Raw genomic sequence first — 115,343 nt, forward strand, 5'->3', positions numbered from 1 at the left:
TCGGGGAGCGATATCAGGACGGTTCAGGAAATTCTTGGGCATAGCGACATTCGAACGACAGAAATCTACACGCATGTCATTGGCGATCGACGTGCTGGAACCGTCAGCCCTTTTGATCGTTTGCCAAGTTCTTGATGGGGCATTGCTTACCCGTTTAAGGGGCGTAAAGCCTGGAATTGGGGGTGCGGTGAATGTTCGCTTTTGTTTACTAGCGAACCTTTGGCAAGTCATCCCAGCTGGTCGTATACGCCGGCGACAAATGCCCCCGCCGCATCGCGTAGGCCGCAGGCCCTGCCTCTCTGGCCATGTAGACCGTCGCCCTGGACTTTCGGTTGATCGTATCCATCACCACCATCAGGCGCTCCGATCTGCCATTGTCTGGCACCTGCTCCGGGGCCGCTTGGAATAGATCCTCTTGAAGCCCCACTTCTTCCACTAGCTCCCCCAACATAACGCCGGCCTTTGCGTAATTAAATCCTTCCCGGTACATCGGTCGAAGCAGGTTCAGGGCCTGCTGCACAATAACCCGGGAGTCCTGGCTGGGCTGGATGAGCTTCACGCTGGCACTGCGTGAATACTGCGGTGCCGTCGTCTTGAACGGATTCGTTCGAATGAACACCATCAGCTCTCCCGCATACTGCTGACCTCCCCGAAGTTTTTCGGTAGCGCGAGTCGCAAAGTGCACCACGGCTTCTTCCAGGTCGCTCAGTTTTTGAAGGGGCTGACCAAATGAACGGGAGCACATGATTTGTTTCTTGGGCGGTGGCACTTCATACCACGGCACACAGGGAATGCCGTTGAGTTCGCGGGCCGTGCGTTCCAACACGACAGAGAACTGTTTTCTGAGCGTTGCCAGATGGGTATCCGCTAACTGTAACGCCGTGACTATGCCCATGGCCTGAAGCCTGGCACGGAGTTTTCGCCCGACACCCCATACGTCCTCAACCGGTACGCGAGCCATCAGCCGCCGTTGCCGGGCGGGGTCCGTCAGATCGACTACGCCGCCGGTTGCCGGGTACTTCTTGGCGGCATGGTTGGCCAGCTTGGCCAGGGTTCGCGTAGGTGCAATGCCCACACAGACTGGCAAGCCGACGTTCTGATAAACCGTGTTCTTGATCTTCCGCCCAAAGTGCTCGAAAGACACCACCCGGTCAATGCCGGTCAGGTCCAGAAACGCTTCATCGATGGAATAGACATCTACTCGCGGAGCCAGGGCTTCAAGAGTGGTCATAACCCGTCTGCTCATATCGCCATAGAGGGTGTAGTTGGAGGAGAACACCTGGATGCCGTACCGGCGAATTTCCGGTTTGATGTGATGAACCGGCACGCCCATCTTATTAGTCCTGTGGTTACATGTAACAACCTTATAAGTGACTGAAAAGATTGAAAAGAGTCGGAGTTACACTTTTTCAGGTTTTCACTCTGATAATGTGACAATATTTTGGCCGGTTCTGGCCGTAGATTACCAGCATAATTCGGCCGTTAAGGTCGCAAAGCGGACATTCAAACTCGCGGGTAACACTTGCACTGTGTGCACGCAAGAAATGAAGTCGAAGGTGCAATGTAGTGGGCGTCGCCGTTCGTTTAGGGTGACGCTATCAGGCGTCTATTGCATCGGGGGCTTGCCAAGGTTTACCGCAGCAACTCACTCAGGTTACGCTCCCAACGGCTGATAAACCCGTCTTCCGTATACTTCGAAAAGTCGTCCACATGCCAGATCGACACATGCTGAGGAACGTCAGCCAGCTTGCTGTGATCCGGCTCAAGCGTGGTAATCAGCAGCGTCGGTAACTCGCCGGTCAGCACCTGCTCGAATGCCACTTCAGGCAGGTAGCTAGCCTGGCCGAGCGGGGTCAGCTCCTGTCGCCGGACAGCGAACTGCAGGGCCTCCAGCGCGCCGATTTTGCGGTCCAGCTCCAGCTGGATGCCCCGCAACTGCTGGCTCGAGCTGTCGAAACTGCGCTTCAGGGCGTCGGCTTGCCTGGACATGGCGTCCGGGGACAGGCAGCTCTGCTCGACATACGCCAGCAGGTCCCGGTGGATAATCCCCAACATCACCAGTGCGTTGGCCGGGTTCAGCCAGAAGTATCCGGGCTCGCCGCCGGCCATATCGTTCACCGCCACGCGCTCCCCGCCCGGCATCATCGCGGTCGCGGCATCAATCGGGACCACCGAGATATTCTGCATCCGCAGGTAGGGGTAGATATTGATCTGCGGCCAGACCGAGTGAATGCTTAAAACCAGACCCGCCCGGGGGAACTGATCCGCTGGCTGGCGGTCCAGCCAACCGGGTACACGCTTTACGCTGTAACGCGACGGGGCAATGTGCAGGGTCAGAAATGCAGTGTTCCGGGTCAGTGCCGAGGCCATGCAGCGACCAAATGGGCGGGAGTTTGTCAGAGACCATGATTCAGCAAAGCATTTACCAGGCTGGTATAGGGCGCCTCCACCTCCAGAGCATCACACCGTCTGAGAACAGCTCCAGCGATACTTTCCAACTCCAATGGACGGCCTTTTTCCCGGTCAATCAGCATGGATGTTTTAATCGCGTTAAAACTACTGATCAACTCAAACATTTCTTCCAAATCTTTACGGGTCAGGTTTACACCATCCGCTTTCGATGCCTCTACCGTTTCACTCATCATCCCAAATACAACGTGCCGGAACTGGGGGTGGTGAGTCAGGCTTCGAGTATCCAGGCGTGTCAGGGCCGAGAGTGGATTTACGCCGTTGTTGATGACCAACTTGCGCCAGAGTTCATACCGGATGTTTTCAGTCATAGTGGTGGGAATACCGGCTTCATTAAAAGCAACTTCCAGAACCTTGAGAAAATCCGCACGCGGATCGTCTTTCGGTTGCTGTGCGGGCCAGGCGCCCATCACGATCTGGGCCACGCCTTCGGCAAACACCTTACCGGGTTCAGTAATATGGCCACCAATGCGCACGGCCAGGCCACCGAGCACACGCGCCTCACCCACCACTTCGGCAATCAGGGGTTCGTTATCAACGCCATTCTGCAATGACAGCACCGGTACGGAACCGGAACGCAGCCAGTCGCAAAGTTCGGTCATGAGGGCACGGGTCGCCGTGGATTTGAGGGCAATGGCAACTAGATCAAAATCGTTCGGATGGTAATCCCGAAGGAGCGTCTGATGATCACAGGCAGGAAGACCATGCCAGAGCACCCGACCTTCATAATCAACGGTCAGGCCATCCGCTTTCAGTGCCTGAAGGTGACTGCCACGCGCCGTCAGCACAACCTGGTGGCCAGCTCCAGCCAGCCTTGCGGCGTAGTAGCCTCCGATGCCGCCAGCACCGATCATCAGTATTTTTAATGCAGCCACTGCAACCTCGATACGTCAGGATGTTGGTCAGACAGGATTCATGGACAACTTCCGAGTATATCAGGACCGAAACCCAGGCAACGTTCAACTGCCTGGCCAATCGCCAGAAGCCGGCCTTCCTGCCATGGCCCTTTTAACAACTGCAAACCAACTGGCATCCCCGCTTTATCTTTCCCCACTGGCAGGGTCAGTCCACACAGGCCCAGATAGTTGGCCATGGCGGTGTTACGCAAGGCCTGTATGTTTGCCGTCGCGTAGGCCCCCGGCTCGTCCAGACTATCCACCGCAGGCGGTGTCAGCGTAACCGTCGGCGTCAGCAGAGCATCGATACCCTGCAATTCGGTGGCGGCGCTGACTGACAGGCGCTTGATGAGGTCCAGCCTGTGGATATATTTCCATGCCGGCAGCTCCTCAGCGGTGCGCAACCTTGCCGCTACGTTAGGATCCAGCGCGGGCATAATCTCCGGCAGTTCTTGCCGGATAAAAGCCGCCAGTTCCGGCGCCGCCACACCACCCTGAAGAAACAGGCTATAGATTTCATTGAGTCCCGAAAAATCAAATCGAACCAGCCGGGCACCCGCCCTTTCCAGGGACATCAAAGCCTGCTCCACGATTTCGGCAATGCCGGGGCTGCAGTCTTCCCAAAAGAACGCCGAGGGGACGCCGAAGGTGAGACTGGCAAGAACCGGGACCGCTGGCAGCTGCCTGCCTTGTTTCCCGACAACCGGGTCTAGGGCACTGAAGGCATAGGCCAGGTCATCGACACGGTGCGCCAACAACCCGGGCGTGTCCAAGGTACTCGACAGGGGTACAATCTGCGATGTTGGCCATCGCCCGGCAGTCAATTTCAGCCCCGCCACGCCGGTCATCGTTGCGGGCACACGAACGGAACCGGCGGTATCGGTGCCCAGGGCCAACGCGGCAGTTCCATTGATCAGGGAAACACCCGCACCGGAACTGGAGCCACCAGGAACACGGTGAACACGCTTGTCCCAAGGGTTTCTGGGTGTTCCCCAGTGGCTATTAGTACCGAGCCCTCCGAATGCCAATTCCACGCAATGGGTTTTACCCACCACGGGCGCCAGTTGGGACTGGAGGGCGTGAATGAGGGGGCCTGCCTGCTGCCAGTGTTCTGGCAAGGCACGGGAGCAACCGGCATAGGTTGGAAAACCGGGCACACCGAACAGATCTTTCACCGACACAGGTATGCCCATCAAAGGCCCGGTGTTACCGCCTGCAGCCCTTACCTTGTCTCCGGCACGGGCAAGTTCGAGCGCAGACTCCGGGCGCCAACTGACATAGGCACCGTGATCACCCGTCTTAGCGGCATCAATGGCCGCTTCGACCAGAGCCTCACCAGTCCGGGTTCCGGACTCAAGCTGTTGTGCCAGCTGCCTTAACGGCGTTGCCAACAGTGGCGCTTGAGCCATTACGATTCCTTGGCAAGGTCAATAGCTTGTGCGGCAAAACGGGCGCATTCGATGTCTTCATCTTCGCTACCCCCAGACACCCCGATGCCACCGACCAGAACGCCATCACGGTAGAGCGGAACGCCGCCGCCAATCATGGTGAAGTCGCCGGCCTGGTTGAGGCCATCCAGCACCCTGGCAGGGGCTGAAGCCAACACGTTTTCAAGATCTACCGTGTTGAGGCCCATACCGGCCGCCGTGATGGCTTTTTTCTGCGACAGCTCGGAAGACACGAGAAAGGAGCCCGCCATTTTAAGGAAAGCCAACTGACGCCCTGAGGCATCGACAACCGACACCGTCGCCTTGATGCCCAGCTCTCCAGCCTTGTTAATGGCCGCCTGAAGCAAACTTAGCGACGTTTGTTCAGTCAAAGAAAACGAGGGTTGTACGAGTGTGAGTTCCTGGTTGTTATCCATAGTTGCTATCTCATCCAGCCAAATCCGGACAGCATCTGTGCCGCATTGTTCATTCCACTGCTGAACATCCGTTGCGGAAACTGCGAGCCCCCCAGGGTAAACGCGGCATTGAGCAGGCACACCGTCGGGTCATCCAGGCGATTGGTTTGGGTGGAGCCCGCAGCATCGCCCTTGAATGACATCACGGCGACCCACTGCTGATCCTGTGCCCAGGCACTGAGTAGCTCCCGTAAATGCCGGTCGTGCAGGGAAACACCGTCTGCTTCTCTATGGCAAGGCTTGTCATCGAGGCAGATCACAAGGACCTCCTGTTCCCGAAGCACCTCCAGACACCGCCCGACTCGCCGGTATTCAAGCTCACTCATACCGGTATTAAGGATGAGTTCCGTTAACTCCCCCGGCTCCTCTGCCAGAAGCACCCGGAACAACTGGTGCCTGCTCGATACGTCCCGTGAATGCACTTCCGGCTCAAAACCCTGGTCTGAGAGCAGCGCCTTTATCCTGCCCGAGGTGGAGCCGCTGCCTTTGAGCTGCAGGATTTCCGGGGCATTTTGGCCGGCACTGGAGCTGATCACCACCACGCTTTTGTACTGCTTGCCCCAGATCATCCGTGCAGGCCCTGAGCCGGCTTGTTCCCGGGACTGGATGTTGTCCGCATCGCAGGAGACAAATAACACTGGAAGTTTGCTCATTTGCCTTCTCCTAAAAATCCGCAATCATCGCCGGGGCTTATCGCCCCAGCTTCTTCGCCGACTGCCCGCCAATGCCGAAATGTTGCTTGGGCATCTCGTTGAGAATGACGCGCACACTTTCAACCGGCGCTCCGAGGGAACGGACAATGGCGTCGGTTACCTCGTGGATCAGCATCTCCTTTTGCTCGTCGGTACGACCTTCCAGGATGTTGATTTGGGCAACGGGCATATAACCTCCTTATTCGAACCGGGCCGTGACAGTACCCAGCCCCTGGTAGCGAACGCTGATGTTATCTCCGGCTTCCACCGCAATTGCCGCTGTGATTCCGCCGGTCATAATAAAAGTACCGGCCGGAATGTGTTCACCGCGCTCAGCCAGTAGGTTAGCAAGCATGGCAACGCTAGACGCCGGATGGCCCAGCACAGCAGCACCAGCGCCCACGTCTACCACTTCACCGTTCTTTTCCACCACCACTCCTAGGGTTTTAAGGTCTAGATCGGCCAAGTTCGCCATAGTGCCACCGGTGATAAAACGGCTGGAGGAGGCGTTGTCAGCCACCACGCTCACCAGGTCGAACTTGAAGTTCTCGTAGCGGGAGTCGATCACTTCCACCGCCGGGATCACGAAGTCGGTGGCGGCCAGGACGTCACCGATATGGCAACCGGGGCCATGCAGGGGCGCCTTGGTCACGAAGGCGATTTCGGCTTCGATTTTCGGATGAATCAGTTCCTTGGTGTTGACCACACCGCCGTCCGGAACGCTGAAGTAATCTGCCAGGAAACCATAGATCGGGGTTTCCACGCCCATCTGGGCCATCTTGGCCCAGGAGGTCAGGCCCATTTTCATGCCCACAACCTTGTTTCCACGCTCTTCCTTGCGACGACGGATTTCCCACTGCACGTCGTAAGCGTCTTCGAAGGTCATGTCCGGATAATCATTGGTGACCTTGGTGATATCGCGGGCGTTCAGTTCGGCGTTTTCTACGTGCTCGGCCAGGGCCAGCATCTGGTCATTGCTCAGGGTCTTACTCATGCTTTTTGCTCCTCTTGCGCCTTCAGCAGATCCAGCGCCACGTCCACGATCATGTCTTCCTGGCCACCCACCATCCGGCGTTTGCCCAATTCAACGAGAATATCCACAGTCTTCAGGCCATACTTCTGCGCCGCCACTTCGGAATGGCGCAGGAAGCTGGAGTACACGCCAGCGTAGCCCAGGGCCAGGGTTTCACGGTCAACGCGAACCGGGCGGTCCTGCAGCGGTCGTACGATGTCGTCGGCCGCGTCCATCAGGGCGTACACATCAGTACCGTGGTTCCAGCCCAGCTTGTCGAAAGCGGCAATGCACACTTCCAGCGGTGCGTTACCGGCGCCGGCGCCCATGCCAGAGAGGCTGGCGTCGATGCGGTCACAGCCTTCTTCCACTGCGACGATGGAGTTGGCCACCCCCAGCGCCAGATTGTGGTGGGCGTGGATGCCCGTTTTGGTTTCCGGTTTCAGAACATCCTTCAGGGCCCGGAAGCGGTCCCGGATGTCGTTCATGTTCATGGCACCGCCGGAGTCCACCACGTACAGGCAGGTGGCGCCGTAGTCTTCCATCATCTTCGCCTGTTCAGCCAGGCCCTGCGGGGTCTGCATGTGGCTCATCATCAGGAAGCCGACGGTGTCCATGCCCAGCTTTCTTGCGTGCTCGATGTGCTGTTTGGAGACATCGGCTTCGGTGCAGTGAGTGGCGACACGAACAATCCGGGCACCGGCTTTGTAGGCGTTGTCCAGGTCGTGGACGGTACCGATACCGGGCAGCAGCAAGGTGGCAATCTGGGCGTGTTCCACCACTTCGGCCACGGCTTCGATCCACTCCAGGTCGGTGTGGGCGCCAAAGCCATAGTTAAAGCTGGAGCCTTGCAGGCCGTCGCCGTGGGCGACTTCAATGCTGTCGACTTTCGCCTTGTCCAGGGCCCGTGCGATGTCCTGCACGTTCTTGATGGAGTACTGGTGACGAATGGCGTGGCTGCCGTCTCGCAGGGTCACGTCGGAGATGTAGAGTTTTTTACCGGGGTTAAAGGTCATGGTTCGGTCCTCCTCAGTTGACCAGCGATTCGGCGATGCGCTCGGCGGTACCGAGGGCGGCGGAGGTCATGATGTCCAGGTTGCCGGCGTACGCGGGCAGGTAATGGGCCGCACCTTCCACTTCCAGGAAGATGGAGGTTTTCAAGCCACTGAAGCGGCCGAGACCCGGGACGTTCATGGGCTGGTCTTCAGGAATGACGTCGAACTGGACTTTCTGCTTAAGGCGGTAGCCCGGTACGTAGGACGACACGGCTTGCACCATTTCTTCTACGGAGGCTTCGACTTCCGCCTGATCAGCAGCGTCAGACAGCACGTAGACGGTGTCACGCATCAGCAAGGGCGGCTCGGCCGGGTTCAGGATGATAATGGCCTTGCCCTTCTGGGCACCACCGACCACTTCAATGGCCTTGGAGGTGGTTTCGGTGAATTCGTCGATGTTCGCGCGGGTGCCGGGGCCGGCAGACTTACTGGAAATCGACGCAACGATTTCGGCGTAGTGCACCTTGGCCACGCGAGACACAGCGGCCACCATCGGAATCGTGGCCTGACCACCGCAGGTAACCATGTTCACGTTACCTTCATTCAGGTTCTGTTCCAGGTTCACTACCGGCACGCAGTACGGCCCGATGGCCGCCGGCGTCAGGTCCACAATCTTGATGTTTTCTTTGTGGCCACGCAGGAACACTTCGTTGTGCATGTGGGCACCGGCGGAGGTGGCATCAAACACGATGTCGATGTCGGCAAACTCCGGCATCTTCACCAGGCCGTCCACGCCTTCGTGGGTGGTGGCGACGCCCATGCGGTTGGCACGGGCCAGGCCGTCGGATTCCGGGTCGATACCGACCATGGCGCCCATTTCGATGTTCTTGCCATTACGCAGGATCTTGATCATCAAGTCGGTGCCGATGTTGCCCGAGCCGATAATCGCGGCTTTGATTTTCTTGCTCATAATCTTGTCCTCGTTTGGTCCGGATCAGACAAAGCGCACAGAAGCGCTGCCAATCCCGCCAATGTCCACACGCATGGTGTCACCGGCTTTCACCGGCTCCAGCGGTACCAGGGAGCCCGACAGGATGACTTCACCTGCCTTCAGGGAAATACCAAACTCGCCCAGGGTGTTGGCCAGCCAGGCCACGCAGTTCACTGGAGAGCTCAACGCGGCTGCGCCGGCGCCGGTGCTGATGATGGAACCGTTCTTCTCCACCACCATGCCGCAGGTCACCAGGTCGATATCCCGGGGCGAAACCGCGTTGTCGCCCAGCACAAACAGGCCACAGGACGCGTTGTCGGAAATGGTGTCCTGAATGGCGATCTTCCAGTCCTGGATGCGGGAATCGACAATCTCGAAACAGGGCATCACGCATTCGGTCGCTGCCAGCACGTCTGCGTTGGTGATACCCGGGCCGGTCAGATCCTTTTTCAGGATGAAGGCAATTTCGCCTTCGGCACGAGGGGCAATCAGGCGGTCGCTGATGGGCACCGCTTCACCGCTGTTGAACACCATGTCGTCGGTCAGGTAACCGAAATCCGGCTGATGAACGTTCAGCATGTTCATCACCGCTTTGCTGGTAACGCCGATCTTCTTGCCGATTACCCGGGCACCGGCCTGCTGCCGGCGCTCAAGCATGCGCAGGGAGATGTGGTAGGCATCCTCGATGCTGATGTCTTCGCCACGGCTGGTCAGCGGGGAGACTGCTTCCCGCTTGACCATGGCTTCGTAGAGTTCGTCGCCGAACTGCTGGATTTTCTGCTGGTCCATTACTTGCCTCCGGCGGCGGCCTGATCCGCCTCGTTCAGAAAATCGTCGACCAACCGGGCGAACCGGGAGGCGTGTTCAATCTGTGTCCAGTGACCGCAGCGGCCGAACACGTGCAGCTGGGCACGATCAATCAGTTCAGCCAACTTATATGAGGCTTCCAGGGGAATCACTTCGTCTTCGCGACCGTGGATAATCAGGGTTTCGTGGGGCAGCGCGCGGATCGCCTCTTCAGGGCTGGCCAGGTTGTCCACCCAACGCTGACGCGGGGCCGGGAACATGGCCGCAAAGGACTCCTGAAAGCCCGGGCGAATGCTGGCCTGGTAACGCATCTCTGCCAGTTCATCGGTCAGCAGGCCTTTGTTGAAGGCAAATACATCCATCAACCGGCGCATGGTTTCCAGCGAGGGCTGGTAACCCCAGACTTCATCCAGGCCTTTGGTGATCGGAAAGCTGACCCCGGCAGAGCCCATCAGTACCAGACGGCGAACGCGCTCTGGATGCTCGATGGCCAACGACAATGACAGACCACCCCCGAAGGAGTTGCCCACCAGATCGACCTGATCAAGCCCCAGCTCGTCCATAACACCGATGGCGTGTTTTACCCAACGCTCACGGTTATAGATCTTGTCTTCCGGGCGCTCGCTGTAACCAAAGCCGAGCATGTCCGGCGCAACCACACGGCGGTGTTTGGCCAGCTCGGGAATCACCAGGCGCCAGTTGGCCCAGGCGGTTACCCCGGGGCCGGAACCGTGAATCATCATCAATGGGAAGCCACCTTCGCCGTGATCGTGCACATTGGTCCGGTAGCCGGCCGCGGTGATCTCACGCCCGATTTCCGGGCTGTCTACAGGTACGTTCATGGCTACCTCACAGTTTGATACAGATGTTTTTGGTTTCAGTGTAGAACTCCAGACCATGCACGCCGCCCTCACGACCAATCCCTGATTGTTTGGCGCCGCCGAAGGATGTGCGCAGATCACGCAGGAACCAGGAGTTCACCCACGCCAGACCAACTTCCATCTGTTCCGCCACGCGGAGAGCCCGGGCAGAATTTTCTGTCCAGATGGCGCAGGCAAGACCGTAGCTGGTGTCATTGGCCAACTCGATGGCTTCTTCTTCGGTATCGAACGGACGGATGTGACAGCACGGACCAAAAATTTCCTCGCGGATAACACGGGCGTCTTCCGGCAGGCCGGTCCAGATGGTCGGTTCAATCCAGGCGCCATCGTTCAGCTCTGCGCCCATATCGGGAATGCCTCCACCAATCTCGACGGTTGCACCCTCTTCGCGAGCCAAGTCGTAATAGCTTTTAACTTTGTCACGATGCTCCAAGCTGACCAGCGGCCCGAAATTCGCATCGGGATCTTCTGGTCGGCCCAGTTTCAGCTTGGCCACCTCTTCTTTCATACGGGCGAGAAACTGGTCAAATATCGAACGCTCCACATAGACCCGCTCGGTGCCCAAACAAACCTGACCACAGTTGACAAACGCGGAGCGCATCGTGCCCTCCACGGCTTTTTCGAGATCGCAGTCGGCGAACACAAGGCCAGGGTTTTTTCCGCCGCACTCCATGGAAACATTACGAAGGCCCACTGCGGCGGCTTTCATAATGATCTCACCGGTACGGGTTTCACCGGTGAAGGTGATCGCATCCACTAGTGGATGAGACGTCAGGAAAGCACCCGCAGAGTCAGGGCCAAAACCGTGCACCACATTAAACACACCTGGTGGCACACCACACTCGTTCATGACCTCACCCAGCAAAGTGGCCGTAGCAGGTGTTTCTTCCGACGGTTTAACAACAACCGTGTTACCACAGGCCAGCGCAGGGCCAACCTTGAAGGTCATCAGCAACAGAGGAAGGTTCCATGGAGACACCACGGCAATAACGCCCTTTGGTGTCCGATGGCCTACGTTCACGGCGCCCTTGCCATCCGGGGTATCCATTCGGAAGCCTTCAGTCGGATGATTCATACTGTCAGCAAATTCTTTAAAGTTGGCTGCGCCACGGGGGATGTCGATATGGCTGGCCATTGAGCGCGGTTTGCCCGTGTCCAGACACTCTGCGGCCAGGAATTCGTCGAAACGCTCATTAATGCGGTCTGCGATCTTGTTCAACATGGCGGCACGCTGGTTTTGGGTCAGCTTGCTCCAGGGGCCCTTAAGCGCGGCTTTAGCGGCACGAACGGCAGCATCGACTTCCGCCTCACCGGCCTCGTGAACCTGGCCGATCAGGCTATTGTCCACGGGCGAGCGATTTTCGAATGTTTTGCCGCTGGCCGAAGCCACGTATTCGCCGTTAATAAAATGTTTGAACTCTTTCATGGCTGCCTAGTCCTGTTAAATTGAATCACGTTCGGCCTGTTCCTAATCAGGTCAACACGGTCAGGAAGCGTTCGTTCAGCACGCGATCGTGGTAGAAAATCGCCTTACCGAGGTCTTCCGCCTTCCAGGTAATGGGTTTGTGATCCGGGTAGTGATAGTCGCCGCCGCTGAACACTTCGTTACGGTTGCCCGACGGGTCAAAGAAGTAGATGGTCTGCCCGTGGGTCAGGCCGTGACGGGTCGGGCCGATATCGATGGAGGTATCGGTCATGGAGATCAGATCCGCCGCCCGCAGTACGGCTTCCCAGGTATCCAGGAAGAAAGAGGCGTGATGGAACTTGCCTTTCTCTTCGTGGTGGATGAAGGCCACGTCGTGCTCCTTCATGGACACGGTCAGGAACTGCGCCACACGGGTGCCTTCGGGGTCCAGTACCTGCTCGGCCAGATAGAAGCCCAGCACGTTGACGAAGATGTCATACACGGCGGCCAGTTCAGGGCCGTAGAATAAGGCGTGGTCAAAACGCACGGCTTTCATGCCCTGCAGGCCACGGGGCCAGGCCTCCGGGTTGACGCTGGAGACGCCCCATTTTCCGGTGTATTTCTTGTCGGCGAAGAGTTCAAACGCGTGGCCAGAAGGCACGGTAAAGCGAACGCGGCGGCCGCAGTCCTTCAGCTCGTCCGCCGGGATCCGCTCAACCTCAACGCCGTAATCAATCAGGTCTTTTTCCAGCTGCACCAGGGTGGCTTCATCCACCACCTTGAAGCTCATGAAATCGCAACCAGGCTCGTCGGCCTCGCGCAGCACAACCGAGAATTTGTCCACTTCGGTCCAGGCCTTCAGATACACACGGCCCTGGTCGTCGCGGTCGGTTTCGATCAGACCCATCAGGTCTGTGTAGTGTTTGACGGCTTCGTCCAGATCAAGAACGCGAATCTGAATGTGGCCGGGGCGCATCACACCTTTTTTCATGACAATTACCTCTATGCTTTTGTTGTTGTCTATTTTTCAACTGCTGCCTCCGGCAGAGGCACGCACTCTATGGTCAAATCAGTCAACGGGTAGATTCTGCAAGCCAGCACCTCACCCTTGTCGATGGCTTCCGGCGGCACATGGGCTTTACTCATCTTTCCGCACTCGAAATCACCTTCTACAATCCGAATCTTGCAGAAACCGCAGCCACCGCCACGGCACCCGACCGGCACACACTTCTTGCCTGCCTGCTCCATCGCTTTGAGGACGCTCTGGCCCTCCTGGCAAAGGAAGTGATCGCCGGTGGTCCGGTTGCTTACCTGGAATCCGGCCATGGCCCACCTCCCGGTCAGATCTTCTTGAACAGAGCGGAACGCTGGGTTTCTTCCGCACCGTCGGCCGCTGTCAGGAATTTCTCCATGAAGATGTCCCGCTCGAACAACCGGCCTTGCATCAGGACAGTGATCGCGGCATCAATCATCGGAGGTGGGCCACACAGGTAAGCCTTGTTACCGGAGAACCGGCTATCAAAGTGCTCCTTGGCGGCATCGTGCACATAGCCCCGGAAGCCCGGCCAGTCGGCGTCATCTTCGGCCTGGCTCAGGGCCGGCACGTAGGTGAAGTTGTCGTGGTCACGATCCAGTGCTTCAAACAGTTCGCGGTTGTAAAGTTCTGCGAGGTTGCGGGCGCCCTGGAACAACACGATCTTGCGTTCGTCGTTCTGCTCCAGCAGGTCGAGAATCATCGATTGCGGGCTGGAAAGCCCTGAACCACCCGCGATGAAGATCAGATCACCAGGCTGGGAACTGCGCACAAAGAACTGCCCATAGGGGCCGGACAGGTTCAGTTCATCGCCTGTTTTCAGCTGCTCGTGGATGTAGGTGGTTGCAGCGCCCCCTTCAACCAGGCGAATGTGCAGTTCCACTTCATCGGGCTTGCCTGGCGGGTTAGCGAGTGAGAACGCGCGGGCACCCTCAACTCCGGGCACTTCGATGTTGATGTACTGGCCGGCCTGGAAGGTCATCGGGCGGTCCAGTTTCAGGTGCAGACCCTTGATGGTGGGCGACAGGTCAACAATATCCGTTACTGTCGCTACGTAATCCTCCACCGGGTAGCCTTCGAAGTCCGGGTCGACATCGATATCGGCTTCGATGGTCACGTCGCTTTCCACTGTGGCGCAGCAGGCCAGCACCTTGCCTTCGCCTCGCTCCACGTCCATTAGGGCAAACGGTGAGGCGTCGCCAATCTCGACGTCGCCCTCAAGCACCTGCACCTTGCAGGTAGCACAGGTGCCGTGACCGCATGCAAACGGCAACCAGACGCCCTGGCGGAGCGCCGCCGCGAGGATGGTCTGGCCTTCCTCCACTTCGATCTGCTCGCCAATGGGTTCGATAGTTACGGTATGGCTCATAGCACTACCCTCAGTATCCGACGCCAGCCATGCCTTTGAGGTCAGGTGTTGTGACCGTCAGCATGCTTTTGTGATCAATGCCGTTATCTATCAGGCTGGCATCCGCATCTGGGGTAAACGGCTCATCGTTCAACAGCCATTCGGCATTCAGGAAATCCGCCTTGCTAGAATCCGGGTGCGCTGCAGTTGCCGGCTTGAGAATTTCTTCAATCAGGGCACGGAAGGTCATGTCCGGCTGAACCGACAACGCTAACGGCGCGCAGAACATCAGGTGATCAGGCCAGTAGACATACAACAGCTGCATGCCGTTAAAGTTCTCGACCTTGTCTTTGGGCTCGAATTTGTAGTCGTATAAAGCGTTTACACTCATGATGGTCACCTTGTTGTTTTTGTGGGTGGTTCGCCCGGCGCCAGTGGCTACCGGGCGACTCCCGGGTCAGTATCAGGCGGCGTCCTGGTTCTCATCAGCAGGCTTTTCGCCCTTGATGGCCATCCAGCGCTTGTGGTCCGGCGAACCGAGGTACTCGAAATTGTCCTCGCCGATGTTGATGTGGTAGTACTTCTGCACCACGGTCTCGATATCTTCGCCTTCGCAGTTACCCTGATAGATCTGATGCACCGGCAGCCAGGCCTGCACGTATTTTTCCGGCTCGTGCTTGAAGATGTCGCAGCATCCTTCGGAGCAGAAATGGTAACGCTCGCCTTCATGAACCAACTGACGATGGCTCAACTTGGTGGGCGCGCCCATTTCGGTGAACAGGTTCGGTACCTGGCACACCTGGCACAGTTGCGGCAGGGTGTTATTGTAGAAGCGACGGCCAGCGGCGGCCTCTTTCGCCAGGAACTCGTAGCGCGGACGGTAGTACTTGTCGAAAGTGTCCGGGTACTTTTCAGACATCCAGTCCATTTCTTCCTTCTTTGGAACCCAGGTATGGAAGTTGGTGGCATAGCTATACTGGTAGAAAGTGGTCCACAGCTGGTGGCTCAGGTGATGCTTGGCATCGTTGGCCACGTCCTGGTACTTGGGCGGACGGATGCCGTAACGCTCCAGATCCTGGAACAGGGCTCCACCGTTCTGCTCGTAATACACTTCCCAGGCCTCGGCCCAGCTCATCACCTTGTTCGGCAGCATGTAGTCCATCATCATGCTGACCAGGCTGAGCAGGCGGAATCCGCGCCAGAACCACTTATCGATCCAGCGCTGAACAATGGGCACGTTGTCTTCGTGCTGCTCCAGGATGAACTTGATGACCTCAAGGCCCAAGGTCATGTGGCGTGCTTCGTCTGACTGGGCAGAGAAGCCGAAGGTAACGGTGGCCATGTCGCCGTTGTATGCGGCGCCCGACATAAACGGAACGAACACGAGGTTAGTCAGCACATACTCGAACGAGAACGAAATGGCGGTCAGGAATTCGAACGGACCAGCGGTGCGGGCATCGTCAAAGAACGACTTGGGCACCGACAGGAACCACACCCGGTCGTGCATGTGCGCAGCATCATGCAGGCCGTTAAAGTGCTTGTTGTAATGACTCATGGCGTGTTGCTGGGTCTGCGAATGACGCAACTCGTCAATCGACTGCATCTGACAAGCCACCCGCGCACCAGTACCACTGAACTGACGACCTGCCTTGGCATATCCCTGGTAGGCCCCATGTTCCAACGGAGATATGCCACCGATGAACAGCTTCAGGGCGTTGACGTAGCGAGCGTCTGAAATGTTCTGGTGGCCATTATTCTGGGCAAACGCATCAAAAATGGCGTACAGCTTCTTCTCTTTTTCCGCCTGATACTTCCAGTAAGAATCCATGGTCAGACGGAATGGGTCTTCCCACTGAGACCAATCGGTAATCTTGATACCTTCAAAGTCCTCGTGCGGAAAAATGTCTTCTTTTTTCTGGTAGGTAGGCTCCCAACCCATGTCGCGGGTCAGATACTGGTATTTGTCTTTGAGATTCAATTTCTTGTTTTGAACAGCCATGATGATTCTCCCAATTAATTCCACTCAAGAATAAAATGGTCATCGTCCTCATCGACATTGCCGCCGATGCTGATGACATTTACGAGCATTTCCTGAACATCCCAATCGCGAGCCAGCTTTTCTTCCATCGTTTCCCGATTTATCACCAGGCGCTTCTCAGCCTGGATCCGGATCAACGCGGGCTGGTGCTGTATTTCCGCATGAGGGTTATCCTCCATAACCGCTTCGGCGAGATAGCGAGAGTCGTCGTTGTCCTGAAATACAATGAATACCAACTGGCTCATGCTGAGACTCCCCTACTCTGCAGTCCGAATTTCTTCAGGCGGGTAGAAAGCTCCGCCCGGGCTTCATCCAGAGCGTCAATACCCACCGAGGCTTCTGCCAGTGGTTGGAGAGCGCTATAGATCTGCGGCTCCCACTGATCGATCCACGTCTGGAGCAGTTCGCAATTGGCTTCGCTCTCACCGGCGACGGCTTTGATCATGGCGTTGGTCCAGCGAAGGGATTCTTTGTACCAGTCGCGCATGAACTCGGTGAGCATGGAAACGTCTTCCGCACCCTGAGTCGCAAGCCAGGCATCCATTTTGTGGTACACCAGGGTGTACATCAGTCCATCCAACAGAATGTTCTGAACCAGGGTCAGTTCGAACCAGTCATCAACAACCAGGGTGTCCTCCACGAGTTTGCGCATGGGCTGCCACAGCTCGTCATCCATCCAGTAGCCTTTGGACTCGTCCAGTGCCTTACCGGTACTACCGTCAATCAACAGAGCAATGCGAGACAGGTACTGACCAATGCCCAGACGATCCATCGCGGCGTAGATGTGCATCTGGGAAACGGTGGTGGCTACAGCGTCACCCGAGATCTTGCTGTTGTTCATGTTGGCGCCCAGTTCAACATGACGAAGAGGCACCAGCAGGCGCAGCAGCTGCTTCTGAGTCTCTTCCGGCAGGCGCGTCAACAAGTTGCGCTTGTCGCAAAAACCAAAGCTGGTCTCGGCGGACTCCTGCATTTTGGCCCGGTTGCCTACGTAGACGCCGTAGTAGTACTGGCGGGGATCAGACACCGCGTACCAGTCGTCCATGCGGATGGCGGTACGGCGATCATCATTGAGCTCGTATCGGGAATCCCATTGGGGGCGATAGTGGAAGTTGGTTTTCGCCTCCAGGTCGTAGCTCGCTTCCTGATAGCGAGTCGCCGGCTTGTCACCAAATCGGCGCGCAATGTGGCTGTAGGTGTGACGAATGGGCTCCACCGAGGTGGTTTTGATTTCGATACTCATATCAACCTTTCCGTTTTGTTTTTGTGGATCAGATTGTGGGTGTTGCTAATATTCAGTAACGTTGGCCGCGCTCTCCGAAGCGCCACTTCATCATGTCTTCGTCGATCTCGCGGATCATGTCGGAGTCCATGTGGACCACATGGTTGTGCTTGCAGAAAATTTCGAAGGCTTCGCGGGGGAGCACCAGTTCGACGAACAGCTCCGGATACCCGATGGCAAAGTCAAATTCCACGAACTTGTCGCCTGGCTCGCTGCGGACCCGGATATAGCGGGTCATTTCGTCAAAGGTTTTCTCATTGGTTGCGTTAGTCATGGTTAGACCCGTTTGTGTTTTTTGTCGGCTACCAAGTGCTGAGCAACGCCTGTGCCACTTTTGATCTTTATGTAGAAACGAAAACACAGGATCCTGATTCGAAAACACTTTTTTCATTAGCCGAAAATTTCTGCGCTGCTATCGAGGGCCTCACAGCCATCCAGGCTACTCTTATTTTTTATCAAATGATTAAAACCTGAAGGCACCTTCGCAAATGGTCGACTAACTGCCACTTACCTTTTCAGCTCTCATTTTTTACTATTTGGTTGATTTTTTACTTTGGTCATGTGCTAGATATTGAGCTACTGAGCTCCACCAGAGCCACTCCCCACCCACAACAATTAACGGGGGTCTCCGACCATGGCTGTCAGTTATAAGCCACAACTGAACTACACGGATTTCAAGGATCTGACGGAGCAGATTCATTTCCACAGCTCGGAAGGCAAAATCTGGTTTGGCGAGCAACGCATGTTGCTGATGAACCTGACATCACTAGCGGCCTTCCGTCGCGAAATTGTCAATAGCATGGGCACAGAAAGAGCCAAGGGCTTTTTCTTGCGACTGGGGTACCTGTCCGGCCTCAAAGACGCAGAGCTTGCCCGCAAGTTACGTCCTCACTGCAGCGAGCTGGACATTTTTCTTGCAGGGCCCCAGCTCCACTCCCTCAAAGGAATGGTGAAAGTTGTTCCCCTGGAGATTGACCTGGACCAGGAAACGGGCGATTTCTATGGCCGGCTTGAGTGGATCGACTCCTGGGAAGTTGAAATCTGCAAAACCGAACTCGGCCAAATGAAGGAGCCCGCCTGCTGGGTTTTGCTGGGCTATGCCTGCGCTTACACTTCCTCATTTATGGGGAGGGAGATCATCTTCCGGGAAGTCAGCTGCCGCGGCTGCGGTGACGAAACCTGCATGATAGAAGGAAAGCCCGCGGAAGAATGGCCCGACGCGGAAGAGTTCTCCCGTTACTTCAAAACAGACCCAATGATCGAAGAACTCTACGACCTTCAGGAACAGTTGAACTCCCTACGCAGCACGCTGCAGAGACAACAAGGCCAGTACTACGGTATCGGGCAGTCTGCTTCGTACAACAAAGTCTGCAAAATGATCGATAAGGCAGCGCAGGGAAGGGTTTCAGTGTTACTGCTTGGCGAGACAGGGGTTGGCAAGGAGGTCATCGCACAAAGCGTTCACCTGCGCAGCGAGCGCTCTGATGGCCCCTTCATCGCGGTGAACTGTGCAGCCCTTCCGCCAGACCTGATCGAAGCTGAACTGTTCGGTGTAGAGAAAGGTGCATACACCGGCGCCAATCAGTCCCGGGAGGGCCGCTTTGAAAGAGCGGATGGCGGCACAATCTTTCTGGACGAGGTCATTGAGCTAACCCCCCGGGCACAAGCCACGCTTCTTCGGGTACTTCAGGAAAGCGAACTCGAAAGAGTCGGCGACAATCGCACCCGGAAGGTAAACGTCCGAGTCATCGCAGCCACCAACGAGAGTCTCGAACAGGCAGTTGAAGACGGCAAATTTCGGGCAGACCTGTTTTATCGACTGAACGTGTTTCCCGTACACATTCCACCATTGCGAGATCGCCAGGAAGATTTGCCGCTCCTGGCCAGTCACTTCCTGGAAAAGTTCCACGCCCAATACAACAAACGAACACTGGGACTCTCAGACAAGGCTCTGGAGCTATGCATGCAATACCGGTGGCCAGGCAACATTCGTGAACTGGAAAACGTGATCGAGCGAGGCGTGATACTTACGGACAACAACGAGACGATCAGTCAGGACGCTCTATTCGTGAGCCCCCCTCAAATCAGCCCGGATTCTGTTGAACACATTGATGATGACGGAAACATGCGTCCTGGCAAGCCCGGTGGGTACGGCGGAAGCTGGTCGGACCAAGTGATCGAACAGGGTATCAGCCTTGACCAGGTCGAAGAAACGTTAATGAAGCAAGCGATGGAACAAGCCAACCAGAACGTATCAAAAGCTGCGAGACTGCTCGGGCTTACTCGCCCGGCACTAGCCTATCGCCTAAAGAAGTCGGGCATTCTCGCTGAGAACTAAGCCTGTTTGAGCGCGACACGGATGTTGCTGCTTTCGTAAACTGATCAAATCAGCAACTGGAATCTGAAATTCATCATTTGATAAAAGTCAACGCTGAAAATGATCATCCACACAATTCTTAAGATACTACCTGCCCCAGAAAACCCTCTGTTATTCAGTATGTTAAAAATCAATAATAATCTGGCACAGGCATTGCTGAATCACCGTCAGTCGCTTTACTTCACAAAAACAAAGACGGTGACAGAACAATGCAAGAAGCCCCTATGCGCTCTGTGCGCGCCTCCGGCGTTGCACTGGTGTTTACTAGCGCCACTACACTATTGCTGACAGGATGCGAAGCCCCGCTCAACCTTGAAGCGGTCAGAAGCATTGAGAATCAGCCCACCAAAAGAACCGATTTCTATCAGGCCATGGCCAGCAACCGGAACACTATTGTTGTTGCTGGCAACGATGGCGTTCTTCTCTCCAGCAGTGATCAAGGAAAGAGCTGGAAACGGCATCCTGAAATCACCGGTAACAGCTTCCTGTCGATTACATCGTGTCCTGATCAAAGCTTCATTGCGCTTAGCTTTGACAATAACCTGTGGCATGGCGATGCGTCCGCCCAAAACTGGGTAAAAAATGCCCTCCCCAGCCAGGAGCAGATGATGACTGTTGCCTGCTCGCCTGATGGCAAGTGGGTAACTGCAGGGAGCTTCACAACGGTTCAGCACAGTGCAGACCAGGGCGAATCATGGAGCGAGGCTTCCCTTTACGAAGATGCCATCATCAATAACCTCCAATTCATCAACCAAGATCAGGCCATTGCAACTGGCGAATACGGGCTTGTTCTGAAGAGCGAAGATGGTGGTGAGAATTGGGATATTGCCGGGAATGCCCCTGACGAATTCTACATTCACACCAGTTACTTCAAGGACGCCGATAACGGTTGGATAGGCGGCCTTAACGGCTTCATCTACCAGACCAACGACGGCGGTCAGAACTGGGAACAGATGTCGACAGCAACCAATGCTCCGATCTTCGGTTTCATAGCTGGAGACACCAGCCTTTATGCGTTGGCAGACAACGCCACTGTACTGCAACTGCAGCAAGATACCTGGAACAAGATCTCCGAATCCGAACAGCCGCTCTACCTCAGGGCCGGGCTGGCTCTGCCTGACCAGCGTCTTCTCGTAGCCGGAGGCCGAGGCCTGCTATTCGACATTAAACCCCAAACGGCCCTTGCCGCCAGCACAGACTGAGGTAACTGACCATGTCCAAACTGCATCGCTTCACGCACCTGATGCACCTGCTGGAAGTGTGGATATTCAACAACCCACGCAAGGTGCTTTCACTGATTGCTATTCTGACCCTGGTTTTCGCCCTGCGAATTCCCGGTTTGAAAATATTTACCGACTTTGCTGACCTGCTGCCCCAACAACACCCCTACATTGAACTGCACAACTCCATCAAAGACAGTTTCGGTGGTGCTAATGTTTTGGTGGTAGGGGTTGAGTTTGACGAAGGCGACATTTTCACGAATGAAAATCTCGCTCGCATCGATCGAATTACTCAGGCCGTCGATAGCCTGCCGGGTGTAAACCACAACCTGGTATCCAGTGTCACCCATCGAAACTCCCGAAAAGTATGGCTCACCGAAGTAGGTAGTATTAACTCCGAGCCCTACTACGACTCCACTCGCGGTCTGTATTCCTCCGATGAACTGGAATCCATGCGCGCTGATGTTGCAGCAAACCCGCGGGTCTATGGGCCTCTCGTGTCACCCGACTTGAAGATGGCGCTGGTCAAAGCGCAGCTGATCGAAGGCAAACTAGATTATGAAACAACGTTTGCCCAACTCCAGGAACTGCGAGCTGAAGAGGCATCGGAAGGCGTTACCATCTATGCCACAGGCCAGCCGGTATTAGTGGGTTGGGCCTACACCTATATGGATCAGATCCTGCAAATTTTTGTGTTCACTGTGCTCGCCATGCTAGCGCTGCTCATCTTCCACTTCCGTAAAGCGTACGGTGTGCTCATCCCCCTAGGCGGCGTTCTTGTCTCCACAATATGGGGGCTTGGGATTATCAGTTTCCTGGGTTACAACCTTGACCCTCTCGGCCTGGTAATCCCCTTTTTGATTGCTGCGCGAGCCATGAGCCACGGGGTTCAGTTGGTTGAGCGCTATTATGCCGAAACCCAGGAACTGGGTAACGGCCCGAAAGCTGCTAAGGCAACGTTTGACAGCCTATTCCGTCCAGGATCACTAGGAGTGGTGTCTGACGCCATCGGTCTATCCCTTATCGCCATTGGCTCCATCCCTCTCAACACCCACCTTGGCATCTATGCCTCCCTGTGGGCTATCACCGTGGTATTTACCGTTCTGATTGGTGTACCGCTGCTGCTCTCCATCCTGCCAACACCCAAGAACCCGAAAATCCGGGAAACTGTATTGCGCCATATCGGCAGCACCAGTTCACGCATGGTCACCAAACCGGGTTCTGCCCGAGTCATCCTGGCCGTAGGCGCCATTGCGATGCTCGGCGGACTCCTGGCTGCATCCAATGTCCAGATTGGCGACTCCGAGCCCGGTTCTCCAATTCTCTATCCCGATCATGACTACAACGTCTCGTCCCGGATCGTGAACGAGCGTTTCCCTGGATCAGAAGAACTTTATATCGTTGCTGAAACCGATGAAAAAGGAGGGCTGAAACGTCCGGAGGTACTGACAGCGTTGGCCGACTTTCAGACCCATATGCTGACTGACCCGGAGGTAGGTGGCGCCAAGGGACTGCCAGACCTGATCAAGCAGGTTAACCGCCTGATGCACAACGACGACCCCCGCTGGTACCAGATTCCCCACGATGCCGGCTACGTGGGCGGCCTGATGTTCACCTACATGGCTTCCAGCCCGGTTCCCGGTGCCCTGGACGAGTTCAACGATACCGACGACCGTGTTGCCAACCTGGTGTTCTATTACAAGGACCGCCAGGGCGAAACCATTCGCCGCGCCATTCACATGGCAAAGGAATGGATTGCAGAGAATGGCGATAGCGTAGAAGGACTGACCATTCGGCTAGCCGGGGGCACCCTGGGTGTAGCGGCCGCAATGAACGAATCAGCATTCGAGACCAATGTAATCGTTCTGCCGCTTGTATTCCTGCTGATCTTCGCTTTCGTCATGCTGTTCTACACCTCATGGCACGCCGGCCTCATGATGTTGATGGCTATGCTGTTTGCCACCACCATGACCTACGCTTATATGGGCCTGAACAGCCTGAGTATCGACATCAACACGGTGCCGGTAATCGCCGTGGGCATAGGTGTCGGTATTGATTACTCCATCTACATGATGGATCGCATCCGGGAAGAAATGGCCAAGTTTCAGAACCTCCGGGAAGCTGTGCAGCGTTCTATTTCTACAACCGGCATGGCAATCAGCTTCACCGCACTGACACTGATGGCAGGAATCATCATGTGGGTGATCTTCTCTGACCTGCGTTTCCAGTCCGATGCCGCGTTATTGCTGTGCGTAATGATCATCATCAACGGTCTTGCCGCAATGCTTCTGGTGCCCTCATGGGTGCTGGTCTTCAAGCCACGCTTTATCACCGACGTCTACGCAGATGAAGACGGCATTCTGCATTCCGAACACAGAAAACCGAAATCAACTCCGGCTGCTGCTCCCGCCAGGAAGCAGGAGGACGGATTTGTGCCAGGAGAACCGTACCGGGCGTAAACCGGTACGAAACTCCAAAAAAACCTGTAACGAGGACAAGCCATGCAAATAAAAACAAAAGGCCTGAGGTTCTGGTGCTACACCCTTGCGGGTGGTGCCTGCCTGGCGCTGACTCCATTGACCACAACCGTAGCGGCAGAAGATACCCGCGTTAACGGTTACGTTGAAAACGCCACCTACGGCCGAGAAGGCGTGGGGCTTTCGAAATTCCGCAATACCTTGCAACTAGAGCTGGAGAAAAAAGCCGGTGATGTGGGAATTTTTAGCAATGTGGGCTTCAACGCCACACTCCGGGGAAGTTATGACGGAGTTTATGATCTGAATGATGATGAGTATGGACGAAACGCAGGGGGTCCGGTTCAGTTACAAGATCTACCTCAAGGCACTGTTCCGCATGGAAGTGGTGCTGGCAGTCCTGCAAGTGCTATTCCTTTGCCCCCTGGTAACGCTTTTGGCTTTGATGTTAGCCAGAACCCCAATGATGGCATGGTGGTTCTGGGGGAGCATTTGCATTCACAGAACAACGGTGTCGCCTTCGGCGTTCCGGTGCGCCCTTGTGACAAAGACGACCGCGGCTGTATCAACGGGTATCTGGACAAAGACTCCAACGACCTGAGATTCCAGGAGTTCAACGATCGCGCCGACTTCATCCGGGAACTCTATGCCGACTTCGATATTAACTTCGATAACGGCAACATCCTGAGTACACGACTGGGTAAACAGCAGGTTATCTGGGGCAGAACGGACCTGTTCCGGGTACTCGATGTCATCAACCCGGTGGATTACTCCCGGAACAACATCTACGACGAACTGGAAGATATCCGGATTCCCATGTGGATACTGCGGACTGACTACCGCATGGGCCCCACCGAAGTGTTCGACGGTCTGGCATTTGATGACCTGAACTTTCAGGTGGTGTGGAACTTCGACAAGTTCCGCCCCCATGACATTGGCCAGTGCGGCCAACCAAACGTGATGCTGGATGCCGGCTGTTTCTTCCGGGGCATGAACAACCTCTGGGAAAATGGTGGAACCGTGGCAAACTTCGCGGGGGCTACTCCTGACGGGGGCCTCGCAACAGACTTCGGACCCGGCCAGATCGGTATCCGCAAGGCACACATGCCGAGCTGGAGCCTGTCAAATACTCAGCTGGGCCTGAAGCTTGAAGGGGTTTATGGCGATCTTGGATTCTCTCTCAATGCCCTGACCTATCGCTCCCAATTGCCCTCTCTCAGAGGGGGCATTCCTGCAACCAATGGGTTCACCGGAGAGACTGCTGTCTGGCCGAGCCTGATCGCTTTCGACATCCACTTCCCGCGCGTGAATCTCGTTGGTGGCTCTCTGGACTATTACTCTCAGGGAATTGACACGGTATTCCGCGTAGAAACGGCTTACACCTCGGGTGAGGAATTTGCCAATACCCTTCGCAAAGAGCTCTATTCCGAATCAGATGTACTCCGTTACGTAATCGGCGCGGACAAAAACATCTTCATCCCGGCCCTGAACGAAAGCCAGGCCTTCCTGTTCTCCGGACAGATTTTCGGGCAGCACATTCTGGACCACGAACGTGAGCAGAGAACCTACGGCGAAGCTGGCATTCCAGATTATGAACACAACTGGACCGCCACCTTGTTAATGCAAGGGTTCTACATGAATGGTCGCCTGACCCCGAAAATCATCACAGCACATGACTTCCGAGCGCAAGCTACCGCTATTGCGCCGTCTGTGGACTGGCTGGTCAATGACAATTTCAAGCTCACTTTGGGCGGGAATTTCAAAGTGGGGACCGGAGCCCGGAAATTCGACGACTGTCGTTCATGCAACCCCTGGGATCCGTTCACCCAAACACCTGGCGTTGTGGGCCAACAACCGGGTGAATCTGCCGGCGTCGGCAGCTATGAACCTCTCGCTCGCTTCAAGTCCGGCCCCATCGGTATGGCCCAGAAAGAAGACGAAATCCAGCTGACTGCCCGTTACAGCTTCTGATAACAAGAGGATAAAAACATGAAACCAACAACAAAACCGACAATACTGTCACGGTGCCTCGCAGCTGGTCTTGCTGCTGGCATGTTTGCCACTCAGGTGCAGGCAAACGAGGATGTTATTCAGAACTCCTTCTTTCCCTATGAGAACGAGGTTCCGAACCATGCGGGCCTCAATGTTGGCATGACCATCGACCAGTCCAACGTGGCCCAGTTCAAGGATGTCATCGACCCTGCCTTCTACACCTTTATCGAAAATGGCTGGACATCGATCACCGTAGGCGATACCACTTCTTTTGGCCTGAATGAAGGCTACGTAAATGCCACTCGTGATTCTCTGGGTAAGGTATCCCTGGGCGACCAGCTCGGTGAGATCAACGGATGGCAGGCTGGCAGACCATTCCCTGAGGAACCGGATGAAAGTGACCCCCGGGCCGGTGAAAAACTCGCATGGAACTATAAATATGGCTACAACTGGGGTGATAGTGCTGCCGTTTATCCGTTCTACTGGAAGTATCGGGATATGGATTCCGGCAAGGTGGAACGTACCATCAAGTTCAATTTCCATTTCCTGAACTTCAAGGGCCGAGTGAACCAGGAACCAGTACCAGAGATTACGCCAAACCCGTCTGACCTGTTCCGCGCTACCTACGTGCAAGCTTTGGATCCGGCTGATGTTCGCAACACCCAGCTGTTGATCCACCGCGCTTCCGACGACCTCAAGCGGGACAATTCATGGCTGTATCTGGGCTTCCAGCGTCGTGTACGCCGTCTGGCTACCGGTCAGGTTACCGATGCGTTCCTGGGTTCCGATCTGATGATCGAGGACTTTGAAGGTTATAACGGTCGCATTTCAGACATGAACTGGACCTATAAAGGGACCCGTCAAATGCTGATGCCCTTCTATAACCACAATGACATGAAGCTCGATACAGAGACTCACCAGGACGACGATGGCTACCAGGTTGTTGCCTTTGGTGGCCAGGGTGGCTGTTTCCCGGAAATCACCTGGCAGCTGCGTAAGGTTTACGAAGTAGAGGCTGTTCCTGTTGATGAAAGTCACCCATTGCAAAAAAGGGTGCACTACATGGACGCCCAGACCTTCACTATCCCGCGCACGGTGTCTTATGACCGCAAGGGCAGCATGTGGAAAACCTTCACCATTGGTCAGGCGCATCCGGACCATCACCTGCCCAAGAACAAGGGCAGCGGCGTGTCTATCGATGACAGCTTTACCATGATCGATGTACAGGCCAGCCATTGCACAACCGGACAGTTTAAAGGTCAGGTTGATCCGGAGCTCTCCAAGCCGCAGATGTTCAACGTCCAGCATATGCGCGCAACGGGAAGCTGATCTCTTCGTTGTTGTCGCTCTCTCTGGGCCCGCTCTTGCGGGCCCCTTTTTAATTTCAGAGCAGGCAAAAGAGATCACGGCATGAGCCTCTCCCGGGCTTGTGCACCTTACGGAGAATGTATCATGACAAAGACGGTCAACCAGACCTCCAACCATCCGATCACTGTCGTGATTTCACGTCGGGTTAGGAAAGGCGAGGAGTTCGCATTCGAGCAACTCAGCAGCCAAATGACCGAAAGAGCAGCCCACTTTCCGGGTTACCTCGGAGCTGCCATGTTCCGGCCGTCCTCACCGGATGATCCCGAATACCGGATTATATTCAAGTTTAGGGATCGAGAAACTCTGACCGCCTGGGAAGAGTCTCCGGAAAGAGCTGAGCTCCTTGAACAACTTGAAGCTTTGCTGGCAAAACCCAGTGAGCGTGAAGTGACTTCAGGAATCATCACCTGGTTTACCCTGCCCGGACAGAACCCGGTTAAACCGCCTCCCAAGTGGAAAATGACCATAGTCAGCTGGCTGGCGTTGTATCCTGCGGTTACGCTCGTTTTCGTGCTATTCGGTGACCTTCTGGCCCAGATCCCGCTGCTGCTGCGCACCATGGCAGTTACCATCGTAGTCATGTTGCTGATGAGCTATGTGCTGATGCCACGGATGACCCGCTGGTTTGCCTTCTGGCTGTTCCCGAAGAAGAACCGGGATGTCCGTTAACGGCGAGAAGGATCTTACCCGGCAATGACCAATCTGCCTGTTAACCGGTCTCAGTGGCTTGCGTTGGCCCTGATTCCGTTATTGTCTGCAGCGTTGCTGTTCAGCCCGGCAGCCGGTTGGTTCGATGGCCCCCAACGGCTCTCGGCGCTGCTGGTGATGGCCGGGCTTGTGCTGTTTGCCACAAGCGCGGTGCCGGAGTTTGTCACCGCCCTGCTGGTGCTGACCCTGGCCATGCTGTTGTCGCTGGCTCCGGCCGACGTGGTGTTTTCCGGGCTCACCTCGACCGCCTGCTGGCTGATTGTTTCCGGGCTGGTGATCGGCATTGCCATCTCGGAAACCGGCCTGGCCCAACGGGTGTCAGACCTGTTTACCCGGCACCTGGATGCCAGCTATACCCGGTTGATCGCCGGCATCGTGGTGATCGGTATTCTGCTGGGCTTTGTGATGCCCTCCTCGGTGGGGCGCATTGTGCTGTTTATTCCCATCGCCCTGACCATCGCCCACAGCTGTGGCTTTGAGCCTGGCAGCAATGGCCAGAAAGCCGCTGGCCTGGCGGCGGCCTTTGGCAGCCATCTGCCCACCTTTGCCATTCTGCCCGCCAATGTCCCGAACATGATCATGATTGGCTCTGCCGAGAAGATTCATGGCTGGAGCCCGATGTTCGGGGAATACCTGTTGCTGCACTTTCCGGTGCTGGGCATCCTCAAGGCTATCCTGCTGGTGGTTGTGTTGGTGCGGTTGTACCCGGACAACCCAAAGCCGGTTCCGCAAGCAGGATCAAGCCGGCCTTTCAATTTCAAGGAATCGCGGCTGATGGTAATACTTCTGGTGACCCTCGGGTTCTGGCTGACCGACACCTGGCACCAGATCTCCGCGGCGTGGATTGGCCTGGCGGCAGCGACCCTGCTGCTGATGCCCGGTGTTGGCATGATCTCTACACAGAGCTTCAACCAGAAAGTGAACATCAGCTCAATTCTGGTGGTGGCCGGCCTGCTGGGCATTGCCGGGCTGATCAACCATCAGAACATCAGCGGTATTCTGGGCGGCCACGTGCTGGGCTGGCTGCCATTGGAGCCGGGGCGGGATTTTGCCAACTTCCTTACCTTGTCACTCACGGCGACCGCGACCGGGATGGTCACCACCCTGGCGGGCATTCCGGCAACGCTCACCCCCCTGGCTGGCCCCATGAGCGAAATGACCGGCTTCAGCCTGGAAGCGGTGCTGATGACTCAGGTTCTGGGCTTCTCCACCATCATTTTTACCTACCAGTCCGTGCCCCTGATGATGGCCATGCCCCTGGCCGGCATCCCCATGGGCCATGCCGCCAGGTTGTGCCTGATACTGGCCGCCCTCACCATCGTGATTCTGTTTCCGCTGGATTACCTGTGGTGGAGGTGGCTGGGGTGGATCTGAGGCGACAGCGCGCCCCAGCCCCGGTTTTGGTTGTCCCTACAGGTGGTTCATCAGTGCCCGCAATTGTGCGTTATCGGGGTATTGTTGCAACAAGGCTTGGGTCACTTGCCGGGCTTTGTCCTTCTGGTCCAGCTGGAACAGCGCAACCGCGTACCGGTAGCCAAACAGCCACTGGCCGGGCACCAGTTGATGGGCCCGTTCCAGATCCGCCAGCGCCGCCGGGTAGTTTTGCAGGCGAATACGGATCAGCCCCCGCAGGTGAATCAGTTGGGGTTCATCAGGGCTGTGTTCCAGGGTTTGATCAATGGCCCGGACCGCTTCCAGGTTGCGGTCGCCGGCACGGAGAATATCGGTCAGCAGGATGGTGGCGGGCACGTAGCCTGGGTCTTTGCCCAGAGCACGGTTGAGCTGTTGCTCTGCCTTGTAGACATAATCCCCTGCCATCAGGTATCGGGCTTTGAGCACGCTGCCCGCGGGCAGGTCTGACTGCATATCAACGTAGTGCTCGTATTCCCTCTGAACTTCGCCCCAGCGCTCAGGGTCCGGCAGGGTGCCGGACCACACCATGGATTCAAAGGCCGCCAGCCTGACCGCCAGGGAGTCATCAGCCAGACCATTTTCAGCAAGCTCCCAGGACTGGCTCATGTCGCCGTGCCTGAGCACACGATAGGCGCTTTCGCGGATGACCGCATGATCGCTCTTTGCCAGGCTTGCCAGGACCGCCATGTGCCGGGCCACCAGCCCTTGCCCGTGCTGTTCCAGCAACGTTGCCCGGCGAATGGCAGGCTCATGATCATCGGCCAGATAGGCCAGAACCTCTGACAAGTTACGTTGCTGAACGTGATGCCAGGTATCCGGTTGGTAAAGATCCGGGTACCAGCTGCCGACGGTTTCCATTGACCAGGCGCGATCCTGGTTCGTGTGGCACGCCAGGCAAACATCCGGGCTGCCGGATGCCTTGGACACATCAGGCCGGGGCACCATGAAGCTGTGCTCCCGCCGGTTGTCGATCCTCATAAACGAGGCTTCGGGCATGTGGCAACTGACGCACTGCGCACCCGCGCTGTTACGCGGATGGTGATGATGATCCGGGGTATCGTAGTCACCGGCGTTGTGGCACTGGGCGCAGACACCGTTGCCCTCCATCTTCAGGTTGCCGCTATGGGGGTTGTGGCAATCCGAGCAGACAACTCCAGCCAGGAACATCTTGGGAGACTCTGAATAAGTCTCCTTAGAGTTCTCCGGCCTACAATGAGGCAAACGGAGAACGACATGAAGAAATCACGGTACTGAATATGTATGTCTTCCGGAATCTCACCGAAGTCCGGCAACTAACCGAATCGTGGATGGCCGAATACAACGACGAACGCCCCCACGATTCACTGGAAGATCTGACGCCATGGGAATATCTGGCGAAACACCAACGGGCGGACAACTCTAAGCAGCGGTGCAACTAAAACAGGGATGTTTACACACCACTGCCGATCACTAAATTGTCCGTTTCATAATCCATCAGTTTTCCCTTCATTTTTCTATTGATGATGGTTCTAGGGTTGTTGGCAGAGAGGCCGTGTTCGTTTTAGGAAAGGTTGCTGCGTGCATTCTGCAGCTGAAAGTCCGACTAAAAATGCTTTTTAGGAGCTGCTCCATGCTCTCGGGGTAGGGCTTCCGGGAGGCTACAATTATTATTCAGATATGAATTATTGCCACTCCTAACTACTATGTGCGATTTTTAATCAACCGCATAATCACAAGATGGCATAAGCACTAGTTTGAAAGAACTCGAATTGAACTCTTCAGGCAAAGGAAGCCGTCTGGAGAGGATAAATTTCGCCATTCTGCGGAGGGGAAATTATCTCTGGTAGGGCGCAGCACGAATGTTCGCTTTTGTTTAATACCGGGCGGCCAAAATATGTATAGCACTACTCACTCGGTTTCCCCCTAAAAACTGTCACGTTTTTACTCTCTAAAATAGCCAACAGACGACGGTTTTCGAGTGCCAAGGTAGCGTTTTTCGAGGCAAGTGCATTGCGCTGCTCCGTTAGATCCACGATCTTTGAACGTAGCTGACGATTCTTGAAGCGCTCCTGTTTGAGCTGGAGATGCTTCTCGTCACGCTGGCTCTGGATCGCTTTGTTGGCATTGCCCCGGATGCGTTCCATCAAGTCAGGATAGTCTTTGTGAATCAGGGCACGACTGACTCCAGCTTCCTCAGCCACGGCAGCCACCGAGACCTTCCGCCCTTTCTCAACTAACTTGGGCTGGCCTTTTTCCAGTCGCACGATGGCCATGCGGATTCGTTTGTGAGTCTCTGACTCAGATGGTTTCGACATCGGCCAATTGCTCCTTGAGGCGGTTGATGTCTACGCCGAGATCGGCCAGGACCTTCTCGCATCGATCCATGGTCCTTTCGACGGTCTTCGATCCCGAGGCGTCCAGATCCTCGATCTGGCGCAGCTCAATTTGTTGCTGGTAAAGGCCTTCCCAGAACGGCTTGTGGTTATCGTCAATGCAACCGTGCTCACAGTTCTCGCACTGGCCACCTGCACAGTCTACGCCGGTGTCATTGGTGCACCAGGCAATGCCTGTGGACCGCAAGTACACCAGTTCACTGATGGCCTGAACCATTTCCCGACGATCTTTATAGGTGCGAGTCTTCTCGGTACGGCTTCGCATCTGACGGACATGCTCCCCCATGCCACCGGAGAGCGGTGTGTCCGGCTCCAGCCAGTGACCGACGATGGCTTGACGCTTTTCCTCAAATGCGGCATAGATTTCATCATAAAGCTCCAGATCCTGCGCCTCGTTCATTACATACAAGATGGTCATATCCAGGCTCCAGTGCTTGAAGTGGTCTCGCAGGTACCGAAGGTCGCCTAGCTTGTGATGGACAACGTAATTCGCAAATGTACGGCGAAACTGGTGCGATGCTAGTTTCCAGTCAAGCTTTAGGCCTGTTGCAAATCTCTTCAGACGATCATCCAATGATTGCCAACTGATCACGCTTATGGGATTACCCTTTTTCATGCTTCTAGTCAGCCCAACACACTCGGAACACTCCTGTAAGCGAGTCACCTCCTGATAATCACCGACTTCTATGGCATGTTCCAGCGCCTGTTCAAGCTCAATTTGCAAGGGCTCTGAAAGCCGTTCGAGCGTCTTCACGGCGTGAATGGCGATCTCGGGGCACAGCCATGACGTTTCGCCCTCATGGGTTTTATCCGAGCGCGAGCCGAGGAAGTAAAAACGCTCACCATCCCGAACCTCGCTGTACCAGTGATCCCGCCTGATGTTGCCCAACTCATGAGCCCGGATGCCGGTGGTGGCCAGAATGATCACGAAGCAACCATCGCGCAGCTCGCGAAGGGCGTTGTTTAAGGCTCCAAAACCCAGATCCCAGCCGCGGGTTTTCAGGAAGCGAGATTTTTCCTTTATCTGACCAGATAGGTTTTTGTAGCGTAATTGATAGTCGCCCACCGCGTCTCGATGTCCCAGCAACTCGGTAGCCCTGCTCAACAGGGATTCGGACTGTTGGAAGAGGGGGTGCAGCACCTCTTCCGGAATGATGTCGGTTTTCGGCTTAGTTGCTTGTTTCAATTTGGCCAGCGCACTTGCGGAGTTCTCGGGCCAGGGGTGGTCGAAACCGTTTGGTGTATCCAGCAGGTGGCGCCAGCACGTCTCCACAACCAGGAGTCGTTGTGCTTTCGTGCCAGGAGCCAGAGGCCCACCGATCCTGTTAGGTGAGGTGAGCTGGTTTACGTGTTGAACATAGCGGTCTGCAACCATAGGCGTGACTTGGGCAAGGCTTCGGATACCCTGGTCGTGCAGCCAGTTCAACCAAACCACAAGTTTCATGAACTGGCCAGAAACTGTAGAGACCGCTAACTTCGTGTTTGCCCAGATCAGTCTCGCCATGACTGCTTTGGATTCGGACCGGAGTTGTTTACATCTGATGCGGGCAAAATCCAACTTGCGCTTGCAGTCCACGAGACTTGTCGGGCAACCGGTCTTCGGTAACCACCAAACCATGTCTTCGTAGCGAGACAGCACATACAGTACCCCCTCTGCCCGATCGGTGGTGACAATGCCGAGTAAGCCTTCGCCGCTCGGCAGGGCTTCCCGAAGCCGTTGACGGTCGGCCAGCACCACTGCCTTGGATACCATGCTCATATCACCATCCTCGCCATGCTCAGGTCTCGCCAGAAGGGGTGTGGATTCGTCTTCGCTTTTTCGCGCTGCTCGTTCACCTGAGTCTCATCAAAGTGGGGCGCAATCTCTTCATCGATCAGCCGAACGACTTGCTTCAGGTATTTGGTCCAGCGCTTGCCACCAAAGCTGTCGTAGTTTCGCAGGGCGGCCCAGTAGAAGCTGAACAGGCGATAGAGGTCATCGCCGGTGACGACAAAGCTCTTGCACCGGAAGCATCCTAAATAGTCCTGACAGGGCTCACCGTTTTTTGGAGCGCGATGCCCCCGCCGCGCATCTTGGCAGGACGCCACGGGGGTCCGATCACTGGTGATGATGGTGGATGCGCTGAGAAGTTCTTGAACGCGGGCCTCGCCCAAGAACCGCATATTCGTTTCGGCCTCCGGAGGAGCTTCCCAATAATGAGCGTTCCCTGTTGAGATGGTGTGTCGGCCCGTTCTGGCCGCCGCCAAAGGGTCTTGTCCAGACATTTCCCAGACGCGGTTCAGGAGCGTTTGTCTCAATCGACTAATATTCAGTTTGAGCGGCCTTCCATCGTCGGTCTGGAGCTGGTGTTCATCAACGAGCCTGTTGACTCTTTCTGTAAGCATATTCTTGGTCAGCCGGACTGGTTTCTGCTGGTAACGCTTGCTCGTGGATTCATAAACCAGCAAGCGATTCGGGTCACTGAACTGGCGTCGGATGCTCGCGTTTCGCTCAACGATCAGATCAATGGCATCAGCCGCGTACAAATGGATACTGGCCATCTCGGTCACTTCCTCGGATTTTCTCAAGGCGACAACCTGAGTGGCATTTCCACGGCGCTTAAAGCTCACCAGAAGCCGAAGGTTGGACTTTAACGGGTGGGGCTGCACGCAGTCCGTCACCAGCTCCAGAATGGGCGTACAATTCATACCCGTAGACAATGCGATGGAAAGCACACCCACCGCGAGATCGTAGCTGTCTAGCGGCTCAGAGTGTGCCACGATCCGTTCCATTTCTTTTCGCAGGGCTTTGACCACCCGGCGTTTCTCGTTCTTGCTGAGCGCTTTCTGACCTTTGGAACGCTTGTTGGAGTTCGGAAAGGGGTTGGCTGGCCACACCGTTTTAATATCCACTTCCGGCCAAAAGCCGAAACGATAACAGGCTCTGAGCAGGGCTATGGCCTTCGTGTAATAGCTCTTTTGCGTGACGTATCCGATGGGCTCGTTTCTCAGGTACTGCACGAACTGATTGATTGTATGGGTGTTCAGGTCCCCCATGGAGAGGTTTTTGCCACTGGCTGTATGAAGCAAAGAAAGAAACGGCGTAGCTTTGCGAAAACCGTACAGCCAGTAACCTACAACGGTTGTAACCGCCAGGGAGTTACCCTTCGTCTCCAAGCTCTCAGCAACCAGCTTTTCAATCGCACTTTGACAGGCCGCAGTGATGTCGTCATAGCCCTGACCGTAAAACGGCCCGAAGTCAGCGGTTCTTATAGAGAAGGCACTTTCGGGAAAAGAAACCACGGTGTTTGCCGGATTTGAGGGTATCATCTGATCGACGATACTGACCTTCGCCGCACTCGTGGATTTGCCGGCGTCCTGCACCCCAGTTTCCTGGCTCACCAACGTAAAGTCTTTTTTCATGCGCAGGCTACCTCCCTGGCCGTGTCCTCAATTTCCTCCTGATAGCTGGTGCGCAGATCGTCTTCGATATCATCCAGAAAGTGCAGGTATTTTTCGGTGGTCACGATGCTACTGTGCCCCAGTCGATCTCTCACATAGAGCAACGGATTGAACGTATTGCTTTTGCGGGTCATCAGCGATTTCAGGGTGTGTGTCGCATAGGTATGACGCAGTACATGGGGATGACAGGCAAACGATAAGTCCAGTCTGTTCAGTTGATTGTTGAGTGAGGTCCGAATACTCCAGGGTTTTCCCTTTGCCGTGACAAAGAGCGTCTTCGGGTGCGTCCCGCGCTGTCTAATCGTCTCATGACGTTCGTGGATCAGGTAATCCCAGAGATCCGCCATCAATGAAATAGGCACATGGATCGTCCGTGGAACGTCTCCCTTGGTTTTCATCTGTTGGGGATCTAGCTCAACCTTCACATGACTCCGGGCCGAGACCGACTGAGGTGCCGACACAGAGGTAACTGGAAACGTCAGCAGCTCTTCTTTTCGCAAACCCGTCAGCAATGCCAACCGAACGATCAATCGGAGAGTTTTGTTCTTGATAGTTTTGAGCAGCTCATCGACCTGCTCTTTGTTGAGGACTTTGATCCTGGTTGGCGTGGTTTTCAGCAGCACATCCGGCTTTACTGCATATCCCCCGGAGGTATCTGTGTGTGTCAGGAAACCCTTTGTCTGCCTCACTCTCACTGTCTCAAGGTCGTAAGGCAGTGTGCTTACCCAACCTTGCTTGAGAGCAAATTGATAGAACTTGATTACTAGATGAAGTCGTCGATTGACGGTTGAGGCATTGAGGTTAAATCGATCAAAGGAAATGTCCCGATACAGGGCTAACAGAGTTTCGTGATTTCGGTGATCAAGCTCTCTCCAATCAAACCCATTGGCTTCGATGAACTCGAAATAATCACACAGATCTCTTCCAAACGTTTCCCAGCTACCTCGGCTTTGCACACTTCCACGTTTTAAGCAGTGATGAACGAGAAATTCCATTCCTTCGACAAACACATCATGATTGGCTTTGAGAAGAATCGGGAACCCTTCATAGCAGTGGCCCCTGATTTCAAACTCTGACGTAGCAAGAAGGAACTCCACCCTCGAATCTCCAATACTGTATTTTTATTCAGTATAAAAGGGTGGTTTAAGACTGCAACAGGCAAGTTACATTATCTGTGGTACAAAACATCTTGATCCCCAGCGCCTTGGCTTCTTTGGAACGGGCGACGACGCAGCCGTCGTTGTTGGACAGCACCACAACCGGTGTATGACGCAGATCCGGACGGAACAGCTTCTCGCAGGAGGCATAGAAGTTATTACAGTCCACCAAGGCGAATACGGCTGTCTTCATCCGGCTTTGGCCTGTTCCCGGTACAACGCAGCCCCGAGAGCGGCAAAGTAACACTGAAAGGCGTCATTTATCCGCTGGCGATGCTCGCCCTGCGGATACAGACCCGCCTTGGCTTCATGAGAGTGAACGGTTCCGTTTACCAGAAATCGGTTACGCGGCTGGCTGTCTTCAATGAAGGCTTCAAAGGCGCGAGCGCACAGCTCCTCCGGCTTGGTGTAATAAACCGTTCTCAAGTGCTGATCGGCCATCAGGGAGGCCCTGAACAAAGTGCTGGGTGCAGTGCCGTCCTCCGTCAGCATGATGGCCTGGAAGCAGGCGCCTAGCCGTTCATTCAGTGGGTGGGGTTTACTGCTTACGCTGTTCAGCCAGGCACTGGAGGCGAAGGCAAAGCCGAACGGTCCGGCATTCCGGTAAGCTTTGCCACCCATGTAGTGATCAAAGGCGTGAAACCACTCATGAGCGAGGCTACCTGCACCGGCGTTCTTGGCCAGCGCCAGCTGCCGGGTGGCAGGGATATAGTGCGCCGCCACGCCCAGCCGGCCGCCGATGCCATACTGCAGGCCCAGCGTGCTCCTTAGGGAGATCAATGGTTCCGGTCCTCGCAGGATCGTCATCAAATCACACAGCGCCTGATAAAACCGGCCGGCTGCCCGGCCCCGCTCCTGGGGCGTCACCCAGCGTCCGACCTCGATGCTGCGAAAATCGAACCGTCGTCTTACGGTGACAAAGGATACTGCCGATTCAGGTGTCATCCCTGGCCTCCCCGCTTGAGTGACCGAATGACGTTGGTGACCACCCCAAACACCTCCATCACCATATCGCCCTCGACGGTAATAGGCCGGTACGCTGAATTCCTTGGAAGGAGGCGAACAGGCGGTGGCGTCAAATGCAACTGCTTGACCGTCATCTCGCTTTCCAGGCTGGCGATGATGATGTCTCCGTGCTTGGCTCTCAGCGACCGGTCCACCACCAGGACATCGCCGGGATAGATGCCAGCCTCGATCATGGACTCTCCCTGAACACGCACGAAGAATGTGGCCGCAGGATGCTGGATGCAGAGCTCGTTCAGATCGATGGTTTTCTCAATGTAGTCCTCCGCCGGAGATGGGAAGCCAGCCGAGACCCGTTCCAGAAACATCGGAATGTTCAGGCGGGAGAAGGATTCAAAGTCACCAAGCAGAATGCAGGACATGCTTTACACCGAATACTGTTTGAATATACAGTATTTTGGAAAGATAATACGTATGGGTCAACCCATCATTGGGCACAGTGTTTTATACTCGGACTAATACAGCTGCCAGGAAGGCGGGAGGAGTCTGTATGAAAAGCGTAGTACTGATGTTTGTTGGGGGCTTAGTGGGAGGCCTGATTGGGCCAGTGACAGCACTGGTGAGTGTGGCAGCCGGTTACGTGTTAGGTCGCGCTCTGACACATTCGGTCGCACCGAAGCCGAGTGAGGAACAGTCGCACTGTCGTTAACGCAGCCCCTCGTAGCATTAATCCTTCACATGCTCCCGAACAAGCTCTAGCGCTTCTTCCATGTGCTCAAACCGGTGACTCCCGCCCTCAAAGCTGTGTACCGAAAAATAACCCCCAAGCTCCCTGACGGTGTCGTTCCACGGAAGCAGTTCATCCCCCTGATCCAGCAGTACTAACCCGCTGCCATAGTGGGTGAAAGGATAGTAGCTAGAAACCACTTCGTCCGTCAGTTGATAGGCCTGCCCCTGATGATCGACACCCGGCCCTATCCAGGACTTGAGAGCGTGGGCAGGCTCCGTCACCGGGTTGATGGCAACAAACGGAATACCCGCTTCGGCTCCCAGAATACCCGCCAGCCATCCTCCCATCGAAGTCCCAACCAGAAGATCCGGGTTCACTTGCATCAGCTTGTCCAAGCTCTCTTCGATAACGTCTTCCGAGCCTTGGGTGTAATCGATGTCGTGACCATAGACAGGACCAACCCTGGCGAGCGTTTTGAGTTTGTCGCTGTTGATATCGAAGCGGCTGGCGAAGCCATGGAGGTAGTAGATTTTTGGCATATCCTTCACTAGGGACGCTATATTTTTCCTGACCTTAGCACCGTTGGCGGGTAAATGCCTGCTTCCTAGCCCAAGCGCTATCCCCTCGCACCGCCGGATAAAGAAAGGGGTGTGGCCGCAACGTGCTCACACCCCTCACTGTCGTTTTCATCTGCCTCATCCATGAGCTTCGATTGATGGCCGCCAATACACGTTGCTTCCAAGCCGCCCAAAACCGATTGGCTGGCGCTTTCGGTAGGCCTTCCGCTGATTGTCAGCCATGGCACTCTGGGCATCTGCGTCACGAACATAGCGGGCAAGCGTCATGGCAGGGGTGGCACCGTAGCGCGCGCCGGGGGAGGCGCAGGTCCAAATGTGCCGGAGTGCAAGCGCCGCATCAGGGTCTACCCTGTCGAGATAAGCCAGACCGTAGGCGCAGGCCTCCAGAGTTAGGTCGGCGTGGTCGCACAACCTTGCGGTTGCTGTCGGCTTACCCCACGTATCATAAGTGTAGGTTTTGCCAATGTCGTGCAACAAACCAGCGACGAAACCGAGCTCCTGAAGCTCCCAAGGCATCTCGGGTTCATTGGCCTCCGTCATGACCAGTACGTTCTTCGCCACCTCTAGGGAATGAGCCAGCAGACCGCCGGGCTCACTGTGGTGGTAATTCCTGCTCGCCGGAGCTTTCAGGAAAACCTCCAATCTGTCACGGCGCTCCAATACTCGCTTTATGAACATCTGTAATGGGGCTGACCGCAAAGACCGTACCGCAGCAACCAGCTGATCCAATGCCTCCGGCTTAGGGCAGAACGTCCGTGGCAAAGTCTGCAGTGCAGGCAAGCCGGCAACGTCTGCCTGCAACGGGCGGCGGATATCGGTCAGCAGGATCTCACTTTCCTCCGCACCAACACACACTTGCCCTTTGACCACGACCAGATCCATGTGGCCCAAATGCTCTGGAATCAATATAGAACCAATTACCGCCAGAACCACGATGTCGCTGGCACAGCTGCTCAACCGAAGTTTCAGATACGGAATGCCTTCATCATCAAAACAGGCAACACGCCCCGTCAGTCGGTAGGTGCCTTTAAAAGTTTCCTGCATCAACGGGCGTAGATCATTCAGTTTCATCACCTACCTCCTTATCGTTTTCGATGACCCGACTCTGAATCAGGCGCTCAAAGGCGCTGCCATCCATGCGAGTCAGGTTCGGGATATAGCGGGAATACACTTTAAACAGCATTTCCGTTGAGGAATGGCCCAGAGTGCGGGCGACCCATTCCGGGTTTTCACCCGACGCGAGGAGTAGCGTCGCCGCTGTATGCCGGGTCTGGTAGGGACGGCGTTTCTTCAGCTTGAGGTGTTCCAACAAAGGGTACCAAACACGCTTGGTCACGTTATTGTGGTCCAGTGGCTCTCCCAGCCGGTTACAGAATACGAACTTGCTGAACTTGCCGGTGGCCTCGTACTGGGATTTGAGTGCCTGGTACACGGGGCCAAACATGGGAATTTCCCGTTGAGAGCCGTCCGTTTTTGTGTACTCGGTTTGGCCGTGGATGAGTGTTTCACGTACCAGGATTTCCCGCTTTTCGAAATCCACGTACTCCCACTTGAGGCCATCAACCTCCCCCGTTCGCATGCCGGTGTAAAAACGCACCAGGTAGTAGTTGTGGTAATCCTCTCTGACCGTTTCGAGGATCTTTTCTACCTCATTCAGGGAGAAGGGCTCGATGTGTACCTTCTGCTGTTTCAGCGGCTTGATATTCAGATAGGGATTCGTGAAGTCAAACCGCTCCGCCGCCTCCGTCAGAATCATTCGCAGAATGGTCATGTGGCTGTTGATGGTCTTGGGCGACATCAAACCACTCGCCCCCCTTCCCTTCCGCCGAGCCATCTTGTTACGTGCAGCCAAAATGTCTGGCTTGGAAATCTCGCCTACCCGTTTATTTTTGAAAGCTGGCTTCAGAGAGCTAGCCAGAATGGATTCCACATTACGCGTGTGGGAGTTCCGCCACTGGATTTTCGATTCGAGAAACCACTGGTCAGCGAAGTCTGTGAACAGAGGAGTATCTGATTCTGACTGACCAAGAACACCCTCACCATTTGTGGGAAGGACCCCAGCGTCCTCAAGCTTTTTGAGGTTTTTGCTTCCCGGAAAGAACTCGGCGTAGTCAAAATCCCCGACCAACATTTTGGCTTCCATTCGCTGGATCAATGTCTCCAGCTGTTTACGGTTGCGGGCGGTGTCACTCAATAGAGTCTGCTCCCTGCAGCGTATTCCTTGGTACCGGAAATCGATAAAGAGCTTTTTTGTATCGACTCGTGCTCGCACCTTAGCCATGACAAACACCTCCGCTCGCCATCGGGATGGCCAGATTGTTCTGAGCCATGCTGAGCATGTCCTCCTCGATGATCTCCCAGATGTAGAGGATTTTTCGGCCGCCAAATGGACGAATATAATGTTTACCCTCCAACAGGACGCTGTCTTTCAGACACTGACGGATGGTCCGGGGGTCATACTTGATACGCTCTGATAGCTCTTCAGTTGTCAGGTACGTGTTGTTCATGAGAACATCTCCTTTCGCCAATCAATGATCAGATGATAACTTTTGTTATCACTTGATCACCAATATACGCCACATAGCGATAATTGCAAGTGGCGTTTGATTATTTGTTTTATCAAACGAGCAGAGAGATGATCCGTTTCCATTTGAAGGAATTGATAGCAGATAAGGAATTTGCCGAGAAACGACGAATCACTATTGGTGAAATTGCTAAGGACACCGGCATCAACAGGATGACACTGTCGAAAATCATCAACCACCCCGGCCACAGCACAGTGACGGACAACATTGATAAGCTATGCACTTATTTCGACTGTTCGGTTGAGCAATTAATCACGCACATCAAGGAAGTCTCGGACGAGTCGGAAGGATCTGAAGGCGAAAAGTGACTCTCTTTCTTGGCATGCGGGCAGAAGCTAATGCCCCGTGCCCCAGAAGACTTACGGTCAACAACGAAGAGGGGCCAAAATATCCAAGTCGGAAATTGGCACGCATAGGGCACGATGAGGGCACGGAGAAAATTTCAGACTCAGAAAACAAAAAAGGCAGACCAGTAACCAACTGATCTGCCTTTCTTTTATGTGGTAGCGGGAGCTGGATTCGAACCAACGACCTTCGGGTTATGAGCCCGACGAGCTACCAGACTGCTCCACCCCGCATCAAAACTGGTTGTTTACCGGGCTACCCCGATCAACGTGCGCGTATATTAAGGATTGGATTCAAAACTGTCAATCGATATCTTCGAAAAGGTCTGCCCGGTACTGAAGCTCTTCGGGCTCTGGGGCAACGTGATCTTGATAGAATCCCACTGTTTCAATCACTTCCTGAACAGGTCGAAAGGAGCGGCGGTGTTCAATGGTTGCTCCGAGGCGGCGCAGGGCCTCCAGATGGACCGGGGTCGGATAACCTTTGTGCTGCGCCAGGCCGAACCCGGGGAAACGCGCTTCCAGCGCTTCCATTTCCCGGTCACGGGTTACTTTGGCAATAATAGAAGCGGCGCTGATGGCAGCCACCCGACTGTCGCCTTTGACAACCGGTTCCGACGGCCAGCGCCACTTGGGACAGCGATTACCATCCACCAGAACGTACTCAGGCACCACAGCCAGCCCCAACACTGCGCGCTCCATAGCCAGCATTGTGGCCTGGTAGATATTCAGCCGGTCGATTTCGTGGGACTCGCACCGGCCAATGCTCCAGGCTTTGGCATGCTCGAGAATCTGATCGTAGAGGGCGTTGCGACGCTTCTCGGTCAGCTTCTTTGAGTCAGCCAGGCCTGCGATTGGCCGGTCCGGATCCAGAATGACCGCCGCAGTCACGACGGCCCCGATGAGCGGCCCCCGACCGACCTCGTCCACACCGGCAAGCAAGGAACCGTTGTAACGACACTCGAAGGGTGGCAAAGGGCTCTTGGGCATCAGTGGGCACCCTGCTCTATCAGGTCTGAGATCGCCTGAGCGGCTTTTTCATCAGCCCCCTGCTTCAGTGAATGGTGCAACTCGGTAAAGGCTTCGTTAAGCCTCGCCCTCTCCTCTTTGTTCTCCAGTCGCTCAAGCACTGCTGCACCCAGACTCTCGGCCGTGGCGTCGTCCTGGAGCAGCTCTGGGACAAGCTGGCGCTTCGCGAGGAGATTGGGCAATGCGACATGAGGCACCTTCACCAACTTCGACAGAAGCGCATAGCTGAACCCGCTCAGGCGGTACCCTACAACCATCGGCTTTTTGAGAAGCATCGCTTCGAGTGTTGCCGTTCCAGAGGCCAAGAGCACAACGTCGGAGGCGGCCATAACATCCCTGGAACGCCCACGTACGATGGTAACCGGAAGCTTCACCTCCAACGCATCGACCAGATCGCGCACCTGCTTCTCCCGGTCCCGGTTCACGCAGGGGATCACCAACTGCAGATCAGGTCTTCTTTCCTGTATCCAGCGAGAGGCTTCAAGAAACAAGGTACCAAGTCTCTCCACTTCTCCTGCACGACTACCGGGAAGAACCGCCAGTACGGGTGCGTCCGCATCTATTCCCAACGACTCCCGCATCTTGAGGGTATCCGGCGCCATGGGAATTCGATCTGCCAGTGGATGGCCCACGAAGGCCACAGGCACCTGATGCTCCTCGTAAAACCTTGCCTCGAAAGGAAACAGGGTCAACATCAGGTTGACCGATTTGGCAATTTTGAAGATCCGCTTCTGCCGCCAGGCCCAAACCGATGGGCTGACATAATGCACGGAAAGAATGCCGGCCTCGCGGCAGCGCCGTTCGATCGCAAGCGTAAAATCCGGAGAATCGATACCGATCACAACATCCGGTGGCGTGGCGAAGAAATAGTCCAGGAGCCGGGCCCGGATGCTGAACAGTTCACGAATTCGTCCAAGAACCTCCACGAGCCCCATGACCGAAAGACGTTCCATCGGCACCAGGGAATGGAATCCCTCCGCAACCATTTCCTCCCCGCCAATGCCGACGAACCGGGCCTGGGGATAGCGTTGGCGCAGCGAACGGATCAGGCCGGCACCGAGGATATCCCCCGATGCCTCACCGGCAATGATTCCGAATGTGATTTTACGCTCGCTGATGGTCGCGTGAGAAAGATCTGTCACCGACAGGCTCCTGCCGGGTTAGCGGATGATGCCGCGGTGAGCTCCACGCAGGGAGTCAATGAGGGGACGTATTTCTGCAACATCGGAGTAGGACTTCTCAAGCTCTTCGACGGCCTGTTCGGTTGTCAGCCCCTGGCGATAGATCACCTTGTAGGCGCGGCGTAAAGCCAGCAAGACATCCTTGCTGAAACCACGGCGCTTAAGGCCTTCCACGTTCATGCCGTGTGGCTGGGCGGACTGACCGCTCGCCATCACATAAGCCGGAATGTCCTTGAGTACGATGCTGCCACCAGCCGCCATGCTGTGGGGACCAATATGACAGAACTGGTGCACCATGGTACCACCGCCCAGAATCGCGAAATCGCCGACCGAAACATGGCCCGCCAGGGTGGCACAATTGGCCAGAATGGTGTTGTCACCGACGATACAGTCATGAGCGACATGCACGTACGCCATCAAAAGATTGCCACTGCCGATACGGGTTTCACCCCGGTCCTGGACCGTGCCCCGATGAACCGTGCAATTCTCGCGAATCACGTTGTTGTCGCCAATCACCAGTGTGGTTGGCTCGCCCGCGTATTTCTTGTCCTGGCATTCCTCGCCGATACTGGAGAACTGGAAAATACGGTTATTCCGGCCGATAACCGTCGGCCCCTTGACCACCACGTGGGACAGGATCTCGGTACCCTCGCCGATTTCCACATCAGGGCCAATGTAGCTCCAGGGCCCGACAGTAACGTTGTCCCCGAGCCTGGCTGACGGGTCTACAATCGCCTGAGGATGGACACCCGACCAGTCATTTGTCGCCATCAAACTTCTCTCTCAGCGGTCAGAATCTCTGCCACGCAGACGACTTCACCGTCGACCAGGGCGCGACACTCGAATTTGTAAATACCCCGTTTACCGGAGATGAGTTCCGACTCCATACACAGTTGGTCCCCTGGTAAAACCGGGCGTTTGAACCGGGCCTTGCTGGATCCGGCGAGGTATTGTACCACGCCGTCAGAAGGTTTCCGGCCCACAGTCACAAAACCGAGAATGCCGGACAGCTGAGCCATGGCTTCGATGATCAACACCCCCGGCATGATCGGGTTGTTCGGGAAGTGGCCCTGGAAGAACGACTCGTTAAACGAAATATTCTTGTAGCCCTTGATCGATTTTCCCTTTTCGACCTCCGTGACCCGATCCACCAGCAGAAACGGGTATCGGTGCGGCAGGTATTCCAGAATTTCGTCGATGTTCATCATGTTGATCGGCCTCAGCCCTCTAATTTCTTTTCCAGTTCTTTTACCCGTCTTGCCAGCGCATCCAGCTGCCGGAAGCGGACAGCATTCTTGCGCCACTGACGGTTGCTATCGGCGCTGGTGCCGGATGAATAGACCCCGGGCTCACGAATGTCGCCCGTTACCAGGGTCATACCTGTCAGATGAACCTGATCAGCAATCTCCAGATGACCAGCCACACCCGAGGCGCCGCCGAATACACAGTGCCGTCCAATGCGGGTACTGCCGGCAATGCCGACCATCGCCGCCATGGCGCTGTGATCGCCGATGCGAACGTTATGGGCAATCTGGATGAGGTTGTCGAGTTTCACCCCATCACCGATGACGGTGTCGTCGAGAGCGCCACGATCAATGGTGGTGTTGGCACCCACTTCCACATCACTCCCCAGAACAACCCGACCGAGCTGTGCGATCCGGTGCCATACACCCTTCTCATTAGCGAAACCAAAACCGTCGGAGCCAATAACGGCGCCACTGAGGATGTGACAACGCTCGCCAATGACCACATCGTGAGCCAGAGTCACCCGTGGCCGGATTAAAGTCCGGGCCCCGACCCTGGCGCGGGCGCCAATAACCGAGCCGGCTCCCACGACGACTTTCTCGCCAATGTCAGCCCCTGCTTCCACCACCACATTAGGACCGATACAGGCATCGTCAGCGATGCTGGCCGACGGATCGACCACAGCAGTCGCGTGAACGCCGGGCAAAGCAACAGGCGCGAGATCAAACCAGTGGCTCAGCTGAGCATAGCCGAGGTAGGGATTGTCCAGTAACAGGACGTTGGTCGGAGCATCCTTCGCCGAGGCCGGCGAAGCAATAACCGCCGAAGCACGTGTATCCGCCAGATACTTGCCATAGGAAGGGTTAGCGAGAAAACTGATCTGGCCGGGCACGGCGGCCTGCAACGTCGCCAGCCCCGATACCCTGATATCAGGATCACCGCGCAGCTCCGCACCCAGGGCATTGGCAATATCCCCCAGGCGATAGGACCTTTCTGTCATTGCGTGCTCCCAAGCAACGATCAGGGCACCGGGGTGCCCGTCACAGATTAACGGTTCAGTTTTTCAAGAAGCTGAGAGGTCAGGTTCATTTCAGGCTTCACATAGACAACAGCTTCGCTGGGCAGGATCAGATCGAGATTGTTCTCTTCAAGAAGCTCCTTGACCGCCGCGTCCACCTCGGGACGGGCCTGCTCCAGAAATGCCTGCTTACGCTGATTCACCGTTGAATCGAGCCGTTGCTTCAGGAAGTTGAACTCTTTTACCTTTTCCTGGAACTCACCGGCCAGTTTGTTGCGCTCGCTCTCGTTCATCATGGCACCGTCTTTCTCCAGGCGCTCCTGGAGCTTGCGGGCCTCTTCCTGAGCTTCGCGCACCCGGGCCTCATCGCCCGCAAAATCCTTCTGGAGGGATTCGCTGAAGGTCTTGGCATCGTCTGAAGAGAACAGTGCCTGACGCAGGTCCACCACACCAATTCGGGTTTCAGCCATGGCCGGGACTGAAAACGCCATAACCATGGCGGCGAATATCAACATGAATCGGGACATTAGTTTTCTCCTGATTTTCATCCGTAGGTTGTTATTATCCATGCGCTAGAAGGTCTGGCCCAGCGAGAACTGGAATACCTGGGTGTCATCACCCGGCTTGTCGTTCAGCGGCTTCGCCAGACTGAAGGCCAGCGGGCCAACAGCGGTAATCCACTGGAAGCCAATACCGGCGGACATTCTGATTTCGCTCAGTTCCGGATCGAAACCGCGCGCAGTGTCGAACACCTGACCTGCGTCCAGGAAAAACGCCGTTCTCATGGAGCGGGTATCACCGGCAAAGGGCGTGGGGAATATCAGCTCAACACCACCTTCAGTGAGCAGGTTACCGCCGAACGGATCCGGGTCTGAGAGGTCGTTGACATTGTTCGTAGCAAGGCGACCCAAGGAGTTGGCCCGGTACCCCCGAACCGATCCGTAGCCCCCTGTATAGAAGTGCTCGTAAAACGGCATCTGGGTCCGATCTCCGTAACCATCACCATAACCGATCTCTGAACGCGCCCGTAAGATCCAGCGATTATCGTCAGTCACCGGATAGTAGAAATCGGTCTTGTGTGTCACCTTGTAAAAGGTCAGATCGCTGCCCGGCACTGCTACGTCAAGCGACAACGACTGGCTATGGCCATCACTGGGCAGAACACCCCGGTTGAGAGTACTGCGGCGCCAGCTGCCGAAGAGGAAGAAGTTATTGAACGAATCCCCTTCCTCATCAATGAACTGAATGACCTCCTGTGAGGTGAACAGGCCTTCCTTAAGATTGGACTGGGTAAACCCGGCCCCGAAGTTCAAACGGGTGATATTGTCCGTGGGATAACCGAAGGTGATACGGCCGCCATATTCGTCCAGCAGGAAGGCGGAGATATCCTCTTCCTCATAATCGGTTTGCCGGGCAAAAAGACTGTAGCCACGGCTTACGCCGTCAACCGTGTAGTAAGGGTCCAGGTAGGAAACGTTTGCGCTTTTGACATAATCACTCACATTGACACCGAAAGAGACGCGCTTCCCGGTACCGAAAAAATTGTTCTCGGACACGTTGGCGCCAAGAATCACACCGGATTGCTGCGAGAAGCCGACGGAAGCGGAAAGGCTGCCTGTCGGTTGTTCTTCAACGGAGTAGTTCACATCGACCAGATCATCCGTGCCTGGCACCGGAACCGTCTCAACGTTCACCGTCTGGAAGAAGCCGAGACGCTCCAGCTTGGTCTTGGAAAACTCGATACGATCCGAAGAAGCCACGCCCCCTTCCATCTGGGTCATTTCCTGGCGGAGAACGTCGTCACGAGTCGATACGTTACCCTCGAAATTGATGCGTCGCACATAGGCCCGCTTGCCCGGTTCAACAAAGAAGGTGACGGCAGCTGTGTTGTTTTCTCCCGGCTCGGGGACGGCATTGACGCTGGCGAAGGCGTAGCCCTCGCGTCCGAGCCGGAATGCCAGGGCTTCGGATATGGCTGTCATGTGGGAGCGGGAGAACACGTCGCCCTCCGTAACCGGAATCAGCGAGCGCAACTCTTCCTCGCCCACAATCAGCTCTCCACGCAGGTTTATCTCCGAGATGGTGTACTGGGGCCCCTCATTCAGAGCAATGGCGATGAAGACCTTTTGCTTGTCCGGAGAGATGGAAACCTGACTGGACTCGACATTGAAATCCAGGTAACCGCGGTCAAGATAGAACGACCGCAGCGATTCAAGGTCGCCACTCAGGCGCTCTCTCGCGTACTTGTCCGAGTTTGTAATTGAGTTCCACCAGCTCGTGGTCTGCAGCTCGAACAGCTCTTGCAGTTCTTCGTCACTGAAGTCCTTGTTGCCGATCAGGTTGATATAGTGGATCGCAGCGACCGACCCCTCATTGATATCCAGGCGAATCGCAACGCGGTTTCTGGGCAGCTCCTCGGCCGTTGCCTTTACCCGGGCGTTGTAGCGCCCCTGGGCAATGTAAGAGCGCAGAATTTCCAGTTCCAGACGTTCAAGAGTCGCACGCCGGAATACCTGGCCTTCCTGAAGCCCGGCGCCAGCGAGGGCATCCATCAACATCTCGGTTTCAATGTTCTTGTTGCCCTCAATCTCGATATCGCTGATGGAGGGTCGTTCACGAACCGTCAGGATAAGCACACCGGCATCCCGGCTGGCCTCAATGTCGGTGAAAAGACCGGTCCGGAACAGCGACTTGATCGCATCAGCCAGCTCGGTCTCGTCCACCTGCTCGCCAATATTGACAGGGAACGCGGAAAAAACAGTACCCGCAGATACCCTCTGCAGGCCTTCCACCTCAATATCCGCAACAGTGAACTGATCAGCAAATGCTGGCTTCAGGCCGGACACGGCTACAGCGAGGCCAACGGCTACACCTAGAAGAGAACGTCTCATTCAAATATTTCGCCTGGTTAATGCGCGTAAGGAGCTCGCAATTCTCACAACCGCATCAGGTCGTTGTAAAGAGCAAACACCATTAATGTGAGGATCATTGCCATACCAATTCGTAATCCAAACGCCTGAGCCTGCTCGGAAAGCGGCTTCCCACGGAGAGCTTCGATGGTGTAGTAAACGATATGACCACCATCTAGCACCGGCACAGGCAGAAGGTTCAGAATGCCCAGGCTCACGCTCAGATAGGCAAGAAAACGCACGAAGTCTTCGAACCCGGAACTGACACTGGCTTCAGCAACCCGGGCAATGGTAATTGGTCCACTGAGGTTGGTGGGTGACAACAGGCCGGTGACCATCTTCTTGATGGCCACCAGTGTCAAGCGGGTATCCGCCCAGGTTTCGCTGAGGGCGACCGGAACGGCGGCGAATGGGCCGTAGCTGACATCACGCAGCACCTCTTCTGGCCATGAGATAGCTTCCACACCGGCACCGACAAAACCGATTGACTCACCACTTTCCTGAGTCTTCGCTTCCGGTGTCACGCTGACGGATTGTTCCGCACCATTACGCTCGATGGTTACCTGAAGTGTCTGCTCCGGGGCATTGCGAATAAACTCGACCAGCTCAAACCAGCTACTGATCGGCTCGCCGCCCACGGCCACAATGCGATCCCCGGGCTGCAGGCCGGCAGCCTGAGCGCGGCCACCATCGGAAATCTGCCCCAATACCGGTGGAACAGCCGGGCGCCATGGCGTAATGCCGAACTCGGCTAACGGATTGGGAGTATCGTCACTCAGGCCCCAACCGGAAAGCTCACCGCTGACTGTACCGCGGGCGCCATCTTCCGATACCTCCATGGAAATCAGACCGTGCTCGCCGGTCCGCTCCAGAATGCGCATATTCACATCGCGCCACGAACTGACGCGATGGCCATCCACAGCGTGAATCTCCATACCCTCCTGAAGACCTACCCGCTCGGCCACACTCTCGTCAGCGATCTGCCCGACAATGGGTGCAACATGGGTAACGCCAACCACACTCAGCAGCCAGTAAGCAAAAATGGCGAACAGGAAGTTGGCCACGGGACCGGCCGCCGCAATGGCAATACGCTGGCTCGGAGGCTTGGAGGTAAAGGCCTGATCTCTCAGCTCCTCAGGAACTGGCCCTTCCCGCTCATCCAGCATTTTTACATAGCCGCCCAGAGGAATGGCGGCGACGGCAAACTCGGTCCCATGCTTGTCGTACCAGGAAAACATCGGTTTCCCGAAACCCACGGAAAAGCGAAGTACTTTTACGCCACAACGCCGGGCAACCCAGAAATGACCGTATTCGTGAAGGGTCACCAGGATGCCCAGGGTAAGCGCAAGTGCGAGGACGGTTTCAATAATCTGCATAGCGTTCCTGATTGAATGGCTTCAGCCGGGCAGCATTCTGCTGCGACTATCAGACAGTTAACAGACCTATCTGTTCCCGTGCACAAGCCCGTGCTTCTTTGTCCTTGGCGAAGATAACGTCAAAGTTGTCGGCGGGCTCAACGGCGGTCACAGCGAGCGTTCGCTCTATGATAACGGGGATATCCGAAAAACACAGGCTACCCTCAAGAAAAGCGGCAACAGCCACTTCATTGGCGGCATTAAGAACCGCCGGGGCAGTGCCGCCCGCCTCAAACGCTTCGGCAGCCAGGCGCAGGCAGGGGAAACGCACCAGATCTGGCCGCTCAAAGTGAAAGCGGCCGATCGCGAACAGGTCCAGAGGCGGGGCACCAGCGTCAATACGCTCCGGCCAGGCCAGGCCGTTGGCAATCGGTGTTCTCATATCGGGACTGCCAAGCTGGGCCAGAACGGAGCCATCGGCATATTCAACCATCGAGTGGATAATACTCTCAGGGTGGACATGCACCTCAACTTTCTGGGGCGTGGTGTTGAACAGCCAGCAGGCTTCAATGAGCTCGAGGCCCTTGTTCATCAGGGTGGCCGAGTCCACGGAAATCTTCTGCCCCATGGACCAATTCGGATGGGCACAGGCCTGGGCGGGCGTTACCGATCGAAGATCCTCGGCAGAATGTTCCCTGAACGGGCCCCCGGAGGCTGTCAGAAGTATACGAGTGATGCCGGCACCGGCAGGGTCCCGGACCTTGTCGGCCGGCATGCACTGGAAAATCGCGTTGTGCTCAGAGTCGATCGGCAGCAATTCTGCCCCCGCTTCGGCCACGGCATCCATAAACAGTTTGCCGGACATCACAAGCGCTTCTTTGTTGGCAAGCAACACCCGCTTTCCCGCCCGCACCGCCGACAGTGTTGGCGAAAGACCCGCTGCCCCGACGATAGCCGCCATCACAGTATCAACACCGGGGGTGGAGGCCACCTCGCACAACCCTTCCAGCCCGCCAAGCACGCGAGTTTCAGGCAGGTCTGCCAGCAATTTTGAGAGGACATCGGCCGCTTCAGGGTCAGCCATGACCGCCACTTTCGGACGGAATTCACGGCAGAGGACCGCGAGCTCTTCCGCACGGGTACTGGCCGTGAGCGCATAGACCGAGAAGCGGTCAGGGTGGCGCCGAACAACGTCCAGGGTACTGAGACCGATGGAGCCGGTCGCCCCGAGAACACTGATAGAGCGGGTTACCATAGTCACCAGTGCCCGGTTGTCAGCCAACCAAGTTGGGTAATAATCAATGCAAATACCGGAATGGCCGCCGTCAGGCTGTCGATCCGGTCCATGATGCCACCGTGACCGGGTAACAGCTGACTACTGTCCTTGATGCCACGGTGCCTTTTGAGCATGCTTTCCAGCAGATCGCCCAACACTGAAACAAGACCCGTGGCGAGGCTGGCAACAATTAGCAGCGAGGTCTGAACCGTCCCCGCCGAAGCCAGCCAGCTGACAACCAGGGCAAAAACCCCGACGGCCATCAGGCCGCCCCAAACGCCCGCCCATGATTTGCCAGGACTGACACGGGGCGCCAACTTTGCTTTACCAAACGCCCGACCGGCGAAGTAAGCACCGATATCGGCAACCCACACCACACAGAATACGTAGAGGATGAGCAGCAGGTTGTTGGTACTGTCACCAAACTGGAAACCGCCGGTTCGCAGGTGATTAAGGCCCACCCACGCCGGCACCAGAACGAACAGCCCCATGACGGCTCTTGCGGGGAGACTGCCCCATTTTTCGGAGCCGCCGGGATAACTGCGAACCAGAAGAAAGCACACGCCCCACCAGAGCAACGATAACCAGAGGACTGCCACAAACGGAACGTTCAGCAGACCGTAGAGAAGGATAGCGGTGGCCAGTGCGTAGCCAACCCGACCGGCAGGACTCTCAATACCGGACATATTCGCCCACTCCCAGGCGCCCAGGGTAATGATGGCGCCGGTAAAGAGCGCAAAACCCAGGGGCGGGAGGAAAAAGATCCCGCCAATGGCGATAGGAGCGAGGATCAGTGCGGTGATAATTCGGGTTTTTAACACGGTTGACGTCGCTATCGTTCGTTATTGTTGTACAGCCTTGGCCGCTATCTGATCATCCGTCTGGCCAAAGCGACGCTGTCGGCCGGCATAGGCCTGCAGGGCCTTGAGCATCTCTTCCTGCTGGAAGTCAGGCCAATACACCGGTGAAAAGTAAAGCTCTGTGTAAGCCAGGTGCCAAAGCATGAAATTGCTGATTCTTTGCTCGCCTGCGGTACGAATCATCAGGTCCGGCATTGGCAGGTCACCGATGCTGAGGTGCTGCTGAATCAGGTCATCGGTGATGTCAGAGGGTGCCAACTGCCCGGAACGGACCTGCTCGGCCACCTTGCGTGTGGCCTGCGTGATATCCCAGTGACCACCATAGTTGGCGGCAATTACCAGGGTCATCCGGGAGTTATTGCGGGTCAGCTCTTCAGCCGCCGCCATGTGTTCACGCAGTGAAGCGCTGAACGCTGACCGATCACCGATAATGCGCAGGCGGATATCGTTCCGGTGAAGTTTGCGAACCTCGCGCTCAAGGGCGAACAGGAACAGCTTCATGAGCGCGGACACTTCGTCCTTGGGCCGGCGCCAGTTCTCGCTGGAAAAGGCAAACAGCGTGAGCACTTCCACGCCTTCACGGGCACAGGTTTCCACCACTGCCCTGACCGCATCGACACCGGCCTTGTGCCCAGCCACTCCCTTGAGCCGACGGGCCTTGGCCCATCGATTGTTCCCGTCCATGATGATGGCCACATGCCGGGGCCGACTGTCTGCCGACACCGGAATCTCTGCGGATACAGTTCCCGTCATGAAATCCCCTGTGCGGCCGGAGCGCCTCGGTGCTTCGGCCTTTCAATTCGCTTGCAAGTAGGTCCGGACGGTTAAACCGCCATCAGGTCTTCTTCTTTGGCCTTGAGCATCTTCTCGACTTCTGCAATGTAGCGGTCGGTCAGCTTCTGGATATCGTCCTCGCCCTTGCGCTCGTCGTCTTCGGTGATTTCCTTTTCCTTGAGCAGATCCTTGATCATGCTGTTCGCGTCGCGACGCGCATTACGGATGGAAACACGACCGTGCTCGGCGTCTGCTTTTGCCTGCTTAACCATTTCCTTACGGGTTTCTTCTGTCAGCATGGGCATCGGGATACGGATGATATCGCCGCTGGTCGCCGGGTTCAGGCCAAGGTCTGATGCCATGATAGCTTTCTCGATGGTCGGCATCAGGTTTTTCTCCCAGGGAGAGACCGTCAGCGTGCGGTTATCCTCGACGTTGACGCTAGCCACCTGCTTCAGCGGCGTCTCCTGGCCGTAGTAGTTCACCATGACACTATCCAGGATAGAGGGGTGGGCACGGCCGGTGCGGATCTTGTTGAACGCGGAGTTAAGGGACTCCAGGCTCTTTTTCATTTTCTTTTCGGCTTCTGCTTTGATGTCGTTGATCACTTCAGCATCCTCAATTCGTTCGTCATGTCATTCTGTAATCTGGCGCCACGATCCTGTGGGGCCGGGACAGCGATTCATTCGATCAGTGTACCTTCTTTCTCGCCAGTTACGATGCGAGTAAGGGCGCCGGCACGGTTCATATCGAACACCCGCAGCGGCATGCCGTGGTCACGGGCGAGACAGATGGCTGTCAAATCCATCACACCCAGTTTCTTGTCCAGAACCTCATCATAGGTGAGGTAGTCGTATTTCTCTGCACTGCTGTCGAGGTGCGGATCCGCTGAGTATACGCCATCCACTTTCGTCGCCTTCAGCACCGCGTCGGCCTCGATCTCAATGCCACGCAGACATGCAGCGGAATCGGTCGTGAAGAAAGGGTTACCGGTACCGGCGCAGAAGATCACGACATCGCCATCCTTCAGATCCCGTACCGCGCGACGGCGGTCGTAATGCTCCACGATGCCGCTCATGGGGATCGCGGACATCACACGGGTCCGGATGTTCGAACGTTCCAGGGCATCACGCATGGCCAGACCGTTCATCACGGTGGCCAGCATGCCCATATGATCACCGGTAACCCGATCCATGCCGGCCGCATTCAGGGCTGCGCCACGGAACAGATTGCCGCCGCCAATCACCAGGCCAACCTGCACGCCGATGCCAATCAGCGCACCGATTTCCAGTGCCATGCGGTCAAGAACTTTGGGATCAATACCGAAATCGTGCTCTCCCATCAGGGCCTCGCCACTGAGTTTGAGCAGAACACGCTTGTATCTGGGCTGGGTTTTCGATGATGTCGGCATGATGATCCCCTTGTCGTCTGTTGGCTGCTATCCGGCGTGGTACCCTTTGCAGGCTTGTATCTGACATACTCCTCATAAAAAGGGGTATCTCAGATACAAGCCCGCCACGAGAGCCGGGAATTCCCGGCTAACGTGGCAGACTCAGGTGATACAGTGGCTCAAAGCCCGCTGCATCGAACGAAGGATCAGGCCTTGCCTGTGCCGGCTGCAGCAGCAACCTCGGCAGCAAAGTCCACTTCTTCCTTCTCAATGCCTTCACCCACTTCCAGGCGAACGAAGCCAACCAGCTCGCCGCCGTTGGACTTGATCAGCTCGCCCACGGTCTGGTCCGGGTTCTTGACGAAAGGCTGCTCAACAAGGCTGTTCTCCTTGAGGAACTTCTTGATGCGGCCACCCATCATCTTTTCGACGATCTCGGCAGGCTTGCCTTCCATATCCGGCTGGGCCTTGATCACATCCTTCTCTCTTTCGAGTTCTTCAGCCGGCATATCTTCCGGCTTGCCGACACGCGGGTTAACGGCAGCTGCGTGCATGGCGATGTCACGGGCAACTTCAGGATCACCGGCAGTCAGGGCGACAACCGAAGCGATCTTGTTGTTGCTGTGAACGTATCCACCAACAACCGGGCCTTCAACCTTGACGACACGACGAACAGTAATGTTCTCGCCGATTTTCTGAACCAGCGCTTCACGCTTGGATTCCAGATCGCCTTCCATCAGCTTGGCTACGTCGGTTTCGCCATTTTCAAACGCAACGTTCAGCACGTCGTTGGCAAAGTTCAGGAAGTTGTCATCGCGAGCAACAAAGTCGGTCTCGGAGTTCACTTCCAGAATAAAGGCAACGGTGTTGTCGTCAGAGATCTTGATCAGTGAAGCGCCTTCAGCGGCGGTACGGCCGGCTTTCTTGGCAGCTTTCAGACCGGATGACTTGCGCAGCTCTTCGATCGCAGCGTCAACGCTGCCTTCGGCTTCAACAAGTGCCTTCTTGCATTCCATCATGCCAAGGCCGGTACGCTCACGCAGCTCTTTGACCATTGCAGCGGTAATTGCAGCCATGTTCAATCCTCTCAACTGTTCCGAATTCGGTGGGGCGGTGTGCCTCGGAAAACACCAGGCACACCTTACATCTAAACCGTGAAGGTAAAACGTTACTCAGCGGCTGGAGCAGCGCCTTCAGCGTCTTCGCTGACTTCAACAAACTCGTCAGCACCGGCACCAGCAGACTGGGCTGCTTCCATGCAGGTATCAGCAACGGCTTTCACGTAAATCTGGATCGCACGGATAGCGTCATCGTTGCCCGGGATCACGTAATCGACACCGTCGGGATCACTGTTGGTATCAACAACACCGATGACAGGAATACCAAGCTTGTTGGCTTCCTTGATGGCGATACGCTCGTGGTCAACGTCAATCACGAACATCGCGTCCGGCAGGCCGCCCATGTCCTTGATACCACCAATGGAGCGCTCAAGGCGGTCCATTTCACGGGTACGATCCAGTGCTTCTTTCTTGGTCAGCTTGTCAAAAGTACCGTCCTGACTCTGGGTTTCCAGGTCACGGTAGCGACGGATAGACTGACGGATGGTCTTGTAGTTGGTCAGCATGCCACCGAGCCAGCGGTGGTTAACGAACGGCTGACCGGCACGCTCGGCTTCTTCCTTGATGATCTTGGCCGCGGCACGCTTGGTACCAACGAACAGGATCTTGTTCTTGTTCTCTGCCAGCTGCTGAACAAATTTCAGCGCGTCGTTCATGGCAGGAACAGTCTGCTCAAGGTTGATGATATGAATCTTGTTACGGGCGCCGAAGATGAACTTCGACATTTTCGGGTTCCAGTAGCGGGTCTGGTGACCGAAGTGAGCACCTGCCTTCAGCAGGTCACGCATATTTACCTGAGCCATGATAGTTACCTTTTTAGCTTCGGGTTAGTCCTCCACGTATCCGATTACCCCAACCTGACTCCTTTAAAAGCAGGACCAGGCACCCTGGGATAACGTGCCGACACGTGTGTGAATTTGCTGGATTCGTTTCCAGCGGGCGCGTTTATACCATATTCGGCCCGACAAACGCCATTATTTTTGACGGCGAGCTTCCTTGTACCCGGGCAGCAGGCCCCTTAAAATGCCGGTTTGGCACAAACAACGGGAAACCCAATGCAGGTATCGATCAAGACACCGGAAGAAATTGAAAAGATGCGCGTCGCTGGCCGCCTGGCGGCCGAAGTGCTCGAGATGATTGGCGATCACGTCAAGCCCGGCGTTTCCACCGAAGAGCTCGACCGGATTTGCCACGACTATATTGTAAACGAGCAAAAGTGCATTCCGGCACCACTCAACTACAAGGGGTTTCCGAAGTCCATCTGCACGTCGGTCAACCACGTTATCTGCCACGGCATTCCGTCTGAGAAGAAAATCCTCAAAGATGGAGACATCCTTAATATCGATGTCACCGTAATAAAGGATGGCTACCACGGCGACACCAGCAAGATGTGGATTGTCGGCAAGCCGAAACCTGGCACCGAGCGGCTGATCCAGATTACACAGGAGTGCCTCTATAAAGGTATTGAACTGGTCAAGCCGGGAACCCGTCTGGGCGATATCGGGCATGTGATTCAGCAGCACGCCGAGAAACACCGCTATTCCGTGGTTCGAGATTACTGTGGCCATGGCATCGGCGCAGTATTCCACGAGGAGCCTCAGGTAATGCATTACGGCAAACCCGGCACCGGTCTGGAGCTGCAGGAAGGTATGACGTTTACCATTGAGCCAATGATCAACCAGGGCAAGTACCAGACCAAGCTTCTGCCGGATGGCTGGACCGTCGTTACCAAGGATCACAAACTCTCTGCACAATGGGAGCACACCATCCTTGTGACGGCGGACGGTCATGAGGTCTTGACCAAGCGAAAGGAAGAGTCCTTCTAAGTGGACCAAAGCGAGCTGGAATCCCGCATCAGTAATGACCCATCTCCGGTTACGGCGGCCCGGGAGCTGTTAAAGGGCAGGTATGACGCCGATGCCGAGGCCTTTCGACAAGGCGCCGATGTGCGCGCCCTTGTCCGCTCCCGGGCTGACACGGTCGATACAGTTCTCAGATTGATCTGGAACCGCTACCCCTTTTCCGATTCACCGGACATTGCCCTGATCGCCGTCGGCGGCTATGGACGGGGTGAGCTGCACCCGCATTCGGACATCGACCTGCTCATTCTCACCCGTGCCGGCATCGAAGACAGTTGGCACGAAGACCTGGGCGCGTTCGTTACCCTGCTGTGGGATCTCAGGCTGGATATCGGCCACAGTGTTCGCAGCATCGAGGAAAGCAAGACAGCCGCCCGCGAAGATATCACCATACTGACCAACCTGCTGGAAACGCGCACGATTGCCGGCCCGGATGAACTCCGGTCAGATCTGAGCGAGCAAGTCTATTCCGATGATGTCAGCACCGACCGCGACTACTTTATTGCGAAGCGTGAGGAGCAGCAGCAACGGCATCAGAAATACGGCGATACCGAATACAACCTCGAACCAAACGTGAAGGGTTCCCCGGGCGCCTTGCGGGACATACAGACGATCGGCTGGATTACCAAGCGACATTTCGGACTGCAGAACATCGCTGACCTGACCCGCTTCAGCATTCTTACCGAGGAAGAGCATCAGATTCTGTTCCAGGGTGAAACCTTCCTCTGGCAACTGCGATACGGCCTGCAGCTGCTCGCTGACCGGAATGAAAACCGGCTGCTGTTCGATCATCAGCGAGCCCTGGCCCAGATGCTCGGCTATAGAGATGAAGGTAAGCGGCTCGGCGTCGAATTGATGATGCAGGCCTACTATCGCACCGTCCTGGCCCTCGCCGAACTGGCGGATGTGATTCTGCAGTATTACGACGAAGCGATTCTGGGTAGCCCATCGGAAGACGCCATCCAGCCCATCAACAAACGTTTCCAGATTCGTAACTACTATATTGAAGCGGTCAACAACCAGGTCTTCGCCTACGCGCCCTATGCCATCATGGAAATCTTCGTTCTGATGGCTCAGCACCCTGAGATAAAGGGCATCCGGGCCACGACGATCCGCTCGCTTCGGGCCCACCGGCATTTGATCGATGATGCGTTCCGATCTGATCTGGCAGTGACTACCCTGTTCATGGAGCTGCTCAGAACGCCCCATGCCCTGGATCAGACGCTGTCTGCCATGAAGAAGTACAACGTGCTCGGGCGCTATCTCCCGGAGTTTGGCCAGATCATTGGCCAGATGCAGCACGACCTTTTCCACATTTACACCGTGGATGCCCACACCATGCGGGTCATCCGCAACATGGTAAGGCTTGGCAGCGCGGAAGCCCGAACCGAGTATCCGCTGGCATCCCGCCTGATTCACCGGCTGCCGAAACTGGAAACCCTCTATATTGCCGGCATTTACCATGATGTGGCCAAAGGCCGGGGTGGCGATCACTCGGAACTGGGTGCCATCGATGCCGAAGCCTTCTGCCAGCGGCATCACCTGAGCGAACGGGACACCCAGCTGATTTCCTGGCTGGTGGAAAACCACCTGCTGATGTCCATGACAGCCCAGCGCAAAGACATCTCCGACCCGGACATTATCCACGGATTTGCCAGGGCAGTGCCGAGCCAGGCGCACCTGGATTACCTGTACGTTCTAACCGTATGCGACATCAGCGCTACCAATCCCAAGCTATGGAACACGTGGCGGGCCTCGCTGTTGCGCCAACTCTATATCGAGGCCAAACGGGCTTTGCGTCGGGGCACTGAAACGCCCATCGACCGACAGGAATGGGTTCGCGCTACCCAGTCGGAAGCCCGGGAAATCCTGCATGCCCAGAACATGACTGATGAACAGATCGACGCCATCTGGGACACCGTGGACGAAGACTATTTCCTCCAGGACTCGACCGTGGACATCGCCTGGCAGACTGCTGCCATCATCAGACACGGCGACAATACGGACCCGCTGGTGCTGATTCGAGACACGCGGGGCGGCCCGACGGACGGCTACTCCCAGATCATTATCTACATGAAGGACCGGGTTGCCCTGTTCGCTGCGACAACGGCGGTCCTCGAACAGCTGAACCTGAACATCGTGGACGCGCGCATCAGCTCAAGCGAGGGGCCCTACTCGATCAGTTCCTATGTGGTACTTGATGAGAAGGGACAGCCTCTGGGCATCGACCCTGCGAGAAAAGAACGGGTGCGTTTGCGCCTGATCGAAGAACTGGACGACCCGGATGACTATCCGGACATCATCCACCGGCGCACGCCACGCCAGCTCAAGCATTTCGCTTTCCCGACGGAAGTGACGTTCTCGAATGACACCATCAACCAGCGCACCGTAATGGAAGTGATCACGCCCGACCGCCCGGGGCTTCTGGCCCGCATCGGCCAGGTGCTGCTGGAGCACCGGGTACGCCTGAGCAACGCCAAGATTGCCACCCTGGGCGAGCGCGTGGAGGACGTTTTCTTCGTGACGGACGAACACGGCGAGCCCATCCGGGAGCCGGCGGTATGCCAGGCCCTGCAGCAAGATCTCTGTAAAATGCTGGACGACATTCAATGAATCCGAACCTCGACAGACTTCACCCCTACCCTTTTGAAAAGCTTGCCAAACTAAAGGCAGGCATCAGCGTGCCCGATCATCTCCGGCCGATTTCCCTGGGGATTGGAGAGCCGAAGCACCCGTCGCCCGATTTCGTCAAACAGGTCATTGCGAACAATCTGGACAAGCTTGCCAATTACCCCACCACCCGGGGTACGGATGAACTCCGCGAGGCCATCAGTGGCTGGGCAACCCGCCGATTCAATCTGAAGGCCGGCAGCCTCAGCGCGGCGAACAACATCGTGCCGGTAAACGGCACACGTGAAGCCATCTTTTCCCTGGTTCAGGCTGTCGTGGATGCCACCAAGCCTGCCACCGTAGTCAGCCCCAATCCGTTTTATCAGGTTTACGAGGGAGCCGCCCTCCTTGCAGGCGCGACGCCCGTATACCTCCCCTGCGATGGCTCAAATGGCTTCATTCCCGATTTTGATTCAGTGCCCGAATCCATCTGGCAAGAATGCCAGATACTGTTTCTGTGCTCCCCGGGCAATCCCAGTGGTGCTGTTATCTCCCGGGAGGCGCTGACCAGGGTGATAGCCCTGGCCGACAAACACGACTTTATCGTTGCTTCCGACGAATGCTACTCCGAACTCTATCCGGAGGAAGGCAACGCGCCGGAAGGCCTCCTGCAAACCTGCGCCGCCATTGGCCGGGATGACTACGCCCGCTGCGTGGTGTTCCACAGCCTGTCCAAACGCAGCAACCTGCCCGGCCTGCGATCGGGTTTCGTAGCCGGGGATGCCAGCATTCTTGACGGCTACCTGAAGTACCGCACCTATCACGGCTGCGCCATGCCCATCCACAATCAGCTGGCGAGCATCGCCGCCTGGAGCGACGAAGACCACGTTCGGGAGAATCGTGCAGCGTACCGCGCCAAATTTGAGGCAGTGGTCCCCATCCTCCGGGAAGTTATGGATGTTGATTTTCCGGATGCCGGGTTTTACCTGTGGCCGATAACTCCGATGGACGATGAAACGTTTGCCCGGGAGCTCTCGGCACAACAGAACGTGCACGTGTTGCCTGGGCGATATCTTTCCCGAACCGTGGATGGCCATAATCCCGGAGAAAACCGTGTCCGGATGGCCCTGGTCGCCCCGCTGGAAGAGTGCGTAGAGGCAGCGGAACGCATTGTTGAATTTGTTAAGGCGAACAAGCCATGAAACTGTACGGCATCAAAAACTGCGACACCGTAAAGAAGGCCCGGAAGTGGCTGGACGAACAAGGTATCGACTACGAATTCCACGACTTCAAGAAGGATGGCCTGCAGAGTGATTTGCTGTTCCGCTGGGAACACGCGGTCGGATGGGAAACCCTGCTGAACCGCCGTGGCACCACCTGGCGCAAACTTCCGGAGGACGTTCGTGATACCATTGACGCCCAAAGCGCTCACGAGATCATGCTGGAGAACCCATCCATTATTAAGCGTCCCGTTGTCGAAAACGGCGGTGATGTGCGCGTAGGTTTCAGTGCAGACGAATGGTCCGCATGGCTGGCCTGAATCTCGGGCAAACCAGATCCAAACTTTAATTTCAGGGGTCTTCAGGCATTGCCCTGGCCCCACATTCATAACAGGAGCAACCATCAGATGAGCTTTGCATTCGGTATCGGTATCGGCACCCAGAACAACCAGGGCGAGTGGCTGGAAGTGTTTTACCAGCAGCCGGTCATGACACCCGATAACACCCTGATGGACGTCATCTCCAACGCCCTTGATTACAAGGGTGGTAACCAGGCGATCAGCGCGACCGCCGAGCAGCTCAGCCAGCTCGCCAACGCCTTGCGTCAGATCGGCCAGACAGGCCAGGCATCACTGGCGGACAAAGCAGCCGCCAGCAAGCGCCCGGTGGTTGTCACAGTACTCGAAACAGATGACACCGCGTCCAGCACCCCGGAGGTTTACCTCAAGCTTCACCTGATTTCTCATCGCATGGCCAAACCTCACGGATTGAAGCTGGACGGCATTTTTGGCCTGCTGCCGAATCTGGCATGGACCAGCGAAGGCGCGATCGATCTGAACGAACTGTCCGACCGCCAGCTTCAGGCTCGCCTGGAAGGCCGCACACTGGAAGTCAAATCCGTGGATAAATTCCCGCAGATGACCGATTACGTGGTACCGAAAGGTGTCCGCATTGCCGATACCGCCCGGGTTCGCCTTGGCGCCTATGTGGGTGAAGGCACCACGGTCATGCACGAAGGGTTTATCAACTTCAACGCCGGCACCGAAGGCACCAGCATGATCGAGGGCCGTATTTCCGCCGGCGTCATGGTTGGCAAGGGGTCTGATCTGGGCGGTGGATGCTCCACCATGGGCACCCTTTCCGGTGGAGGCAACATCATCATTGCCGTTGGCGAGAACTGCCTGATCGGCGCCAACGCCGGTATCGGCATCCCGCTGGGCGACCGTTGCAAGGTCGAGGCCGGGCTGTACATCACAGCCGGCACCAAGGTTGCGCTGCTCGACGACAACAACGAGCTGGTTGAGGTGATCAAGGCCCGCGATCTGGCCAACCAGACAGACCTGCTTTTCCGCCGTAACAGCCAGACTGGCGCGGTGGAGTGCAAAACCAACAAGTCTGCCATCGAGCTGAATGAAGAGCTGCATGCAAACAACTGATTCCCCGACCCTCGAACTTGCCGTTGATCTGATCCGCCGGCAGTCTGTCACGCCAGACGATGCCGGCTGTCAGGAACTGATGATGTCGCGCCTTGCGCCTCTGGGCTTCACCGGCGAGAACCTGCGCTTTGGCGATACCGATAACCTCTGGGCCCGAAAGGGCTCCGAGGGGCCGGTGCTGGCCTTTGCCGGCCATACCGATGTGGTACCAACCGGGCCGGAAAAGAACTGGTCGCACCCACCCTTTGATCCCGTGATCAGGGATGGCTACCTCCTCGGCCGTGGCGCCGCGGACATGAAGGGCAGCCTGGCAGCCTTCGTAACCGCATGCGAGCGCTTCGTTGCAAGCTACCCGGACCATCGGGGTTCCATAGCCCTGCTGATTACCAGTGACGAAGAGGGGCCAGCCCAACACGGTACGGTCAAAGTGGTGGAAACTCTCGAAGCCAGGAACGAAAAGATCGACTGGTGTCTGATTGGCGAGCCGTCCAGCACCCGAGAAGTGGGTGATGTGATCAAGAATGGTCGACGGGGCTCTCTGCATGGTTACCTGACCGTGCATGGGGTTCAGGGCCACGTAGCCTATCCGCACCTGGCCGAGAACCCGGTTCACCTGGTTGCGCCTGCCCTGGATGCGCTGGCAAAGGAGTTCTGGGATAACGGCAACGACTTCTTCCCGCCAACCACCTTCCAGATCACCAAGCTGGAGGCCGGTACGGGCAGCAACATTATTCCCGGTGAATGCCTGGTGCACTTCAACTTCCGCTACTGCACGGAAAACACTGCAGAAAGTCTGGAGGAACGGGTGGTAGCCATCCTGGACCGCCACAACCTGAAATACGATCTGCAGTGGCACCTCAGTGGCCGTCCGTTCCTGACGGACAAGGGCGCACTCGTGTCTGCCAGCCAGAGCGCCATTCGCACGGTGACAGGCCGGGAAACCGAACTTTCAACCTCCGGCGGCACATCGGATGGCCGCTTCATTGCGCCTACCGGCGCGCAGGTGGTCGAACTTGGCCCCATCAATGCGACTATTCACAAAGTGGATGAGTGCGTAAAGGCCGACGATTTGAATACCCTGTCTGAAATCTACGAACAGATTCTGATCGAACTGCTGGCATAAAAGCGGGAACCGGAATCCAACGAAAAGGGATCAGATGAAACCTTCATCTGATCCCTTTTTTAATGCGCCATTATCAATAATGAGGGGGAGGTGTTTCGTCCTGCTCTGACTTGATATTGGACGGTGAAACATCTTTCAACTGTTTGTGCAGCAGCCGTTTGGCCTCCCACAATTCCCGGATGTCCATTTCCTGCCTGGCCACCTGCTCACTCAGGGTATTGATAACGTCGTCCTGAAAGGCCAGCCGTGTCTCCAGCTCATCCAGTCGGGTTTCCAGATCGTTCTGGCTCATTGGGTATTGGCACTCCCTGGGTGGATCTATCAAGAATGTGATCGATGACACTGCTTACCCCGTTGCTTGGTCAGCGCTCGGGATAATCTGGTATCATGCCGCTTTTGCCCGTCAGCGCTCCCGTTTTCCGGGGAACTGGCGGTTTTCACCGGCCGGATGTGCGATTTTACCCGATATCCGGTTTTTATCGTTAGCGTTACAAGAATGGAGAAATTTCAGTCAATGCGTAATCCATCCAAAGCGATCCTTTTTGCTCTCCTGATCGCCATCCCCGCACCGCTGGTGCTTGCCCTGTTGCTGTCTTTTACACCAGAGCCTCTTCGCCTGATCGCTGCAGGTCAGCTTATTGAGGCCCTCGGTAGCACTCGTGGCATCGCAGCCTACATTATTACGCTGATCGTTTTCGGCATTGCGGGCTTCCTGGCCATTGCGCTTTCAGTCAAGAAACCGGCCGAAAAGCAAAGCCCATCCCGGCCGAGCAACCGTGCCCCCAGCCAGAACCACAATGATGACGATGATGATGGCTATGACGAAAGCAGCCCTGAGGGTGATGAAGAAGGCACCGTAAAGTGGTTCAACGTCAAGAAAGGCTTCGGCTTTATCGTGCGTGACAGCGGTGACGAGGTATTTGTTCACTTCCGGGCGATTCGTGGCCGTGGGCGCCGGGTCCTGCGACAGGGTCAACTGGTCCGCTTCAATGTTGTGGAGGCAGACAAAGGCCTTCAGGCCGACAACGTATCCATCCTGAGCGATTGAATCGCCCACTGAAAACAAAGAGGCAGCCCAAGGGCTGCCTCTTTCAGTTCCAGACGACCTGTTGCTCGCCCCGGTGGTCCAGACGCCACCATTTCTCATCCTCTACCGGCTCGCCCTCTTTCCAGTCTCCCGGACTGCAGCGAATCTCGGTATCCATGGCACGCCAGGCACTGCGCGCGCAGTCAAGGTCACTGTTCCAGGGCACCCTTGGCCCCTCGATGACCACTGAGGTGAAACGTTTGCCAAATGCCCCCGGATAAAGCGATATCCGCAGTCTCTCGCCCTCGAAGCGGGCAAAGCCCTTGATCACGCCTGTTACCTCAACGTCATCCAGTTCCAGTTCTTCAAGGTGGTTCTCAAGCCACCCGGAAACCGCCCCCGGCTCCAGATCACGAATGTAAATTTCCAGATCCTGCACCCGCTGAATCTCCATCCTGATTATTGCAATGCCGCACATAGTGAACCGGCCCGGGCCGCGCTGCAACCCAGCGTTCCAGTTCCTGACGCAAATCTTCAGTGCATAGCTGCCGGAGCTTGCCGGCTGCCTTGCGTTCATGCCAGGCAACCTCTGCGGCCACGCGATAGAGCTGAATTTCACCCAGCGAAGCCTCGATGTCGTCGAGCGGCTCTTTCCGCGCCAGGGCAACCAGGGACTGACGCCTCAGAGTATCAGCCTGTCCAGCCAGGGCCACCGCCTCGGCCGGGCCTCTGCGGGCAACGAGGTTCAGCCGGGCGGCCGCCCGTTCCAGCCACTGCAGCATTCCGCCCGGCGTGCTCACGCACCGGCTCCGGCGAGAAGCAGCAAACCGGATCGCCGACCGAGGCACCTGCACATTCCACTGCTTCTCGATGGCGGCCTGGTGGGCTGTCAGAATGGCCTGACGCTGAACCACGCTTGAAACCGGCATATCAAAGGTGTCGAGGGTGCGGCCCAGACGATGCTGCAGCGCCAGGGCGGCACTGCTTTCGCGAGGCTCTTCAGGCCCCAGCAGAAGTATTGGACCTGCCCATTGAAGTACCAGCGCTGACGCCAGCCCATCAGGAAGATCCATCAGCGCAATCAGGTCCGCTGGCGAGATATTGTCCAGTACCAGTACCGGCCAGCGTGGCCCTTCCTCTCCCGGACCGCCCTCCGATGAAAGCGCCGGAAGAACCGGAAGATCACTGGCCATGATCTCCGCTTCACGCCTGAGATCCAACTCAACGTAATCCTGCTCCAGTACCGGAAGCAGCGATTGCAGCCAGGCGGTCTTGCCCGCTCCACGCTCGCCACGCACCCAGATCATGGCTGACGGCGACGCCGCCAGACCGATCGCGACATCCTCAGCCAGCTCAACCCATGCGGAATCCGTCACTACCACGGGCGCTCTCTGGAAGTTATCAATCGGCGCCGGCTCCCGCTCCCCGGACGAATCGGGCCAGCGTGGGACCAACTCAAAAACCGCCACATAGGCTTTTTCCTGCAGCCGCTCCGCGTGGCGAACCAGCGCCCCCAACAGTTGAGACCATCCGAGCCATGGCGAATCGTTGGTTTCCCGGGCCGCCGCGAACCAGTACATCAATTGGGAAGATAATTGCCCTTCGCCGCCCACTTCCGTCACGATCGGTTGTTCGCACTGAATGGTGCGGGTGAGTTCGTCCATATCCACGCCGCAGCCACGCAGAAAGCGGGCTATAGCGGGTGCGGAGTCCAGCAGGGCAAGCAGGTAATCTTCAACGGTAATCACCGAGCCACCACGGCGTTCAACACTTTCCCGGGCTCGTAATAAAGCGGTCTGGCACTGGGGATCCAGGCATCCTTGCCAATCGTCCATCAAACTTCTCCATGTTCTGAATGCATCGTCCTGATGCGAAAGCTATGTTTCAGGTTGTTATTGTATCACGCTCAAGCCCCTTGCGGCGCCCCGCCTGCGGGCTTACCATGTGCCAGTGTTTTCCATGCTGGCCCAGGGTTCCTTCGGTGGCAGCGCCTCGCCTTTCTGCAGAAGCTCAATCGAGATGTTATCCGGCGTGCGGATAAAGGCCATATGGCCGTCACGGGGCGGACGGTTAATCGTTACCCCATTGGCTTTGAGGTGCTCACAAAGGGCATAAATGTCACCCACCCGGTAGGCCAGATGGCCAAAATTACGCCCGCCGGTATACTCTTCCGGATCCCAGTTGTAAGTGAGCTCGATCATCGGCGCCCGGTCTTCACGGGCACGGGCTTCGTCTTCCGGTGCAGCCAGAAACACCAGGGTGAATCGGCCTTTGTCGCTGCTCTTGCGATTGATCTCAACCATTCCCAGCAGATCGCAAAAGAAATGGAGTGTCTCGTCCAGGTTGCTCACCCGGATCATGGTGTGAAGATATTGCATGAAGCCTCCTTCAGAACTGTATTGATCATCGTGCCTTGCGGACAGTTTACGGTATTCTGGCCATATGGATGCAAAAACAACCCCCTACTCAACTCGACAACTGACCACGCCGGCGATCAGGCACCTTGCCTGGCTATGCCGGGCGCCCCAGCTGCTGCAGTCACCACTGACGTTTGAGCCGGCCAGTTATCTCCCTGACGGTATTACAGAACAACTTCAGGCCTGGGATGAAAAGCCGGAAATAGCGCCTGCGCTGCTCAGAGAGACACCCCAGAAGCGGCTCGGCTTCTATTTCGAGCAGCTTTACCGCGTATTACTGGAAGACCTTCTGGGCTGGGATGTTCTGCTTCAAAATCGACAAATCCAGTCCCACGGCCGAACCATGGGCGAGCTGGATTTCGTGGTGCATAATCGGTCAGAAGATCGAATCGAGCACCACGAAATTGCCATCAAATACTATCTGGGAGTTCCGGAGCAAAGCGGGAGAACTCTGTGGTATGGCCCGAATGCCAAAGACCGGCTCGATCTGAAAACAGACCGGATGCTGCGCATGCAAAGCCAGAGAACCGCGTTGCCCGAGGCCCGGGCGTTGCTGGCAGACGCTGGAATCGCAGAGCCTGTCATTCCCCGGATTTTCATGCCGGGGTACCTGTTTTACCCGGCAGGAACACAGGTGATCGCTCCTGAGTCCGTGCCAGCCAGTCACCTGCGCGGCCAGTGGCGCTATCTCTCACAGATTGAGACATCGGACCTCCCCGGCTGGGTGGTATTGAACAAACCCCACTGGATCGGCCCGTGGCGTCAAAGCGAGCCACCGGCCCCCAATGCAGTAACTGCTGCATTGAACACCATCGAGCGCTACAACATCCCGCTCCTGTTCGCGAAACTCGAGGAGGACTCCATCAGCGGCCTCTGGCAGGAAACCAACCGCTTTTTCGTGGTGCCGGACAGCTGGCCATAGCCGTCTTTCAGTTATCAATAAGGTCGGTTGCCCACTGAGGCAAGACCTCCTGACAGGTACGCCACTGCCCCGCCTCCCAGACCGCAATGCGCACGTAGGGTTGATCGAGACTGGAGTTATCAACGAGGTGCAGTTCGTCCGCCAGCCCGATACATTCGCGAAGATTGGCAAGGGTCCTTGGAATTCTGGACTCAACCTTGGCCTCGGGCACATGATGGCCGCCGGATCTTACCCGGGAAGCCACCCGAGCCTTGTTCAACGCAGCGAATTCGAGGTGGAAATAAAACAGCCGAATGCGAAATCCGGCAGCCTTGGCAGCCCCGACAAAATCCACCTTCGAGGAATGAGAAAAGACAGTTTCGAAACAGAAACTCTGGCGCTCCTTAAGCAGTCGGAACCGTTCCTGTTCAGCAATCAGCGCCGCCTCATAACTGTGTTTCTCGGGCGCGTCAGGCCACACACTGCGGGCGATGTTATCGGCATTCACCAGAGGAATCTTCCGGCGGGCCAGGAACCGCTCATAGAATGTGGTCTTGCCGGCACCGTTGCCGCCAACCAGCAGCCAGAGTTCAGGCTGCGTTGTCACGGTCACTCAGTGCTTCAAAACGCCCGTTGCGAAACTGACCGACTTCCCGAGTGCCATCCGGATAAATCGCCTCCAGATAGCCGGGCTTTTCTCCAGACGCCTGATACACCGTACGACCTCTGGCAATCGAGCGCCCCAGATTACCGCTTTCCCGGGCCTGATCTACTTCAGCCCAGAGGTCATCACTGGAAACAGACTCAGCCACCACCGGTTCAACCCGCACCTGGCGGATACCCTGCAGAATAGCAATCAGATCTTCCGCACTCACGTCCCCGGCAACGGCACGGCCTATCTCGGCCCAGTACTCAATCTGCTTGGGTGTCGAACGCCGATGAACCGCGCCCTCTGCGGCGGCGTGGCGGACCAGAGTGTCGTCGAGACGGACAGCGGTTGTCATGGTGGCCTCCTGAGGTATTGCTTAACGCTTGTAACAGGCTACCACATGCGTTGCATTATGCAACAATTGAGGTTTTGTTCATCAACCCGGCTTTAGATTGGCCACGCACCGGGCGGTCGCAGCTTCCGATACTCCTCCATCGAGATCTTGCCCAATTGCGGCGTAAGCTTGCAGGTTCGGCTTCCCCAAGGAAACCTGCTCTGGCGCTGGTGGACCTCTGTCCAGCCTTCCCCGTCCTTCCAGGATTCAAGATCCAGGTCCCGCCAATACCTCGGGTTCCGCCCGGTCTTTCTGTCATGCTCAGCTGTTACCGGGTCCAGATGACGGAAGGGCTCTAGTCGCGGTGTATCCGGCAGTGGCTGGGTCACATCCATGTAGCGTTGCAACATATCCCACAACGCCAACACTTCTGACTTTTCCGACTCAATGGTACTGAAGCCTGTTTTGTTAAAGGTTTTCTGAGTGTAACGGTGCACCAGCATCAACCGGTAAAAGATACCGCCGTGCTGGACAACACGTTCCACATAAGCATCAAACTCCGCGAAAGGCGCCTCGAAAAAACGCCCCCGACACAGGGCAATACGAACCTGACCATCAACGCGGTTGAATTCGCTACAGCCGTCTTCAAGGGTGGAATCCAGTCTTTTGTTAATGGTGTTTTCGAAGGGTTTGAGGAGGAAGCTTATTCCGGTGCTCATTATCCAGTTGGTTGAAGGGGGAATAATCCAGAATGAAAATAACAACCAAGCTGGTACCAACAAAAAAAGCAGCAACAAGTGAATGAATGAGGGAAGTCCATACTCAGTCGCGGCATCAAAATCCTTATTAGAGAGGCTGATCCGCATTTCCCGGGGAACGATGATCGGCTCTTTCTGCCCCTCCGGCACGAAACACACCTCGCGGCGTTGGCGGTTAAACGGGCGGGCGTTACGTTCTTTAATTTGGAATAAGCCTGCCAGCACGGAAGGGAGAGTGTGAACAAGCCCAAAGAGCCACCTAACGTCATTTGCCAACCGAACACCGATGTCGCCCCTGCCCAAAAAGTCCAGGTATCCGTCATTCACTTCCCCCACCGCATGGCCATGATCCACCGGCGGCAGGCCGGTTGGCAGGGGTTTGGGGGATAAAAGAGTCAGCCGGCCACTCGGGAAAGGCTCGGAACGCCCCGCGTGTAGAGGCTGTTCGAACTGAGTACTTTTTGAGTTCATGAGAGACCGTCCATCGTCTGGCATTGACTGCAGACTAGGGTTTCCGATCTTCCAAGCTGATCAAGCTCGGCTTGTGACAGCTGAATGACGCCATAAAGCCTGTGCGGTTTGCGTTTACAATGTTTGTCATCATTTCCTCCTTGAAATGGCTTTACTACTTCATCAATTGGTTGATGCCAGCGGCAGACGGTCCTCCTCGGCATACACTTCCGCAAAGACTTCATAGGGCAACCGCCCCGGACGGGCCTTTTGCTTCTCAAGAACCTTCTGGCTTAAGCGCTTGAAGGTCTCGCTGGGCTTGGCCCACTCGCTCTCAGATAACGGTTCAGACCACTCCGCCATGTCCCTGGGCAGCGTTTTTCGGGTCATGCGTTTGATCTTCCTGACTTCCCACTCCACCAGTCGGTTGGGCAGGGTCCAAAAGGTCATCAGGTGGTACAGGTACCAGCCGGTCAGGTAGTGCACTCCCCGTTTGCCTTCCCGGTATTCCTCATGAAGACGTTTGCGGGCATTGCGGAAAACATGGACGCCCTCCCAGGGCGGATCATCCCGGCCCTGAAGTTCCAATGGATCCTGGATCTCTTTCAGGGTGTGGACTTCGTACTCCATGTAGGCCCGGATGGCCTCCCAGTTGCTGATGGCCTGGGGCAAACCGTAAGTCTGGAATTCCAAGCTGTACTTCTCGCCGGTTTGTGGGTGGAGAAAGCCTACACCGAAGCCGTACTGGCGCTGTACACCGTACTCGGTCACCCCCTGGGCCTCGGTCACCCAGGCCACCAGTTCCTCCCAGGGTACGAAAATGGGCTCCCGGTGACCATTGGGCACGAAGCACACCTCGCGGCGCTGGCGGTTGAAGCGGGTGGGGATGACCTGGGATTTTTTCTTGAGTTCTATTACGGACGCAACTAGCCACCAAAGCATTAAACCTCCCCCTCCCCAAAAGCCAATCCAGAAGCTGATCTCTATCACTCCCCAAAAAGCATGAATGGCATCGGGCAGACCATTGCCGAGCCAGTAAAGCATTAAAAAGGCAATCGCCGGAAAAACCATGGCCACCATAACGAATAAGCCAAAAGGGCCGCCAAGAGTCACCTGCCAGCCAAACACCGAAGGCAACCCCACCCCGAAGTCCAGATAGCGTTCGTTCACCTCACCCACTGCGTGCCCGTGGTCCGTGGGCGGCAAACCAGTGGGCAGGGGCAACGGTGACAGGTACGTCACCGTTCCGCTGGGGAACTTGTCACTTCGCCCGGCCCTGGGGGCGTTCGCTATATCCGCCTTGGGCGTTTCCTGTGTCATTCGAAGATATCCAGTTCCATAAAGGGATTGCGTACCTGGTACCAGAAGGTCCTGCCTTCGTTATCCTGGGGAGGTTCCTGGACAGGCGTCACCGGCCAGTCACTGTCAGGCGTTACCTTGAGCATGTACACCTCCTGGGTGTAGCGGTCCTCCGAATGGTGGGTGTCCAGCCGGACCATCAGCGCCAGGTCACGGGTTTCGGGATACGGATCGCTCTTGCTGTGGTCCGGGGGCGAGAACGCCAGTTGCAGATGCCCGCCCCCTTCCCGGATGGCCAGGCTCGTCAGGATATCATGGGAACAGCGCACCCAGGTTTCCGGGGTGTCACGGAACCAGCCCGAGCGTTCTGGCCGGATGCGCCAGGCACTGAGCCACACTCGCCGGGGCGCCGGCTGGTCCAGGGGCTCTATCAACCCCGCCGCCGTCAGAGCATGGCAGTTCAGCACCAGTTGGTCCTTACCGTCTTGCTCTTCCGCCGGGACCTTCTCCAGGGACAGGCTGTTGCCGAGCTGGGCGAAGGCCTGCTCGTACTCCTCCAGCGATCCGTTGTGGATCTGGCCGGGTTCCCGCGACCAGGGGGTGGTCTGCAGCCACTGATCCCGCTCGCTCAAATTGTAGCGGTTGTACAGCCAGGTGCCCCCCAGCTCGAGCATGGTAAACGCCAGCCCGGCAATGTTCAGGCGGACGAACAGGCTGGACAGACGGGTGCCTGCGGTGGCCCAGGCACCTGCCTTGTCGGCGGCTCGCCATACCTCCATCGCAGCTATTCGTGTCTGGTTTAGGCCATATAGATTTGTCGCCGTCAGCCCGCCGCTGCCCACCATGCCAAGGGTCGCCCCCAATTGCGCCTGCGCATTACCGGTCCGTACGGCTTCCAGCCAGTTGCTGGCATGCTTGTAGGTGCCGATGGCGGCGCTGATAGCACCCGCGCCGTATGCAAATATTCCCAACCCAACATGCAAGCGGCCCATCTGGATATGGACCGACTGCACGGCGCTGCGCTGCCAAGAGTTTGCCAGGGTCTGGGCCCTGGAGGACAGAGCGGTGTCCGCCAGGCTTTGGGCGGCCAGGAAACCGGCGCCGGATGTAGCAGACAGACTTTCGATAAGTTTGCCATAGCTCCTGGCGTCTGGTGACTGAGCTTTAACTTCGGAAACAGCGTGAAAAAAGTTCACCAACTGCGCCGCAAACACCATCACACCCAGCCCATCCCCCAGCAGGTTCACCCGTGGCGCAGAGGTCAGGCCCTGGCGGAGGTGCCCCATCAGTGTGCCCATCTGCTGCTGGCCCGCGGCAGGCAGCAGCAGGGAGATACCCGCCCTGCCCGTGGTTGCGGGCTCGAGCCGCAGGCCGGTATTGGTTTCCTCCACCGGGCTGAGGGCGCCGGCCAGACGCCGGCCCAGGGCCCGCTGTTCCTCCCGGGTGGCCTTGAACTCGTTGACGATGCTTTGCGCCCGCTCGGATTTGTGGCCGTGGGTGGCCTTGGCCACGTCGTGGTCGTGGGCCAGGGATTCCAGCCGCTCGTTCAGCGACAGCAGTTGTTCCAGGTTCTGGCGGAAGGTGGCCAGCTCCGGTTCCGAGGCAACGCGGAACTCTACCTCACCGGCTTGGATGACCTTGAGCATCTTGCCCTTGAAAAAATACGGCAGGTCCCGGAACAGGTCGTCCAGGGGCGGTATCCGGTTTGCCTCAATGCCTTGGTAAAGCTGTTCCATAGCCCGGGCGATACCTTTTGACACCGCCGGTGCCAGGGTGTCGCCAATGGCGGCTGCCTTTGCCTGGATTTCATGGGAGCGTAACTCAAGGTCCGGCAGGTGTCCGGCCTCCGCCTCGGCCAGGCGCCGCGCCCACTCGGCGGCCCTGGTCACCAGGCTGTAGCCGGCCCCTGCGATACCAAAGTAGGTGGTCGATGGCTCTGCATCCGGCGCCTGGGCGGCCTTGGGCAAGGTGTGGAACAAGGGGTGACTGTACTGGGGATTCTCCTCCAGCCAGGCCAGTACCTTTTCCGCCGCCTCGTCGGTGCGGCAAAGATCCTTCACGCAGGCATAGTTCAGGTCCAGGGCCGCCTCCAGTTGCTTCTCATCCGCCACGTCGAAATACCAGGCGGCCTGGTGGAAGCGGGAATCACACAACAGGGTGGCCCGGTCATCGGTGATGTCCGCCAGCAACCCTTGCCACCGTGCCAGCTTGGCCCGCTGCGCCGCCATGAAGGCATCCATACGGGGGCGGTCGATCAGTTCATTGATGCCGCGCTGGCCCAGTTTGGCCCCGTTAAGCTGGTAATAGTTCTGCAGGTTGAGCTGATTGATGGTGTCCCGGTGCTGATCGTAGTTCGCCTGCCCCAGGGCATCAATCATGGCCAATTGTGCCCGGACCAGGGGATTATCCCCGTGGTGCTCGCGCAGGTAGGTTTCGGGGCCCATCGGTTGCGGGCCACGGTAATCCCTTCGCACCTCCAGGTAGTCGTAGATGGACTGGCGTTGTGCATCGTCGGTACTCTCGTACAGCGACTGGAAAGGTTCGCCTCCCGGTCTTTCGCCAGCCGTCTCCAGAGCGTGATCGTTGATCAGTGTCATGGACTCTATCCAAGCACCCAGCATATAGTCCCGCTCGGTGTGCCCCGGCTCGTCACCACCTTCCGCCCAGTCGCCGATCCAGCCCACCACATCATCCTGCTGCTGAGCCAGGTCCAGCATCACGCCCACGTCGTCCCTCAGCACCAGGCACAGGCAATTGTCCGGGTCTTCCACGGCCTGCTGCTTGATCAACTTGCCAAATCGGCTCTTGTGGTAATAGGGCTGATTCTCCCAGTGATAGGGCTCGCTTTCCTGGGCGTGGCCGTTTTCGGGGGCATCCGGCGTATAGTCTTCGCCAAATTCAGCCACCCATTGTTTGGCCTGTTCAGGCGTCAGCAGGTGCTCACCGCCGCTGACCGGCGAGGCACTGGCCAGGTCGATTTCCTGCATGAAGTGCGCACGCTCCTCCTGGCTGTCAAGTATCTGAGCTTTCTTGCGTTCGGTGAGGGGCACATCGGCGAAGCAAACGTAGAGGGTGTGCTGCTTCGGGTATTCCAGCTTGCCACCGTTGTGGCCCGTCAGTTCACCATTTTCATGCAGGTACTCGTGGAGCTCCCCGGTATCTGCGTCCAATACATAAAGATAGCCATACCTAAGAAGGCGGTAGCCAAGCGGGCGGGAGGTCAGTGAGTAGGGGTACCCCGGGTCTGTATCGGCGGGCGCAACTTCTACCCTGCCGTACCGAATAGGCAGCAGGTTCACGGTTCTCAGCAGCGGGCATGAAGCGGGTTCATCAATGGGGGTGCCTGGTTGTTCCCAGCACAAAAGATCGTTGCTTGCCCGGTCGTCAGTGGGGCGTTGTATCCGTGTCATTGTTCATCCTTGATTCAATGGAGGCGCCGTTTCCGTCACGGCATTGCTATCGGCTTGTGGTGGCAAGGTTACGAACAGGAATTGCATAACCTCCCGCAAGTTGTTGCATTCGTTGCCAAGGGCCTCTTCCAGTATTCTGCCGAGTGCCGGGTAGGCATCCCTCAAATCAGGACCACCCAACTGGTTGCGCACCGACTCATGCAGGTTGTTCCATATGTGCAGTGCGCCTTTGCGCCGATTGAAGGCATCGAAAGCGCCCTTCAAGTCCCGCGAGGCCATCATTTTTTCGGGTTGGTCACCTATGTCGCCAGACTGAACAGCCGGGGGCTCGACAAGGTGCCACTGCTCGCTGATACAATCCGGAACAATCAACCGGTCCACGGCCCTGGTGGGGAAACGCGGCAAATTGCCCCCGATCACCGTGGCGGCCAGTGCCGGATGGGCAATCCGCACCAGTTCTTCACAGCCCGGCGCCACTTCTACCTGCAGGTGGGAGCGCATCCAACAGGCACAGCTAGCATGGTCTGTGGCCGAAATCAGCAGGTAACCCTGCTCTTGCCTGGGCCCCTGCTCCAGGAACCCTTCCAGCACCGGGTCTTCTGGCCCACTGAGCCATACAAGCCAGGGGGACAAGTCCGAAACCGCCTCCCAGCGGGTTGCAACGTACAGGCACTCTGCATTAATGGTTTGTCCGCCGGCCCACTGGTAGATTTGCTCACCGAGTTCGGGGATAGCAACACCATCCAGGACAAGCCCAACAGGTTGATGGCCAGGCCAGGGAACATGGGTAAAGGGCGACTCCCGCAACGACCAGGAATCCTGATTCATGAGTTTTGCTCCTCACAAACCGGGCAGGTTGCATTCCCCTTCCTGAGTGCCGCAACTTGGGATTCTACATTGATGGCCGGAGCGTTCTTCCGTTGTTCAACTTCCGCCAGTGCCTCCTGCTCGGGCTCGTGGGGCTGATCACCCTCAATAACCCTTGGCATTTGCGCCATCACCACGCTCTGTCCAGAACCGCTGCCTGGCGAACCACCAGAATTGATCTTGATGCCAGGCCCGGATAGCGTCACGCCGCTTGGGTCCAGTTTCAAAAAACTGCCACCCGCCGAAATGGTGATTTCAGCGCCGGCATCCAGCACCACTTTGGTTCCCGCCTTGTGGTGTACTTCAGTGCCCGCTTCGCTAAATGTTCCCTGGGAGGATTTCTGGTGGAATGTGCCGCCTATGTTCTGGCTGCAATCGCCTCCGATGGATTCCCGCTGTTCGCCATCGACTGTGCGATGCTCGTTGCCTTTCACATGACTGAAATCGTGGTTTTCCACAGTGCGATGACTGTAGTTCCGAATCACCTCCGTGCGGTTGTTCTCGGTAAGCAGGTCCAGATCTTTCTGGGCGTGTACGTAGATCTGTTCCTGATCGGCCTCGTCCTCAAACCGCAGTTCGTTACTGCCCTCGCCCTTGTGGGTTTTCGTTTTCAGGGTGGTGCGGGTTTTGTGCTCGGGCAGCCCATAGGGTGGCGTGTTGGTCACGTGATGGGTTCGGCCGGTGATGATCGGCTGGTCCGGGTCACCGTCCAGGAAGGAGACAATCACTTCGTGGCCGATCCTCGGTAGCGCCATAAAACCATACTGGCCGCCGGCCCAACCCTGGCTGACTCTCAGCCAGGCGCTGCTGTGTTCGTTATTTTTCGAGTAGCGATCCCACGGGAACCGGACTTTTACCCGCCCATGTTCATCGCAGTGAATCTCCTCGCCTTCCTGGCCGGTGACAATCGCGATTTGTGGGCCGTCCATCAGGGGGCGGTGTGGCGTCTGCGGGCACCAGGTCAGATCTGCAGGTATGGCCTTGAACTGGTTGTGGTACGTGGTGGGTTCGCTGCCGCCTTCCTCTTCCAGAGCCTGGGGCTGCGTTCCGGTGTGGATGATAGACGTTAGCAGCCACTCCCGATTGAGATTGTCACTATCGTGCTCGGTCAGTTCCACTTTCGCGCCGGGGCTGAAATCCGGGCGGTTGCTCTCGCCGGAGGCGGTGCTGGCGTCATTGCGAAGGGATTGCAGTCTGGCTTCGGTAAAAGGCTGGCCACTGGCGTCGGCCTTGAAGCGGCCGGGGTAGTCGTAGTGCTGGTAGTCTTCCCGGTGCTTCAGATCGCCAGAAGCATGCTCATGCATCAGGGCATAGGCGGGATTTCTGAAGGTGTAATCCTTCATTGCCACAGAGGCCACCCGCACCCGTTCTTCATACCGGAACCGATACACCGCCGGGCGCTGGGTGCTGCCGCCTGCTTTGGCGTTGTATGCTGCCGGCTCCAGTTTCGGAGCATCGCCATGATGGTCGGCGATTATAAGCGCCGACTGGGTGTCCCCGTCCACGCTCCCCTGTTCATAGCGGTAATGCCAACCCTCTTCAGCCGCGAGGCGTTCGAGAAAGGCCAGGTCGCTTTCCCGGTGCTGAACACAGTATTCCCGTTGCTCCGGCGTGCACTTCAGATCGAAGATCGAATCGATAATGCCGCGCTCTTCCAGGAGAGTGCGCACAATGGTGTCGGTGCCCTGGGTTTGGAAAATCCGGCTGTTGTGCATCAGTCCAAGACGCCAGAGCGGCGGCTGGATAATCAGTTCATAGCGGGTACGCCGGTGGCCGGCATCGCCTCGGACGAATTCGTTGACCACCCCGGTAAACCGCCGAAGAGGCATGCTGTCCTGCCAGATAACGAGATCTACTGGTTGCTCCAGAATCTCTGCAGCCTGAATGGAGGGGTCGGTGCTGGCCAGCTCAAGGTGACCCTGAAACACCTCGGACAGGCGCTCGGTCAGTTTAAAGCCAACCACTGAAAATAAATCTGAGGGGAGTCCGCCAACACGGGCGGTAAACTGCAATCCACTTGCCTGGGGCATATCTTCATTCCTTGAAGAGCAATCGGTTTTTAAGCTCGTCCTGAGCAGGCCTCCGATTATAGCCATCAAGCCGTAGAATGAAACCCCGGGGCCAGTCTTGTGTCGGCATGATGAGAGGTTGACCGGAAATCCATTCTGCTGCACCCTAATCTGGTTTCATTATGCAACCGGAGAGAACAAGTGAGCGAATACAAGAACCGAGCCGTCGTGCTCAAACAACGCCCACAGGGCGAAATCCAACAAGGCGATCTCGTTTTGGAAGAGCGTCCTGTCCGTTCCCCTAACGAGGGAGAAGTTGTTGCTCAAGTGCTCTGGCTTTCACTGGACCCCTACATGCGTCCACGCATGAACGATGCCAAGGGTTACATGGACCCCATTGGCATCGATGAGCCTATCGTCGGCGAGAGTGTTGCACGTGTTGTTGAGTCCCGCTCGGACGACCTGAAAGTCGGTGACCTGGTTACCTGCTACTCCGGCTGGCAGGAATACGTCACCTTCCCGGCGGACGCGCCGATGGTCTACAAAATTCAGCAACGAGACAATGTGCCCCTTCAAACCTACCTTGGCGTTGCAGGCATGCCAGGGCGCACCGGTTATTGCGGCCTTATGTACGTCGGCAAACCAAAAGCCGGCGAAACCGTGGTTGTCTCGGCAGCCTCCGGCCCTGTCGGCACTGTGGTTGGCCAAACCGCAAAAACAGAAGGTTGCCGGGTGGTTGGCGTTGCCGGTGGGCCTGAGAAGTGCGATTTCGTGGTCAATGAGCTGGGCTTCGACGCCTGCGTCGACTACAAGGCGGGGAACCTGGAAGCGGATCTCAAAGCGGCCTGCCCCGACGGCATCGACATCTACTTTGAAAACGTGGGTGGAGCCGTTACGCGCGCCGTTGCCCCATTGTTGAATGAGGGGGCCCGGGTGCCCATCTGCGGTTTTGTCTCTGCCTACAATGCAAAAGATATGGCCAGCGTGGAAACTCCCTTCCACGTGCTCGGGGCGCTTGATCCGGCGCCGGAGCATCGTTTTTTCCTCGTGACCGAATGGCAGGACCAGCATCAGGAAATCACGGACATCCTGGCCTCACGGGTTGCTTCCGGAGAACTGAAATACCGCGAAACCGTTGCCGAAGGGCTGGACAACGCCGTTGATGCCTTTAAGGGCATGCTCAAAGGCCAGAACTTCGGTAAACAGCTGGTTCACATTGCAGACTGACTGCAATACCTGAGACGCGTGTGGTCTGTGTGATTCAGTCCGAGATTTTCAGGAGCACCTTGCCGGTGTTCCTGTTCTCAGCCACATAGGCCATCGCCTCTTCCACCTCTTCTATCGGCCAGGTGCTATCGATCAGAGGTTCAATCTGGCCGGCTGCGAGCAGTGGCCAGACGTGCCGGTAGAGCGCCTGCATCACCTCGCCCTTATCCTCGACCGTGCGTGAACGGAGGGTGGAACCGATCAGGCGCTGGCGTTTGATCAGCATGATGCCCAGATCCACCTCGGCCATACGGCCACCCATGAGTCCGATGAGCACAATGCGGCCATCGACGTTCAGAACCCGCTGATCTTCGGCAATATAATTGCCACCGACCGGATCCAGAACCATATCCACGCCACCCCACGCTGTAACAGCATCAACGAAGGAGCCTTCGTTCCGGTTCCAGACGCCACTGGCTCCCAGATTGCGACAAACCTCCAGTTTGGCCTTATCACCGGCGGTCGCAAAGACCGGATTGCCAAAGGCCGTTGCGAGCTGAATTACCGCAGTGCCAAGGCCGCTGGCACCCGCATGCAGGAGCACACGCTCGCCCGGTTTCAAGGCTGCTTCGTGATACAGATTCAACCAGGCGGTAGCAAAAACCTCGGGAATGGCCGCAGCTGTCTCCAGCGACACCCCTTTGGGAACGGGCAAAACCTGCACCGCGGGTACCACCACACGAGTCGCATAACCGCCGCCGGTCAGCAGGGCGCAGACTTCATCACCGGATTTGAGGTGGGTAACGCCGGATCCGACCGAAGCGATGCGACCACTGACCTCCAGCCCGAGAATATCGGATGCTCCCGGAGGCGGGGGATAGACGCCAGCGCGCTGCATGAGATCCGCACGATTGATGGCTGTCCAGACAACCTCGATTTCGACGTGGTCTGCGGGCGGTTCACCCGGTCCTTCCCAGGGCTCCCAGCTTAGATTGCCCCCGGTTACCTTGATTGCTTTGATCATGTATGACGTCTCGGCCTTGCTCATATGGGCACAGGATACCCCAAGTTTTCCGAGCATTGCACAAATGGCGCAAAGACAGGATCAGCCGGTAACTTCCAGGTTGGACAGCCACACACTCTGATAAGGTTTCAGGGTGATCGAGCCAGACAGATCATCAATAGTCATACCGGAAATCAGATCCAGCCAATGATCGGTGCCGATGAGATTGATGTCGCTCAGCGCTACCTGCTGTACCTCGTTACTGATGTTGTGAATGCAGAAGATGGACTGGTCCCGGCGCATACTCTGGCGCCAGAAACCAAACAGCTGCAGGCCAAGATGCAGGGTGAACTGGGTGGCGTTCGGGTGAAACGCTGGCTGTTTACGCCGGATGGCAATCAGCCGTTTCAGCTCCTGGAACGCCTTGCTGTGGTGGCTCAGGGGATCTGCGAGCTTCTGCTCCAGAGTACCCAGTTGCCACTGGCTGCGGTTAATGGATCGAAGCCGACCGGTGTGCTCCACCCGCTCCAGATCGTTCTCAGTCGCCAGCAGACTGTGAATGTAGAAGGCCGGAATCCCCTCAAGCGCCAGCATCACGGTATGGGCGCAGACGAAGCGCTGCAACTGCCAGTGATCCCGGCCCGACTCCGCCGTGCCCTGCAGCGCATCGTAAAGGGCGATGTTGATTTCGTAGGGCTGGTCGCGGCCATCCGGCGTGCGCCGGTACGAGACCTTGCCGCCGAACGAGTCCATGGTGTTGATCAGCCGCTGCTTCTCTTCCTCCGTCAGCAGACCATCCGTTGGCCGCATACCCACACCATCGTGGGACGCAATAAAGTTCAGATAGGTGGTGCCCATCTGCGCGGGCGGCATGCTCATCAGCCAGGTTTTCAGGTGCTTGCAGTCACCGGTAACCAGGGTATTGATCAGCAGGGGCGGCAGGGAAAAGTTATAGATTACATGGGCTTCGTTGGCGTTGCCGAAATAGGTGAGATTTTCGCGGTTGGGTACGTTGGTCTCGGTAATCACCACCGCATCCGGGCTGTGGTGCTCGATCAACAGGCGCAGGATCTTGATCAGCTCATGGGTTTGCTGCAGATGAATGCAGGGCGTGCCCGGCTCTTTCCAGAGAAAGGCGACGGCATCGAGCCGGAAGATGATGATGCCACGCTCCAGATAGCGCCTGATGATCGCCGCGAACTCGATGAGCACCTTGGGGTTGGCAAAATTCAGATCGACCTGATCCTCACTGAAGGTGCACCAGACATACCGCTCGCCATCATCGGTCTGAACCGGATTCAGCAGTGGCGAGGTTCGGGGCCGCACAACGGCACTCAGATCATCCCTTGGATTGCCCTCGAAGAAATAATCCTTCCCCGGGTCGACACGTTTGCGGAAATTCTCGAACCAGCGGCTGCGGGCCGACATATGGTTGATCACCAGGTCCGCCATCAGCTTGTAATCCCGGGCGATGCCCTCGATATCCTCCCAGTTTCCGTGGGACTCGTTCACCGCCAGATAGTCCATGACCGAGAAACCGTCGTCGGAGCTGTAGGGGAAAAACGGCAGAATGTGCACTGACGAAATTGAATCTGACAGGCAATCCGCGAGGAACCGATGCAATGTCTGCAGTGGTTTTTCTTCCGCCCGCTGAACCGTGTCGGCATAGGTAATCAGCACCACATCCGATTCATCCCAGTTATTCTGGTGCGCAGGCGGCGGGGCCTGGTTGGGCTCCAGCCCCATAGTGGTCAGCAACTGTTCGGCCAGAAAGTCGCAGTCCAGCTCTGGATAGACGACATCCAGCATGGAAACCAGCTTCGCTTTCAGAGCCTGGGTCATGGCCGGAATTCCTCATTATCCAGCTCAACGGCCTCCAGCAACTGCTCCTTGATGTCGGGAATCGCGCTTGTGACCCGGTTCCAGCTGGGGATAAAAGGTGTGTCCATCGGGTTATCGAGGAAATAGGCGCCCGCCCGCATCACGTTCTGGGCGAACAGCTCCACCGCCTTTTCTTCCTTGTGTCGATCAAACGTCAGGCCGTTGATAATGGCGTCGTTCTGATAGGTCTCCACAAAATCCAGTGCAATACGGAAGTACGTGGCCTTGATAGTCCGGAATTTCTCATTGGAGAAAATCTCACCGTTGGTCGCCAACTTTCGGAACAGAGCCTTGGCGATATCCATGCTCATTTTGGACAGGCCCTTGCTGGCATCTTCCGGTGAGAGCTCCTGATGCTTGTGATCATAGACATCGGCAATATCCACCTGGCACAGGCGGTTGGTGGCGTAGTTGCGCTTCATCTCCGACAACACACCGATCTCCAGTCCCCAGTCGCTGGGAATACGCAGGTCATTGATCACATCCGTGCGAAACGAGAATTCCCCGGCCAGTGGGTACCGGTAACTGTCCAGGTAATCCAGGAAGTCGTTGGGGCCGCAGACCTTCTTCAGGGATCGGATCAACGGTGTTACCAACAGGCGACTGACCCTTCCGTTCATTTTTCCGTCCGCTACACGGGCGTAGTAGCCTTTGCAGAACATGTAGTTGAAGCCGGGGTTAGCCACAGGGTAGATCAGCCGGGCCACAAGATCCCGGGAATACGTAAGGATGTCGCAGTCGTGCAAGGCTACGGATTTGCTGACACCCGAAGCCAGTACATAGCCAAAGCAATACCAGACGTTTCGCCCTTTACCCATTTCCGTCGGTGCCAGGTTCTGCTCCCGAAGTTTCAGATCAATATTCCTGAGTCGAGGCCCGTCGTTCCAGAGCACCTTGAAGTTCTGTGGCAGCTCGGAGAAGTACTCCAGGGCGTGGCGGTATTGTTCCTCGTTGGCTCGGTCCAGGCCAATGACCACCTGGTCCAGATAAGGCACCTTGCCCAGCTCATGCACGATATTTTTCAGGGCCGGCCCTTCCAGCTCCGAGTACAGGGAGGGCAACACCAGGGACATGGGCCGGGTCTTGCGAAAACTCATCAGCTCCGCTTCGAGTTCCTCTACCGGACGCCGAACCAGGTTATGAAGGGTTGTGATAATGCCATTCTGGTAAAAGTCGCCCATGGCGGCTCTCCTTTTTTATACCCGCACTCGAACGGGTCAGTACCCGTACTCAAACAGGAGATTGAGCACGCACTCATTCCAGCCTTCGGGGCCGGGCTTGAGGGAGCGAATGGCGTGTTTTGCCGAAGGCAACTGAACCTCTTCGCTTTTTACGCCCCGGATTACCACCGGTATATCCGCCGATTCAAGCATCTGCTGATCGTTGGGGCTATCACCCAGGGCAATGGCCAACACTGGCCCATCGCCATACTGCTCCCGGTATTGCTCTTTGTATTTGTTTAGCAAGAACCGGGCCCCATCGGCTTTATCAAATATACCCATGGCATGGAGAAAACGTCCGCCCGCTACCAGGCGGAGATCCTCGGCACTCAGAGCCGCTTCAAACTCCGCCAGCTCCTGCTCCGAGCCCTGCCAGATCAATGGTTCGGTTCCCAGCCGCTCTTTGGCCCGCCCGGCCGCTGCCGGATCCAGGCCGGTCTGCGCTGCCAGTTCATCGGTAGACATGTCGGCAAAGCCCCTGAATCGCGCGCCCTTCTTCCGTTGCGTGCCCAGCACCTCAAGGACGCGTTCCCGGGTTGCACCAAAATTCACCACTTCTTCTTCCGCATTGCCCAGGGCGTGGGGCGGAATAACCACGGCTGCACCGTTTTCGACAATAAACGGATCGTTGTTTCCAAGTTCTTCCCTCAAAGCCCGGATCTCCGGCATGGTTTTGCTGGAGTTAAGCACCAGGGGAATATTGGCTGCCTTCAGCCTTTCCAGGGCGGGCCCCGCCGCGTGCCAGCGGTAGTCGTCGTGGTCCAGCAGGGTGCCGTCCAGATCCGAGAAGAGAATCAAATGGGGTCTGGCCATGGCCGGTCTCCGTTAGGCCTCGCGAAACTGCGGAAGGCCAAGGGAATGGTCCTCAGCCACGTTGATCAGAACATCAGCCCGCCCAGGCATTTCTGCGAGGCAGGCACGAGTAACCCGTTCATAGTGCATCACGAAGCGGCCGACTTCTTCGTCGGTCATAATGCGCAACTCCTGTGCACCATCATGGGGCCCGCCACTTTTTGGTGCATTGCGGATTTTATTTGCCAGCTTTTGTTCCTGGAGTCGACGCCACTCAAGAACACACGCCATGGAGGGAGCCTTCAACATGATCAGAAAATCGATTTCATCAAAAAATTTCCGGTATTCCCCTTTCAACTGATCATTAACATAGCTGCGCCAGACTCCGTCCGGGTCCTCGTTCTCCTCCAGAGGATTCATCGGCTGGGCAAGCGCACTGTCTTGCTCCGGTCGCGCATCAAGGCACCACCCCTCAAGAAGAATGACCTCCGCACTTCCCCCGAAGACAGGCCACTGATCCCGGGGAACCCGGTCGTCCCGCGACTTGTCGAATGCAGGAATCGGGGTGGCATCTTCAGGCACTGCACTGCGCAAGCGGTTCAAGACCTGTTGCCCGAGCGCAACGTCGTGTGTTCCCGGCACGCCACGGGTTATAAACAACGGGTGCACCCGTTCGGCGAGGTCCTGGCGTTCACCTCTGGTAAGGTAAATATCATCCAGGGAAAAATTGGCCGCAGACCGGTTGCGGTGGCGCAGCAGAATTTCCCGTAAAAAGAGTGTCAACGTAGACTTGCCCGTACCCTGGGCTCCGTGAATACCAACCACAATGGGTTGCTTTTCCGTATCATGGAGCGCACAGATTCGGTCTGCGAGCGGCAGAATGGTCTTTTCTACCGTTTCGGCGTAGGCATCGGGCAGGCCTTCCTGCTGAATCAGGGCACTGATGGTTTGTTCTAGCGAGCGATCAGACACGTTGGGTTTCCAGTTCAATGGATGACTTAAGAGAGACGGCAGCAGAATTCATACCAATGGGAGTATAGGCGTTTTATGAGTGGCAACGATTTTCGAATAGAGCATCGCTACCTGGAGCTCCCGGACAGCTTTTATACCCGGGTTCAGCCCTCACCACTGAAAAACGCAAAAATGGTGTGCTTCAACCACAAGCTTGCGGAGCAGATGGGCTTTCGCGCCGATTCCGAATCGGACTGGACCGGCGTGGGCGCAGGCTCTGAATTACTGGAGGGCATGGACCCGGTGGCCATGAAATACACCGGCCACCAGTTCGGCGCCTACAATCCGGAACTCGGCGACGGCCGTGGCCTGCTGCTATGGGAAACCGTTGGTCCCGATGGACGACGCTGGGACTGGCACCTCAAAGGCGCCGGCATGACCCCCTACTCCCGCTTTGGCGATGGCCGGGCCGTGCTTCGCTCCACCATTCGCGAATACCTGTGCAGCGAAGCCATGCATGGCCTTGGCATCCCGACCACCCGGGCACTGTTCATGGTGAGCGCCAAAGACCCGGTGCGCCGGGAATCCATCGAGACAGCCGCGGCACTGGTGCGAGTGGCCCAGAGCCATATTCGCTTCGGACACTTCGAGTTCGCCGCCCACCACGAAGGGCCTGAAACCGTCAAGACGCTGCTCGAACACGTGATCTCGCTGCACTTCCCCCACCTGATCAACCTGCCCGATGACGAGCGATACAGCCGTTGGTTCGAGGAAGTCATCGAACGCACGGCACGAACGATTGCCGACTGGCAGGCGGTGGGCTTCTGCCACGGCGTGATGAACAGCGACAACATGTCGATCATCGGCGACACCTTTGATTACGGCCCCTTCGCATTCCTTGATGATTTCGACGCCGGCTATATAAGCAATCACACCGACCAGGGCGGGCGCTACGCCTACAACCGTCAGCCGCAAGTCGGGTTTGAGAATTGCCGTTACCTGGCCACTGCCCTGCTGCCGGTAATGGAGGAGGACGACGTGCGCCGGGGGCTTCGCCGCTATGAAGTGGCTTACAACGAACGCTTTCTCCAGAACATGCGGGACAAGCTTGGCCTGGTCATTGAGGATGAAGCAGACCTCAGCCTGATCATGGATACCTTCAGCATGATGCACGAGCACCATGTCGACTACACCGCCTTCTTCCGGGCGCTCTCCAATCTGCACAGCCATGACCACGGGCCGGTTCGGGACCTGTTTGTGGATCGCAGCGTGGCAGACCAGTGGCTGGAGCGCTATGAGGAGAGACTCCTGAACGAAACCCGCGCTCACGATGAGCGGGAGTACGCCATGCGCCGCGTGAATCCCAAATTTGTGCTGAGAAACTACCTGGCCCAGCAGGTCATCCAGGAAGCCCAGAACGGGGATTACGAACCGATGAAGGAACTGCTGAAGGTGCTCGAGCGGCCCTATGACGAGCAACCGGAGAACGAGGCTTATGCGGCATTGCCGCCGGATTGGGGCAAGCATCTGAATATCAGCTGTTCAAGCTGACAATCTGAACCAGCCAACAAAAAAGGGCCGGACGATTGACTCGTCCGACCCTTCTCTTTTTTCGGCAGCTTCCGGAGATCAGACCGCCTTGGCAGCAATGATCTTCTCGTGCCACTCGGCAGGACCTGTCTGGTGCACAGACGAGCCCCGTGAATCAACGGCGACTGTGACCGGCATGTCCTCTACCTCGAATTCGTAAATGGCTTCCATACCCAGTTCCGGGAAGGCAACCACTTCCGCATTCTTGATGGCTTTGGAGACCAGGTAAGCGGAACCGCCCACGGCCATCAGGTATACCGCACCGAATTCCTTGATGGCGTCGATGGCCACCTGACCGCGCTCGGCTTTACCAATCATGCCGGTAAGGCCGGTCTTCTCGAGCATGGTGTGGGTAAACTTGTCCATACGGGTGGCCGTCGTCGGGCCTGCGGGACCAACCACCTCTTCGCGTACCGGATCAACGGGGCCCACGTAGTAAATGAACCGTCCCTTGAGATCAACCGGCAGCTCCTCGCCTTTCTCGATCATGTCCACCATCTTCTTGTGGGCAGCATCGCGGCCGGTCAGCATCTTGCCAGAGAGCAGAACGGTTTCGCCCGGCTGCCAGTCCTTTACGTCTTCCGGGGTCACAGTATCGAGGTTCACGCGACGCACGTTGTCGCCCACTTCCCAGGTGATTTCCGGCCAGTCTTCCAGGCGCGGCGGCGTCTGCAGGGACGGTCCGGTGCCATCCAGGGTGAAATGTGCGTGGCGGGTGGCAGCACAGTTCGGAATGATGGCCACCGGCTTATTAGCTGCGTGGGTCGGGTAATCCTTGACCTTGACATCCAGAACGGTGGTCAGGCCACCCAGCCCCTGGGCACCGATTCCGAGATCATTCACCTTGTCGAACAACTCGAGGCGCAGTTCCTCAGCTCGGTTCGACGCACCGCGCTCTTTCAGGTCGTGGATATCGATCGGATCCAGCAACGATTCCTTGGCCATTTCCATTGCCTTTTCGGCGGTACCGCCAATACCAATGCCCAGCATGCCAGGCGGGCACCAGCCAGCCCCCATCTGCGGGACCATCTTCAGAACCCAGTCTACAACCGAGTCGGACGGGTTCAGCATGGCAAATTTCGACTTGGCCTCGGAACCGCCGCCTTTGGCAGCTACGTGCACCTCAACGGTATCGCCCGGGACCATCTTGTAGTGGATGATGGCCGGCGTGTTATCACCGGTGTTCTTACGCTTGCCGTCCGGGTCATCCAGGATAGAGGCGCGCAGCACGTTGTCTGGATGGGTATAGGCGCGACGCACCCCTTCGTTGATCACATCATCCAGAGCCATCTCGCAGTCCCACTGAACGTTCATACCGATGTTGACGAATACCGTCACAATGCCAGTGTCCTGACACAAGGGCCGATGCCCTTCCGCACACATGCGCGAGTTGATCAGGATCTGGGCCATGGCATCCTTGGCCGCCTGGGATTCTTCCTTCTGGTAGGCCTCATACACACCATCAATAAAATCTTTCGGGTGGTAGTAGGAAATGAACTGCAGCGCGTCCGCTACGCTTTCAATCAGGTCGTCCTGGCGGATTACGGTGGTCATAGGCGCCTCATCAGCTTGGTATCGTTATGTCGTGTCGTAAAAATCGGGAGGCGAGAGTTTACCAGAAAATCGGTTTGGCGAGTGATTGGACAGATGGCGAAGCAAGGATTAAAACCCGTGAAAAACACCACGAGAAAAAGGTATCATCCTAACCAAACTAGAATAACACCGCAGGAGACACCGTGACTGACCTCGTCCTCACCGAAATAAAAGACCGGATTCTCATCGTTCGACTGAACCGGCCAGAGCGAAAGAACGCCCTCACCCACGCCATGTACACCGCCATGGGGGACGCCCTGGAACAGGCCCGGGATGACACCAACATCCGGTGCGTACTCTTCACCGGCACAAGCGAGTGTTTCACTGCAGGCAACGACCTGGGCGAATTTGCCGCCGGCTTGCCCGGTGATTTCGAACAAACCCCCGTCGGCCGCTTTCTTTTATTACTGGCCAGTGCAACCAAACCTGTGGTGGCGTCGGTCAATGGCGCGGCCGTTGGCATTGGTACCACCATGTTGCTGCACTGCGATCTGGTGTTCGCCGGCAACAACACGGCGTTCCAGATGCCCTTTGCCAGCCTCGGCCTTTGCCCCGAGGGCGGCTCGAGCCTGCTACTGCCCTCCTGGATAGGCCGGGTGCGCACTGCCGAGCTCCTGATGCTTGGCGGCGCCTTCACTGCTGAAGAAGCTTCCCGTCTTGGCCTGATCAACCGGGTTTGCGATCCTGAGCAGACCGAAGCCAATGCCTTCGAGGCCTGCCAGCGGCTGGCCGAAAAAGCCCCGGCAGCGATTCGGGCCACCAAGGCGATGCTGAACCGGCCAACCATGGCGGCACTTCATGAAACCATGCTCGAAGAGGGACAGCTGTTCGCCGAGCGGCTGAAATCCCCTGAGGCTACCGAAGCCTTCCGGGCCTTCATGGAAAAACGCCCACCGGATTTCTCGCGCTTCGAGTAAACCTCGACCGCGCCTCAATTTCCCTATTGCCGGACCTCGACAAACCGTTATCCGGCAACTATTTTTCTCAAAGGCCGAACTCCAACTGTGCGGGGAGGATTCAATCCAGAAGAATCACACTTTTGGCTGATCAACACTTGCCATACTGTCGCTATAGTCAGAGATACAGAAATTGGCTTACAGCGCTGGCTACAATTTCAGACAACAGTTTAAGCAGAACAGGCCACTGACAACGGGCTTACCGGATCAGACCGGCCCCGTCAGCTGCCGAACATAACGACACAACAACAGGAAAAGGTTCCACCCATGTTCAAGAAAACTCTAATAAGTCTTGCCGTGGCGTCTTCCGTTGGACTTACAGGCTGCCTTGAGGGCGGCAATACGGGGGCGAATGCCAATCCGGACTACAATATTTCGCAGTCTGACGCACAAGCGGAATTCCTGGCTCAGTTTGAGGGCAAGGTGTGGCCCGTTTTTGATCCTTTCCCGGCCGTATCAGATCTGCCAGTTCCCAACGATCTGATTTTTGGTTCAGTTGGTGACGGCACGTTTGAAGTTGCCGACACCAGCCCACCTGTTACGACTGCGCTTAACAACCTCAGCGGCGCATCCACCGTTGCGCCGATTGACATCAAAATGAGCGGACGCATTGAAGCAACGTCGTTGAAGGGCCCGGATTTGCAGGCCATCGCAGCACTGCTAAAAGGCTCAACTGATCCACAGCTGGTCCAGCGTGTGCTCGCGCAGAATGTTTTCCTTGTCGAGCTGGAATATGCCAGCGGAGCACCTTTGCAGGCGCTTCAGGCCAGCGAAAAGCCAACCGCGGCACCTTTCCTGGACTTTGAAGTGAAGGTCAAGGAGCTGAACGACTCGCGCCTGGGCCCGACTGATTTCATCAGGATCATCCCCACCAAGCCCCTCAACCCGAATAAACGCTACGTGGCTGTCGTGCTTAACAACATCCTTGACGCTGATGGAGAGCAGATCACTAACTCCCCAGCCTATGCAAATATCAAGGACGAAACCGAAGTACTTGGCGCCAGCGCTCTGAAGAGCGTAAGAACCTTGATAAACTCCTTATGGGAGCCGATTGCAACCAACGTAGTAACCGGTTTCCAGAAGACATTTAATCCTGCCGCACCCGGTGTTGGGACCGACGATATTGCACTTACCTACAGTTTCACCACCTCAAACGATGAGCAGGTGCTGAAATACATGGCTAACCCTGCTTTCTGGGCCGGCGATCAGGTCCTTGCCGCAGCAAAGCTTCGAGTCACCAAAAAGGTTACCGGTGCGGCACTTTTCTTCGCCAACCAGCAGGATCCCGAAAACAACGTTGCTCCAGGAAGCGCATTTGATCTCAACGACGATGACGCTGTCACGGTTGCGGACTTTGACAGGGATAGCGATGGCGCAATTACCCCGGCAGACTTCATCCTTGCCGACAGGGATGGCGACAGTACCATAACGCCTGCCGATTTCCAGGCAGCCCTGGCACCGAATAGCCAGCAGCCTTTTGGTTTTGTTGACCTGCAGGAAGCAGTTGATCAGGCGGAGATATCCGCAGTTCTTGGGAACCCTGCCCTGGCATCCTGTGACTCAGAGCCCTATCAGATTCCGGTACCGGACGTCGGTATGGTTCCTGTAGAAAGCCAATCCTTCTGTGTCGGCACCCTGATCAAAGGTTCTCTTGCTCAGTCCGGAATCAACCTGCCCTCGCCGAGCTCCGCTGGCGAAGATGGCATTGTTGCCGATTTCACTACAGCCGAGAGCGCCCCGCAGTTATCGGCCCTGCTGGGCTCTATCACCGGCTCTGACAACGTTAATGTCGTTCAGGGCTCAATTACCCTCCCGTACTATCTGGGCCTCCCCACAGGAAGTCTTTCAGCGGACAAAGACATCCTCACTGGGAGCTTCTGGAAGGCCGACAGCACACTTGCCGTCCAGCTGAATGGTTTCCTCAAAGCCGCAGGCCTTGATCTTGTGCTACCACAGGGCAAAGACGGCGAAGAAAGTTCCGACATCGTAAACTGGATATTCCCCTTCCCCGAAAAGAAAGGTGATGTCAGTGTACCCATGTTGGTGATGTACCCGAAGGCTCTGGATTCAAACAGCGACGGCACTCCCGATCTGCCCTTCGATCCAACTTCCGCAACCCCTCCGCAGATTCCGGTTGTCATCTACCAGCACGGCATTACCACTGACCGCACTGCTGCACTGACCTTTGGCAGCGCTCTTGCCGCTCAGGGTGTCGCGGTTGTCGCCATTGACCAGCCGTTCCACGGGGTGAGCCCGATCCCCCTAACCACAGATGATCCGGACGCTGGCCCCCTGGACAGCATCACAAGTACAGCCGGTGTAATCCTGACAGCGATCGAGAGTCAGAATAGCCTTCCCGAGGGGACATTGGTTCCAGGTTTGGTTGCCCCTCTGGTTGAGTCAGCTTTGGCATCGGATAACACTGCTTTTGTTACAGCAGTAAACGGTTCGGCGCTTCCGGCCAACCTGAAAACAGCATTGACCGCTCAGGCGCCCCTGCTGGTTGATACCGTTGGCAACGCTGGCAGTCAGATTGCCGGCATTGCGCCACGGTTTAAGGGCCAGGGCCTTAACCCAGAGGGAGCCACCGAGCGCCACTTCGGTTATGGCACAAATGCCCTGGGCCAGGTCATCCCCATGAACTTTGATCCGACGAATGCCCAGGGCGCCTCCGGCGATCTGTTCATCAACCTTCAGAACTTCATGAACGGGCGGGATATCCTTCGGCAGGGTGCCGTGGATCTGATGACCGTAAGGGCATCAATCCAGGACATCGCTCCAGCGTTCGACGCGACAAATGTCTACTTTGTAGGCCACTCACTCGGAACACTGAACGGCGGAGCCTTTGTGGCCGCAGCCAACTCCAGCGTGACTCCTCTGACCCCGTCGCTTGAGCTGAAGGGGGCTAACCTGCTCACGCCGGTTGCCGGTACGGTCCGCATGCTTGAAAACTCCCCAAGCTTCGGCCCAGAGATCCTTGGGGGCCTCAAGGCAAAATCAGGGCTGACCCAGGATGACGCGAACCTCCAGACCTTCCTGAATGTGCTCCAGGCTACGATTGATACCGTCGATCCGATAAATCATGCCGAGCTGCTGGACAATGTCCTGTTCTCGCAGATAAACGATGACTCCGTGGTCATCAACAACGGTCGCAATACTCTCGTCGAAGACACATCGTTCGAAACGCCTGGCGGCTCCATTCCGCTGAGCCTGAACGGTTCGCTCGCGCCGCTGTCCGGCAGTGAGCCGCTTGCGGCACTTGCGGAGGCCAACGCGCTCAATTCGAGCAACACGGCCGCCGACCCAGTGGAGCTCCCGGCGTTTGTGAAATTCTGGAACAAGGGCGTTCACAGCACACCTGTGCTACCGGCTGACGATGACGAAACAGCAGTCTTCACCCAGATGGTTGTTCAAACTCTGAGCATCATCGCGACAGATGGCGATGTCGCATCAGTGATGAGCACCGACGCAGTAGATCCAGCGGAGGACAGCCTGCGCTCTGTGGTAGATCAGTAAAAAGTGTGGAAACCGAAAGCCCCGCTCCGGCGCAAGCCGTTCACCTAAAGTGGATCTAGCTTGGCCAGGCTGGGTGAGCAAGAGGGCCGGTGGAAAAACCCACCGGCCCTTTTTTATGAACTAGTACATGGTTCCGTTAATACTATTGCATTAATATCACCAGCTACTAACCTTGCTCTCAAGGTAACTATTCAGTCGGTGTAACTATTCAGCTCATTCTCAGAAAAAAGTTCTTGACAGGGTTTTTGCCCGGTTTTGCAGAACTTCACCCACACTCGCCCCATTGCCGTAACATCGCGCTCAACCCCCCTGTTCTTCCTTCATTGCGGTCTTGAGCTGCCATACATCGAGCGTGCCGGCAACGAAAAGATCGTTCAAAACGGCCCTCAGGAGGAAAAATCCAGCCTGAAAAAGTCGTGCGATAATAGCCCATCACTCGACGGTACTCAGGTTCATGAAAATCAGCAACATCGATGTTGACGCCGCCTTGGCGGGCGTCAAGCAACAGCTCCAGAGCGACTCCTCGGTCTCGGTCTCGCCATCGCTGCGGGCGGCAATCGAGCTGCTGATGGTGCTGATCCAGATTCTGACCGGTCGGATCAACACCAACAGTGCCAACAGCAGCAAGCCCCCCTGCCAGGATCCCAACCGACTCAAGAAGAGCCGGCCCAAAAGCAAGCGCAAGCCGGGCGGACAGCCGGGCCGTATCGGCAAGACGCTGCAACCGGTGGAGGATCCGGATGCGATCCAGACCGTGAAGCTGGATCGGCGCACCCTACCCAAGGGCAGTTCGTTCCGTCTGGTGGGCCACGAAAAGCGCCAGGTCATCGACCTCGACATCAGTCGCTTTGTCACCGAGTACCAGGCCGAGATTTTGGAAAACGCCCAGGGCCGGCGCATCGTGGCGCCATTTCCAGCCGGCGTCGAGCGTCCGGTGCAGTACGGTCCCGGACTGAAGGCGCATGCGGTCTATCTGTCGCAGTATCAACTGCTGCCCTACGATCGCATTCGCGAGTACTTCGAAGATCAGGTCGGCATTCCCCTGAGCGCGGGGTCGCTGTTCAACTTCAATCGGGAAGCCGGCGACCGGGCTGCCGGCTTCGAGGTTTGGGTCAAAGATCGTCTGGCCGAGTCGGATCGGATCCACGCCGATGAAACCAGCATCAATATTGGCGGCAAGCGCCACTGGCTGCATTGTGCCTCCAATGACGACCTGACCTGGCTGTCACCCCATGCCCGGCGCCGGATGAAAGCCAGCGACAGGGCAAACGCGGCCGACTCAAACGCTCAAAGGCCCGCAACCTGCTGGAGCGGCTGCGCGATTACGAAGCGGATGTGCTGCGCTTCCTGGATGATCCGGCGGTACCCTTCACCAACAACCAGGGTGAGCGGGATATCCGTATGCTCAAGGTGCAGCAGAAAGTATCCGGCGGCTTCCGTTCAATCGAAGGCGCGCAGATCTTCTGCCGAGTGCGCAGCTATCTGTCCACGGCGCGTAAGCAGAAGCTGACGGCCTCCGATGCGCTGATGTCCCTGTTCGAGGGGCGTATGCCGGCCTTCATGACGGCGCCACCAGTTAATGATCAGAACGTTTTAAATGAAACCGACTGAATAGTTACCATCGCGTCATCCTTGATGCTCGTTTTCCATAGATTCACCATTACTGGTGACACTTATAAAGCTAGCAGAGCCCTCATTTTCGACCAGAAAAAACTGAATCGATACTCACGGTTTTCCTTCTAAAGGAATTGTTCGTTATCAGCCCCAGGCATTTTGCCAATCCGGGACGTTTCCGATGGCGTTTTCTCGAACTTGATGGGAAACCCGATCTGCCTCTGTTGGGTGCCGTCACCCCGGTCCACACCAATCACCATCTCCCTTGCCTTAAGCTGCGGATGCTCAGCGGCCTCGGAGATTGTCAGAACCGGCTCCACGCAGGCATCCTGACCGGCAAAAATCTCCTGCCACTCGGCCAGGGTTTTCGAGGCAACCCTTTCTTTCAGGGCGGCTTTGAGCCGTTGCCGATGTTCGGGTTTCTGGCTCAGGGCGTCGCTTTTCAGGTCGGCAATCCCCAGGGTGTCGCACAGGCGTGCGGAGAACTGCGGTTCCAGACTGCCGACCGATAGCCAGCGGCCGTCACTGGTTTGGTAATAATCGTAGAAGGAGCCACCATTGAGCAGTGAGCTCTCCGGTTTCTGCTCTTGTCCACCCGCCAGGCAGGCGGCGCCGGACATGGCATTCAGGGCAAAGGCGGCATCGGTCATGCTGACATCAACGAACTGCCCCTCTCCGGTTTGCTGTCGGTGTATCACCGCCGCCAGAATACCCATCACAGCATGGTGAGAGCCGCCGGCAACATCGGCAATCTGTATTCCCATCGGGGGCGGACCGCTGTCCGCTCGGCCACAGTGGCTGCTGACGCCGGCCAGGGAAAGATAATTGATGTCATGGCCCGCACGGTCCTTGTATGGGCCGGTCTGGCCATAGCCGGTAATGGAGCAGTAGATGAGGCTCGGGTTGACGGCTTTGAGGGCTTCATACCCAATGCCAAGGCGGCCCATCACCCCGGGCCGGAATTGCTCGATCACGATGTCAAAGTCTTTTACCAGCTCCAGCACCTTGTCTGCACTGCCCTCTTCCTTCAGGTTAAGCGTCAGTGACTTCTTGCCACGGTTCAAAAAGCCGTGAGCGGTGCTCACTCCGGCATCATGGGGAGGCATTACCCGGATCAGGTCCACCCTGTCCGGCGCCTCGACACGCAACACATCCGCGCCCATATCCGCCAGCAACATGGTGGCATAGGGGCCAGGCAATAAAGTGCTGAAGTCGAGGACTTTGAGTGAGGTCAGTGGACCGGCCATGATGATCTCCTTTTGTTGTGAGAGTGGTTTCTCCACTCGTTGTTATCCCCATCATGCTGCCCGGTTTTGCCGGTGAGGCCAACTACTGCTTCGGTCATTCCAATTGGCGGTTTCTTCCATCCGGTTGGTCCGGCTTCGGTTGCATTGTTCCACGGGGGTTTTATGATGGGTCTCGTTTTCATGGAATGGCGAGCGTGATGTCCGATCTGACGGTTTCAAGGCACTTTGTTCAGGCCGCCCTGGTGGGCGCCGAAACGCTTGGTTTTGATACCCGAGAAATGCTCCGGGAGGCCGGTATTTCTCCGGATCTGCTGCGTATTGAGATGGCCAGGGTAAGCAGTGACCAGTTCAGCCATCTGATGCAGGTGCTGTGGAACCGGATGGGCGACGAGTTCATGGGGCTTGGCCCGAGACGGGCCCGGACCGGAACGTTTGCAACCATGTGCGCGCTGGTCATGGACTGCCCGAACCTGGAATCGGTGTACCGCCAGGCCTTCCGGTTTTCCCGTCTGTTTGAGCCCATGGTAGCGATGGAACTGGAAATCGGCGAGGACAAGGCGCAGTTGGTTACCCGGATTGAGGGCGAAATCCACGATCCCTGTTTTTTCCTGCGGGAGAGCATCCTGGTGATCTGGCATCGGCTCGGCAGCTGGCTGATCGGACAACCCATCGAGCTAGAGAAGGCCGAGTTTGATTATCCCCGGCCAGCGCATGGGGATGAATACCGGCATATTTTTCATTGCCCACTGGCATTCGAGTCGGATAAAACCGCCCTCACTTTCGACAAGCGCTTCCTGTCTGCCCCGGTAATCCGGGACAAGCCGGAAATGCGGCAGTTCCTGAAGACCTCTCCGGCAGACCTGCTATCCCGCCCAGACGAAAGTAACACCTTCACGGGACGCATCCGGGCACTGATCGGAAGGGATTTGTCGAAGCCGTTGCCGGACTTTGAATGGATTGCTGCGGAACTGCACACCAGCCCGCAAACACTGCGTCGCCGGCTGAAGCAGGAAAATACCTCGTTCCAGGAAATCAAGGATCTGTTGCGCCGGGATATGGCGATTTACTACCTGAGCCGACAGGAACTTCCCATTAACGACATCGCCGCCAAGGTCGGTTTCACCGAGCCATCAACCTTCCACCGTGCCTTCAAGAAGTGGACCGGGGTGACGCCCGGCGCATACCGGGAAGGCGAGCGCGGCAACCTCTCTGGTTGACTCAGGATCCCGAGGGGACCTGAAGCGAACGGATCAGTTGCCCCAGCGTCTCGGCGATTTCCTGGGCCCGTTCCCGGTTTTCCGCCAGTTGGAGCAGACGGGAGCCATCTCTGGGGTCGTAGACCCAACAGGTTGAGACCGCCGCTTCGCAACGCCATTCAACCCTGGGATTAATGCCAAAAACCGACATTTGCTCCGTACTGCGCAGTATCCGGCCATCCTCGGCCCGTCGAATTTCCTGAATCTGTATCTGATCTTCCTGAGTGCCGATGCGATACTCGACATCTGCCGGCCGGTCCAGCCGGACCACCGCCTGATCGCGACGCCAGCCGGCCAGCTCCAGCAGGCTGTTGATATGAAGCGTCAAAGCCTCGCGGTCTGAATCGGCGAGGTAAAGCTTGCGCAGGGACTCGATCCGGCCCTCTCCTGCCGGTTCAATGACGGCAACCTGCTCACTCTCACCGGCGTTCTGTGGTGCCAGAGCGTTCTGCTTGCGGGTCTTCTCAATTGAGGTAATCAGCTGCAGGGATTCCTGATAATGGGCTCCCTCAGTGCCAGCACGGCTTACATAGGTTTCCAGCGCCGACTGAGCCTCGTTCAGGTGGGTAGACTGCAACATAACCCGGCCCCGGTAAAAGAAATAGTCGGCCGGCTTTTCGCCTTCTAGCTGCTGCAACCGATTCAGATACTCGGCAGCCTCCCCCCAGTTCTCGGCAACAACGGCCTCTTCGGTGGCCAGCATGAGCCTGCGGGTTTCGTGTTCAGGCGCCAGCGCCAGCGCCGGCCCCGCCAGGAGCATGGAAGCCAGAACGGCTCCCAGGGCAAAACAGCGGCCTCTTCCAAATGATACTGCCATGGCATCTACTCCTGCTCGTTATCTGCGCCAATCGCCTGTTTCTCTGAATCAGGCAGGTCGTTATCCCCGGTATCCCGGAATTCATCATCATCGTCAACTTCAGCCTGATCCATGATCCCCTTGGGCAATTCTTTCTTGACCCGAACACCCAGCTCAACAAAGCGATTGGCCTGCGAGATCAGGTTACCCCGCCCGCGGGTCAGGGTGTTCATGGCCGAGTCGTAGGTTCCCTGGGCGGTATGCAACTGGGTGCCGAGGCGTTCCATCGCTTCCACGAACACCCTGAGTTTGTCATAAACCGCGCCTGCCCGCTCGGCGATTCGTCGGGCATTCTGGCTCTGACGCTCATAACGCCAGATGTTTTCGATTGTTCTCAATGTTGCCAACAAGGTTGTTGGAGTTACCACAATAATCTTTCGCTCAAAGGCTTCTGCGAAAAGGTTCTCGTCCTGTTGAAACGCCGCCACAAAGGCAGGCTCGATTGGCATGAACAAAAGCACGAAATCCGGCGAATGAAGGCCATGCAGTTGGCTGTAGTCCTTTTCACTCAACGTACGGATGTGATTTCGAACGGCCTCAACATGCTGTTTCAAAGCCTCTTCCCTGACCACGGAATCCTCGTCTTCCGTAACCCACTGCTGGTAAGCCACCAACGACACCTTGGAATCAATGATCAGGTTACGGTTGTCTGGCAGATGCACGATGACATCCGGCCGATACAGCTGATTATCGCTGTCCCGATAACTGCCCTGGGTGTCGTATTCAACCCCCTTACGGAGGCCGGACTTTTCCAGTACACGCTCGAGAATCAGCTCACCCCAGTTGCCCTGGATTTTCTTGTCACCCTTCAGTGCACGGGTCAGGTTGGCGGCTTCTTCCGTGATCTGTCGGTTCAGGTCCTGTAGTGATTTGATCTCACTGCGCAGGGCCTGACGGTCCCGGGTTTCATTGGTATACACGTCCTCGACGCGCTTTCGAAAGTCCTGCAGCTGATCCCTGAACGGATTAAGCAGGGTATCCAGGCTGGTTCGTGTCTGCTGGCTGAAACGCTCGCTCTTCTGCTCGAAAATCTTGTTGGCAAGGTTTTCAAACTCCTGCTTCAGGGCGTCACGGTTACGCTCAAGCAGCTCCAGCTTCTCACTGGCTGACCGGCGCTCCTTATCAATTGTCACTTCCTGCTCCCGGAGCGACATGCGGGCCTCACCCAGCGCTTCGGACAGCTCTTCCGCCTTTGCCCTCAGGGTCTGACGTTCGCTTTCCACCTGCGCAAAGCGCTCTTTCCGGCTCTCCAGCTCCGACTCAAGCCCGGCCAGTCGGTTCTCGAGGCTTGCGGCATGCTGCCTCCAATGTTCGACGTTCTGCTCAAGTCGACCATTCCTGCCCCAAAGCCCTTTCAGAACGACCAGAAGAATCAAAACAACCATCAGCGCCGCCATCAGATCAGGACGGGACAACATCTGTTCCATGATGGCTTCAGGCACCTGGCAATACTCCCATTAAAACTCTTTTCAGATGAATGATCGGTACGATTCTGCTTGAACACAGTCTAACCCACGCAGGGAACCTTTTGCCCGGCGCACCGTCAAGTTGACTGGTGCTGCCAGTAAGGACCACGACTGTTTGGCAATAATTCGAAGCCCGGGCATCTAGCTCTGGACGCCCAACGTAATATCGTCTAAAAGGGTAAAATGTTCACCCGCCAAGTGGTTATTACCCTTTGGTAACCGTATGACGGGCACGGACGGGATCAGAAATGGATAACAGATCATGCTGAAAGAATTGTGGCGAAAGCTGGGGGCGGAGTTTCTCCACGATGACGGCTCCAGTCAGGACAGCCAATCCGGATTGTTCGGTACAGGCGCATCTGGCAACAAGGAAGCATTCAGAATCCTGCCGCACATTACCCACACTGGCGAGTTTCACCTCGAGCGCCTCACCAGCCTGCTTAAAACCCGGTACGGAAAGAGTTTCGGGATGCCTTCCAGCAGTGCCGAAAGCGACGAGAACATCCGGGAGCTGATCAGTTTTGCCGCCCGAATTCAGGATCAGGATGTGCAGCGCGAACTGCTGCTTTTCTACCTCAATTGCTCCCCCGTGATTCAGGAATACCTGCGTGCTGAAACCGTGCTCGGTGAAGGACATTTCCTGTCACGGTAAACACTACTGCCCCTTAACCATCTGTAAATCAACCACACAGGTTGGATGTTGTATACTTCCATTCCGTTTTTATCCGGTTTCACATGCACAGACCGTCATCACCGTTCCCACTCGGGTATGACAGGCTGCCAGCTCAGGGGTTATTCATGGGTTTGAAATGTTTTCGGGCTGGACTGCCTAAACCTTCCTTCATCGCACTCGCAGGCATCCTCACACTGACGGGATGTTCGGCAGACCGTTATTTCATGGTTCCCAAAACAGACCTCAATGAGCTGCAGGGATCCGTCAAGAGCCAGCGTGCTACTCTGGTTACCATGGAAGAGAATGCAGCGACTCGACACGAGCAAGCCGTTGCCCAGACCCGCTCATCGACTCAAACCATACTGGACGCGATCGCCACCCAGGTAGAAAAGCCCGAATGTCCGCCCGTTCAGGTCCAGAAGCAGTGCCCCGCAACAGACAACTCAAAAGGCCGCGCTGATCGCCTGAAGGGGAAAGTCATTGTCGGCGAGGTAGAGAATTTCTACCTCGCGGGTCCCGGCTTGATCTACAAAGCTCGAATCGACAGCGGCGCCGAAACTTCCTCCATCGACGCACGCAACATCACGCGGTTTGAGCGGGATGGCAGCAACTGGGTGCGGTTTGATGTACCCGTTCCCGGCGCCGACAAGTTCGTGACCCTGGAGAAAGAAATTTCCCGTCGTGTCCGGGTTATCCAGGCCAGCGCGGACGAGGCTGAGCGCCGTGTTGTTGTCGAACTCCAGTTCTTTATTGGCGACCATCGGCAGGTAGCCGAGTTCACACTTGCCGACAGAACAAACCTGACCTACGAAGTTCTGATCGGCCGCAATATTCTGCGTGACGTAATGCTGGTCGATGTCGGCAAAGAGTACGCCACCGAATTGCCTGAATCCATCCGCAAAAGCAACGGGAACGAATCGTGACTACCCGCTCGCGCCTGCCGTTTTATATTGCCGTTTTTCTCCTCATCGCAGCGGGCATTTCGCTTGCTGTCTGGAGACACATTGAGCTTGGTATCCCCTGGCTGACAGGCGAGCAGCGTCCTGTCTGGATGGTCGAGGCCCGAATCGATTTTGACGCCGGCGACGGATCAGTGCTTGCCAGCCTCAACATACCCGAGCAACCTCCGGGATTCCGTATCCTTACCGAGCAGGCTGCATCACCTGGCTACGGCTTCTCTATCATCGACAGCTCGGGAAGCCGCCGGGCGGAATGGAGCAAGCGGGAAGTCTCCGGACCGCAGACACTGTATTTCAAAGCCCAGTTTATTCCGGATGCTAACGCCCAACCGGAAATTCCCGTGCGGGAACCGAAAACACCAAGGACCTTTTGGGAAGAACCCGAAGCCACAGCCGTTCAGGAAATACTGGACCAGGCCAGGGTCCGTTCGAGTACTCCAGAAAGCATGACCCGAGAGCTGATCCGGCTGATGCAGCCAGACACCCGCACCCAGAACACCACCCTGCTGGTCTCGGAAGAGAACTACCTGGACCTTCTGGTCGATATGCTCAACCATAGCGGTATCGCTGCCAGGATAGCCGACGGCCTCAGGCTTGAGGATGCGCGCCGGCGGCAACAGCTGATGCCCTATCTGCAAATCTACAATGGCAAACAGTGGCTCACCTTCAACCCGAAAACCGCTGAACAGGGCGTACCTGACGATCTGTTGCTCTGGCGCCAGGGCTCTGCTTCTTTGCTGGATGTCGTGGGCGGGGAAAACTCCGAAGTGAGCTTCTCCATGCTCCGGCAAACTGTTCCGGCCCTGCAACTGGCGACCATGGAATCCGCCTCCAACGGCCTCGGTTTCCTGAGCTTCTATGAGCTGCCCATTGAAGAACAAAGCATGTTCCGGATGCTGCTGTTGCTGCCACTCGGTGCACTCATGGTGGCCTTCATGCGGATCGTCATCGGCATCCGTACCTCTGGCACTTTCATGCCCGTGCTCATCGCCGTGGCCTTCGTCCAGACAACTCTGGTGCCCGGGCTGATTGCTTTCCTGTCGGTTGTCGCCATAGGTCTGCTCATGCGCGGTTATCTGTCCAGTCTCAACCTGTTGCTGGTGTCTCGAATATCCGCCCTGATCATTCTGGTTATTTTCATCACCGCGGGCTTGAGCATTATCGGTTACCAGATGGGATTCAACACTGGCATGACGGTCACTTTCTTCCCGATGGTTATCATTGCCTGGACGATTGAGCGCATGTCCATCCTCTGGGAGGAAGAAGGCGCCCACGAGGTCATGGTTCAGGGTGCCGGCAGCCTGTTCGTGGCCATCTGCGCCTATCTGCTGATGAGCGCGCCTCTGGCTGGCCATCTGACCTTCAACTTCCCGGAGCTGCACCTCGTGATCCTCGGGCTGATCCTGTTGATGGGCCAATACACCGGCTACAAGCTCAGCGAGCTTCGACGGTTCACGCCAATGAAGGCTTACGACTGATATGGACTGGATTTCACCGCGATCTCTCAAGAGGCTCGGGATGCTCAATATGAACCGGAGAAATGTCGACTACATTTCCCGGTACAATGAGCGCTCGTCGTACCCTCTGGTGGACAACAAGCTGAAGACCAAGCTGGTGGTTGCTGAATACGGGGTAAAAACGCCCAAGCTGCTTCAGATTGTCCGCCAACAGCATGAAATATCCCACTTCCGGGAGATGGCTGAAGACCTTGAAGGCTTTGCGATAAAACCGGCGAAGGGGTCGGGCGGCAAAGGCATTACGGTGATCACCGGGCGCGATGGTGATGATTACATCAAGGCTTCAGGTTCCCGTGTCGATTCTCCTTTCCTTGAGCGTCACTTGACCAATATTCTGGCCGGTCTCTACTCTCTTGCAGGCACTCCGGACGTTGCGATTGTCGAGAACCTGGTGGAATCCGCTCCTTCACTGGCAAAGTATTCGCATCAGGGTGTGCCCGACATCCGTATTGTGGTGTTCCAGGGTTACCCAGTGATGGCCATGCTGAGACTGGCTACAACCGCATCGGACGGTAAAGCCAATCTGCATCAGGGAGCTGTAGGCGTCGGTCTTGATATCGGGTCTGGTCGAAGTCTGAACGCAGTTCAGTTCAACCGTCCCATTACACTTCACCCGGATACCGGTCTTGCTCTGGAAAACATCCAGATTGAAGCCTGGGACGAGATGCTGGAAATGGCCTCTCGTTGCTACGAAGCGACCGGACTCGGCTACATGGGGGTTGATCTGGTGGTAGATGCCAACGAAGGGCCACTGTTGTTGGAACTTAACGCCAGACCCGGGCTGGCGATCCAGATGGCAAACGGTCGAGGGCTTCTGCCTCGCCTGAGGGCTATTGAGGCTCTCAAGCGGCCACACTTCACGCCACTGGAACGCTCTCGTTTCGCCATGGACACGTTCGCCAGTTTCTGAGCGCTAATCAGACATAAAAAAACCGGGGCCAGGGCCCCGGTTTTTTTATCTCAAAGCACTCTTAGGCGAGCTCACCTCTGGCAATCAGAAGTTTACGCTCGTGACTGAGGCCCTTCAAAAGTCCCCACGTCATGACCAGGAGAACGACCGTAAACGGCAGACCAGCACTGATCGCAGTCGCCTGGATTGCGCCGAGCGCATCCTCACCACCACCAAAGATCAGGGCTGCAGCAATGGCACCCTCTGCAACTACCCAGAACACACGCTGAGCGGTCGGAGCGTCGGTCTTGCCGCCGGCTGTGATGCTGTCGATAACCAGCGAGCCGGAATCCGAAGATGTTACGAAGAACACCAGCACCAGAATAATGCCCACGAATGACAGGATCCCGGTCAGCGGCAGATTCGCAAACATCTGGAAGGTCGCAAGTGAAACCTCAGTCAGACCGTTCTCAGCCAGTTCACCAACGCCCTGCTGAATCTGTTCGATAGCAGCACCACCGAAAGCACTCATCCAGACAACCGTGATAACGGTCGGAACGATCAGCACTGCAGTCACAAACTCACGAACGGTACGTCCCTTGGAAACACGGGCAATAAACATACCTACGAACGGTGACCAGGAAATCCACCAGGCCCAGTAGAATACAGTCCAACCCTGGAACCAGGCCTCATCTTCACGGCCAAACGGGTTACTGAGCTGCAACGCGTTGCCAACATAGTTGGAAGAAGTCACCCACAGGGTTTCCAGAATGGTCATGGTTGGACCGGCGAAGATAACGAACAACAGCAAGACGGCGGCTACGCCCATGTTGATGTTACTCAGGACCTTCACCCCTCCGTCGAGGCCCCTGAGCACTGAGATCAGCGCCAGTGCTGTAACCCCGACAATGATCGCCATCTGGACATTGATTCCAGCGCCGATGCCAAACAGGTAATTGAGGCCGGAAGCTGCCTGCTGCGCACCAAAACCGAGGGAGGTCGCAAGACCAAAGATGGTGGCTACAACCGCCAGAACATCGATAATGTGGCCAGGCCAGCCCCACACTTTATCTCTCAGCAGAGGGAAGAAAGCAGAGCGGATGGTCAGCGGCATGTTTTTGTTAAACGCAAAAAATGCCAGGGAGAGCGCTACGATTGCATAGATGCCCCAGGGGTGCAGACCCCAGTGGTACATAGTCGCGCCCATCGCAAGATTGCGGGCTTCATTCGTACCCGCCTCTACGTTCAGTGGTGTCTCATACCATCCTGTGTAGTAAGCCACCGGCTCGGCAACGGCCCAGAACATGAGACCAATACCCATGCCAGCCGCGAAAAGCATGCAGAACCACGAAATTGTGGAGAACTCAGGTTTGCAATCCTGGCCGCCTATACGGATCTTGCCCATTGGCAGGAAGATCAACGCCAGGCACACAACCACGAAAATATTGGCACTGATCAGGAAAAACCAGTCAAACGTCGCGATAATGTCCCACTTTGTTCCATCGAGAAGCTCCTTCGCTTCCCCTGGGAACATCAGGGTCCCTATCACGAACGCAACAACCAGTATTGCCGTAATCGGAAATACCGGTGCGTGAAGATCCAGCCCGAACGGTGTGATATTGTCCTGGCCGGCCACGTAGTCCGTCGAATATTCGTCTTTGACTACCTTGCCCACGTTTTGGAGCCTCCTGAGTTGATAATTCGTTTATTCAGAATCGGAGTTCAAACATTACAAGCGCGTTATCATAATGTTTTGAGTTCAAAACATCAAAACTACAATTATTGCCGCCGCCTTGATATTTATCATAGACCATGATCGACAACGGACCAGCCAAAGTCCGGACCAATCGCGGCAGAACTCCGCTTCGTAGGACTAAACTCTTCTTTATCCGGTGAGCGGGTCGAGCCGGTTTTGTGAGACAACCAGAGGATCCCATGGAAAAAACCAAGACCTTTCCGCTTCGCTATTCGGCCTACGCGCTCAGCATCATCGGCTTTATCGTCTCTTTTGGACTGGTCATGTTCGCAGGCGTAAGCTTGGCGTTTCCGCTGATCTTTGGTGCCTTCGCAGCCCTTGGCACCTACGACCTGCTGCAAAGACGGCACACGGTCAGCCGGAATTACCCGATCATGGCCAACTTCCGGTACCTGCTCGAATCCGTCGGGCCAGAAATCCGCCAGTATTTTATCCAGTCAGACACCGAGGAGCGTCCCTTCTCTCGGGAGCAACGCACAATCGTGTATCAGCGCGCGAAGAATGTCCTCGACAAGCGCCCTTTTGGCTCCCAACTCGGCATGTATGAGGAAGGATTCGAATGGATGAACCACTCCCTCGCCCCTGCCCGCCTGAGCGGAAGCGATTTCCGGATTCTGATCGGAAAAAACTGTGAAAAACCGTACAGCGCAAGTGTGTTCAATATTTCGGCCATGAGCTTCGGCTCACTCTCCGCCAACGCCATACTCAGCCTGAATACCGGTGCCAGAATGGGCGGTTTCTATCATGACACCGGAGAGGGCTCCATCTCCCGATACCACCGACAGCCAGGTGGCGATCTGGTCTGGGAGATCGGCTCAGGGTACTTCGGCTGTCGCCACAAAGACGGTTCGTTCAACGAAGATATGTTTCGGCAGAACGCCACGATTGAACAGGTCAAAATGATAGAACTCAAACTATCTCAGGGTGCAAAACCGGGCCACGGCGGAATTTTGCCGGGTGCAAAGGTGACTCCCGAGATCGCCGAAGCCCGGGGCGTTTCGGTGGGTGAGGATTGCGTTTCTCCCGCCAGTCATTCGGCGTTCTCAACCCCCATCGAGATGCTTGAGTTCATTGACCGTCTGCGTGAACTGTCTGGCGGCAAGCCCGTCGGCTTCAAGCTTGCCATTGGCCACCCCTGGGAGTGGTTCGCCATCGTCAAAGCCATGCTGGAAACCGGTCGAAAACCTGATTTCATCGTCGTCGACGGAGGTGAAGGCGGCACAGGAGCCGCTCCACTGGAGTTTATCAACCGCCTTGGCATGCCCATGACTGAGGCACTTCTGCTGGTTCACAACACACTGGTCGGCACCCATTTGCGGGAAGACATCGCCATTGGCGCAGCGGGCAAGATCACCTCGGCCTTCAACATAGCCCGAACCCTGGCCCTTGGTGCGGACTGGTGCAACGCGGCCCGTGGCTACATGTTCTCCCTGGGCTGCATACAGGCGCTCAGTTGCCACACAGGGCGTTGTCCGAGCGGCGTGGCCACCCAGGACCCCAGGCGCGGCAACAAGCTCGACGTGGAGCTCAAGAGCCAGCGGGTGTACAACTACCATAAGAATACTCTGGACGCGCTGCAAAACCTGCTTGAGGCTTCCGGGCTCAAGCATCCATCCGAGCTTGGTCCGGAACACGTTGTCCGGCGGGTGTCTAAAACCGAAGTTCACTCTTACATGGACCTTTTCCCGTTCCTTGAACCGGGGGCCCTGCTGGAGGGAAAAACAGACCTGACTGTGTTCGATAAGTACTGGGAATCAGCCCGGGCGGATACTTTCGAACCACCGGAATTCATCCTCAAACTTCGGGAGACCAAGCTACGCTAAAAATTGCGATCAAAATCGCCGTCGGATGTTTATTTTTTCCATGGGCTCGTGTAGACTTCGCTCCCGCTAAGCCACTGAGAATACTCTCAAGTTTCGATGTGGCAAAGAGCGAATCGGGGCGTAGCGCAGCTTGGTAGCGCACTTGCATGGGGTGCAAGGGGTCGTAGGTTCAAATCCTACCGTCCCGACCAGATTCCGACAAAAAGCCCGGGCCGAAAGGTCCGGGCTTTTTGTTATAGGCACTTACTCGGCAAACGAACCCGTAAATTCAATTTTGCCGCGCGCGAGACGCAACCTGCCCTTTCGCTCAAGCTCTTTGAGCAGCCTGCTTATCACCTCTCTCGCTGTGCCGAGCTCAATGGCAAGCTCCTGGTGGGTGATGGTGATTGCGCGGTGCCCGGCTCTTGCCTCAAGCCAGTGAAGAAGTCGTTCGTCCATTCGCCTGAACGCAACCTCCTCCACCAGCAGCATCAGATCGTTCAGGCGGCGACCGTAAGACTCCATTATGCCCAGCCGGAAATCGGCGGACTGGTCCATGAGCCGATCGAACAACCCCCTGGGCACCATCAACACTTTGGCATCCTCCTCAACCACGGCCTCTGCGCGAAAGCCGTCACCGGTCATCAGGCACCCGATCGAGAGCGTGCAAATGTCATCCGCGCCCATCCGGTACAGGACGATGCTATTCCCCGACAGCCCTGTCATCTGAACCTTTACACTGCCATGGAGCACCAGTGGAAGGCCCTGACACGGATCTCCCGCTCTAAAAAGCACCTTTCCATGCTCAAATTGAATCGCCTGCAGTCCGTTCAGAGCGTCCCGCCGAAGGGATTCCGGCAATGTTTCAAGAATGCTGTGTTGCAACGTCAGTTTTTCCATAGTTAACGAGACTAGCTTATCCAGTGCTTTTCCTTGTGTGACTTTATCACTGAACAGCCCGGGAGCAGGCGTTAGAGTGGCCTTACTGCCTCAAATCAACCAAGGAGAATGGATCATGAGCATCAATATGGGATCTGCGGACCGTATCATACGCGCCATTGTCGGCATTGTACTTCTGGCGCTCGTATTTGTGGGCCCACAAACCGCCTGGGGCTGGATTGGCATCGTTCCTCTGGCCACTGCCGCAGTGGGCAACTGCCCCGCCTATTCAATTCTGGGCATCAAGACCTGCAAGAAGCAATAAACCTGCAGGCATAAAAAAACCGGGGCAGCTTCTCGCTATCCCGTTTTTTCTTCAAAGCTTCGGAAGCATTATTTGACCGGCGCGTTGAGAACCTCGAGCACCTCTTCCAGCTCTGTAATCATCTGCCGGATCAGCTGCTTGTACTGGGAGGTATCGTCTTTCACCTCGTGACTGCTCAGCTTCTGCTTCGCGCCACCGATAGTGTAGCCCTGGTCATAGAGAAGGCTACGAATCTGGCGGATGGTAATAACGTCCGCCCGTTGATAGTACCGACGGTTGCCCCGACGCTTTACCGGCGACAGCTGCGGAAACTCCTGCTCCCAATACCGCAGGACGTGTGCTTTCACAGCACACAGCTCCGCTACTTCACCAATGGTGAAATAACGCTTCCCCGGAATGGTGGGAAGTTCGTTGTTATGACTGGGTTCCAGCATACGCTTCTACTTTTTGCTTTAGTTTTTGTCCCGGGCGAAACGTAACGACACGCCGTGCACTGATCGGAATCTCTTCACCGGTTTTCGGGTTCCGTCCCGGCCGCTGCTTCTTGTCCCGCAGATCGAAGTTACCGAAACCCGACAGCTTCACCTGCTCGTTGTGGCTGAGAGCGCCTCTGATCTCATCGAAAAAAGCTTCTACCATTTCCTTGGCTTCGCGTTTGTTCAGGCCCAATTCCTCGTACAACCGCTCCGCCATTTCCGCTTTCGTCAAAGCCGCCATCTCTCAACTCCTCAGTGTTGCCCCCAGCTCTTCTTTCAATGCGTCGATCACACCGTTGAAGAGCGAATGCACTTCATCCTCGTTCAATGTACGTTCGGGGTGCTGCCAGAACAGACTCAGAGCCAGGCTTCGGTTACCCTCACCCAGACTCTCGCCCTCATAGACATCGAACGCACGCAACGCTGTCAGCTGCTCGCCGGCATGCTTTCTCGCTACACGCTCCACATCGGCGAACGCTACCTCGCTTCCGATAATAATAGCCAAATCCCGACGAACTTCCGGGAATTTTGAAATTTCTTTGAAATTAGGCACATATCCGGTAACGATTGAATTCAAGAATAGCTCAAACATCAGGATCGTGCCATTAAGTTCAAGATTTTTCTGAACTTGTGGATGCAGAGTCCCCAGCCAGCCCACGTGCTCGCCGTCGCGCATGAGTTCTGCAGTCTGTCCCGGGTGCAGCGCAGGATGCTGGCTGCCAACAAAATGGATCTCAATGCCCAGCAGACTGAACAGACTCTCCAAATCCCCTTTTACATCAAAGAAATCCGCGGTTCTGCGACCGTTTGCCCAGTTTTCAGGATACTGGCTGCCAACCACCACACCGGCCAACATCGGTTGTTGATCAATCCGCTCGCCCTCCTGGAGGAAGCGCAGACCGGTTTCGAACAGACGTATGCGCGGCTGCTGGCGATTCTGGTTATGGGCCACGGTTTTCAACAAGCCACTCCAGAGGCTGGTACGCATCACCGACAGATCCGAAGAAATCGGATTGGCCAGCGCGATGCCCTGACGATCGGGGTCCACCAGTTGCTGAACCTTAGGATCGACAAAGCTGTAGGTCACCGCCTCCTGGTACCCATGATCCACAAAGAAGTTGCGGATGGCCGATACCGGGCGAACAGCTTCCTGCTCCGGGCGCAGACCGAGTGAGCCCGTAGGCTCGGTTACAGGCAGATTGTTGTAGCCATAAATCCGCCCCACTTCCTCAATCAGGTCTTCTTCAATGGAGATGTCCGGGCGGAAGCTGGGCACACTGACCCGCCAACCGTTTTTCAGGAGCTTCTCGACCCGCAGACCAAGTCGGGTCAGGATCTCCTCGACGGTGGTGCGATCAATTTCCATACCCAGAACATCGTTAAGCCGGCGGGATCGCAGGTCGACAACCCGATCCTCGGGAATATCCTCATCGCTGGCAACTTCGACGATTTCGCCAGGCTCACCACCAACGATGTCCATCAGCAACCGGGTGGCCCGCTCCATCGCATCCCGCGCCAACTTGTAGTCAACACCTCGCTCGAACCGGTGCGATGCGTCAGTGTGCAAACCATAGTGACGAGCCTTGCCCGCCAGCGTAATCGGATCGAAGTAAGCGGATTCCAGCACCAGGTCCCGCGTTTTCGGACTGACTCCGGAATGCTCACCGCCCATGACACCGGCAATGGCAATCGGCTTCTCATGATCCGCGATCACCAGCGTTCCCTGGGTGAGCTCGACCTCCTGACCATCCAGCAGAACGAGCTTTTCACCAATTCGCGCCATGCGGACAACGATCCCGCCCTGGATTTCGTCACGATCGAAGGCGTGCATGGGCTGGCCTAGTTCCAGCATGACGTAGTTGGTGACATCCACGGCGGCATCAATGGAGCGAATACCTGAACGGCGAAGCTTTTCCTGCATCCACAGGGGCGATTCCGCCTGCAGGTTCACATTGCGCAGAATACGGCCAAGGTACCGCGGGCAGCCTGCCGGCGCCTCCACCCGGATATCAGGCACTTCAGAGTGCACCGATTCCACGGGCTCGATTGCCGGGCTGTTGACCAGCATGCTGTTCAGAACACCCACTTCACGGGCGATACCCTTGATAGACAGGCAATCGGCGCGATTCGGAGTCAGATCCACATCAATGGTGACATCGTTCAGCTTCAGGTAATCGGCCACGTCCTGCCCCACCGGTGCGTCCGCCGGGAGCTCCATCAGGCCATCGTGATTATCGGAGAGCCCAAGCTCTGACTCGGAACAAAGCATGCCCTCAGAAGGCTGACCGCGAAGCTTGGCCTTCTTGATTTTGAAATCACCGGGCAGAACCGCCCCCACCACGGCAAAAGGAACCTTCATACCTTCACGGACATTGGGAGCGCCACAGACCACCTGAACCTCGGAGGCACCATCACTGACCTGGCAAACCCGCAGCTTGTCTGCATCAGGATGTGGCCCTACTGACTGAACTTCTCCAACGACCACGCCGCTGAATTGACCGGCCACCGGCTCGAAACCGTCCACTTCCAGACCTGCCATGGTGATCTGGTCCATTAATTCCTGGGTATCGATTTGCGGGTTAACCCACTCGCGCAGCCACTGTTCACTGAATTTCATGGTTATTGCCTTGTCCTGATGCGGTTATGCCTGTTTGATTGGATGCCGTGATCTTGCCGGTTAACGGAACTGGCGCAGGAAGCGCAGATCATTTTCGAAAAACATACGCAGATCGTTCACGCCGTAGCGAAGCATGGCCAGGCGCTCTACCCCCAGACCGAATGCGAAGCCACGGTATTCCTCGGCATCGATTCCGCAATATTCAAACACCTTGGGATGCACCATTCCGCAACCCATGACTTCAAGCCACTTGATGCTGCCATCGGCTTCCCGACCCCATTCAATGTCCACTTCTGCGGAGGGCTCCGTAAACGGGAAATAGGAGGGCCGAAAGCGGACCTGAAGGTCCCGCTCAAAGAACACTCGCAGGAATTCTTCAACAGTACTTTTGAGATCCGCGAAGCTGACATTTTTCTCGACCAGCAACCCCTCCACCTGGTGGAACATGGGGGTGTGCGTCATATCCGAATCACAGCGGTAAACCCGGCCCGGGCAGATCATCCGGAATGGTGGCTTGCCCGCTTCCATGGTTCGAATCTGTACCGGCGAAGTGTGAGTTCGCAGCAGGGTGCCCGGGTTAAAATAGAACGTATCGTGCATCGCGCGAGCAGGGTGATGGCCAGGGATGTTGAGGGCCTCGAAGTTGTGGTAATCGTCTTCGATCTCGGGCCCCTGCTCGACGGTATAGCCGGCCCGGGCGAAGAAATGCTCGATCCGCTGGAGGGTGCGGGTAACCGGGTGCAATCCACCCAGGTCCTGACCACGGCCAGGCAGAGTCACATCAATGGATTCACTGGCAAGTTTCTGCTCGATGGCGGCACGTTCAAGATCGCTTCGCCGGGCATTGATGGCTTCTTCGACCTGCCCCTTGGCTTCATTGATTTTCTGGCCGGCGGCAGGGCGCTCCTCAGCAGAAAGCTTGCCCAGAGTTTTCGCCTGCTGGGTAATCACACCCTTCTTGCCAAGATACTCAACACGAATTTGATCAAGTGCCTGCAGGCTGTCGGCGCTATCAACTGCTGCCAGCCCGTCCTGAACCAGTTGCTCCAGGTTTTCCATTGACCCTGCTCCAAACCAGAAATGGAAGTGCTTAAAAACGTAACTTCAAAAACAAAAATAGGGGAAGAGCGTGCCCTTCCCCTATCAGGAGGCGCCGTCATGAAATCATGAGACGCCCATATCGATCAGCAATCGATGAAAGAGCTAAGCGATCACAGGGACGCTTTGGCCTTCTCAACAACAGCGGCAAACGCCTGCTGCTCGTTCATGGCCAGATCGGCCAGAACCTTACGATCGATTTCAACGTTAGCCTTTTTCAGACCAGCGATCAGACGGCTGTAAGACAGACCGTTAGCGCGGGCACCAGCATTGATACGGGCAATCCACAGAGCGCGGAAAGCACGCTTGCGGTTACGACGGTCACGGTAGGCGTACTGACCGGCCTTGATAACCGCTTGCTTGGCTACACGGAATACCCGGCTACGAGCGCCGTAGTAACCTTTGGCCTGATTGAGAATCTTTTTGTGACGACGGCGTGCGACCACACCACGTTTTACACGAGCCATACTTTAATCCTTCTACCTGTACTTTCTAAGGAATGATACTCGCGGCTGGATCAGCACGCGGTCATACGCTTGATAGATGCAACATCCGACTTGGCGATGAGCTTGGTGCCGCGCAGCTGACGCTTACGCTTCGGGCTCTTCTTGGTCAGGATGTGACTGGTGAAGGACTGCTTGTGCTTGAAGCCGGTGGCGGTTTTCTTGAACCGCTTGGTGGCTCCGCTTTTGGTTTTCATCTTAGGCATTTTTTAAAACTCCGCATTCTATTTTTAAATAAACAATAATGTGCCCCTGAACGACAAATCCCCCGCATGCGCGGGGGACAAGCACCCGATCAGGTTCACTTCTTCTTGCGGGGCGCCACAACCATGGTCATCTGCCGGCCTTCCATTTTCGGCCGCATCTCTACCTGGGCAAGCTCTTCAATATCTGCTTCTATGCGCTGCATGAGCTGCATACCAATTTCCTGGTGTGCCATCTCACGGCCACGGAAGCGGATAGTGATTTTGCCGCGGTCCCCGTTTTCAAGGAAACGTACCAGGTTGCGTAGTTTGACCTGATAATCCCCTTCTTCAGTTCCTGGACGGAACTTAAGCTCTTTGACCTGCGTCTGCTTCTGCTTTTTCTTGGCAGCCGCCTTGGCCTTCTTCTCGTCGAAGATTTTCTTGCCGTAGTCCATTATCTTACAGACGATCGGATCGGAATCCGTAACCTGGACCAGGTCAAGAGATGCCTCTTCTGCTTGCTTGAGAGCATCCTCTATTGGTACTACACCGACCTGATTGCCTTCTGCGTCAATCAGTCGGACTTCGGTTGCGTCAATATTCTCATTGATAGGCGCCTTTGGTGTGCGCCCACCCCGATTCGCTCGCTGTTTAATAATCAGATCTCCGTCTTTGTTTTGCCCTTGCGTTCAACATCTTCACTTAAGAATTGCTCAAACGCTTCAAGCGATAAAGTTCCCAAATCTTCGCCCTTGCGGGTTCTCACCGCAACGGCGTTGTTGTCGACTTCTTTGTCACCGACAACGACAAGGTAGGGAACCTTGTTAAGAGTATGCTCGCGGATTTTAAAGCCGATCTTCTCGTTTCTCAAGTCAGCATTAACCCTATAGCCCAAAGAATCCCACTTTTTCGCCAGATTCTGACAATAATCACGCTGATTATCGGTGATATTGAGGATAGCCACCTGAGTCGGCGCCAGCCAGGTCGGGAATGCACCTTCGTATTCCTCGATCAGGATACCAATAAAACGTTCAAAGGATCCCAATACCGCCCTGTGCAGCATGACCGGGGTCTTCCGCTCGGAATTATCGGCAACATACTGCGCACCCAGACGACCCGGCATCGAGAAGTCCACCTGAATAGTGCCACACTGCCATACCCGTCCGATACAGTCTTTCAGCGAGAACTCGATTTTGGGTCCGTAGAAGGCGCCTTCGCCTGGCAGCAATTCCCAGTCTACCCCTTCGCGATTCAACGCTTCTTCCAGGGCGGCTTCCGCCTTGTCCCAGACCTCATCGGAGCCAACCCGTTTTTCCGGACGGGTTGAGAGCTTGTACAGGATTTCGGTAAACCCGAAGTCTGTGTAGATCTCGTGCAGCATTTCAATAAATGCCGAGACTTCCTGCTGAATAGAATCTTCTTCGCAGAAAATGTGGGCATCGTCCTGGGTAAAGCCCCGAACACGCATCAGTCCATGCAGCGCCCCGGAGGCCTCGTTCCGGTGGCAGGAGCCGAATTCCGCCAGTCTCAGGGGCAGATCCTTGTAGCTTTTCAGACCCTGGTTGAAGACCTGCACGTGGCAGGGACAGTTCATGGGCTTGATGGCGTAGTCGTGCTTCTCCGACTCGGTGGTGAACATGTCGTCCTTGAACTTGTCCCAGTGCCCTGACTTCTCCCACAGGGTCCGTGACACCACCTGTGGTGTCTTGATCTCCTTGTAGCCATGCTCCTGCTGCTTGCGGCGCATGTATTGCTCAACTTCCTGATACAGCGACCAGCCATCCGGGTGCCAGAAAACCATGCCCGGTGCTTCTTCCTGCATATGGAACAAGCCAAGCTTCTTGCCGACCTTCCGGTGATCCCGCTTCTCGGCCTCTTCCAGACGGTGCAAATAGGCTTTGAGATCTTTCTTGTTACCCCAGGCGGTTCCGTACACGCGCTGAAGCTGCTCATTGCTGGTGTCGCCACGCCAATACGCGCCGGCCACCTTGGTCAGTTTGAAGGCCTTCAGCTTGCCGGTGCTGGGAACGTGGGGACCGCGGCACAGGTCGATAAAATCGCCCTGGCTGTAAAATGAAAGGTCCTCATCGCCGGGAATGTCCTGAATGATACGGACCTTGTATTCTTCGCCCATATCCTCAAAGAGCTTGATCGCCTCATCGCGGGACATGATGGAGCGAGAAACCGGCAAGTCCTGTTTGGAGAGCTCTTCCATCCGCTTCTCGATCCGCGCCAGATCCTCATTGGTGAACGGGCGGTCGTACTTGAAGTCGTAGTAGAAGCCATTGTCGATAACCGGGCCAATGGTGACCTGGGCTCCTGGAAACAGTTCCTGGACAGCCATGGCCATCAAGTGCGCCGTAGAATGGCGAATGATATCAACGCCGTCTTCATCACGCTCGGTGACGATTGCCAGCTCGGCATCGTTTTCGATGCGATAACTGGTGTCCACGAGCTGGCCATCCACCTTTCCGGCAAGGGCGGCTTTGGCAAGGCCAGCGCCGATATCGGCGGCGACA

The 115,343-nt window shown here is 56.4% G+C and carries 106 protein-coding genes, 2 tRNA genes and 2 pseudogenes (1 of these 110 running past the window's edge); 31 read left to right on the forward strand and 79 right to left on the reverse strand.

Going from position 1 to position 115,343, the window contains the following annotated elements:
* Positions 1-12 precede the first annotated feature (12 nt).
* On the forward strand, positions 13-135 hold the full coding sequence (locus tag AC13E3_RS08740; RefSeq protein ID WP_482901970.1) for a hypothetical protein: 123 nt from the start codon (positions 13-15) through the stop codon (positions 133-135).
* A 73-nt stretch (positions 136-208) separates the two neighbouring features.
* Here the strand turns inward: AC13E3_RS08740 and umuC are convergent, their stop codons facing one another.
* The 21 genes from umuC to AC13E3_RS08845 all read right to left on the reverse strand — a co-directional run bounded on the left by umuC (position 209) and on the right by AC13E3_RS08845 (position 18,026).
* Positions 209-1,384, reverse strand: coding sequence for a translesion error-prone DNA polymerase V subunit UmuC (gene umuC, locus AC13E3_RS08745; protein WP_482901971.1), 1,176 nt, complete (start codon positions 1,382-1,384; stop codon positions 209-211).
* Positions 1,385-1,632: 248 nt separating this feature from the next.
* A complete protein-coding gene (locus AC13E3_RS08750) occupies positions 1,633-2,370 on the reverse strand; it encodes a hypothetical protein (protein ID WP_176282656.1) in 738 nt (245 codons plus the stop codon).
* A gap of 26 nt (positions 2,371-2,396) precedes the next feature.
* Positions 2,397-3,344, reverse strand: a complete 948-nt coding sequence (locus AC13E3_RS08755; RefSeq protein ID WP_482901916.1) for a ketopantoate reductase family protein — start codon at positions 3,342-3,344, stop codon at positions 2,397-2,399.
* A gap of 38 nt (positions 3,345-3,382) precedes the next feature.
* A complete protein-coding gene (locus tag AC13E3_RS08760; RefSeq protein ID WP_482901917.1) occupies positions 3,383-4,774 on the reverse strand; it encodes an amidase in 1,392 nt (463 codons plus the stop codon).
* Positions 4,774-5,229 carry a GlcG/HbpS family heme-binding protein gene (locus AC13E3_RS08765; RefSeq protein ID WP_176282654.1) on the reverse strand — a complete coding sequence of 152 codons (456 nt, stop codon included), beginning with the start codon at positions 5,227-5,229 and terminating at the stop codon, positions 4,774-4,776. The genes AC13E3_RS08760 and AC13E3_RS08765 overlap by 1 nt, the downstream gene beginning before the upstream one ends.
* 5 nt (positions 5,230-5,234) lie before the next feature.
* Positions 5,235-5,921, reverse strand: a complete 687-nt coding sequence (locus AC13E3_RS08770) for a hypothetical protein (protein WP_482901918.1) — start codon at positions 5,919-5,921, stop codon at positions 5,235-5,237.
* Between the two features lie 37 nt (positions 5,922-5,958).
* Positions 5,959-6,150, reverse strand: coding sequence for a 2-hydroxymuconate tautomerase (locus AC13E3_RS08775; RefSeq protein WP_027951160.1), 192 nt, complete (start codon positions 6,148-6,150; stop codon positions 5,959-5,961).
* 9 nt (positions 6,151-6,159) lie between these two features.
* Entirely contained in the window at positions 6,160-6,954 is a 795-nt protein-coding gene (gene dmpH / locus AC13E3_RS08780) for a 2-oxo-3-hexenedioate decarboxylase (RefSeq protein ID WP_441808112.1), read from the reverse strand.
* Complete coding sequence (gene dmpG / locus AC13E3_RS08785; RefSeq protein WP_273134317.1) at positions 6,951-7,988, reverse strand: 4-hydroxy-2-oxovalerate aldolase; 1,038 nt, start codon at positions 7,986-7,988, stop codon at positions 6,951-6,953. Before dmpG ends, dmpH begins: the two co-directional genes overlap by 4 nt.
* A 13-nt stretch (positions 7,989-8,001) precedes the next feature.
* Complete coding sequence (locus tag AC13E3_RS08790) at positions 8,002-8,937, reverse strand: acetaldehyde dehydrogenase (acetylating) (RefSeq protein WP_273134315.1); 936 nt, start codon at positions 8,935-8,937, stop codon at positions 8,002-8,004.
* A 24-nt stretch (positions 8,938-8,961) separates the two neighbouring features.
* Positions 8,962-9,747, reverse strand: a complete 786-nt coding sequence (gene dmpE / locus AC13E3_RS08795; RefSeq protein ID WP_273134313.1) for a 2-oxopent-4-enoate hydratase — start codon at positions 9,745-9,747, stop codon at positions 8,962-8,964.
* The gene (locus tag AC13E3_RS08800; RefSeq protein WP_036202316.1) at positions 9,747-10,607 is read right to left on the reverse strand and encodes an alpha/beta fold hydrolase; all 861 of its coding nucleotides are present in this window, start codon (positions 10,605-10,607) and stop codon (positions 9,747-9,749) included. Before AC13E3_RS08800 ends, dmpE begins: the two co-directional genes overlap by 1 nt.
* A 7-nt stretch (positions 10,608-10,614) precedes the next feature.
* Complete coding sequence (locus AC13E3_RS08805; protein WP_168450418.1) at positions 10,615-12,072, reverse strand: 2-hydroxymuconic semialdehyde dehydrogenase; 1,458 nt, start codon at positions 12,070-12,072, stop codon at positions 10,615-10,617.
* A 46-nt stretch (positions 12,073-12,118) separates the two neighbouring features.
* The gene (locus tag AC13E3_RS08810; protein WP_474546213.1) at positions 12,119-13,042 is read right to left on the reverse strand and encodes a catechol 2,3-dioxygenase; all 924 of its coding nucleotides are present in this window, start codon (positions 13,040-13,042) and stop codon (positions 12,119-12,121) included.
* A 29-nt stretch (positions 13,043-13,071) separates the two neighbouring features.
* Positions 13,072-13,377 carry a 2Fe-2S iron-sulfur cluster binding domain-containing protein gene (locus AC13E3_RS08815; protein WP_273134306.1) on the reverse strand — a complete coding sequence of 102 codons (306 nt, stop codon included), beginning with the start codon at positions 13,375-13,377 and terminating at the stop codon, positions 13,072-13,074.
* Between the two features lie 14 nt (positions 13,378-13,391).
* Entirely contained in the window at positions 13,392-14,453 is a 1,062-nt protein-coding gene (locus AC13E3_RS08820; protein ID WP_441808118.1) for an NADH:ubiquinone reductase (Na(+)-transporting) subunit F, read from the reverse strand.
* A 10-nt stretch (positions 14,454-14,463) separates the two neighbouring features.
* Positions 14,464-14,823, reverse strand: a complete 360-nt coding sequence (locus AC13E3_RS08825) for a phenol hydroxylase subunit P4 (protein WP_273134304.1) — start codon at positions 14,821-14,823, stop codon at positions 14,464-14,466.
* 72 nt (positions 14,824-14,895) lie between these two features.
* Entirely contained in the window at positions 14,896-16,431 is a 1,536-nt protein-coding gene (locus AC13E3_RS08830; protein WP_482901919.1) for an aromatic/alkene/methane monooxygenase hydroxylase/oxygenase subunit alpha, read from the reverse strand.
* Between the two features lie 14 nt (positions 16,432-16,445).
* Positions 16,446-16,715, reverse strand: a complete 270-nt coding sequence (locus AC13E3_RS08835; RefSeq protein ID WP_043313075.1) for an MmoB/DmpM family protein — start codon at positions 16,713-16,715, stop codon at positions 16,446-16,448.
* Positions 16,712-17,713 carry an aromatic/alkene monooxygenase hydroxylase subunit beta gene (locus AC13E3_RS08840; RefSeq protein ID WP_482901920.1) on the reverse strand — a complete coding sequence of 334 codons (1,002 nt, stop codon included), beginning with the start codon at positions 17,711-17,713 and terminating at the stop codon, positions 16,712-16,714. The genes AC13E3_RS08835 and AC13E3_RS08840 overlap by 4 nt, the downstream gene beginning before the upstream one ends.
* Positions 17,714-17,765: 52 nt before the next feature.
* On the reverse strand, positions 17,766-18,026 hold the full coding sequence (locus AC13E3_RS08845) for a phenol hydroxylase subunit (RefSeq protein ID WP_273134300.1): 261 nt from the start codon (positions 18,024-18,026) through the stop codon (positions 17,766-17,768).
* Between the two features lie 360 nt (positions 18,027-18,386).
* Between AC13E3_RS08845 and AC13E3_RS08850 the strand changes: the two genes are divergently transcribed.
* From AC13E3_RS08850 to AC13E3_RS08880, 7 genes are all read left to right on the forward strand, one after another.
* Complete coding sequence (locus tag AC13E3_RS08850; protein ID WP_482901921.1) at positions 18,387-20,090, forward strand: sigma 54-interacting transcriptional regulator; 1,704 nt, start codon at positions 18,387-18,389, stop codon at positions 20,088-20,090.
* 248 nt (positions 20,091-20,338) lie between these two features.
* Positions 20,339-21,331 (forward strand): WD40/YVTN/BNR-like repeat-containing protein, encoded by a 993-nt coding sequence (locus AC13E3_RS08855; protein WP_482901922.1) that lies wholly within the window; start codon positions 20,339-20,341, stop codon positions 21,329-21,331.
* Between the two features lie 11 nt (positions 21,332-21,342).
* Positions 21,343-23,808: an efflux RND transporter permease subunit gene (locus AC13E3_RS08860; RefSeq protein WP_482901923.1), complete on the forward strand. Its 2,466-nt coding sequence runs from the start codon at positions 21,343-21,345 to the stop codon at positions 23,806-23,808.
* A 42-nt stretch (positions 23,809-23,850) separates the two neighbouring features.
* Entirely contained in the window at positions 23,851-25,794 is a 1,944-nt protein-coding gene (locus tag AC13E3_RS08865; RefSeq protein WP_420195016.1) for a DUF1302 family protein, read from the forward strand.
* 18 nt (positions 25,795-25,812) lie between these two features.
* Positions 25,813-27,144: a DUF1329 domain-containing protein gene (locus AC13E3_RS08870; RefSeq protein ID WP_273134295.1), complete on the forward strand. Its 1,332-nt coding sequence runs from the start codon at positions 25,813-25,815 to the stop codon at positions 27,142-27,144.
* Positions 27,145-27,267: 123 nt separating this feature from the next.
* The gene (locus AC13E3_RS08875) at positions 27,268-27,852 is read left to right on the forward strand and encodes an antibiotic biosynthesis monooxygenase (RefSeq protein ID WP_420195015.1); all 585 of its coding nucleotides are present in this window, start codon (positions 27,268-27,270) and stop codon (positions 27,850-27,852) included.
* A gap of 24 nt (positions 27,853-27,876) precedes the next feature.
* Entirely contained in the window at positions 27,877-29,265 is a 1,389-nt protein-coding gene (locus AC13E3_RS08880; protein WP_176282942.1) for an SLC13 family permease, read from the forward strand.
* A 36-nt stretch (positions 29,266-29,301) separates the two neighbouring features.
* Here AC13E3_RS08880 and AC13E3_RS08885 read toward each other — a convergent pair whose 3' ends face one another.
* On the reverse strand, positions 29,302-30,471 hold the full coding sequence (locus tag AC13E3_RS08885; protein ID WP_273157874.1) for a tetratricopeptide repeat protein: 1,170 nt from the start codon (positions 30,469-30,471) through the stop codon (positions 29,302-29,304).
* An 80-nt stretch (positions 30,472-30,551) separates the two neighbouring features.
* Between AC13E3_RS08885 and AC13E3_RS08890 the strand changes: the two are divergent.
* Positions 30,552-30,722: pseudogene (locus tag AC13E3_RS08890) on the forward strand (integrase core domain-containing protein); the annotation flags it as partial.
* 465 nt (positions 30,723-31,187) lie between these two features.
* On the opposite strand, the gene AC13E3_RS08895 reads toward AC13E3_RS08890, so the two are convergent.
* From AC13E3_RS08895 to AC13E3_RS08945, 11 genes are all read right to left on the reverse strand, one after another.
* Complete coding sequence (locus AC13E3_RS08895; protein ID WP_022991563.1) at positions 31,188-31,598, reverse strand: DUF6262 family protein; 411 nt, start codon at positions 31,596-31,598, stop codon at positions 31,188-31,190.
* On the reverse strand, positions 31,582-33,435 hold the full coding sequence (locus tag AC13E3_RS08900; protein ID WP_482901924.1) for a tyrosine-type recombinase/integrase: 1,854 nt from the start codon (positions 33,433-33,435) through the stop codon (positions 31,582-31,584). The genes AC13E3_RS08895 and AC13E3_RS08900 overlap by 17 nt, the downstream gene beginning before the upstream one ends.
* Positions 33,432-35,078 carry a hypothetical protein gene (locus tag AC13E3_RS08905; RefSeq protein WP_482901925.1) on the reverse strand — a complete coding sequence of 549 codons (1,647 nt, stop codon included), beginning with the start codon at positions 35,076-35,078 and terminating at the stop codon, positions 33,432-33,434. Before AC13E3_RS08905 ends, AC13E3_RS08900 begins: the two co-directional genes overlap by 4 nt.
* Positions 35,075-36,214, reverse strand: a complete 1,140-nt coding sequence (locus AC13E3_RS08910; RefSeq protein ID WP_011784717.1) for a tyrosine-type recombinase/integrase — start codon at positions 36,212-36,214, stop codon at positions 35,075-35,077. Before AC13E3_RS08910 ends, AC13E3_RS08905 begins: the two co-directional genes overlap by 4 nt.
* Before the next feature lie 46 nt (positions 36,215-36,260).
* On the reverse strand, positions 36,261-36,467 hold the full coding sequence (locus tag AC13E3_RS08915; RefSeq protein WP_482901926.1) for a Y-family DNA polymerase: 207 nt from the start codon (positions 36,465-36,467) through the stop codon (positions 36,261-36,263).
* Entirely contained in the window at positions 36,464-37,219 is a 756-nt protein-coding gene (locus AC13E3_RS08920; RefSeq protein WP_008170346.1) for a CLCA_X family protein, read from the reverse strand. Before AC13E3_RS08920 ends, AC13E3_RS08915 begins: the two co-directional genes overlap by 4 nt.
* On the reverse strand, positions 37,216-37,659 hold the full coding sequence (umuD, locus tag AC13E3_RS08925; RefSeq protein WP_008170348.1) for a translesion error-prone DNA polymerase V autoproteolytic subunit: 444 nt from the start codon (positions 37,657-37,659) through the stop codon (positions 37,216-37,218). The genes AC13E3_RS08920 and umuD overlap by 4 nt, the downstream gene beginning before the upstream one ends.
* A gap of 304 nt (positions 37,660-37,963) precedes the next feature.
* Complete coding sequence (locus AC13E3_RS08930) at positions 37,964-38,506, reverse strand: YqiA/YcfP family alpha/beta fold hydrolase (RefSeq protein WP_039881819.1); 543 nt, start codon at positions 38,504-38,506, stop codon at positions 37,964-37,966.
* A gap of 156 nt (positions 38,507-38,662) precedes the next feature.
* Complete coding sequence (locus AC13E3_RS08935) at positions 38,663-39,616, reverse strand: TraI domain-containing protein (protein ID WP_008170352.1); 954 nt, start codon at positions 39,614-39,616, stop codon at positions 38,663-38,665.
* Positions 39,603-40,826, reverse strand: coding sequence for a tyrosine-type recombinase/integrase (locus AC13E3_RS08940; protein ID WP_039881820.1), 1,224 nt, complete (start codon positions 40,824-40,826; stop codon positions 39,603-39,605). Before AC13E3_RS08940 ends, AC13E3_RS08935 begins: the two co-directional genes overlap by 14 nt.
* On the reverse strand, positions 40,819-41,052 hold the full coding sequence (locus AC13E3_RS08945) for a hypothetical protein (RefSeq protein ID WP_008170356.1): 234 nt from the start codon (positions 41,050-41,052) through the stop codon (positions 40,819-40,821). The genes AC13E3_RS08940 and AC13E3_RS08945 overlap by 8 nt, the downstream gene beginning before the upstream one ends.
* A 128-nt stretch (positions 41,053-41,180) precedes the next feature.
* Between AC13E3_RS08945 and AC13E3_RS08950 the strand changes: the two genes are divergently transcribed.
* Positions 41,181-41,438: a helix-turn-helix domain-containing protein gene (locus tag AC13E3_RS08950; protein WP_008170359.1), complete on the forward strand. Its 258-nt coding sequence runs from the start codon at positions 41,181-41,183 to the stop codon at positions 41,436-41,438.
* A 193-nt stretch (positions 41,439-41,631) separates the two neighbouring features.
* Here the strand turns inward: AC13E3_RS08950 and AC13E3_RS08955 are convergent.
* From AC13E3_RS08955 to rpsB, 16 genes are all read right to left on the reverse strand, one after another.
* Positions 41,632-41,708: transfer RNA gene (locus AC13E3_RS08955), tRNA-Met, on the reverse strand.
* A 69-nt stretch (positions 41,709-41,777) separates the two neighbouring features.
* Positions 41,778-42,464 (reverse strand): ribonuclease HII, encoded by a 687-nt coding sequence (rnhB, locus tag AC13E3_RS08960; RefSeq protein WP_288365855.1) that lies wholly within the window; start codon positions 42,462-42,464, stop codon positions 41,778-41,780.
* Positions 42,464-43,645, reverse strand: a complete 1,182-nt coding sequence (lpxB, locus tag AC13E3_RS08965) for a lipid-A-disaccharide synthase (protein WP_104270326.1) — start codon at positions 43,643-43,645, stop codon at positions 42,464-42,466. Before lpxB ends, rnhB begins: the two co-directional genes overlap by 1 nt.
* A gap of 18 nt (positions 43,646-43,663) precedes the next feature.
* On the reverse strand, positions 43,664-44,455 hold the full coding sequence (gene lpxA, locus AC13E3_RS08970; RefSeq protein WP_008170364.1) for an acyl-ACP--UDP-N-acetylglucosamine O-acyltransferase: 792 nt from the start codon (positions 44,453-44,455) through the stop codon (positions 43,664-43,666).
* Positions 44,455-44,892: a 3-hydroxyacyl-ACP dehydratase FabZ gene (gene fabZ / locus AC13E3_RS08975; protein ID WP_008170365.1), complete on the reverse strand. Its 438-nt coding sequence runs from the start codon at positions 44,890-44,892 to the stop codon at positions 44,455-44,457. Before fabZ ends, lpxA begins: the two co-directional genes overlap by 1 nt.
* Positions 44,893-44,903: 11 nt before the next feature.
* Entirely contained in the window at positions 44,904-45,929 is a 1,026-nt protein-coding gene (gene lpxD, locus AC13E3_RS08980) for a UDP-3-O-(3-hydroxymyristoyl)glucosamine N-acyltransferase (RefSeq protein ID WP_092031645.1), read from the reverse strand.
* Between the two features lie 47 nt (positions 45,930-45,976).
* Positions 45,977-46,474: an OmpH/Skp family outer membrane protein gene (locus AC13E3_RS08985; RefSeq protein WP_273084745.1), complete on the reverse strand. Its 498-nt coding sequence runs from the start codon at positions 46,472-46,474 to the stop codon at positions 45,977-45,979.
* 45 nt (positions 46,475-46,519) lie between these two features.
* The gene (bamA, locus tag AC13E3_RS08990) at positions 46,520-48,838 is read right to left on the reverse strand and encodes an outer membrane protein assembly factor BamA (protein WP_482901927.1); all 2,319 of its coding nucleotides are present in this window, start codon (positions 48,836-48,838) and stop codon (positions 46,520-46,522) included.
* A gap of 44 nt (positions 48,839-48,882) precedes the next feature.
* Positions 48,883-50,232 (reverse strand): RIP metalloprotease RseP, encoded by a 1,350-nt coding sequence (gene rseP / locus AC13E3_RS08995; RefSeq protein ID WP_008170369.1) that lies wholly within the window; start codon positions 50,230-50,232, stop codon positions 48,883-48,885.
* 49 nt (positions 50,233-50,281) lie between these two features.
* Positions 50,282-51,466, reverse strand: coding sequence for a 1-deoxy-D-xylulose-5-phosphate reductoisomerase (ispC, locus tag AC13E3_RS09000; protein ID WP_008170370.1), 1,185 nt, complete (start codon positions 51,464-51,466; stop codon positions 50,282-50,284).
* Between the two features lie 2 nt (positions 51,467-51,468).
* A complete protein-coding gene (locus AC13E3_RS09005; RefSeq protein ID WP_008170372.1) occupies positions 51,469-52,308 on the reverse strand; it encodes a phosphatidate cytidylyltransferase in 840 nt (279 codons plus the stop codon).
* 21 nt (positions 52,309-52,329) lie between these two features.
* A complete protein-coding gene (gene uppS, locus AC13E3_RS09010; RefSeq protein ID WP_053114835.1) occupies positions 52,330-53,100 on the reverse strand; it encodes a polyprenyl diphosphate synthase in 771 nt (256 codons plus the stop codon).
* Between the two features lie 71 nt (positions 53,101-53,171).
* Positions 53,172-53,729 carry a ribosome recycling factor gene (frr, locus tag AC13E3_RS09015; RefSeq protein ID WP_008170376.1) on the reverse strand — a complete coding sequence of 186 codons (558 nt, stop codon included), beginning with the start codon at positions 53,727-53,729 and terminating at the stop codon, positions 53,172-53,174.
* Positions 53,730-53,803: 74 nt separating this feature from the next.
* Positions 53,804-54,532, reverse strand: a complete 729-nt coding sequence (gene pyrH, locus AC13E3_RS09020; protein ID WP_008170379.1) for a UMP kinase — start codon at positions 54,530-54,532, stop codon at positions 53,804-53,806.
* A 185-nt stretch (positions 54,533-54,717) separates the two neighbouring features.
* Positions 54,718-55,587, reverse strand: a complete 870-nt coding sequence (tsf, locus tag AC13E3_RS09025; protein WP_008170381.1) for a translation elongation factor Ts — start codon at positions 55,585-55,587, stop codon at positions 54,718-54,720.
* A 92-nt stretch (positions 55,588-55,679) separates the two neighbouring features.
* Complete coding sequence (rpsB, locus tag AC13E3_RS09030) at positions 55,680-56,432, reverse strand: 30S ribosomal protein S2 (protein WP_008170383.1); 753 nt, start codon at positions 56,430-56,432, stop codon at positions 55,680-55,682.
* A 252-nt stretch (positions 56,433-56,684) separates the two neighbouring features.
* Here rpsB and map point away from each other — a divergent pair, with 252 nt between their 5' ends.
* The 6 genes from map to dapE all read left to right on the forward strand — a co-directional run bounded on the left by map (position 56,685) and on the right by dapE (position 63,877).
* Complete coding sequence (gene map / locus AC13E3_RS09035) at positions 56,685-57,455, forward strand: type I methionyl aminopeptidase (protein WP_008170385.1); 771 nt, start codon at positions 56,685-56,687, stop codon at positions 57,453-57,455.
* Complete coding sequence (locus tag AC13E3_RS09040) at positions 57,456-60,101, forward strand: [protein-PII] uridylyltransferase (RefSeq protein ID WP_008170387.1); 2,646 nt, start codon at positions 57,456-57,458, stop codon at positions 60,099-60,101. It abuts the gene before it with no gap.
* Positions 60,098-61,300, forward strand: coding sequence for a succinyldiaminopimelate transaminase (dapC, locus tag AC13E3_RS09045; protein WP_008170389.1), 1,203 nt, complete (start codon positions 60,098-60,100; stop codon positions 61,298-61,300). Before AC13E3_RS09040 ends, dapC begins: the two co-directional genes overlap by 4 nt.
* On the forward strand, positions 61,297-61,638 hold the full coding sequence (locus AC13E3_RS09050) for an ArsC family reductase (protein WP_008170391.1): 342 nt from the start codon (positions 61,297-61,299) through the stop codon (positions 61,636-61,638). The genes dapC and AC13E3_RS09050 overlap by 4 nt, the downstream gene beginning before the upstream one ends.
* Before the next feature lie 87 nt (positions 61,639-61,725).
* Positions 61,726-62,754 carry a 2,3,4,5-tetrahydropyridine-2,6-dicarboxylate N-succinyltransferase gene (gene dapD / locus AC13E3_RS09055; RefSeq protein WP_008170392.1) on the forward strand — a complete coding sequence of 343 codons (1,029 nt, stop codon included), beginning with the start codon at positions 61,726-61,728 and terminating at the stop codon, positions 62,752-62,754.
* Positions 62,741-63,877, forward strand: coding sequence for a succinyl-diaminopimelate desuccinylase (dapE, locus tag AC13E3_RS09060; protein WP_273070265.1), 1,137 nt, complete (start codon positions 62,741-62,743; stop codon positions 63,875-63,877). The genes dapD and dapE overlap by 14 nt, the downstream gene beginning before the upstream one ends.
* Before the next feature lie 73 nt (positions 63,878-63,950).
* On the opposite strand, the gene AC13E3_RS09065 is transcribed toward dapE, so the two are convergent.
* Positions 63,951-64,169 carry a SlyX family protein gene (locus AC13E3_RS09065; protein ID WP_064227410.1) on the reverse strand — a complete coding sequence of 73 codons (219 nt, stop codon included), beginning with the start codon at positions 64,167-64,169 and terminating at the stop codon, positions 63,951-63,953.
* A gap of 222 nt (positions 64,170-64,391) precedes the next feature.
* Here AC13E3_RS09065 and AC13E3_RS09070 point away from each other — a divergent pair, with 222 nt between their 5' ends.
* Positions 64,392-64,925 carry a cold-shock protein gene (locus AC13E3_RS09070; RefSeq protein WP_104270317.1) on the forward strand — a complete coding sequence of 178 codons (534 nt, stop codon included), beginning with the start codon at positions 64,392-64,394 and terminating at the stop codon, positions 64,923-64,925.
* Positions 64,926-64,968: 43 nt separating this feature from the next.
* On the opposite strand, the gene AC13E3_RS09075 is transcribed toward AC13E3_RS09070, so the two are convergent.
* The 3 genes from AC13E3_RS09075 to AC13E3_RS09085 form a co-directional block, all read right to left on the reverse strand.
* A complete protein-coding gene (locus AC13E3_RS09075) occupies positions 64,969-65,343 on the reverse strand; it encodes a hypothetical protein (RefSeq protein ID WP_008170400.1) in 375 nt (124 codons plus the stop codon).
* Positions 65,315-66,739: a hypothetical protein gene (locus AC13E3_RS09080; protein ID WP_273070268.1), complete on the reverse strand. Its 1,425-nt coding sequence runs from the start codon at positions 66,737-66,739 to the stop codon at positions 65,315-65,317. The genes AC13E3_RS09075 and AC13E3_RS09080 overlap by 29 nt, the downstream gene beginning before the upstream one ends.
* A gap of 102 nt (positions 66,740-66,841) precedes the next feature.
* Positions 66,842-67,282 (reverse strand): VOC family protein, encoded by a 441-nt coding sequence (locus tag AC13E3_RS09085; protein WP_008170405.1) that lies wholly within the window; start codon positions 67,280-67,282, stop codon positions 66,842-66,844.
* A gap of 64 nt (positions 67,283-67,346) precedes the next feature.
* On the opposite strand from AC13E3_RS09085, the gene AC13E3_RS09090 reads away from it, so the two are divergent.
* A complete protein-coding gene (locus AC13E3_RS09090) occupies positions 67,347-68,243 on the forward strand; it encodes a DUF1853 family protein (protein WP_008170407.1) in 897 nt (298 codons plus the stop codon).
* Between the two features lie 7 nt (positions 68,244-68,250).
* On the opposite strand, the gene AC13E3_RS09095 is transcribed toward AC13E3_RS09090, so the two are convergent.
* The 7 genes from AC13E3_RS09095 to AC13E3_RS09125 form a co-directional block, all read right to left on the reverse strand.
* Positions 68,251-68,829 carry an ATPase gene (locus AC13E3_RS09095; protein WP_008170409.1) on the reverse strand — a complete coding sequence of 193 codons (579 nt, stop codon included), beginning with the start codon at positions 68,827-68,829 and terminating at the stop codon, positions 68,251-68,253.
* Positions 68,813-69,226: a TA system antitoxin ParD family protein gene (locus AC13E3_RS09100; RefSeq protein WP_008170411.1), complete on the reverse strand. Its 414-nt coding sequence runs from the start codon at positions 69,224-69,226 to the stop codon at positions 68,813-68,815. The genes AC13E3_RS09095 and AC13E3_RS09100 overlap by 17 nt, the downstream gene beginning before the upstream one ends.
* Before the next feature lie 92 nt (positions 69,227-69,318).
* Positions 69,319-70,434: a hypothetical protein gene (locus AC13E3_RS09105; RefSeq protein ID WP_008170413.1), complete on the reverse strand. Its 1,116-nt coding sequence runs from the start codon at positions 70,432-70,434 to the stop codon at positions 69,319-69,321.
* A gap of 162 nt (positions 70,435-70,596) precedes the next feature.
* Positions 70,597-71,733: a hypothetical protein gene (locus AC13E3_RS09110; protein WP_482901928.1), complete on the reverse strand. Its 1,137-nt coding sequence runs from the start codon at positions 71,731-71,733 to the stop codon at positions 70,597-70,599.
* Positions 71,730-75,122, reverse strand: a complete 3,393-nt coding sequence (locus AC13E3_RS09115) for a toxin VasX (protein WP_008170419.1) — start codon at positions 75,120-75,122, stop codon at positions 71,730-71,732. The genes AC13E3_RS09110 and AC13E3_RS09115 overlap by 4 nt, the downstream gene beginning before the upstream one ends.
* 3 nt (positions 75,123-75,125) lie before the next feature.
* Positions 75,126-75,950 carry a DUF4123 domain-containing protein gene (locus AC13E3_RS09120; protein WP_482901929.1) on the reverse strand — a complete coding sequence of 275 codons (825 nt, stop codon included), beginning with the start codon at positions 75,948-75,950 and terminating at the stop codon, positions 75,126-75,128.
* Positions 75,947-78,019, reverse strand: coding sequence for a type VI secretion system Vgr family protein (locus AC13E3_RS09125; RefSeq protein ID WP_482901930.1), 2,073 nt, complete (start codon positions 78,017-78,019; stop codon positions 75,947-75,949). Before AC13E3_RS09125 ends, AC13E3_RS09120 begins: the two co-directional genes overlap by 4 nt.
* Positions 78,020-78,199: 180 nt before the next feature.
* Here AC13E3_RS09125 and AC13E3_RS09130 point away from each other — a divergent pair, with 180 nt between their 5' ends.
* Positions 78,200-79,225: an NADP-dependent oxidoreductase gene (locus AC13E3_RS09130; RefSeq protein WP_104270313.1), complete on the forward strand. Its 1,026-nt coding sequence runs from the start codon at positions 78,200-78,202 to the stop codon at positions 79,223-79,225.
* A 34-nt stretch (positions 79,226-79,259) separates the two neighbouring features.
* Here the strand turns inward: AC13E3_RS09130 and AC13E3_RS09135 are convergent, their stop codons facing one another.
* From AC13E3_RS09135 to AC13E3_RS09155, 5 genes are all read right to left on the reverse strand, one after another.
* Positions 79,260-80,225, reverse strand: coding sequence for an NAD(P)H-quinone oxidoreductase (locus tag AC13E3_RS09135; protein WP_404935313.1), 966 nt, complete (start codon positions 80,223-80,225; stop codon positions 79,260-79,262).
* An 84-nt stretch (positions 80,226-80,309) separates the two neighbouring features.
* A complete protein-coding gene (locus AC13E3_RS09140; protein ID WP_092031597.1) occupies positions 80,310-82,049 on the reverse strand; it encodes a sugar phosphorylase in 1,740 nt (579 codons plus the stop codon).
* Positions 82,046-83,269, reverse strand: coding sequence for a glycosyltransferase family protein (locus tag AC13E3_RS09145; protein WP_014576613.1), 1,224 nt, complete (start codon positions 83,267-83,269; stop codon positions 82,046-82,048). The genes AC13E3_RS09140 and AC13E3_RS09145 overlap by 4 nt, the downstream gene beginning before the upstream one ends.
* Before the next feature lie 36 nt (positions 83,270-83,305).
* Complete coding sequence (locus tag AC13E3_RS09150; protein ID WP_459421067.1) at positions 83,306-84,121, reverse strand: HAD-IIB family hydrolase; 816 nt, start codon at positions 84,119-84,121, stop codon at positions 83,306-83,308.
* 12 nt (positions 84,122-84,133) lie between these two features.
* Entirely contained in the window at positions 84,134-85,072 is a 939-nt protein-coding gene (locus AC13E3_RS09155) for a hypothetical protein (RefSeq protein ID WP_075267679.1), read from the reverse strand.
* 75 nt (positions 85,073-85,147) lie between these two features.
* On the opposite strand from AC13E3_RS09155, the gene AC13E3_RS09160 reads away from it, so the two are divergent.
* Positions 85,148-86,602, forward strand: a complete 1,455-nt coding sequence (locus AC13E3_RS09160; RefSeq protein WP_482901931.1) for a protein adenylyltransferase SelO — start codon at positions 85,148-85,150, stop codon at positions 86,600-86,602.
* 78 nt (positions 86,603-86,680) lie between these two features.
* Here AC13E3_RS09160 and AC13E3_RS09165 read toward each other — a convergent pair whose 3' ends face one another.
* The gene (locus AC13E3_RS09165) at positions 86,681-88,195 is read right to left on the reverse strand and encodes a fumarate hydratase (protein ID WP_053114821.1); all 1,515 of its coding nucleotides are present in this window, start codon (positions 88,193-88,195) and stop codon (positions 86,681-86,683) included.
* A 182-nt stretch (positions 88,196-88,377) separates the two neighbouring features.
* On the opposite strand from AC13E3_RS09165, the gene AC13E3_RS09170 reads away from it, so the two are divergent.
* From AC13E3_RS09170 to AC13E3_RS09180, 3 genes and pseudogenes are all read left to right on the forward strand, one after another.
* Positions 88,378-89,151: an enoyl-CoA hydratase gene (locus AC13E3_RS09170; RefSeq protein ID WP_482901932.1), complete on the forward strand. Its 774-nt coding sequence runs from the start codon at positions 88,378-88,380 to the stop codon at positions 89,149-89,151.
* Between the two features lie 306 nt (positions 89,152-89,457).
* Positions 89,458-92,706 carry a hypothetical protein gene (locus tag AC13E3_RS09175; protein ID WP_341581591.1) on the forward strand — a complete coding sequence of 1,083 codons (3,249 nt, stop codon included), beginning with the start codon at positions 89,458-89,460 and terminating at the stop codon, positions 92,704-92,706.
* A gap of 454 nt (positions 92,707-93,160) precedes the next feature.
* Positions 93,161-94,317, forward strand: a pseudogene (locus AC13E3_RS09180) (IS66 family transposase).
* A gap of 128 nt (positions 94,318-94,445) precedes the next feature.
* Here AC13E3_RS09180 and AC13E3_RS09185 read toward each other — a convergent pair.
* Positions 94,446-95,567: a CaiB/BaiF CoA transferase family protein gene (locus AC13E3_RS09185; protein WP_341581590.1), complete on the reverse strand. Its 1,122-nt coding sequence runs from the start codon at positions 95,565-95,567 to the stop codon at positions 94,446-94,448.
* 197 nt (positions 95,568-95,764) lie between these two features.
* Here AC13E3_RS09185 and AC13E3_RS09190 point away from each other — a divergent pair, with 197 nt between their 5' ends.
* A complete protein-coding gene (locus AC13E3_RS09190; protein ID WP_482901933.1) occupies positions 95,765-96,784 on the forward strand; it encodes an AraC family transcriptional regulator in 1,020 nt (339 codons plus the stop codon).
* A gap of 1 nt (position 96,785) precedes the next feature.
* Here the strand turns inward: AC13E3_RS09190 and AC13E3_RS09195 are convergent, their stop codons facing one another.
* Positions 96,786-97,640, reverse strand: a complete 855-nt coding sequence (locus tag AC13E3_RS09195; protein WP_482901934.1) for a hypothetical protein — start codon at positions 97,638-97,640, stop codon at positions 96,786-96,788.
* Between the two features lie 5 nt (positions 97,641-97,645).
* Positions 97,646-99,121: a DNA recombination protein RmuC gene (locus tag AC13E3_RS09200; protein WP_482901935.1), complete on the reverse strand. Its 1,476-nt coding sequence runs from the start codon at positions 99,119-99,121 to the stop codon at positions 97,646-97,648.
* 286 nt (positions 99,122-99,407) lie between these two features.
* Between AC13E3_RS09200 and AC13E3_RS09205 the strand changes: the two genes are divergently transcribed.
* From AC13E3_RS09205 to AC13E3_RS09220, 4 genes are all read left to right on the forward strand, one after another.
* Positions 99,408-99,797: a hypothetical protein gene (locus AC13E3_RS09205; protein ID WP_014576600.1), complete on the forward strand. Its 390-nt coding sequence runs from the start codon at positions 99,408-99,410 to the stop codon at positions 99,795-99,797.
* 245 nt (positions 99,798-100,042) lie between these two features.
* The gene (locus AC13E3_RS09210; protein ID WP_014576599.1) at positions 100,043-100,741 is read left to right on the forward strand and encodes an ATP-dependent zinc protease family protein; all 699 of its coding nucleotides are present in this window, start codon (positions 100,043-100,045) and stop codon (positions 100,739-100,741) included.
* The gene (locus tag AC13E3_RS09215; RefSeq protein WP_405418987.1) at positions 100,738-102,255 is read left to right on the forward strand and encodes an inactive transglutaminase family protein; all 1,518 of its coding nucleotides are present in this window, start codon (positions 100,738-100,740) and stop codon (positions 102,253-102,255) included. The genes AC13E3_RS09210 and AC13E3_RS09215 overlap by 4 nt, the downstream gene beginning before the upstream one ends.
* Before the next feature lies 1 nt (position 102,256).
* On the forward strand, positions 102,257-103,204 hold the full coding sequence (locus tag AC13E3_RS09220; RefSeq protein WP_092031564.1) for an alpha-L-glutamate ligase-like protein: 948 nt from the start codon (positions 102,257-102,259) through the stop codon (positions 103,202-103,204).
* A gap of 61 nt (positions 103,205-103,265) precedes the next feature.
* Here the strand turns inward: AC13E3_RS09220 and AC13E3_RS09225 are convergent, their stop codons facing one another.
* Positions 103,266-104,858, reverse strand: a complete 1,593-nt coding sequence (locus AC13E3_RS09225) for a BCCT family transporter (RefSeq protein WP_482901936.1) — start codon at positions 104,856-104,858, stop codon at positions 103,266-103,268.
* Positions 104,859-105,118: 260 nt separating this feature from the next.
* On the opposite strand from AC13E3_RS09225, the gene AC13E3_RS09230 reads away from it, so the two are divergent.
* On the forward strand, positions 105,119-106,762 hold the full coding sequence (locus tag AC13E3_RS09230) for an FMN-binding glutamate synthase family protein (protein WP_053114814.1): 1,644 nt from the start codon (positions 105,119-105,121) through the stop codon (positions 106,760-106,762).
* Between the two features lie 114 nt (positions 106,763-106,876).
* Positions 106,877-106,953, forward strand: a tRNA-Pro gene (locus AC13E3_RS09235).
* 52 nt (positions 106,954-107,005) lie between these two features.
* Here the strand turns inward: AC13E3_RS09235 and AC13E3_RS09240 are convergent.
* A complete protein-coding gene (locus AC13E3_RS09240; protein ID WP_053114791.1) occupies positions 107,006-107,641 on the reverse strand; it encodes a Crp/Fnr family transcriptional regulator in 636 nt (211 codons plus the stop codon).
* 115 nt (positions 107,642-107,756) lie between these two features.
* Between AC13E3_RS09240 and AC13E3_RS09245 the strand changes: the two genes are divergently transcribed.
* Complete coding sequence (locus AC13E3_RS09245) at positions 107,757-107,945, forward strand: YgaP family membrane protein (RefSeq protein ID WP_053114790.1); 189 nt, start codon at positions 107,757-107,759, stop codon at positions 107,943-107,945.
* Between the two features lie 68 nt (positions 107,946-108,013).
* On the opposite strand, the gene AC13E3_RS09250 is transcribed toward AC13E3_RS09245, so the two are convergent.
* From AC13E3_RS09250 to thrS, 8 genes are all read right to left on the reverse strand, one after another.
* Positions 108,014-108,379, reverse strand: a complete 366-nt coding sequence (locus AC13E3_RS09250; RefSeq protein ID WP_008170477.1) for a MerR family transcriptional regulator — start codon at positions 108,377-108,379, stop codon at positions 108,014-108,016.
* The gene (gene ihfA, locus AC13E3_RS09255; RefSeq protein ID WP_007151838.1) at positions 108,360-108,662 is read right to left on the reverse strand and encodes an integration host factor subunit alpha; all 303 of its coding nucleotides are present in this window, start codon (positions 108,660-108,662) and stop codon (positions 108,360-108,362) included. Before ihfA ends, AC13E3_RS09250 begins: the two co-directional genes overlap by 20 nt.
* Before the next feature lie 3 nt (positions 108,663-108,665).
* Positions 108,666-111,038, reverse strand: coding sequence for a phenylalanine--tRNA ligase subunit beta (gene pheT / locus AC13E3_RS09260; protein WP_482901937.1), 2,373 nt, complete (start codon positions 111,036-111,038; stop codon positions 108,666-108,668).
* A 60-nt stretch (positions 111,039-111,098) separates the two neighbouring features.
* A complete protein-coding gene (gene pheS, locus AC13E3_RS09265; protein WP_008170484.1) occupies positions 111,099-112,097 on the reverse strand; it encodes a phenylalanine--tRNA ligase subunit alpha in 999 nt (332 codons plus the stop codon).
* Positions 112,098-112,249: 152 nt separating this feature from the next.
* Positions 112,250-112,603, reverse strand: coding sequence for a 50S ribosomal protein L20 (gene rplT, locus AC13E3_RS09270; RefSeq protein ID WP_008170485.1), 354 nt, complete (start codon positions 112,601-112,603; stop codon positions 112,250-112,252).
* 50 nt (positions 112,604-112,653) lie between these two features.
* The gene (gene rpmI, locus AC13E3_RS09275; protein WP_007151842.1) at positions 112,654-112,845 is read right to left on the reverse strand and encodes a 50S ribosomal protein L35; all 192 of its coding nucleotides are present in this window, start codon (positions 112,843-112,845) and stop codon (positions 112,654-112,656) included.
* A gap of 95 nt (positions 112,846-112,940) precedes the next feature.
* Positions 112,941-113,486 (reverse strand): translation initiation factor IF-3, encoded by a 546-nt coding sequence (gene infC, locus AC13E3_RS09280; protein ID WP_075267677.1) that lies wholly within the window; start codon positions 113,484-113,486, stop codon positions 112,941-112,943.
* A protein-coding gene (thrS, locus tag AC13E3_RS09285; RefSeq protein ID WP_008170491.1) for a threonine--tRNA ligase crosses the window boundary here: on the reverse strand, positions 113,483-115,343 show its 3' portion. It continues 65 nt past the right edge of the window; only the last 1,861 of its 1,926 coding nucleotides appear in the window; its start codon lies off the right edge, out of view; it ends in the stop codon at positions 113,483-113,485. Before thrS ends, infC begins: the two co-directional genes overlap by 4 nt.

It is taken from the genome of Marinobacter sp. L-80 (genome assembly GCF_056859395.1).

Bases quoted from the DNA above. Each gene is read 5' to 3' on its own strand.
- AC13E3_RS08860 (WP_482901923.1), top strand. From the start codon at position 21,343: ATGTCCAAACTGCATCGCTTCACGCACCTGATGCACCTGCTGGAAGTG.
- ispC (WP_008170370.1), bottom strand. From the start codon at position 51,466: ATGGTAACCCGCTCTATCAGTGTTCTCGGGGCGACCGGCTCCATCGGT.
- AC13E3_RS09205 (WP_014576600.1), top strand. From the start codon at position 99,408: ATGCTGAAAGAATTGTGGCGAAAGCTGGGGGCGGAGTTTCTCCACGAT.
- AC13E3_RS08985 (WP_273084745.1), bottom strand. From the start codon at position 46,474: ATGTCCCGATTCATGTTGATATTCGCCGCCATGGTTATGGCGTTTTCA.
- AC13E3_RS08950 (WP_008170359.1), top strand. From the start codon at position 41,181: ATGATCCGTTTCCATTTGAAGGAATTGATAGCAGATAAGGAATTTGCC.
- map (WP_008170385.1), top strand. From the start codon at position 56,685: ATGCAGGTATCGATCAAGACACCGGAAGAAATTGAAAAGATGCGCGTC.
- rplT (WP_008170485.1), bottom strand. From the start codon at position 112,603: ATGGCTCGTGTAAAACGTGGTGTGGTCGCACGCCGTCGTCACAAAAAG.
- pheS (WP_008170484.1), bottom strand. From the start codon at position 112,097: ATGGAAAACCTGGAGCAACTGGTTCAGGACGGGCTGGCAGCAGTTGAT.
- AC13E3_RS08810 (WP_474546213.1), bottom strand. From the start codon at position 13,042: ATGAAAAAAGGTGTGATGCGCCCCGGCCACATTCAGATTCGCGTTCTT.
- umuD (WP_008170348.1), bottom strand. From the start codon at position 37,659: ATGTCCTGCATTCTGCTTGGTGACTTTGAATCCTTCTCCCGCCTGAAC.
- AC13E3_RS08875 (WP_420195015.1), top strand. From the start codon at position 27,268: ATGACAAAGACGGTCAACCAGACCTCCAACCATCCGATCACTGTCGTG.
- fabZ (WP_008170365.1), bottom strand. From the start codon at position 44,892: ATGATGAACATCGACGAAATTCTGGAATACCTGCCGCACCGATACCCG.
- dmpE (WP_273134313.1), bottom strand. From the start codon at position 9,747: ATGGACCAGCAGAAAATCCAGCAGTTCGGCGACGAACTCTACGAAGCC.
- AC13E3_RS08935 (WP_008170352.1), bottom strand. From the start codon at position 39,616: ATGAAACTGAATGATCTACGCCCGTTGATGCAGGAAACTTTTAAAGGC.
- AC13E3_RS09065 (WP_064227410.1), bottom strand. From the start codon at position 64,169: ATGAGCCAGAACGATCTGGAAACCCGACTGGATGAGCTGGAGACACGG.
- AC13E3_RS09100 (WP_008170411.1), bottom strand. From the start codon at position 69,226: ATGACAACCGCTGTCCGTCTCGACGACACTCTGGTCCGCCACGCCGCC.
- AC13E3_RS09230 (WP_053114814.1), top strand. From the start codon at position 105,119: ATGGAAAAAACCAAGACCTTTCCGCTTCGCTATTCGGCCTACGCGCTC.
- AC13E3_RS08915 (WP_482901926.1), bottom strand. From the start codon at position 36,467: ATGAAGACAGCCGTATTCGCCTTGGTGGACTGTAATAACTTCTATGCC.
- AC13E3_RS08895 (WP_022991563.1), bottom strand. From the start codon at position 31,598: ATGTCGAAACCATCTGAGTCAGAGACTCACAAACGAATCCGCATGGCC.
- AC13E3_RS08905 (WP_482901925.1), bottom strand. From the start codon at position 35,078: ATGAAAAAAGACTTTACGTTGGTGAGCCAGGAAACTGGGGTGCAGGAC.
- AC13E3_RS08855 (WP_482901922.1), top strand. From the start codon at position 20,339: ATGCAAGAAGCCCCTATGCGCTCTGTGCGCGCCTCCGGCGTTGCACTG.
- rseP (WP_008170369.1), bottom strand. From the start codon at position 50,232: ATGCAGATTATTGAAACCGTCCTCGCACTTGCGCTTACCCTGGGCATC.
- AC13E3_RS08765 (WP_176282654.1), bottom strand. From the start codon at position 5,229: ATGGATAACAACCAGGAACTCACACTCGTACAACCCTCGTTTTCTTTG.
- dmpH (WP_441808112.1), bottom strand. From the start codon at position 6,954: ATGAGTAAGACCCTGAGCAATGACCAGATGCTGGCCCTGGCCGAGCAC.
- rnhB (WP_288365855.1), bottom strand. From the start codon at position 42,464: ATGCCCAAGAGCCCTTTGCCACCCTTCGAGTGTCGTTACAACGGTTCC.
- pyrH (WP_008170379.1), bottom strand. From the start codon at position 54,532: ATGCCGACATCATCGAAAACCCAGCCCAGATACAAGCGTGTTCTGCTC.
- AC13E3_RS08845 (WP_273134300.1), bottom strand. From the start codon at position 18,026: ATGACTAACGCAACCAATGAGAAAACCTTTGACGAAATGACCCGCTAT.
- AC13E3_RS08850 (WP_482901921.1), top strand. From the start codon at position 18,387: ATGGCTGTCAGTTATAAGCCACAACTGAACTACACGGATTTCAAGGAT.
- AC13E3_RS09185 (WP_341581590.1), bottom strand. From the start codon at position 95,567: ATGGCCGGTCCACTGACCTCACTCAAAGTCCTCGACTTCAGCACTTTA.
- AC13E3_RS09240 (WP_053114791.1), bottom strand. From the start codon at position 107,641: ATGGAAAAACTGACGTTGCAACACAGCATTCTTGAAACATTGCCGGAA.
- AC13E3_RS08825 (WP_273134304.1), bottom strand. From the start codon at position 14,823: ATGAGTGTAAACGCTTTATACGACTACAAATTCGAGCCCAAAGACAAG.
- AC13E3_RS08790 (WP_273134315.1), bottom strand. From the start codon at position 8,937: ATGAGCAAGAAAATCAAAGCCGCGATTATCGGCTCGGGCAACATCGGC.
- AC13E3_RS09195 (WP_482901934.1), bottom strand. From the start codon at position 97,640: ATGGCAGTATCATTTGGAAGAGGCCGCTGTTTTGCCCTGGGAGCCGTT.
- AC13E3_RS08840 (WP_482901920.1), bottom strand. From the start codon at position 17,713: ATGAGTATCGAAATCAAAACCACCTCGGTGGAGCCCATTCGTCACACC.
- AC13E3_RS09120 (WP_482901929.1), bottom strand. From the start codon at position 75,950: ATGAATCAGGATTCCTGGTCGTTGCGGGAGTCGCCCTTTACCCATGTT.
- AC13E3_RS09070 (WP_104270317.1), top strand. From the start codon at position 64,392: ATGCGTAATCCATCCAAAGCGATCCTTTTTGCTCTCCTGATCGCCATC.
- AC13E3_RS08750 (WP_176282656.1), bottom strand. From the start codon at position 2,370: ATGGCCTCGGCACTGACCCGGAACACTGCATTTCTGACCCTGCACATT.
- tsf (WP_008170381.1), bottom strand. From the start codon at position 55,587: ATGGCTGCAATTACCGCTGCAATGGTCAAAGAGCTGCGTGAGCGTACC.
- AC13E3_RS08815 (WP_273134306.1), bottom strand. From the start codon at position 13,377: ATGGCCGGATTCCAGGTAAGCAACCGGACCACCGGCGATCACTTCCTT.
- AC13E3_RS09175 (WP_341581591.1), top strand. From the start codon at position 89,458: ATGTTCAAGAAAACTCTAATAAGTCTTGCCGTGGCGTCTTCCGTTGGA.
- AC13E3_RS09080 (WP_273070268.1), bottom strand. From the start codon at position 66,739: ATGGACGATTGGCAAGGATGCCTGGATCCCCAGTGCCAGACCGCTTTA.
- AC13E3_RS08830 (WP_482901919.1), bottom strand. From the start codon at position 16,431: ATGGCTGTTCAAAACAAGAAATTGAATCTCAAAGACAAATACCAGTAT.
- AC13E3_RS08775 (WP_027951160.1), bottom strand. From the start codon at position 6,150: ATGCCCGTTGCCCAAATCAACATCCTGGAAGGTCGTACCGACGAGCAA.
- AC13E3_RS08940 (WP_039881820.1), bottom strand. From the start codon at position 40,826: ATGGCTAAGGTGCGAGCACGAGTCGATACAAAAAAGCTCTTTATCGAT.
- AC13E3_RS09105 (WP_008170413.1), bottom strand. From the start codon at position 70,434: ATGAACTCAAAAAGTACTCAGTTCGAACAGCCTCTACACGCGGGGCGT.
- AC13E3_RS08945 (WP_008170356.1), bottom strand. From the start codon at position 41,052: ATGAACAACACGTACCTGACAACTGAAGAGCTATCAGAGCGTATCAAG.
- AC13E3_RS09165 (WP_053114821.1), bottom strand. From the start codon at position 88,195: ATGACCACCGTAATCCGCCAGGACGACCTGATTGAAAGCGTAGCGGAC.
- AC13E3_RS08885 (WP_273157874.1), bottom strand. From the start codon at position 30,471: ATGTTCCTGGCTGGAGTTGTCTGCTCGGATTGCCACAACCCCCATAGC.
- dmpG (WP_273134317.1), bottom strand. From the start codon at position 7,988: ATGACCTTTAACCCCGGTAAAAAACTCTACATCTCCGACGTGACCCTG.
- rpmI (WP_007151842.1), bottom strand. From the start codon at position 112,845: ATGCCTAAGATGAAAACCAAAAGCGGAGCCACCAAGCGGTTCAAGAAA.
- AC13E3_RS09220 (WP_092031564.1), top strand. From the start codon at position 102,257: ATGGACTGGATTTCACCGCGATCTCTCAAGAGGCTCGGGATGCTCAAT.
- AC13E3_RS09250 (WP_008170477.1), bottom strand. From the start codon at position 108,379: ATGCTGGAACCCAGTCATAACAACGAACTTCCCACCATTCCGGGGAAG.
- AC13E3_RS08930 (WP_039881819.1), bottom strand. From the start codon at position 38,506: ATGCCAAAAATCTACTACCTCCATGGCTTCGCCAGCCGCTTCGATATC.
- AC13E3_RS08865 (WP_420195016.1), top strand. From the start codon at position 23,851: ATGCAAATAAAAACAAAAGGCCTGAGGTTCTGGTGCTACACCCTTGCG.
- bamA (WP_482901927.1), bottom strand. From the start codon at position 48,838: ATGAGACGTTCTCTTCTAGGTGTAGCCGTTGGCCTCGCTGTAGCCGTG.
- AC13E3_RS09125 (WP_482901930.1), bottom strand. From the start codon at position 78,019: ATGCCCCAGGCAAGTGGATTGCAGTTTACCGCCCGTGTTGGCGGACTC.
- AC13E3_RS09085 (WP_008170405.1), bottom strand. From the start codon at position 67,282: ATGCAATATCTTCACACCATGATCCGGGTGAGCAACCTGGACGAGACA.
- AC13E3_RS09110 (WP_482901928.1), bottom strand. From the start codon at position 71,733: ATGACACAGGAAACGCCCAAGGCGGATATAGCGAACGCCCCCAGGGCC.
- AC13E3_RS09050 (WP_008170391.1), top strand. From the start codon at position 61,297: ATGAAACTGTACGGCATCAAAAACTGCGACACCGTAAAGAAGGCCCGG.
- AC13E3_RS09245 (WP_053114790.1), top strand. From the start codon at position 107,757: ATGAGCATCAATATGGGATCTGCGGACCGTATCATACGCGCCATTGTC.
- AC13E3_RS09090 (WP_008170407.1), top strand. From the start codon at position 67,347: ATGGATGCAAAAACAACCCCCTACTCAACTCGACAACTGACCACGCCG.
- AC13E3_RS08880 (WP_176282942.1), top strand. From the start codon at position 27,877: ATGACCAATCTGCCTGTTAACCGGTCTCAGTGGCTTGCGTTGGCCCTG.
- AC13E3_RS09115 (WP_008170419.1), bottom strand. From the start codon at position 75,122: ATGACACGGATACAACGCCCCACTGACGACCGGGCAAGCAACGATCTT.
- AC13E3_RS08820 (WP_441808118.1), bottom strand. From the start codon at position 14,453: ATGAGCCATACCGTAACTATCGAACCCATTGGCGAGCAGATCGAAGTG.
- AC13E3_RS08920 (WP_008170346.1), bottom strand. From the start codon at position 37,219: ATGACACCTGAATCGGCAGTATCCTTTGTCACCGTAAGACGACGGTTC.
- AC13E3_RS09160 (WP_482901931.1), top strand. From the start codon at position 85,148: ATGAGTGGCAACGATTTTCGAATAGAGCATCGCTACCTGGAGCTCCCG.
- AC13E3_RS09210 (WP_014576599.1), top strand. From the start codon at position 100,043: ATGGTTCCCAAAACAGACCTCAATGAGCTGCAGGGATCCGTCAAGAGC.
- AC13E3_RS08870 (WP_273134295.1), top strand. From the start codon at position 25,813: ATGAAACCAACAACAAAACCGACAATACTGTCACGGTGCCTCGCAGCT.
- AC13E3_RS09150 (WP_459421067.1), bottom strand. From the start codon at position 84,121: ATGGCCAGACCCCATTTGATTCTCTTCTCGGATCTGGACGGCACCCTG.
- dapD (WP_008170392.1), top strand. From the start codon at position 61,726: ATGAGCTTTGCATTCGGTATCGGTATCGGCACCCAGAACAACCAGGGC.
- ihfA (WP_007151838.1), bottom strand. From the start codon at position 108,662: ATGGCGGCTTTGACGAAAGCGGAAATGGCGGAGCGGTTGTACGAGGAA.
- AC13E3_RS09145 (WP_014576613.1), bottom strand. From the start codon at position 83,269: ATGGGCGACTTTTACCAGAATGGCATTATCACAACCCTTCATAACCTG.
- AC13E3_RS09190 (WP_482901933.1), top strand. From the start codon at position 95,765: ATGTCCGATCTGACGGTTTCAAGGCACTTTGTTCAGGCCGCCCTGGTG.
- rpsB (WP_008170383.1), bottom strand. From the start codon at position 56,432: ATGGCTCAGGTAAATATGCGTGACCTGCTGAAGGCAGGTGCTCACTTC.
- AC13E3_RS08900 (WP_482901924.1), bottom strand. From the start codon at position 33,435: ATGAGCATGGTATCCAAGGCAGTGGTGCTGGCCGACCGTCAACGGCTT.
- AC13E3_RS09140 (WP_092031597.1), bottom strand. From the start codon at position 82,049: ATGACCCAGGCTCTGAAAGCGAAGCTGGTTTCCATGCTGGATGTCGTC.
- lpxA (WP_008170364.1), bottom strand. From the start codon at position 44,455: ATGGCGACAAATGACTGGTCGGGTGTCCATCCTCAGGCGATTGTAGAC.
- uppS (WP_053114835.1), bottom strand. From the start codon at position 53,100: ATGACGGGAACTGTATCCGCAGAGATTCCGGTGTCGGCAGACAGTCGG.
- AC13E3_RS08760 (WP_482901917.1), bottom strand. From the start codon at position 4,774: ATGGCTCAAGCGCCACTGTTGGCAACGCCGTTAAGGCAGCTGGCACAA.
- AC13E3_RS08800 (WP_036202316.1), bottom strand. From the start codon at position 10,607: ATGAACGTACCTGTAGACAGCCCGGAAATCGGGCGTGAGATCACCGCG.
- lpxD (WP_092031645.1), bottom strand. From the start codon at position 45,929: ATGACAGAAAGGTCCTATCGCCTGGGGGATATTGCCAATGCCCTGGGT.
- dapE (WP_273070265.1), top strand. From the start codon at position 62,741: ATGCAAACAACTGATTCCCCGACCCTCGAACTTGCCGTTGATCTGATC.
- AC13E3_RS08835 (WP_043313075.1), bottom strand. From the start codon at position 16,715: ATGAGCCAGTTGGTATTCATTGTATTTCAGGACAACGACGACTCTCGC.
- dapC (WP_008170389.1), top strand. From the start codon at position 60,098: ATGAATCCGAACCTCGACAGACTTCACCCCTACCCTTTTGAAAAGCTT.
- AC13E3_RS08770 (WP_482901918.1), bottom strand. From the start codon at position 5,921: ATGAGCAAACTTCCAGTGTTATTTGTCTCCTGCGATGCGGACAACATC.
- pheT (WP_482901937.1), bottom strand. From the start codon at position 111,038: ATGAAATTCAGTGAACAGTGGCTGCGCGAGTGGGTTAACCCGCAAATC.
- AC13E3_RS08805 (WP_168450418.1), bottom strand. From the start codon at position 12,072: ATGAAAGAGTTCAAACATTTTATTAACGGCGAATACGTGGCTTCGGCC.